Source organism: Actinotalea sp. JY-7876, from assembly GCF_014042015.1.
Classification (GTDB): domain Bacteria; phylum Actinomycetota; class Actinomycetes; order Actinomycetales; family Cellulomonadaceae; genus Actinotalea.
The window spans coordinates 1,149,475-1,264,054 of sequence record NZ_CP059493.1 but is presented as its reverse complement, the minus strand read 5'-3'; the positions used below and the strand labels follow the sequence as shown (position 1 = coordinate 1,264,054).

General features: G+C 75.1%; 106 protein-coding genes and 2 tRNA genes (2 of these 108 running past the window's edge). 38 read left to right on the top strand and 70 right to left on the bottom strand.

Annotated features, from left to right (window positions below):
- The 35 genes from whiG to ileS form a co-directional block, all read right to left on the bottom strand.
- Window positions 1–414 carry the beginning of an RNA polymerase sigma factor WhiG gene (whiG, locus tag H2O74_RS05995; RefSeq protein WP_182113568.1) on the bottom strand. The gene continues 444 nt to the left of window position 1, outside the view, so 414 of the gene's 858 nt are visible here — the first part of the coding sequence; it begins with the start codon at window positions 412–414; its stop codon lies off the left edge, out of view.
- 13 nt (window positions 415–427) lie between these two features.
- Window positions 428–1,357: a tyrosine recombinase XerC gene (locus H2O74_RS05990; RefSeq protein ID WP_182113567.1), complete on the bottom strand. Its 930-nt coding sequence runs from the start codon at window positions 1,355–1,357 to the stop codon at window positions 428–430.
- A gap of 52 nt (window positions 1,358–1,409) precedes the next feature.
- Window positions 1,410–2,726 carry a DNA-processing protein DprA gene (gene dprA / locus H2O74_RS05985; RefSeq protein WP_182113566.1) on the bottom strand — a complete coding sequence of 439 codons (1,317 nt, stop codon included), beginning with the start codon at window positions 2,724–2,726 and terminating at the stop codon, window positions 1,410–1,412.
- On the bottom strand, window positions 2,723–4,255 hold the full coding sequence (locus H2O74_RS05980) for a YifB family Mg chelatase-like AAA ATPase (protein ID WP_182113565.1): 1,533 nt from the start codon (window positions 4,253–4,255) through the stop codon (window positions 2,723–2,725). Before H2O74_RS05980 ends, dprA begins: the two co-directional genes overlap by 4 nt.
- Window positions 4,255–4,611 carry a YraN family protein gene (locus tag H2O74_RS05975; RefSeq protein WP_182113564.1) on the bottom strand — a complete coding sequence of 119 codons (357 nt, stop codon included), beginning with the start codon at window positions 4,609–4,611 and terminating at the stop codon, window positions 4,255–4,257. The genes H2O74_RS05980 and H2O74_RS05975 overlap by 1 nt, the downstream gene beginning before the upstream one ends.
- A 117-nt stretch (window positions 4,612–4,728) precedes the next feature.
- Window positions 4,729–5,052: a DUF2469 domain-containing protein gene (locus tag H2O74_RS05970; protein WP_182113563.1), complete on the bottom strand. Its 324-nt coding sequence runs from the start codon at window positions 5,050–5,052 to the stop codon at window positions 4,729–4,731.
- Entirely contained in the window at window positions 5,049–5,825 is a 777-nt protein-coding gene (locus H2O74_RS05965; protein ID WP_255491811.1) for a ribonuclease HII, read from the bottom strand. Before H2O74_RS05965 ends, H2O74_RS05970 begins: the two co-directional genes overlap by 4 nt.
- The gene (gene lepB / locus H2O74_RS05960) at window positions 5,822–6,601 is read right to left on the bottom strand and encodes a signal peptidase I (protein ID WP_182113562.1); all 780 of its coding nucleotides are present in this window, start codon (window positions 6,599–6,601) and stop codon (window positions 5,822–5,824) included. Before lepB ends, H2O74_RS05965 begins: the two co-directional genes overlap by 4 nt.
- A gap of 103 nt (window positions 6,602–6,704) precedes the next feature.
- Window positions 6,705–7,064 (bottom strand): 50S ribosomal protein L19, encoded by a 360-nt coding sequence (gene rplS / locus H2O74_RS05955; RefSeq protein ID WP_182113561.1) that lies wholly within the window; start codon window positions 7,062–7,064, stop codon window positions 6,705–6,707.
- Window positions 7,065–7,277: 213 nt separating this feature from the next.
- Window positions 7,278–8,114 carry a tRNA (guanosine(37)-N1)-methyltransferase TrmD gene (trmD, locus tag H2O74_RS05950; RefSeq protein WP_182113560.1) on the bottom strand — a complete coding sequence of 279 codons (837 nt, stop codon included), beginning with the start codon at window positions 8,112–8,114 and terminating at the stop codon, window positions 7,278–7,280.
- Window position 8,115: 1 nt separating this feature from the next.
- Window positions 8,116–8,649: a ribosome maturation factor RimM gene (gene rimM, locus H2O74_RS05945; RefSeq protein WP_182113559.1), complete on the bottom strand. Its 534-nt coding sequence runs from the start codon at window positions 8,647–8,649 to the stop codon at window positions 8,116–8,118.
- A 115-nt stretch (window positions 8,650–8,764) separates the two neighbouring features.
- Entirely contained in the window at window positions 8,765–9,004 is a 240-nt protein-coding gene (locus H2O74_RS05940; RefSeq protein ID WP_182113558.1) for an RNA-binding protein, read from the bottom strand.
- Window positions 9,004–9,438, bottom strand: coding sequence for a 30S ribosomal protein S16 (gene rpsP, locus H2O74_RS05935; RefSeq protein WP_182113557.1), 435 nt, complete (start codon window positions 9,436–9,438; stop codon window positions 9,004–9,006). Before rpsP ends, H2O74_RS05940 begins: the two co-directional genes overlap by 1 nt.
- A 178-nt stretch (window positions 9,439–9,616) precedes the next feature.
- Window positions 9,617–10,993, bottom strand: a complete 1,377-nt coding sequence (locus tag H2O74_RS05930; RefSeq protein WP_182113556.1) for an MFS transporter — start codon at window positions 10,991–10,993, stop codon at window positions 9,617–9,619.
- 25 nt (window positions 10,994–11,018) lie between these two features.
- Window positions 11,019–12,110, bottom strand: a complete 1,092-nt coding sequence (locus tag H2O74_RS05925) for an amidohydrolase family protein (protein WP_255491810.1) — start codon at window positions 12,108–12,110, stop codon at window positions 11,019–11,021.
- A gap of 11 nt (window positions 12,111–12,121) precedes the next feature.
- Window positions 12,122–13,723 carry a signal recognition particle protein gene (ffh, locus tag H2O74_RS05920; RefSeq protein WP_182113555.1) on the bottom strand — a complete coding sequence of 534 codons (1,602 nt, stop codon included), beginning with the start codon at window positions 13,721–13,723 and terminating at the stop codon, window positions 12,122–12,124.
- A gap of 54 nt (window positions 13,724–13,777) precedes the next feature.
- Window positions 13,778–15,613 carry a [protein-PII] uridylyltransferase gene (locus tag H2O74_RS05915; RefSeq protein WP_182113554.1) on the bottom strand — a complete coding sequence of 612 codons (1,836 nt, stop codon included), beginning with the start codon at window positions 15,611–15,613 and terminating at the stop codon, window positions 13,778–13,780.
- Window positions 15,614–15,617: 4 nt separating this feature from the next.
- Window positions 15,618–15,956: a P-II family nitrogen regulator gene (locus H2O74_RS05910; protein WP_182113553.1), complete on the bottom strand. Its 339-nt coding sequence runs from the start codon at window positions 15,954–15,956 to the stop codon at window positions 15,618–15,620.
- Entirely contained in the window at window positions 15,953–17,311 is a 1,359-nt protein-coding gene (locus H2O74_RS05905) for an ammonium transporter (RefSeq protein ID WP_182113552.1), read from the bottom strand. Before H2O74_RS05905 ends, H2O74_RS05910 begins: the two co-directional genes overlap by 4 nt.
- 172 nt (window positions 17,312–17,483) lie before the next feature.
- A complete protein-coding gene (gene ftsY / locus H2O74_RS05900) occupies window positions 17,484–18,707 on the bottom strand; it encodes a signal recognition particle-docking protein FtsY (RefSeq protein ID WP_182113551.1) in 1,224 nt (407 codons plus the stop codon).
- A 38-nt stretch (window positions 18,708–18,745) separates the two neighbouring features.
- On the bottom strand, window positions 18,746–19,114 hold the full coding sequence (locus H2O74_RS05895; protein ID WP_182113550.1) for a hypothetical protein: 369 nt from the start codon (window positions 19,112–19,114) through the stop codon (window positions 18,746–18,748).
- Window positions 19,115–19,207: 93 nt separating this feature from the next.
- Window positions 19,208–22,765: a chromosome segregation protein SMC gene (gene smc, locus H2O74_RS05890; RefSeq protein WP_182113549.1), complete on the bottom strand. Its 3,558-nt coding sequence runs from the start codon at window positions 22,763–22,765 to the stop codon at window positions 19,208–19,210.
- 72 nt (window positions 22,766–22,837) lie between these two features.
- The gene (gene ndk / locus H2O74_RS05885) at window positions 22,838–23,263 is read right to left on the bottom strand and encodes a nucleoside-diphosphate kinase (RefSeq protein ID WP_182113548.1); all 426 of its coding nucleotides are present in this window, start codon (window positions 23,261–23,263) and stop codon (window positions 22,838–22,840) included.
- A gap of 46 nt (window positions 23,264–23,309) precedes the next feature.
- Window positions 23,310–23,909, bottom strand: coding sequence for a hypothetical protein (locus H2O74_RS05880; RefSeq protein ID WP_182113547.1), 600 nt, complete (start codon window positions 23,907–23,909; stop codon window positions 23,310–23,312).
- Window positions 23,906–24,424 (bottom strand): hypothetical protein, encoded by a 519-nt coding sequence (locus H2O74_RS05875; protein ID WP_182113546.1) that lies wholly within the window; start codon window positions 24,422–24,424, stop codon window positions 23,906–23,908. Before H2O74_RS05875 ends, H2O74_RS05880 begins: the two co-directional genes overlap by 4 nt.
- Window positions 24,402–25,214: an LPXTG cell wall anchor domain-containing protein gene (locus H2O74_RS05870; protein WP_182113545.1), complete on the bottom strand. Its 813-nt coding sequence runs from the start codon at window positions 25,212–25,214 to the stop codon at window positions 24,402–24,404. Before H2O74_RS05870 ends, H2O74_RS05875 begins: the two co-directional genes overlap by 23 nt.
- On the bottom strand, window positions 25,211–25,774 hold the full coding sequence (locus H2O74_RS05865; protein ID WP_182113544.1) for a signal peptidase I: 564 nt from the start codon (window positions 25,772–25,774) through the stop codon (window positions 25,211–25,213). Before H2O74_RS05865 ends, H2O74_RS05870 begins: the two co-directional genes overlap by 4 nt.
- A gap of 75 nt (window positions 25,775–25,849) precedes the next feature.
- Window positions 25,850–26,443 carry a hypothetical protein gene (locus tag H2O74_RS05860; protein WP_182113543.1) on the bottom strand — a complete coding sequence of 198 codons (594 nt, stop codon included), beginning with the start codon at window positions 26,441–26,443 and terminating at the stop codon, window positions 25,850–25,852.
- Between the two features lie 146 nt (window positions 26,444–26,589).
- Entirely contained in the window at window positions 26,590–26,994 is a 405-nt protein-coding gene (locus H2O74_RS05855) for a DUF4233 domain-containing protein (RefSeq protein WP_255491809.1), read from the bottom strand.
- A 41-nt stretch (window positions 26,995–27,035) separates the two neighbouring features.
- A complete protein-coding gene (locus tag H2O74_RS05850; protein WP_182113542.1) occupies window positions 27,036–28,712 on the bottom strand; it encodes an MDR family MFS transporter in 1,677 nt (558 codons plus the stop codon).
- 216 nt (window positions 28,713–28,928) lie between these two features.
- The gene (gene dhaM, locus H2O74_RS05845) at window positions 28,929–29,648 is read right to left on the bottom strand and encodes a dihydroxyacetone kinase phosphoryl donor subunit DhaM (protein WP_182113541.1); all 720 of its coding nucleotides are present in this window, start codon (window positions 29,646–29,648) and stop codon (window positions 28,929–28,931) included.
- Window positions 29,645–30,283 (bottom strand): dihydroxyacetone kinase subunit DhaL, encoded by a 639-nt coding sequence (gene dhaL, locus H2O74_RS05840; protein ID WP_182113540.1) that lies wholly within the window; start codon window positions 30,281–30,283, stop codon window positions 29,645–29,647. The genes dhaM and dhaL overlap by 4 nt, the downstream gene beginning before the upstream one ends.
- 142 nt (window positions 30,284–30,425) lie before the next feature.
- Window positions 30,426–31,421, bottom strand: a complete 996-nt coding sequence (gene dhaK, locus H2O74_RS05835; protein WP_182113539.1) for a dihydroxyacetone kinase subunit DhaK — start codon at window positions 31,419–31,421, stop codon at window positions 30,426–30,428.
- 167 nt (window positions 31,422–31,588) lie between these two features.
- Window positions 31,589–32,944 carry a folylpolyglutamate synthase/dihydrofolate synthase family protein gene (locus H2O74_RS05830; protein ID WP_182113538.1) on the bottom strand — a complete coding sequence of 452 codons (1,356 nt, stop codon included), beginning with the start codon at window positions 32,942–32,944 and terminating at the stop codon, window positions 31,589–31,591.
- Window positions 32,941–36,267, bottom strand: coding sequence for an isoleucine--tRNA ligase (gene ileS / locus H2O74_RS05825; protein ID WP_182114085.1), 3,327 nt, complete (start codon window positions 36,265–36,267; stop codon window positions 32,941–32,943). Before ileS ends, H2O74_RS05830 begins: the two co-directional genes overlap by 4 nt.
- Window positions 36,268–36,642: 375 nt before the next feature.
- Here ileS and H2O74_RS05820 point away from each other — a divergent pair, with 375 nt between their 5' ends.
- Entirely contained in the window at window positions 36,643–37,419 is a 777-nt protein-coding gene (locus tag H2O74_RS05820; protein WP_182113537.1) for a MerR family transcriptional regulator, read from the top strand.
- 111 nt (window positions 37,420–37,530) lie between these two features.
- Here H2O74_RS05820 and H2O74_RS05815 read toward each other — a convergent pair whose 3' ends face one another.
- Both H2O74_RS05815 and ssuE read right to left on the bottom strand, forming a co-directional pair.
- Window positions 37,531–38,769: an acyl-CoA dehydrogenase family protein gene (locus H2O74_RS05815; RefSeq protein WP_182113536.1), complete on the bottom strand. Its 1,239-nt coding sequence runs from the start codon at window positions 38,767–38,769 to the stop codon at window positions 37,531–37,533.
- 207 nt (window positions 38,770–38,976) lie between these two features.
- A complete protein-coding gene (gene ssuE / locus H2O74_RS05810) occupies window positions 38,977–39,537 on the bottom strand; it encodes an NADPH-dependent FMN reductase (RefSeq protein WP_182113535.1) in 561 nt (186 codons plus the stop codon).
- 570 nt (window positions 39,538–40,107) lie between these two features.
- Between ssuE and H2O74_RS05805 the strand changes: the two genes are divergently transcribed.
- The gene (locus H2O74_RS05805) at window positions 40,108–40,578 is read left to right on the top strand and encodes a YbjQ family protein (protein WP_182113534.1); all 471 of its coding nucleotides are present in this window, start codon (window positions 40,108–40,110) and stop codon (window positions 40,576–40,578) included.
- Between the two features lie 107 nt (window positions 40,579–40,685).
- On the opposite strand, the gene H2O74_RS05800 is transcribed toward H2O74_RS05805, so the two are convergent.
- Together H2O74_RS05800 and H2O74_RS05795 are read right to left on the bottom strand one after the other, a co-directional pair.
- Window positions 40,686–42,170: an HNH endonuclease signature motif containing protein gene (locus tag H2O74_RS05800; protein WP_182113533.1), complete on the bottom strand. Its 1,485-nt coding sequence runs from the start codon at window positions 42,168–42,170 to the stop codon at window positions 40,686–40,688.
- A gap of 158 nt (window positions 42,171–42,328) precedes the next feature.
- On the bottom strand, window positions 42,329–43,216 hold the full coding sequence (locus tag H2O74_RS05795) for an alpha/beta fold hydrolase (protein WP_182113532.1): 888 nt from the start codon (window positions 43,214–43,216) through the stop codon (window positions 42,329–42,331).
- A gap of 342 nt (window positions 43,217–43,558) precedes the next feature.
- On the opposite strand from H2O74_RS05795, the gene H2O74_RS05790 reads away from it, so the two are divergent.
- Window positions 43,559–43,912, top strand: a complete 354-nt coding sequence (locus H2O74_RS05790; RefSeq protein ID WP_182113531.1) for a hypothetical protein — start codon at window positions 43,559–43,561, stop codon at window positions 43,910–43,912.
- A gap of 19 nt (window positions 43,913–43,931) precedes the next feature.
- On the opposite strand, the gene H2O74_RS05785 is transcribed toward H2O74_RS05790, so the two are convergent.
- The gene (locus H2O74_RS05785) at window positions 43,932–44,681 is read right to left on the bottom strand and encodes an SDR family oxidoreductase (RefSeq protein ID WP_182113530.1); all 750 of its coding nucleotides are present in this window, start codon (window positions 44,679–44,681) and stop codon (window positions 43,932–43,934) included.
- 298 nt (window positions 44,682–44,979) lie between these two features.
- Here H2O74_RS05785 and H2O74_RS05780 point away from each other — a divergent pair, with 298 nt between their 5' ends.
- From H2O74_RS05780 to H2O74_RS05765, 4 genes are read left to right on the top strand one after another with little or no spacing between them, the layout of a single operon-like run.
- The gene (locus H2O74_RS05780) at window positions 44,980–45,984 is read left to right on the top strand and encodes a putative F420-0 ABC transporter substrate-binding protein (RefSeq protein WP_255491808.1); all 1,005 of its coding nucleotides are present in this window, start codon (window positions 44,980–44,982) and stop codon (window positions 45,982–45,984) included.
- Between the two features lies 1 nt (window position 45,985).
- Entirely contained in the window at window positions 45,986–47,080 is a 1,095-nt protein-coding gene (locus tag H2O74_RS05775; protein ID WP_370525836.1) for a putative F420-0 ABC transporter permease subunit, read from the top strand.
- A complete protein-coding gene (locus tag H2O74_RS05770) occupies window positions 47,077–47,853 on the top strand; it encodes a putative F420-0 ABC transporter ATP-binding protein (RefSeq protein ID WP_182113528.1) in 777 nt (258 codons plus the stop codon). The genes H2O74_RS05775 and H2O74_RS05770 overlap by 4 nt, the downstream gene beginning before the upstream one ends.
- A 31-nt stretch (window positions 47,854–47,884) precedes the next feature.
- On the top strand, window positions 47,885–48,460 hold the full coding sequence (locus tag H2O74_RS05765; RefSeq protein ID WP_182113527.1) for an HhH-GPD-type base excision DNA repair protein: 576 nt from the start codon (window positions 47,885–47,887) through the stop codon (window positions 48,458–48,460).
- Here H2O74_RS05765 and cofE read toward each other — a convergent pair.
- The 4 genes from cofE to H2O74_RS05745 form a co-directional block, all read right to left on the bottom strand.
- Complete coding sequence (cofE, locus tag H2O74_RS05760) at window positions 48,435–49,289, bottom strand: coenzyme F420-0:L-glutamate ligase (protein WP_182113526.1); 855 nt, start codon at window positions 49,287–49,289, stop codon at window positions 48,435–48,437. The genes H2O74_RS05765 and cofE overlap by 26 nt on opposite strands.
- Window positions 49,286–50,290, bottom strand: coding sequence for a TIGR03557 family F420-dependent LLM class oxidoreductase (locus tag H2O74_RS05755; protein ID WP_182113525.1), 1,005 nt, complete (start codon window positions 50,288–50,290; stop codon window positions 49,286–49,288). The genes cofE and H2O74_RS05755 overlap by 4 nt, the downstream gene beginning before the upstream one ends.
- A gap of 94 nt (window positions 50,291–50,384) precedes the next feature.
- Window positions 50,385–52,919 (bottom strand): ABC transporter permease, encoded by a 2,535-nt coding sequence (locus H2O74_RS05750; protein ID WP_182113524.1) that lies wholly within the window; start codon window positions 52,917–52,919, stop codon window positions 50,385–50,387.
- Window positions 52,916–53,695, bottom strand: a complete 780-nt coding sequence (locus H2O74_RS05745; protein ID WP_182113523.1) for an ABC transporter ATP-binding protein — start codon at window positions 53,693–53,695, stop codon at window positions 52,916–52,918. Before H2O74_RS05745 ends, H2O74_RS05750 begins: the two co-directional genes overlap by 4 nt.
- Window positions 53,696–53,813: 118 nt before the next feature.
- On the opposite strand from H2O74_RS05745, the gene valS reads away from it, so the two are divergent.
- The 5 genes from valS (at window position 53,814) to H2O74_RS05720 (ending at window position 60,902) form a co-directional block, all read left to right on the top strand.
- A complete protein-coding gene (valS, locus tag H2O74_RS05740; RefSeq protein ID WP_182113522.1) occupies window positions 53,814–56,483 on the top strand; it encodes a valine--tRNA ligase in 2,670 nt (889 codons plus the stop codon).
- Between the two features lie 136 nt (window positions 56,484–56,619).
- Window positions 56,620–57,414 (top strand): ABC transporter substrate-binding protein, encoded by a 795-nt coding sequence (locus tag H2O74_RS05735; protein ID WP_182113521.1) that lies wholly within the window; start codon window positions 56,620–56,622, stop codon window positions 57,412–57,414.
- A 40-nt stretch (window positions 57,415–57,454) separates the two neighbouring features.
- Entirely contained in the window at window positions 57,455–58,303 is an 849-nt protein-coding gene (locus H2O74_RS05730; RefSeq protein ID WP_220458024.1) for an amino acid ABC transporter permease, read from the top strand.
- Window positions 58,300–59,088 (top strand): amino acid ABC transporter ATP-binding protein, encoded by a 789-nt coding sequence (locus tag H2O74_RS05725; RefSeq protein ID WP_182113520.1) that lies wholly within the window; start codon window positions 58,300–58,302, stop codon window positions 59,086–59,088. The genes H2O74_RS05730 and H2O74_RS05725 overlap by 4 nt, the downstream gene beginning before the upstream one ends.
- Before the next feature lie 14 nt (window positions 59,089–59,102).
- Window positions 59,103–60,902, top strand: coding sequence for a long-chain fatty acid--CoA ligase (locus H2O74_RS05720; protein ID WP_182113519.1), 1,800 nt, complete (start codon window positions 59,103–59,105; stop codon window positions 60,900–60,902).
- Between the two features lie 51 nt (window positions 60,903–60,953).
- On the opposite strand, the gene H2O74_RS05715 is transcribed toward H2O74_RS05720, so the two are convergent.
- The 6 genes from H2O74_RS05715 to H2O74_RS05690 all read right to left on the bottom strand — a co-directional run bounded on the left by H2O74_RS05715 (window position 60,954) and on the right by H2O74_RS05690 (window position 66,969).
- Entirely contained in the window at window positions 60,954–62,150 is a 1,197-nt protein-coding gene (locus tag H2O74_RS05715; RefSeq protein WP_182113518.1) for a Vms1/Ankzf1 family peptidyl-tRNA hydrolase, read from the bottom strand.
- A gap of 144 nt (window positions 62,151–62,294) precedes the next feature.
- On the bottom strand, window positions 62,295–63,572 hold the full coding sequence (clpX, locus tag H2O74_RS05710) for an ATP-dependent Clp protease ATP-binding subunit ClpX (protein ID WP_182113517.1): 1,278 nt from the start codon (window positions 63,570–63,572) through the stop codon (window positions 62,295–62,297).
- Window positions 63,573–63,711: 139 nt separating this feature from the next.
- On the bottom strand, window positions 63,712–64,410 hold the full coding sequence (locus H2O74_RS05705; protein ID WP_182113516.1) for an ATP-dependent Clp protease proteolytic subunit: 699 nt from the start codon (window positions 64,408–64,410) through the stop codon (window positions 63,712–63,714).
- A gap of 32 nt (window positions 64,411–64,442) precedes the next feature.
- Complete coding sequence (locus H2O74_RS05700; protein WP_304518621.1) at window positions 64,443–65,075, bottom strand: ATP-dependent Clp protease proteolytic subunit; 633 nt, start codon at window positions 65,073–65,075, stop codon at window positions 64,443–64,445.
- Window positions 65,076–65,299: 224 nt separating this feature from the next.
- Window positions 65,300–66,694, bottom strand: coding sequence for a trigger factor (tig, locus tag H2O74_RS05695; RefSeq protein WP_182113515.1), 1,395 nt, complete (start codon window positions 66,692–66,694; stop codon window positions 65,300–65,302).
- Between the two features lie 198 nt (window positions 66,695–66,892).
- Window positions 66,893–66,969, bottom strand: a tRNA-Pro gene (locus tag H2O74_RS05690).
- Between the two features lie 112 nt (window positions 66,970–67,081).
- On the opposite strand from H2O74_RS05690, the gene H2O74_RS05685 reads away from it, so the two are divergent.
- Both H2O74_RS05685 and H2O74_RS05680 read left to right on the top strand, forming a co-directional pair.
- Window positions 67,082–67,152 (top strand) — tRNA-Gly (locus H2O74_RS05685).
- A 59-nt stretch (window positions 67,153–67,211) separates the two neighbouring features.
- Window positions 67,212–68,600 (top strand): hypothetical protein, encoded by a 1,389-nt coding sequence (locus H2O74_RS05680; RefSeq protein WP_182113514.1) that lies wholly within the window; start codon window positions 67,212–67,214, stop codon window positions 68,598–68,600.
- Between the two features lie 42 nt (window positions 68,601–68,642).
- Here the strand turns inward: H2O74_RS05680 and H2O74_RS05675 are convergent, their stop codons facing one another.
- The 3 genes from H2O74_RS05675 to H2O74_RS05665 are packed head-to-tail and all read right to left on the bottom strand — an operon-like array spanning window position 68,643 to window position 70,521.
- Entirely contained in the window at window positions 68,643–69,275 is a 633-nt protein-coding gene (locus H2O74_RS05675; protein WP_182113513.1) for a hypothetical protein, read from the bottom strand.
- Window positions 69,272–69,859 carry a hypothetical protein gene (locus H2O74_RS05670; protein ID WP_182113512.1) on the bottom strand — a complete coding sequence of 196 codons (588 nt, stop codon included), beginning with the start codon at window positions 69,857–69,859 and terminating at the stop codon, window positions 69,272–69,274. The genes H2O74_RS05675 and H2O74_RS05670 overlap by 4 nt, the downstream gene beginning before the upstream one ends.
- A complete protein-coding gene (locus H2O74_RS05665; RefSeq protein ID WP_182113511.1) occupies window positions 69,856–70,521 on the bottom strand; it encodes a hypothetical protein in 666 nt (221 codons plus the stop codon). The genes H2O74_RS05670 and H2O74_RS05665 overlap by 4 nt, the downstream gene beginning before the upstream one ends.
- Window positions 70,522–70,913: 392 nt before the next feature.
- Here H2O74_RS05665 and cysK point away from each other — a divergent pair, with 392 nt between their 5' ends.
- The 13 genes from cysK to H2O74_RS05600 all read left to right on the top strand — a co-directional run bounded on the left by cysK (window position 70,914) and on the right by H2O74_RS05600 (window position 83,528).
- Window positions 70,914–71,849 (top strand): cysteine synthase A, encoded by a 936-nt coding sequence (cysK, locus tag H2O74_RS05660; protein WP_182113510.1) that lies wholly within the window; start codon window positions 70,914–70,916, stop codon window positions 71,847–71,849.
- A 3-nt stretch (window positions 71,850–71,852) separates the two neighbouring features.
- A complete protein-coding gene (gene epsC / locus H2O74_RS05655; RefSeq protein ID WP_182113509.1) occupies window positions 71,853–72,437 on the top strand; it encodes a serine O-acetyltransferase EpsC in 585 nt (194 codons plus the stop codon).
- A gap of 70 nt (window positions 72,438–72,507) precedes the next feature.
- Complete coding sequence (locus H2O74_RS05650; protein ID WP_182113508.1) at window positions 72,508–72,930, top strand: hypothetical protein; 423 nt, start codon at window positions 72,508–72,510, stop codon at window positions 72,928–72,930.
- 77 nt (window positions 72,931–73,007) lie between these two features.
- Window positions 73,008–73,517 carry an RES family NAD+ phosphorylase gene (locus H2O74_RS05645; protein ID WP_182113507.1) on the top strand — a complete coding sequence of 170 codons (510 nt, stop codon included), beginning with the start codon at window positions 73,008–73,010 and terminating at the stop codon, window positions 73,515–73,517.
- A gap of 27 nt (window positions 73,518–73,544) precedes the next feature.
- Window positions 73,545–73,898, top strand: a complete 354-nt coding sequence (locus H2O74_RS05640; protein ID WP_182113506.1) for a GntR family transcriptional regulator — start codon at window positions 73,545–73,547, stop codon at window positions 73,896–73,898.
- Window positions 73,895–74,908, top strand: coding sequence for a DUF1648 domain-containing protein (locus tag H2O74_RS05635; RefSeq protein ID WP_182113505.1), 1,014 nt, complete (start codon window positions 73,895–73,897; stop codon window positions 74,906–74,908). The genes H2O74_RS05640 and H2O74_RS05635 overlap by 4 nt, the downstream gene beginning before the upstream one ends.
- A 56-nt stretch (window positions 74,909–74,964) precedes the next feature.
- Window positions 74,965–76,131 carry a benzoate/H(+) symporter BenE family transporter gene (locus H2O74_RS05630; RefSeq protein WP_182113504.1) on the top strand — a complete coding sequence of 389 codons (1,167 nt, stop codon included), beginning with the start codon at window positions 74,965–74,967 and terminating at the stop codon, window positions 76,129–76,131.
- 394 nt (window positions 76,132–76,525) lie between these two features.
- The gene (locus H2O74_RS05625) at window positions 76,526–77,380 is read left to right on the top strand and encodes an ABC transporter ATP-binding protein (protein WP_182113503.1); all 855 of its coding nucleotides are present in this window, start codon (window positions 76,526–76,528) and stop codon (window positions 77,378–77,380) included.
- Between the two features lie 100 nt (window positions 77,381–77,480).
- Window positions 77,481–78,533 carry an aliphatic sulfonate ABC transporter substrate-binding protein gene (locus H2O74_RS05620; protein ID WP_182113502.1) on the top strand — a complete coding sequence of 351 codons (1,053 nt, stop codon included), beginning with the start codon at window positions 77,481–77,483 and terminating at the stop codon, window positions 78,531–78,533.
- Window positions 78,534–78,557: 24 nt separating this feature from the next.
- Window positions 78,558–79,517, top strand: a complete 960-nt coding sequence (locus tag H2O74_RS05615) for an ABC transporter permease (RefSeq protein WP_182113501.1) — start codon at window positions 78,558–78,560, stop codon at window positions 79,515–79,517.
- A 2-nt stretch (window positions 79,518–79,519) separates the two neighbouring features.
- Window positions 79,520–81,634, top strand: a complete 2,115-nt coding sequence (gene acs, locus H2O74_RS05610) for an acetate--CoA ligase (protein WP_370525896.1) — start codon at window positions 79,520–79,522, stop codon at window positions 81,632–81,634.
- The gene (locus H2O74_RS05605) at window positions 81,631–82,992 is read left to right on the top strand and encodes an O-acetylhomoserine aminocarboxypropyltransferase/cysteine synthase family protein (RefSeq protein WP_182113500.1); all 1,362 of its coding nucleotides are present in this window, start codon (window positions 81,631–81,633) and stop codon (window positions 82,990–82,992) included. Before acs ends, H2O74_RS05605 begins: the two co-directional genes overlap by 4 nt.
- Window positions 82,989–83,528, top strand: a complete 540-nt coding sequence (locus tag H2O74_RS05600) for a CoA-binding protein (RefSeq protein WP_182113499.1) — start codon at window positions 82,989–82,991, stop codon at window positions 83,526–83,528. Before H2O74_RS05605 ends, H2O74_RS05600 begins: the two co-directional genes overlap by 4 nt.
- 4 nt (window positions 83,529–83,532) lie before the next feature.
- Here H2O74_RS05600 and H2O74_RS05595 read toward each other — a convergent pair whose 3' ends face one another.
- Together H2O74_RS05595 and H2O74_RS05590 are read right to left on the bottom strand one after the other, a co-directional pair.
- Window positions 83,533–83,871 carry an MGMT family protein gene (locus tag H2O74_RS05595; protein WP_182113498.1) on the bottom strand — a complete coding sequence of 113 codons (339 nt, stop codon included), beginning with the start codon at window positions 83,869–83,871 and terminating at the stop codon, window positions 83,533–83,535.
- 6 nt (window positions 83,872–83,877) lie between these two features.
- Window positions 83,878–85,002, bottom strand: coding sequence for a PP2C family protein-serine/threonine phosphatase (locus H2O74_RS05590; protein ID WP_188037248.1), 1,125 nt, complete (start codon window positions 85,000–85,002; stop codon window positions 83,878–83,880).
- Between the two features lie 88 nt (window positions 85,003–85,090).
- On the opposite strand from H2O74_RS05590, the gene H2O74_RS05585 reads away from it, so the two are divergent.
- Window positions 85,091–86,398 (top strand): GNAT family N-acetyltransferase, encoded by a 1,308-nt coding sequence (locus H2O74_RS05585; protein ID WP_255491807.1) that lies wholly within the window; start codon window positions 85,091–85,093, stop codon window positions 86,396–86,398.
- A 21-nt stretch (window positions 86,399–86,419) separates the two neighbouring features.
- Here H2O74_RS05585 and H2O74_RS05580 read toward each other — a convergent pair whose 3' ends face one another.
- Window positions 86,420–86,863 (bottom strand): ribose-5-phosphate isomerase, encoded by a 444-nt coding sequence (locus H2O74_RS05580; RefSeq protein ID WP_182113496.1) that lies wholly within the window; start codon window positions 86,861–86,863, stop codon window positions 86,420–86,422.
- A gap of 56 nt (window positions 86,864–86,919) precedes the next feature.
- Here H2O74_RS05580 and H2O74_RS05575 point away from each other — a divergent pair, with 56 nt between their 5' ends.
- A complete protein-coding gene (locus tag H2O74_RS05575; RefSeq protein WP_182113495.1) occupies window positions 86,920–88,926 on the top strand; it encodes a M13 family metallopeptidase in 2,007 nt (668 codons plus the stop codon).
- Between the two features lie 88 nt (window positions 88,927–89,014).
- Here H2O74_RS05575 and H2O74_RS05570 read toward each other — a convergent pair whose 3' ends face one another.
- A complete protein-coding gene (locus H2O74_RS05570; protein WP_182113494.1) occupies window positions 89,015–89,593 on the bottom strand; it encodes a hypothetical protein in 579 nt (192 codons plus the stop codon).
- 138 nt (window positions 89,594–89,731) lie between these two features.
- Window positions 89,732–90,334: a DsbA family protein gene (locus tag H2O74_RS05565; RefSeq protein ID WP_182113493.1), complete on the bottom strand. Its 603-nt coding sequence runs from the start codon at window positions 90,332–90,334 to the stop codon at window positions 89,732–89,734.
- Window positions 90,335–90,531: 197 nt separating this feature from the next.
- Here H2O74_RS05565 and pepN point away from each other — a divergent pair, with 197 nt between their 5' ends.
- Window positions 90,532–93,111 (top strand): aminopeptidase N, encoded by a 2,580-nt coding sequence (pepN, locus tag H2O74_RS05560; RefSeq protein WP_182113492.1) that lies wholly within the window; start codon window positions 90,532–90,534, stop codon window positions 93,109–93,111.
- A gap of 489 nt (window positions 93,112–93,600) precedes the next feature.
- Here pepN and H2O74_RS16830 read toward each other — a convergent pair whose 3' ends face one another.
- Window positions 93,601–94,722 carry a hypothetical protein gene (locus H2O74_RS16830; RefSeq protein WP_304518620.1) on the bottom strand — a complete coding sequence of 374 codons (1,122 nt, stop codon included), beginning with the start codon at window positions 94,720–94,722 and terminating at the stop codon, window positions 93,601–93,603.
- A 46-nt stretch (window positions 94,723–94,768) separates the two neighbouring features.
- The gene (malQ, locus tag H2O74_RS05550; RefSeq protein ID WP_255491806.1) at window positions 94,769–96,925 is read right to left on the bottom strand and encodes a 4-alpha-glucanotransferase; all 2,157 of its coding nucleotides are present in this window, start codon (window positions 96,923–96,925) and stop codon (window positions 94,769–94,771) included.
- 97 nt (window positions 96,926–97,022) lie between these two features.
- Here malQ and H2O74_RS05545 point away from each other — a divergent pair, with 97 nt between their 5' ends.
- Together H2O74_RS05545 and H2O74_RS05540 are read left to right on the top strand one after the other, a co-directional pair.
- The gene (locus H2O74_RS05545) at window positions 97,023–99,242 is read left to right on the top strand and encodes a prolyl oligopeptidase family protein (RefSeq protein WP_182113490.1); all 2,220 of its coding nucleotides are present in this window, start codon (window positions 97,023–97,025) and stop codon (window positions 99,240–99,242) included.
- A gap of 11 nt (window positions 99,243–99,253) precedes the next feature.
- A complete protein-coding gene (locus H2O74_RS05540) occupies window positions 99,254–100,258 on the top strand; it encodes a mechanosensitive ion channel family protein (RefSeq protein WP_182113489.1) in 1,005 nt (334 codons plus the stop codon).
- A 6-nt stretch (window positions 100,259–100,264) separates the two neighbouring features.
- Here H2O74_RS05540 and H2O74_RS05535 read toward each other — a convergent pair whose 3' ends face one another.
- The 5 genes from H2O74_RS05535 to H2O74_RS05520 are packed head-to-tail and all read right to left on the bottom strand — an operon-like array spanning window position 100,265 to window position 102,790.
- Window positions 100,265–101,014 (bottom strand): HAD family phosphatase, encoded by a 750-nt coding sequence (locus H2O74_RS05535; protein ID WP_182113488.1) that lies wholly within the window; start codon window positions 101,012–101,014, stop codon window positions 100,265–100,267.
- Entirely contained in the window at window positions 101,011–101,472 is a 462-nt protein-coding gene (locus H2O74_RS05530; protein ID WP_182113487.1) for a PTS glucose transporter subunit IIA, read from the bottom strand. Before H2O74_RS05530 ends, H2O74_RS05535 begins: the two co-directional genes overlap by 4 nt.
- Entirely contained in the window at window positions 101,472–101,747 is a 276-nt protein-coding gene (locus tag H2O74_RS05525) for a glucose PTS transporter subunit EIIB (RefSeq protein ID WP_255491805.1), read from the bottom strand. Before H2O74_RS05525 ends, H2O74_RS05530 begins: the two co-directional genes overlap by 1 nt.
- A gap of 6 nt (window positions 101,748–101,753) precedes the next feature.
- The gene (locus H2O74_RS16465; protein ID WP_188037401.1) at window positions 101,754–101,993 is read right to left on the bottom strand and encodes a glucose PTS transporter subunit EIIB; all 240 of its coding nucleotides are present in this window, start codon (window positions 101,991–101,993) and stop codon (window positions 101,754–101,756) included.
- Window positions 101,990–102,790 carry a GntR family transcriptional regulator gene (locus H2O74_RS05520; RefSeq protein WP_255491804.1) on the bottom strand — a complete coding sequence of 267 codons (801 nt, stop codon included), beginning with the start codon at window positions 102,788–102,790 and terminating at the stop codon, window positions 101,990–101,992. The genes H2O74_RS16465 and H2O74_RS05520 overlap by 4 nt, the downstream gene beginning before the upstream one ends.
- 248 nt (window positions 102,791–103,038) lie before the next feature.
- Here H2O74_RS05520 and H2O74_RS05515 point away from each other — a divergent pair, with 248 nt between their 5' ends.
- The 5 genes from H2O74_RS05515 to H2O74_RS05495 all read left to right on the top strand — a co-directional run bounded on the left by H2O74_RS05515 (window position 103,039) and on the right by H2O74_RS05495 (window position 107,186).
- A complete protein-coding gene (locus H2O74_RS05515; protein WP_182113485.1) occupies window positions 103,039–104,415 on the top strand; it encodes a PTS transporter subunit EIIC in 1,377 nt (458 codons plus the stop codon).
- 89 nt (window positions 104,416–104,504) lie between these two features.
- A complete protein-coding gene (locus H2O74_RS05510) occupies window positions 104,505–104,768 on the top strand; it encodes an HPr family phosphocarrier protein (protein WP_182113484.1) in 264 nt (87 codons plus the stop codon).
- 115 nt (window positions 104,769–104,883) lie between these two features.
- Complete coding sequence (locus tag H2O74_RS05505) at window positions 104,884–105,264, top strand: globin (RefSeq protein WP_182114077.1); 381 nt, start codon at window positions 104,884–104,886, stop codon at window positions 105,262–105,264.
- Window positions 105,265–105,271: 7 nt separating this feature from the next.
- Window positions 105,272–106,156 carry an acyl-CoA thioesterase II gene (locus H2O74_RS05500; protein WP_255491803.1) on the top strand — a complete coding sequence of 295 codons (885 nt, stop codon included), beginning with the start codon at window positions 105,272–105,274 and terminating at the stop codon, window positions 106,154–106,156.
- A gap of 49 nt (window positions 106,157–106,205) precedes the next feature.
- Entirely contained in the window at window positions 106,206–107,186 is a 981-nt protein-coding gene (locus H2O74_RS05495; protein ID WP_182113483.1) for a DNA topoisomerase IB, read from the top strand.
- Window positions 107,187–107,214: 28 nt separating this feature from the next.
- On the opposite strand, the gene H2O74_RS05490 is transcribed toward H2O74_RS05495, so the two are convergent.
- Window positions 107,215–108,630, bottom strand: coding sequence for a sugar porter family MFS transporter (locus H2O74_RS05490; protein WP_182113482.1), 1,416 nt, complete (start codon window positions 108,628–108,630; stop codon window positions 107,215–107,217).
- Between the two features lie 107 nt (window positions 108,631–108,737).
- On the opposite strand from H2O74_RS05490, the gene H2O74_RS05485 reads away from it, so the two are divergent.
- Entirely contained in the window at window positions 108,738–110,261 is a 1,524-nt protein-coding gene (locus tag H2O74_RS05485) for an SDR family oxidoreductase (protein ID WP_182113481.1), read from the top strand.
- On the opposite strand, the gene H2O74_RS05480 is transcribed toward H2O74_RS05485, so the two are convergent.
- From H2O74_RS05480 to ettA, 4 genes are all read right to left on the bottom strand, one after another.
- A complete protein-coding gene (locus tag H2O74_RS05480) occupies window positions 110,245–110,754 on the bottom strand; it encodes a thioesterase family protein (protein WP_182113480.1) in 510 nt (169 codons plus the stop codon). The genes H2O74_RS05485 and H2O74_RS05480 overlap by 17 nt on opposite strands.
- A gap of 37 nt (window positions 110,755–110,791) precedes the next feature.
- A complete protein-coding gene (locus H2O74_RS05475; protein WP_255491802.1) occupies window positions 110,792–112,441 on the bottom strand; it encodes a GTPase in 1,650 nt (549 codons plus the stop codon).
- Window positions 112,429–114,264: a dynamin family protein gene (locus H2O74_RS05470; protein WP_255491801.1), complete on the bottom strand. Its 1,836-nt coding sequence runs from the start codon at window positions 114,262–114,264 to the stop codon at window positions 112,429–112,431. Before H2O74_RS05470 ends, H2O74_RS05475 begins: the two co-directional genes overlap by 13 nt.
- Window positions 114,265–114,373: 109 nt before the next feature.
- Window positions 114,374–114,580, bottom strand: partial view of an energy-dependent translational throttle protein EttA gene (gene ettA / locus H2O74_RS05465; RefSeq protein WP_182113478.1) — the 3' portion only. The gene runs 1,476 nt beyond the window's last position; the window shows 207 of its 1,683 coding nt (coding positions 1,477–1,683); its start codon lies off the right edge, out of view — the gene reads right to left on this strand; the stop codon is at window positions 114,374–114,376.

The window sequence follows — 114,580 nt, the reverse complement described above, 5'->3', positions numbered from 1 at the left end:
CACGGCGCGGGCCTTGGTGCGCACGGACCGCGGGATCCAGTCGATGGCGCGGAGCTCGTCGATGATGGCCCCGCGGACGCGCGAGCTGGCGTAGGTCTCGAACTTGACCGCGCGGTCCGTCTCGAACTTCTCGATCGCGTCGATGAGGCCGAACATCCCGTAGGACACGAGGTCCGCCTGCTCGACCATGCTGGGCAGCCCGGCCCCCACGCGCGCGGCCACCATCGTCACCAGCGGCGCGTAGTGCAGGATCAGTCGCTCGCGCGCGCCGCGGTCGCCGGTCTCCTTGAACACGGCCCACAGCGAGCTGATGCGGATGGCGTCCTCGGCGGCGCCCTCGGCGTGCGGGCGCGGGACGACATCGCCCGAAGGGCGCGTGCTCCTCGGTGACCGGGTCCGGGACTCTGCTGCCATCACTGGGTCCGTCTCAGGCTCGGGGGTGGGCTTGAAGGTACGACGACCGCAGGCGGTCCGGACTGACGTGCGTGTAGCGCTGGGTCGTCGCGAGGGTCGCGTGGCCCAAGATCTCCTGAACGCTACGCAGATCCGAGCCTCCCTGCACGAGGTGCGTCGCAGCGGTGTGTCGCAGCGCGTGCGGGGAGACGTCGTCCACGCCTGCCGCGAGGGCGGCCCGGTGCACGAGGGTACGGACCTGACGCTGGTCCATGCGGCCCCCGCGCGTCCCGAGCAGCAGGGCCGGGCCGGTCGTCGGGACGACCAGCGCGGGGCGGCCCCGGTCGAGCCACGCGTCCAGGGCGCGCGCGGCGGGGACGCCGAAGGGGACGACGCGCTCCTTGGCGCCCTTGCCCATGACCCGCAGCAGCCGACCCGAGCGGTCGACGTCGTGCACGTCCGCACCGACCAGCTCGCCGACGCGCACCCCGGTGGCGTAGAGCAGCTCGAGGACGACCCAGTCCCGCAGGGCCCCGGGCTCCCCCGTCGCCTCCGCGGTCGCGCGGGAGACGTCCACCAGACGCGCCGCCGGGGCGAGCGCGAGCGCCGTGGGGAGCTGGTCGCCCGGCTGCGCGGTGACCAGGCGGACGGCGGGGTCGGCCGGGATCAGCCCCTCACCCGCCGCCCACGCGAAGAAGGCACGGACCGCGGCCCCCCGACGCGCGATCGTCGCGCGCGCCAGGCCGCCGCTCACCATGGCGGCGAGCCAGGCGCGCAGCAGGGCCAGGTCGACGTCCTGCCACGCCACGCCGCGTCGCCGCGCGAAGGCCAGCACGTGCTGCAGGTCGCCCCGGTAGGCCCGCACGGTGTGCGGCGACATGCCCCGTGCCACCGCGAGGTGCTGCGCGAACGCGTCGACGACCGCATCGGTCGACGCGGTCCGCACGTCGTCGGTCGGGGGCATGGCCCTACGGTGGCGTGTTCTGCGAGCGCTCACAAGGCGGTCCGGTCACAGTTCACCCGCCCTGTGCCGGAAGATCCCAATCCTCCGTCCGGATCGCCCCGGTCCGTCCCGGTCCAGGACGATCCGCCCGCCGCCACCCACCCGTGACCTCGGTCGCCAGACCCGCCAGCTCCAGGGCACCCAGGGCGCCGGCGACCTCGGGGCCGGACAGCCCCGCGACCCGGGCGAGCGCGTCGAGCCGCGCCCCCTGCCGCACCGGCAGCGCGTCCAGCGTGCGCCGGGCCGCGTCGTCGAGACCGCCGAGGTCGAGTCTGGCGTGCCGGTCCCGCGCGGCCCCCGGTCGCGCGTCGCTCCGACCGCCGGGAGGCGCGCCCGCTCGCGCGGCGTCGAGGCCTCCGGCGAGCTCGAGGACCTCCGCGGCGTCCGTCACGCACACGGCGAGCCCGTCGCGCAGGAGCCGGTGGCAACCGGCGGACGCCGCTGACGTCACCGGCCCGGGCACGGCACCCACGGGTCGCAGCAGGCCCGCCGCGTGGCCGGCCGTGCTGAGCGCGCCGGACCGCCACGCCGCCTCGAGGACGACGGTGGCGCGCGCGGCGCCGGCGATGAGGCGGTTGCGCAGGAGGAACCGCGAGCGGCTCGGCACCGAGCCGGGCGGCACCTCGCTGACGACCGCGCCGCCGCCGTCGGCCATGGCCGCGAGGAGGCGGGCGTTGCCGGCCGGGTACGGGCGGTCCACGCCGCCCGCGAGGAAGGCGACGGTCGGCGCCGCGCTCGCGAGGGCGACCCGGTGGGCCACCGCGTCGATGCCGTACGCGCCGCCGGAGACCACCGTCCAGCCGGCGTCCGCGACGCCCGAGGCCACCTGGGCGGTGACGTGCTCGCCGTAGGCCGTGCACGCGCGGGCGCCGATGAGCGCCACGGACCGTGCGCACAGCCGGGCCAGGTCGCTCGTCCCGCGCACCCACAGGCACGCGGGCGCCGCGGCACCGAGGTCGTCGAGGCCGCTCGGCCAGCCGGCGGCGCCGGGCACCAGCACCGTGACGCCGAGGCGCTGCGCGTGGCGCAGGTCGCGCTCGACGTCCAGCCCGTCGAGCCGTCCGGCCCACCGCAGCGCCGCGGCCGTCAGGCGTCGGCCCGACTCCCCCGCGCCCGGCACGTCCACCTGCCGGCCCGCGCGCACCGCGGGCGCGACCTCGCGCAGCCAGGCGAGCGCGTCCGGCGCGCCGAGGGCGGCCACCAGCGCCCCGGCGACGACGTCGCCGGGCTCGGTGAGCCGGCTCCACGCCACCCGCGCCGCGACCTCGTCGTAGGAGGCCTCGTCGTGGGAGGCCTCGTCGTGCGGGACGTCGCGCGGGACACCCGTCATGAGGCCACCTGCCCGCGGGTCCGCAGGACGAGCGCCTGGGCCACCTGGGGCGGCCCCGGCCGCTCCAGTCCGGCGAGGTCGGCGAGGGTCCACGCGACGCGCAGCACGCGGTCGGCGCCGCGCAGGCTGAGGAGCCCGGTGTCGAGCGCGCGGTCCAGGTCCCGGTGGGTGCCCGGCCCGCCGTGCGCGCGCAGCCAGGCGCCCGTGACCTCGCCGTTGGTGCGCCACGGCGTCCCCGCCAGCCTCGTCCGCGCCGCCGCACGGGCCCGCGCCACCCGCGCCGCGACGGCGACGGTGGGCTCCGGGTCACCGGCGCCGTGGCGGTCGGCCCGCGTCACCGGCAGGACCTCGAGCTGGAGGTCCACCCGGTCCAGCAGCGGACCGGACAGGCGGGCGAAGTAGCGGCGGCGCTGGAGCGCCGTGCACTCGCACGACAGCCCCTTGCCGACCGATCGGCCGCACGGGCACGCGTTGGCGGCCAGGACCAGCTGGAAGCGGGCCGGGAAGCGCGCGCTGCCTCCCGAGCGGTGGATCACGAGCTCGCCGTCCTCGAGCGGCTGGCGCAGCGTCTGCAGCACCCGGGTCGAGAACTCCGGCGCCTCGTCCATGAACAGGACCCCGCGGTGCGCCCGCGACGCCGCCCCCGGCCGTGGCAGTCCGGAGCCGCCGCCGACCACCGCCGCCGGCGTCGCGGTGTGGTGGGGGTTCTCGAACGGTGGCCGGCGCAGCAGCCCGTCCTGGGGCCGGAAGGTGCCCGCGACCGAGTGCACCGCTGTGACCTCGACCGCCTCCTGCTCGTCGAGGTCCGGCAGCAGGCCCGGGAGCCGCTCGGCCAGCATCGTCTTGCCGGCGCCGGGCGGGCCGACCATGAGCAGGTGGTGCCCGCCGGCCGCGGCCACCTCGAGCGCCCACCGCGCGGTGCGCTGCCCGACGACGTCCACCAGGTCCGGTGCCGCCCGGCCCCGCGGCGGCGCGGTCTCGGCGAGCGCGGGCTCGACGTCCGGGAGCTCGTCGAGCTCGGCGCCGTGGGCGACCGCGACCTCGGCCAGCGACGCCGCCGACCAGACCTCCGCGCCGGGCACGAGCCGGGCCTCCTCCGCGTTCGCGGTCGGGACCACCACGCGCGGGAAGCCGGCGGCGACCGCGGCCGCGACGGCCGGGAGGACGCCGCGCACGGGCCGCAGGCGGCCGTCGAGCCCCAGCTCGCCGAGGTGCACCCGGTCCGCCGTCCGGGCGGGGTCGCAGACGCCGGCGCCCGCGAGCACCGCGACCGCGATCGCCAGGTCGAAGGACGCGCCGCCCTTGGGCAGCGACGCCGGGGAGAGGTTGACCGTGATGCGGCGCGACGGCCAGCCGAGCCCCGAGGAGGTCACGCCGGCCCGCACGCGGTCGCGCGCCTCCGCGAGGGAGGCGTCGGGCAGGCCGACGAGCGAGAACCCGGGCAGGGACGCCGCCAGGTGCGCCTCGACCTCGACGAGGTGCCCGGTGAGGCCGACGAGGCAGACGGCGCGCGTGCGCCCCAGCCCCATCACGCGACCCCGGTCAGGTGCTCGACCGTCGCGGCACCGCGCCGGGCGGTCCGCACCGCGACGACGTCGATCCGCACGCTGCGCGGGTGCAGCTCGTGCGCGTCCAGCCACTGGGCGGCGAGGCGCCGCAGACGCGCCAACTTCGCGGGCGTCACCGCCTCGGCCGGGTGCCCGAAGCCGTCGCCGGAGCGCGTCTTGACCTCGACCACGACCAGCTCGTCACCGTGCAGGGCGACGATGTCGAGCTCCCCCGACGGCCCGCGCCAGTTCCGGTCCACCACCTGCCAGCCCGCGGCCGCGAGGTAGGACGCCGCGACGTTCTCCCCGTAGCGCCCGACGGCGTCCTTGGCTCTCATCCGAGACCACCTCCGCCCCGCACGCTGGCAGCGCGGCGGGGGCGGCGGGCGCCGGGACCCTCGGTGCTGTGGACGACGGCGACCGCGCGCACCCTGGGGACGGGCGGGCGGAGCTCGTCAGCGGCGGAAGGTGCCGCCGTCGGGCAGGTCGAGCTCCGTCTTGGCGAGCTCCTCGACGTTGACGTCCTTGAAGGTCACCACGCGGACGGACTTCACGAACCGCGCCGACCGGTAGACGTCCCACACCCAGGCGTCGTTGAGGGTGAGCTCGAAGTACACCTCGCCGGCGGCGGAGCGCACCTGCAGGTCGACCTGGTTGGCCAGGTAGAAGCGCCGCTCGGTCTCGACCACGTAGGAGAAGACGCCCACGACGTCCCGGTACTCGCGGTAGAGCGCGAGCTCCATGTCGGTCTCGTAGTTCTCCAGGTCCTCCGCGCTCACGCGTCCATCATGGACCATCGCAGGGCCTCGTCCGGTCGCGGCGCCGCCGCCGGAGCCCCGAGCTCGGCCAGCACGTCCGCCGTCGGCAGCCGCCAGCTGCGTCGGTGCAGGGGCGTGGGCCCGAGGTCGCGCAGGGCCCGGACGTGCTCGGACGAGCCGTAGCCCTTGTTCTCCTCCCACCCGAACGCGGGGTGCTGCCGCGCGAGCTCGACCATCCGGGCGTCGCGCTCGCACTTGGCGAGCACGCTCGCCGCGGCGACCGAGGCACAGGTGCGGTCGGCCTTGACCCGGGTCCGGACGGCGAGGCCGCCGTGGCGCACGTCGCCGGCGACGGCGGGCGCGTCCGGGTCGTCCTCGAACAGCGAGGCCTGCGCGGGCGGGGACAGCCAGTCGTGGGACCCGTCGAGCAGCACGAGGTCCGGCTCGACCCCGCACGCCACCAGCGCGTCGAGCGCGCGGTGCCCCGCGAGGCGGAGGGCGGCGATGATCCCGAGCGCGTCGATCTCCTCGGGCTGCGCGTGCCCGACGGCGCGCGCCAGCCCCCAGCGACCCAGGGCCGGCAGCAGCCGCTGGCGGGCCAGGGGCGTCAGGAGCTTGGAGTCCGCGACGCCCTGCGGGCAGGTGCGGGTCGTGAGGTCCACCGCGACGGCGCCGACGCTCACGGGTCCGGCGAGCGCGCCGCGGCCCACCTCGTCCATGCCGACGACGACGCGCGCCCCGGCGCGCAGCAGGGCGCGCTCGTGGCGCAGGTCCGGCCGGACCTGCGGGCTCACGGAGTGCCCTGCCCGCTCTCCGGCACGTCCGCGAAGGTGGCGCCGGGGTTGCGCAACGCGTGCCAGCGGTCCACGGGCCACACCGTCACGAAGGCCACGCCGACGACGTTGTCGAGCGGGATGCTGCCGCCGCCGGGCGCGCCCTGCTTGTAGCGGGAGTCCTGGGAGTTCTGCCGGTTGTCGCCCATGACCCACAGCCGGCCCTCGGGGACCTCGGTCGTGAACTCGATCTCGCTCGGCAGGGCGCCGTCGGCCAGGTACGGCTCGTCCAGCGGGACGCCGTTGACCGTGAGGCGGCCCTCGGCGTCGCAGCAGGCGACCGTGTCCCCGGGCAGCCCGATGACGCGCTTGATGAGGTGCTCGCCGGAGTCCTGCGGCACGAGCCCGACGTACGTCAGCACGTCGTTGACGACCGTCCGCCAGCCGGGGGGCGTGGGCTCCGACGGCGGGAGCCAGCCGCCGGGGTCCTTGAAGACGACGATGTCACCCCGGTGCACGTCCAGCGGGCCGGGGGCGAGCTTCGTCACCAGCACGCGGTCCCCGACCATCAGGGTCTGCTCCATCGAGCCGGTCGGGATGAAGAACGCCTGGACGAGGAACGTCTTGATGACGAGCGAGAGCACGAGCGCGCTCACGACGATGATCGCCGTCTCCTTGAGCCACGCGGCCAGCCCGCCGCGACGGCGTTCGCGGCGCGGCGTCCCGTCGGCGGGGGTGGCGGCCTCGTCCTCGGGGGCGCCCCGTCGGCGGTGCTGGGCGGCGGCTCGAGACGTCACCGGACCACTGTGCCATGCCGACCTGGGTGCCACGGCCGGGACGCCGACGGGCGGCCACCCCTGAGGGGTGACCGCCCGTCGGTCGAGAGCTGAAACGCGGTGCTCAGCGGGGAGCCGGCGTCTCGCGCTTCTCCTTGATCTTGGCCTTCTTGCCGCGCAGCTTGCGGAGGTAGTACAGCTTCGCGCGGCGCACGTCACCGCGCGTGACGACCTCGACGCTGTCCAGCGACGGGGAGTGGACCGGGAACGTGCGCTCGACACCGACGCCGAAGCTCACCTTGCGGATGGTGAACGTCTCGCGGACGCCGCCGCCCTGGCGCGCGATGACGACACCCTGGAACGCCTGGATGCGGGAGCGCGAGCCCTCGACGACCTTGACGTTGACCTTGAGCGTGTCACCGGGGCGGAAGTCCGGGATGTCGGAACGCAGCGAGGCCGCGTCGACCGAGTCGAGAATGTGCATGGTGTCACTCCTCAGCGCTGCCACAGGTCAGGCGCGTCATGATGGGCAGCACGGCTGCCTGGTCGGAACAGGTGGTGGGTCCGTCTCCGCCGGCGGGGCGGGCCTCGCGACGACCCTGACGGGATCACGTGCCGCGAGGTGGCTGGACCGCCTCCCCTGTGGCAGAGACGAGCCGACGTACCGCCCGCCAGTGTGCCACACGAGCCCCGGCCCTCACGACTCCGGGCCGGCCTCGCCCTCGGGACGCGCCGGCTCCGGCCCCGCGGGGCCCACGTGCCACCCGAGCCGCTCGAGCAGCGCGCGGTCCGCGGCGTCGAGCTCGTCCGGCACGAGGCGCCGCAGGAGGTCCGGACGCCGCTGCGCGGTCCGCTCGAGCGCCCGGTCGCGACGCCAGCGCTCGATGCGCGCGTGGTGCCCGGAGAGCAGGACGTCGGGCACGTCCATCCCCCGCCAGCTGGGCGGACGCGTGAAGACCGGGTACTCCAGCAGGCCGGCGGCCCCGTGCGACTCCTCGACGAGGGACTGCGGGTTGCCCACCACGCCCGGCAGCAGCCGCGCGACCGCCTCCACGACGACGAGCGCCGCCACCTCTCCCCCGTTGAGGACGTAGTCCCCGATCGACAGCTCGGTGACGCGCACGCCGGCTGCGCGGTAGTGGTCGGCCACGCGCGCGTCGATGCCCTCGTAGCGGCCGCAGGCGAGCACGACGTGGCCCACCCCGGCGAGCCGCTCGGCCGTGCGCTGGGTGAAGAGCTCGCCCGACGGCGTCGGCACGACGAGCTCGACGTCGCCCGGGGCGAGGGAGCCGGAGGCCGCGTCGCCCAGGCCGAGCACGTCGTCGACGGCGGCCCCCCACACGTCGGGGCGCATCACCATGCCGGCGCCGCCGCCGAGCGGGGTGTCGTCGACGGTGCGGTGGCGGTCCGTCGTCCAGTCCCGCAGGTCGTGCACGCGCAGGTCGAGGATCCCCGTCGTGCGCGCCTTGCCGACGAGCGAGAGGTCCAGGGCCGCGAGGTACTCGGGGAAGATCGTGACGACGTCGACGCGCACGTCAGTCCCCGTCGATCTCGTCGTCGTCCACCGGGTCGCTCGCCAGGAGGCCCCGCGGCGGGTCGAGCACGACCCGTCCGCCCGCGACGTCGACGACCGGCACGATCGCGCGCACGAAGGGCACCAGGGTCCGGGCCCCGCCGGTCTCGCGCACGAGGAGGGCGTCCTGGGCCGGCAGGTGCTCGAGGCCCACGACCTCACCGACCACCGTGCCGTCCTCGAGCTCGACCCGCAGGCCCGCGAGCTCGTAGGGGTACCAGGCGTCCTCCTCGTCGGACGCGTCGACCTCCACGACGAGCTCCACGCCGCGCAGCTGCTCGGCCGCCGTGCGGTCGGCGGCCTCGGCGAACCTCACGTACCAGCGCCCCTGCATGTCGCGCGCGTGGGTCACGGTCAGCGGCCCCGCCTGGGCCGGGACGGTGCGCAGCACGGAACCGACCGCGAACCGCTCGGCCGGCGTGTCCGTCCGCACGTCGAGGGACACCTCGCCGCGCAGCCCGTGCGCGCGTCCCACCGTCGCGACCGTGAGCTGCATGAGTCCTCCTCGTCGGGTGCCGGCGCCTGCCGGTCGGTCGTCCGGCCGGTGCCGGACAGGGGTCAGGCCCGGCCCCAGGGTAGGGGCCGGGCCTGACGACTGCGTTCGAGCCTGCTCAGCGCCGGTCGACGTCCACGACGTCGACCCGCACCGCGCCATCGGGCGACAGCGCGCCGACCACCGTGCGCAGTGCGCGGGCGGTGCGGCCGCTGCGACCGATGACCCGACCGAGGTCCTCGGGGTGCACCCGGACCTCGAGGAGCTCACCACGGCGCAGCGAGCGCGCCGTGACCCGGACGTCGTCCGGGTGGTCCACGATGCCGCGGACCAGGTGCTCCAGGGAGTCGGCGAGCATCAGGCCTGGTCCTCGGCGGGCGCCTCGGCAGCCGGGGCGGCGGCAGCGGCGTCGGCCGCGGCCTTCTTCTCGGCGGCGCTGGCCTTGGCCTTCTCGGCGGCGTCGGCGGCAGCGGCGATCGCGGCGGCCGCGTCGGCCGTGCCCTCCTTCACGCGGAGGGTGCCCTCCGTGCCCGGGAGACCCTTGAACTTCTGCCAGTCACCCGTGATCTTGAGCAGGACCTGCACCTGCTCGGTCGGCTGGGCGCCGACACCGAGCCAGTACTGCGCGCGGTCCGAGTCGACCTCGATGAACGAGGGCTCCTCCGTGGGGTGGTACTTGCCGATCTCCTCGATGACGGCCCCGTCGCGCTTGGCGCGGGAGTCGGCGACGACGATGCGGTAGTACGGCGCCCGGATCTTGCCGAGACGCTTCAGACGGATCTTGACGGCCACAGTGGTGGTCTCTCCTGGTTCTGCTGCGGGTGGTCGGCACGCACCGGCCCGTGGGGTAGGTGACGCGTGCTGACCGAGGGACGCGGCGGCGGGCGGGTAGAGGGGCCGTCCGTGCCGGGTACAGCAGGCCATTGTGCCAGATGCCCGGCCCCGGCGTGCCCCCTGCCCGGCCGCGGGATCAGGTGGGCGCGACGACGTCCTCGGGCAGCGCCCGGCCGCGGAGCTCCGGCAGGCCGAGAGCGGCCACGGCGGACACGACGAACGCCGCGGCGAAGGCACCGAAGGTGAGCGCCTGGCCGCCGGCCACCAGGAGCGGCGGCACCGCGAGCGGGGCGAGGATCGAGGCGATGCGCCCGAAGCCGGCGGCCCACCCGGAGCCCGTGCCCCGCAGCGCCGTCGGGTAGATCTCGGGCGTGACGGCGTACAGCGCGCCCCACGCGCCGAGGTTGAAGAACGAGAGGAGCATCCCGGCGACGAGCACGGCGGTGGTGCTGTCCGCGGCACCGAAGAGCGCCGCGGCGCCGGCGGAGCCCACGAGGAAGGAGGCGAGCGTCGCCCGCCGCCCCCACACCTCGATCAGCAGGGCCGCGACCGCGTACCCCGGCAGCTGGGCGAGCGTGATGACGAGCGTGTACCCGAACGACTGCACGAGCGAGTAGCCCTGCTCGACGAGCAGCGACGGCAACCAGATGAACGCGCCGTAGTACGCGAAGTTCACGCCGAACCACACGACCCAGGCCGCGAGCGTGCGCCGCCGCATCGTCCGCGACCACAGCGCGCCCGGGCCTGCGGCCGGCGCCGCCGGGCCGCGGGCCCCGGATCCGGGGGACGCCGTCGGGTCGCCCGGCGGCGACGCCACCCCCGCCGAGGCCTCGAACTCGCGGACGACCCGCTCGGCCTCCGCGCCGCGCCCGGCCCGCTCGAGGAAGCGCACGGACTCGGGCAGCCCGCGCCGCACGACGATCGCGTACAGCGCCGGGACCGCGCCGATCGCCAGGCCCCACCGCCAGCCGTCGTCGCCCGACTGCACGACCAGGTAGCCGATCACCGCCGCGAGGATCCACCCGACCGCCCAGAACGCCTCGAGGAGCACCACCAGGCGCCCGCGGATGCGCGCCGGGGCGAACTCGCTCACGAGCGTCGACGCGACCGGCAGCTCCGCGCCGAGGCCGAGGCCCACCACGAAGCGGAGCGCCATGAGCGACCCGACCGACCAGGCCAGCGCGGACGCCCCCGTCGCGAGCCCGTAGACCAGCAGCGTCAGGGCGAACACCTGGCGGCGCCCCACGCGGTCGGCCAGCAGCCCGCCCAGGCTGGCACCGAGCGCCATGCCGACGAACCCGACGGACGCGATCCACGACATCTGGCCCGGACTCAGCTCCCACTGGACCCGCAGCGCGGCGATGACGAACGAGATCAGCCCGACGTCCATCGCGTCGAGCGCCCAGCCGAGCCCGGAGCCGACGACGAGGCGCCCGTGGCGCCGGCTGAACGGCAGCCGGTCGAGGCGCTCGGAGCGCGTGGGGACGGCCGGAGCGGGAGCGGGGACGGGCACGGTGGTCAGTCTGGCGCACCCGTCCTCAGGCGACCACGCGACCCCGGAGCACCACGGCACCGGGCGCCGCGAGGACGCCGATGTCGGTGCGGGGGTCGGCCGGGTAGACGACGACGTCGGCCGGTGCGCCCTCCGCGATGCCGGGGGCGCCGAGCCAGCGGCGCGTGCGCCAGCTCGCGGCGGCGACGACGTCGGGCGCCGGGACCCCGGCGCGCACGAGCTCGGCCGCCTCGTCGGCGATCCGCCCGTGGGTGATCGTGCCCCCGGCGTCGGTCCCCAGCAGCAGCGGGATGCCCGCGTCGTGCAGGTCCCGGACGTGGTCGTAGCGGCGCGCGTGCATGCGGCGCATGCGCTGCGCGTAGACCGGGTAGCGCACGGCCTGGTCGGCGATCGCGTCGAACTGGGCGACCTGCAGCAGCGTGGGCACGACGGGGATGCCGCGGCGGGCGACCTCGTCGATGAGCTCGGGCGTCAGGCCGGTGCCGTGCTCGAGGCAGTCGACGCCGGCCGCCAGCAGGCCGGGGAGCGCCTCGGTCGAGAACGTGTGCGCCGTGACGCGCGCGCCGTGCTCGTGCGCCACGCGGACGGCCGCCGCGAGGACGTCGTCCGGCCACAGCGGCCGCAGGTCCCCGTCCGGTCCGAGGTCGCGGTCGATCCAGTCGGCGACGAGCTTGACCCACCCGTCCCCGCGGTCCGCCTCCTGCGCGACGGCGGCAGGCAGGTCCGCGACGTCCGCCAGCTCGCGCCCGTAGTGCCGCAGGTAGCGCTTGGGCCGGGCGAGGTGGTGCCCGGCGCGCAGGATCCGGGGCAGGTCGGGGCGCGCGTCCACCCACCGCGTGTCGGCCGGCGACCCGGCGTCGCGGATCAGCAGCGTGCCGGCGTCGCGGTCGGCGAGCGCCTGACCCTCGGCGACGTCCGGCGCGACGGGGCCGTCCGGACCGAGGCCGACGTGGCAGTGCACGTCGACGAGGCCCGGCAGCACCCACCCCTCGAGCGTCGCGGCCGTGGCGGCGCGGCGCCCGCGTGGCGGTGAGAACGTCAGGCGGCCGTCGACCACCCATGCCTCACCGATCTCCTCCGAGTCGTCGAGGACGACGGTCCCGCGCAGGTGCAGCACCGCCGCGCCCGTCAGCGGCCGAGGAACTTCTCGAGGCCCGGGGGCAGCTCGAGCGAGGCGGGGTCCGGCTCCGCCGGCGCCTGGCCACCGAGGCCGAACGCCGAGCCGGCGGGCGCCTTCGGCGCGAGGCCCGCGGCGCGGGCGGCGGCCTCGCGCTCCTGCTGCGCGCGCTTGGCCGGGTTGCCCGACTTGGCCTTGCCCTTCTTGGCCTGCGGCGCCATCCGGCCGCGGGCCTTCTTGCCGCCCATGCCCGGCAGGTTGCCCATGCCGGGCACGGGCATGCCGCCGCCGCGCGCCATCTGCTTCATCATCTTCTGCGCGCCCGCGAAGCGCTCGAGCAGCTGGTTGACGTCGGTCGTCGTCGTGCCGGAGCCGCGGGCGATGCGCGCCCGGCGGGAGCCGTTGATGATCTTGGGGGCGCGGCGCTCGGCGGGCGTCATCGAGCGGATGATCGCCTCGATGCGGTCGACCTCGCGCTCGTCGAAGTTCTCGATCGCGTCGCGCATCTGCCCCATGCCCGGGAGCATCCCGAGCATCTTCTTCATCGAGCCCATCTGACGCAGGCCCTGCATCTGGACCAGGAAGTCCTCGAGCGTGAAGTCCTCGCCGGCCGCGAGCTTGCCCGCCATCGCGTCGGCCTGCTCGGCGTCGAACGCGCGCTCGGCCTGCTCGATGAGCGACAGGACGTCACCCATGTCGAGGATGCGCGAGGCCATCCGGTCGGGGTGGAAGACCTCGAAGTCGGTGAGCTGCTCACCGGTCGAGGCGAAGAGGATCGGGCGGCCGGTCACGCTCGCGACCGAGAGCGCCGCACCGCCGCGCGCGTCGCCGTCGAGCTTGGACAGCACCACGCCGGTGAAGCCGACGCCGTCGGCGAAGGCCTGGGCCGTGGTGACGGCGTCCTGGCCGATCATCGCGTCGATGACGAAGAGGACCTCGTCGGGCTGGACCGCCTCCCGGATGTCCGCGGCCTGCTGCATCATGTCGGCGTCGACGCCGAGCCGGCCGGCCGTGTCGACGATGACGACGTCGTGCTCGCGACGGCGCGCCGTCTCCACGCCCTCCCGCGCGACCACGACGGGGTCGCCCGCGGGCATCGCGAGCTCGTGGCCCTCCTGCGCACCGGGGTGCGGGGCGTAGACCGGCACGCCCGCGCGCTCGCCGACGACCTGCAGCTGCGTCACCGCGTTCGGGCGCTGCAGGTCAGCCGCGACCAGCATCGGCGTGTGGCCCTGCTCGCGCAGGTGCCGCGCCAGCTTGCCCGCGAGCGTCGTCTTACCGGCACCCTGCAGACCCGCGAGCATGATGACGGTCGGCGGGTTCTTCGCGAACCGCAGCGGGCGCTGCTCGCCGCCGAGGATCCCGATGAGCTCGTCGTTGACGATCTTGACGACCTGCTGCGCGGGGTTCAGCGCGCCGGAGACCTCGGCCGACAGCGCGCGCTCGCGGACCCGCCCGGTGAACTCGCGGACCACGCTGACGGCGACGTCGGCGTCGAGGAGCGCACGCCGGATCTCGCGGACGGTCGCGTCGATGTCGGCCTCGGAGAGCCTGCCCTTGGTGCGCAGGTTCTTGAAGGTCGACGTCAGACGGTCGGACAGCGTGGCGAACACGGATGGACCTCACCGGGCGTGGGGGACGTGCGGACGACGCGACGGCGCCGGGCTTCAGGGTACTCGCAGCGCCCCGTCCGGCCCCGCGGTGAGCCGGGCCCGCGCCCTCTCGGTGAGGTCGTCCACCAGGCGCGCCCGCCACGGTGACCAGGTGGCCGGCCCCGCGGCCGACGCGTCGGCCTCCGTGAGGGCGCGCAGCACGTCGAGCAGCTCGACCCTGCCGTCGACCGCCACGCAGAGCTCCTCGATCGTCGCGGGGTCGTCGGGGTCGCGCTGCGTCGCGAGCTGGGCCAGCGTGAGGTGGTGGCGCACGAGGCGGGCGACGTCGTCGGCCTCGGCGGGCTCGACCCCCATCCGGGCGAGGATCGCCGGCACCAGGCGGGCCCCCTCCACGCTGTGGTCCTCGGCACCGGGACGCTTGCCGATGTCGTGCAGCAGGGCGGCCAGCAGCAGCGTGTCCCCCGCCGCGAGGCCCCGGCGCGCCCGGGCCGCCCGCGCCGCGGTCTCGACGAGGTGCCTGTCGACCGTGTGCCGGTGGATCGGCGACCGCTGCGGCCGGTTGCGGACCTGAGCCCACTCCGGGATCCACGAGGTGACCACGCCCGCCAGGTCGAGCGTCTCCCACACGGGGATCTGGGCCGGGCCGCTCGCGAGCAGCGCGAGCAGGTGGCCCCGCGCGGCGGCGGGCCACGGCTCCGGCAGCGCAGGCGTGCGGGCGATGCTCTCGACCGTGACCGGGGACAGGGGCAGGCCCGTGCGCGCCGCGGTCGCCGCCGCCCGCAGGCCGAGCAGCGCGTCGTCCTCGGGCCGCACGCCGGCCGCCAGGACCAGCTCGCCGTCGTGCTCGACGAGACCGTCGCCCACGGAGCGCAGGCGCGGGGCCGTGCGGCGGCCCCGCACCAGCACGGGCCGGCGCAGCGACGGTCGCGCGAGCGCCTGGCGCGCGTGGCGCACCGTCGTGTCGAGCGCGTGCGAGATCGTGCGGCCGGCCTCCGCCAGCCCCGCCAGGAGGTCGTCCGCGTCGCCCGTCCCGAGCAGGGCCGCGACCTCGTCCTGGTCGGCGCGCAGCAGGCGGTTGGTCGGCCGCCGCGTCACCAGGTGCACCGCGTCGCGCACGTCCAGCAGGTGCGCGTAGGCGTCGTCGACGGCGCCGTGGGGCCGGTCGGTGAGCCAGGTCGCGGCCAGCGCGAAGACGACCACGGCGTCCCGGATGCCGCCCCGCGCCTCCTTGAGGTCGGGCTCCACGAGGTACGCCAGCTCCCCCGAGCGCTCGGCGCGCGTGCGCGTCGTGGTCAGCAGCTCGGGCAGCCGGCGCCGGGCGGCCGAGCGCCAGTCCTCCAGCAGCGCGGTGCGCGCGCGCTGCACGACGGTGCGGTCCCCCGCGACGTGACGCAGGTCGAGCAGGCCGACGGCTGCGGGCAGGTCGGCGGTCGCGACCTGGCGGCACTGGGCCAGGGACCGGACCGAGTGGTCCAGGTCGAGGCCGGCGTCCCAGATCGGGTACCAGAGCCGCTCCGCGAGGCCCGCGACCTCCTCCGCGCGGTGGCTGCGCCCGTCGTGGACGAGGAGCAGGTCGAGGTCGCTCGCGGGGCTCGCGTCGCCGCGGCCGAGGCTCCCCACGGCACCGAGGGCGATCCCGGTGGGGGCCGTCTCGCCGATCGCGGAGTCCCACAGCTCGGCGAGCCGCGCGATCGCGAGCTGGGTGAGCGCCCCGCGGCGCACGGCCCCGTCGGCGCCGGGTCCGGTCATCCGGGCGGCCAGCCGGAGCCGATCAGCCTTGAGGTCCCGCACCCCCACGGACCCGGCCGGAGCCGGGTCCGCCGGGGGAGGCGGGACCTCGAGGGAAGGGCGTCCGACCGCGTCCGGTTCGACGGGCGGTCGTTGCGTCATCGGGCTACAGCGCGTCCACGCCGTGCTCGCCGGTGCGCACCCGCGCCACGTCGTCCACGGGCACGGTCCACACCTTGCCGTCGCCGATCTTGCCCGTCTGGGCCGCCATGACGATCGCGTTGGTGACGGCCGTCGAGTCCTCGTCGTCGACCAGGATCTCGACGCGGACCTTGGGGATGAGGTCCACCGTGTACTCCGCGCCGCGGTAGACCTCGGTGTGCCCGCGCTGCCGGCCGTAGCCGCTGGCCTCGCTGACCGTCATGCCGCGGATCCCGGCCGCCTCGAGCGCCGACTTCACGTCGTCGAGCCGGTGCGGCTGGATGATTCCCGTGACGAGCTTCATGCCTTCACCTCCGTCGTGGGACGAGCCGCGCTCGCCGCCGTGTAGCCACCGTCGCCCGAACCCATGCGGGCGCCGCCGAGCGTCTCGTACGCGGACTCGCCGTGCACGGCGAGGTCCACGCCGCCCTGCTCCTGCTCGTCCGGGACGCGCAGGCCGATGGTGGCCTTGAGGGCGAGGGCGATGATCGCCGTGACGACCGCGCTGAACACCATCGCGGCGACCGCGACGATGGTCTGCGTGAGCAGCTGGGTGATGCCGCCGCCGTAGAGCAGGCCCTGGAGCGCACCGTCCGGGTACCACGTGCCGTTGACGCCCTCGCCGACGTTCGCGAAGAGGCCGATGAGCACCGTGCCGACGAGGCCACCGACGAGGTGGACGCCGACGACGTCGAGCGAGTCGTCGTACCCGAACCGGTACTTCAGGCCGACCGCCAGGGCGCACAGGACACCCGCGACCGCACCGATGACGAGGGCACCGAACGTGTCGACGGCCGCGGCGGCGGGCGTGATCGCGACGAGGCCGGCGACGACGCCCGAGGCGCCGCCGAGCGACGTGGCGTGACCGTCGCGGATCTTCTCGGTGACGAGCCAGGCGAGCATGGCCAGGCCGGTGGCGACCAGCGTGTTGACCCAGGCCCGGCCGGCGGTGCCGTCGGCCGCGAACTCGGAGCCCGCGTTGAAGCCGAACCAGCCGAACCACAGCAGGGCCGCGCCGAGCATGACGAACGGGAGGTTGTGGGGGCGCATCGGCTCCTTGCCGAAGCCCTTGCGCTTGCCGAGGATGATCGCGAGCACGAGGCCCGCCACGCCGGCGTTGATGTGGACGACGGTGCCGCCCGCGAAGTCGATCGGCACGGACAGGCCGGCCGTGATGCCGTCGCCGCCCAGGAGGCCGCCGCCCCAGACCATGTGGGCCATGGGGATGTAGACGAACGTCACCCACAGGCCGGCGAAGACCATCCAGGAGCCGAACTTCATGCGCTCGGCCACAGCGCCGGAGATCAGGGCCACGGTGATGATCGCGAAGGTGGCCTGGAAGCCCGCGGCCACGAGCGCCGGGACCCCGGACCCCGCCATCAGGCTCTGGTCGTCGGTGATGGAGTTGAGGCCGAAGTACTCGGTCGGGTTGCCGATGATGCCGCCGATGTCGGTCCCGAAGGTGGCCGAGTAGCCGTAGAGCACCCAGATGACGCTCACCAGGCCGAGGGCCCCGAAGCTCATCATCATCATGTTGAGAACGGACTTGCCGCGCACCATGCCGCCGTAGAAGAACGCCAGTCCCGGCGTCATGAGCAGCACGAGCGCGGACGCTGTGAGGATCCAGGCTGTGTTGCCCGTGTCCAGCGCGAATTCCATAGAGATCGCCTCTCCCTCGCCAGCCGGGCGGCTGGTCCGGGATCAGCGTGGTGGAGGGCTGTTTCCCGCCAGCGCCTGTCGCGTTACGGCGGGGTGACATGACGCCGCCGGACGTGAACGTCGTGTTTCGCGGACGATCACGCCCGGCGGTACGCCCCGTTCTTCGCGCAGGTCAGGACTGCAGGAGCCCGTCGACGAACGCCTCCGGCTCGAACGGCGCGAGGTCGTCGGCGCCCTCCCCCAGACCGACGAGCTTGACCGGGACGCCGAGCTCGCGCTGCACGGCCACGACGATGCCGCCCTTCGCGGTGCCGTCGAGCTTGGTGAGCACGATGCCCGTCACACCGGCGACCTCACCGAAGACGCGCGCCTGGTTGAGGCCGTTCTGACCCGTCGTCGCGTCCAGGACCAGCAGGACCTCACGGATCGGCGCGTTGCGGGACAGCACGCGCGTGATCTTGCCGAGCTCGTCCATGAGCCCCGCCTTGTTCTGCAGCCGGCCCGCGGTGTCCACGAGCACGACGTCGGCGCCGTCGCTCACGCCGCGGCGCACGGCGTCGAAGGCCACGGCCGCGGGGTCGGCGCCGTCGCGGTCCGAGCGCACGGTCGGCACGCCGACGCGGGCACCCCAGGTCTGCAGCTGGTCGGCCGCGGCCGCACGGAACGTGTCGGCCGCGCCGAGCACCACGCTGCGCCCCTCGGCTACCAGCACGCGCGCCAGCTTGCCGACGGTCGTCGTCTTCCCGGTGCCGTTGACGCCCACCACCAGGACGACGGCGGGGTGCGGCCCGCCGTCGCCGTCCGGCTCCTGCGCGGGGCGCAGGTCCAGGGTGCGGTCCAGGGAGGGGTCGACCAGCGCGAGCAGCTGCTCGCGCAGCAGGTCACGCACCGCCGCGGGCTCGCGCACGCCGAGCACGCGCACCCGCTCGCGCAGCGCGTCGACCAGCTCGGTCGTCGGGCCGGCGCCGACGTCGGCGAGCAGGAGGGTCTCCTCGATCTCGTCCCAGTCGTCCTCGGTGAGGTGGTCGCGCGAGAGCACCGCGAGCAGGCGGGTGCCGAGCGGCGAGCCGGAGCGGGCGAGCCGCTCGCGCAGCCGCACGAGGCGACCGGCGACCGGTTCGGGACGCTCGAGCGCGGGCGCCGCCTCGAGCTCGTCGGCCCCGACCTCGGGCGCGGCCGTGTCGGGGGCGCCGGTGTCGGGACGCTCGAGGACGTCAGTGCCCGCGGAGGTGGACGGCCGGGAAGCCGCGGACGCACCGTCGCCGGGCCCCCCGGGCCGGGTGTCGGCAGGGCCGGTGCCGGGACGGCGGCCACGCCGCCGCAGCCCCACCGCGGCGAGGCCGACGACGACCAGTGCGGGCAGACCGACGAGGAGGAGGTCAGAGAGCTCGTTCACGGGAGCAGTCTCTCAGGCCCCGACCGCCGGGGGCGCGTTCAGCGCCCGGCGTCCGCCCGGGCGCGCGCGGCGTCGTCGGCGGAGGTGCGCTGGTGCGGCAGCGCCCGCTTCGTGGCCCGCGCGAGGGTGCTGAGGATCTCGTCGGGCTGCACGTAGTCGCGGTCCTCGGGCGAGCCGATGGCGAAGATGTCCTCGACCGAGCCCGAGTCCGCCTCCGCGACCTCGGCCATCTCCTGGCGCAGGCCCGTGAGCACGCCGCCCCGGCGCCCCCGGCGCAGGCCCGCCCGTAGGTCCGCCCAGAACTCCCCCGGCCCGCGCGACGAGCGCCCGCTCGCGCTGTTGGCGACGAGCAGGACGACGCCCGCGACGACGAGCGCGACGACGATCCACGCGACCACTGGTGCCATACCGCCAGTATCGCCACGGCCCCCGGTGCCCGGGCGGCGCACGACGCGGCCACCGGTCGATCGCCACACGATCTCCACACCCCGGCGCGGGCGTCAGGCGGTGGTCTCCTCGCGCATGCGCTGGCTGATCACGGTCGTGACGCCGTCGCCGCGCATGGTCACGCCGTACAGCGCGTCGGCGATCTCCATCGTGCGCTTCTGGTGCGTCACGACGATGAGCTGGCTGTCCTGCTGGAGCTCGGTGAAGATCTCGAGCAGCCGGCCGAGGTTGGCGTCGTCGAGCGCCGCCTCGACCTCGTCCATGACGTAGAACGGGCTCGGCCGGGCCTTGAAGATCGCCACGAGCAGCGCCACCGCCGTCAGGGAGCGCTCGCCGCCGGAGAGCAGCGAGAGCCGCTTGACCTTCTTGCCCGCCGGACGCGCCTCGACGTCGACGCCCGTCGTGAGCATGTCGGACGGGTCGGTGAGCACCAGCCGCCCCTCACCGCCCGGGAACAGGCGCGAGAAGACCCGCTCGAACTGGACCTCGGTGTCCCGGTAGGCGTCGGCGAAGACCTGCTCGACGCGCTCGTCGATCTCCTTGACGATCTGGAGCAGGTCCGCGCGGCTCTTCTTGAGGTCCGCCAGCTGGGTCGTCAGGAACGTGTGCCGCTCCTCGAGCGCGGCGAACTCCTCGAGCGCGAGCGGGTTGACCCGGCCGAGCAGCGAGAGCGCCCGCTCGGCGGCGCGCAGGCGCTTCTCCTGCTCCGCGCGGACGTACGGCACCGCCGTGGGCTCGCCGTCGTCCGTCGCCGGCACCGGGACCGGTCGGTCGGGACCGAACTCCTCGAGCAGCACCTGGGGGTCGAGGCCGAGGTCCTCGACCGCCCGGGTCTGGAGCTGCTCGATGCGCAGCGCCTGCTGCGCGCGGGCGACCTCGTCGCGGTGGGCCACGTCCGTGAGCTCGCGCAGCTCGCCCGCCCAGCGGTCGACGTCGGCGCGCACCGCGACCAGCTGTGTGTCGCGCTCCGCGCGCGCCGCCTCGGCGGCCTCGCGCGCGCGGGTGGCGAGGCGCAGCGACTCCTCGAGCGCGGCGAGCGCCGTCGTGGCGCCCGCGCGGACGGCCTCCGCGCGGCGCGACTGGGCCGCGCGCTGCATCGCGCGCCGGGCCGCGCGGGCGCGGGCCTCCCGCTCGGCCGCCGCCGCGCGCTCGAGCGACTGCGCGCGGCCGGACAGCGCCCGGGCGCGCTCCTCGCTCGTGCGCAGCGTCAGCCGGGCCTCGGTCTCGCGTGCCCGCGCGGCGGTCGCCCGCGCCGCCGCCTCGTCGCGCGCCGCCGTGGCCGCCTCGATGCCGTCCTGGGACTCCGCCGGGTCGGACTCCGCGTGCTCGAGCCGCTCGGCGAGCGACGCGAGCTCGACCTGGTCGGCCGCCAGCCGCTCCTGCGCGGCGGCGAGCGCGGTCCGTGCCCGGTCGGCCTCGGCGCGGGCGGCGCGGGCCACGGACCCGAGGTGGCCGAGCTGCTCGGCGACGGCCGCGAGCGCGGCGTCGGACTCGTGCAGGCGCTCGAGCGTGGCCTCGTGCGCCGTGCGCGCCTCATCCTGGGCCCGCTGGGCGGCCACGAGCTCGAACCGGGTGCGCTCCGCGCGCGCGACGGCCTCGGTGACCCGCTCGCGCGCGTCGTCCAGGGCCGCCTGCATCTCGAGCGCGCTCGGGGCGCTCGCCGAGCCGCCGGCCGCGCGCACCGCGCCGAGCAGGTCGCCCGTCCGCGTCACGGCGACGAGCTCGGGCCGGGCCGCCACGAGGGCGCGCGCGTGCGCGAGGCCCTCCACGACGACGACGTCGGCCAGCAGCGCGTGGACCGCGCCCGCGACGTGCGGTGGGCACTGCACGAGGTCCAGGGCCGCGACGGCGCCGTCGGGCAGGTCCGCCGGGCGCGACGGGGCGGCGTCCGCGGCCCGGGCGACGACGAGGGTCGCGCGCCCGGCGTCGTCGGTGCGCAGCCGGCGCAGCGCGTCGACCGCCGCGTCGACGGACTCGACGGCCACGGCGTCGGCGGCGGCGCCGAGCGCGGCGGCGATCGCGTCCTCGAAGCCCGGCTCGACGCCGAGCAGGGCCGCGACGGACCCGAGCGTGCCCGGCAGGTCGTCGGCCGCGAGCAGCGCACCGGCGCCGTCCTTGCGCACGAGGCTCATCTCCAGCGCCTCGACGCGCGCGGTCCAGGTCGCCCGGTCGCGCTCGGCGACCTGCTCGCTCTCGCGGAGCGCCGTGACGCGCGTCGTCGCCGTCTCGAGCGCCTCGGTGGCGGCCTCGTGGGCGGCGTCGAGGCCCTCCTCGCCCTCCTCGGCCCCCGCCACCTGCGACTCGAGCGCGGTGAACTCGAGGGTGGCCTGGTGGCCCCGGCGCTCGGCCGCGGCGAGCGACTCCTGCAGGCGGCCGATCTCCGCCTCGGTGGCCTCGCAGCGGCTGCGCCGCGCGGCGACCTGCCCGGCCAGCCGGGCGAGGCCCTCGCGGCGGTCGGCGACGGCCCGCTGCAGCGTCGCGACGCGCCGCTCCGCCTCCCGTGCCTCGTTCTCGGCCTCCGTCCGCTGCGCGGTCGCGGCCTCGACCGCGACGCGCGCCAGCTCGACCTCGGCCGCCAGCTCGGCCTCGGCGGCCCGCGCGCGCTCGGCCTGGGCGTCGAGGTCGTCGGGGTCACGCCCGCCCGGCTCGGCGTCGCGCTCGGCGGACCCCAGCAGGCGCAGCCGTTCCGCCGCGAGGGTCTGGGTGCCGCGCAGCCGCTCGCGCACCGACGAGAGCCGGTACCAGACCTCGCTCGCCTCGGAGAGCTCGGGAGCCGCCGCGGCGGCCGCCGTCTCGAGCGCCCCGAGCCGCGCCCGGGCCTGCGCCAGCCCTGCCTCGACCTCCTCGCGCCGCGCCCGCAGCGCCGTCTCGTCGGCGATCTCCTGCTCGAGCGTCGCCGTGAGCTGGGCGAGGTCGTCGGCGAGGAGGCGGGCACGCGCGTCGCGCAGGTCGGACTGGACCGTCTGGGCCTTGCGGGCGACCTCTGCCTGCCGCCCGAGCGGGCCCAGCTGGCGCCGGATCTCCGCGGTGAGGTCGCCCAGGCGCGTGAGGTTGGCCTGCATCGCGTCGAGCTTGCGTAGCGCCTTGTCCTTGCGCTTGCGGTGCTTGAGGACGCCGGCGGCCTCCTCGATGAAGCCGCGGCGCTCCTCGGGCGTCGCACGCAGGACGGCGTCGAGCTGGCCCTGGCCGACGATGACGTGCATCTCCCGGCCCAGGCCCGAGTCCGAGAGCAGGTCCTGGATGTCGAGCAGGCGGCACGCCGAGCCGTTGATCGCGTACTCGGACCCGCCGCTGCGGAAGAGCGTGCGGGAGATCGTCACCTCGGTGTAGTCGATCGGCAGCGCGCCGTCGGTGTTGTCGATCGTCAGGCTCACCTCGGCGCGGCCCAGCGGCGGGCGGCCGGACGTGCCGGCGAAGATGACGTCCTCCATCTTGCCGCCGCGAAGCGACTTCGCGCCCTGCTCCCCCATGACCCAGGCCAGCGCGTCGACGACGTTCGACTTGCCCGAGCCGTTGGGTCCGACCACGCACGTCACGCCCGGCTCGAAGCGCAGGGTCGTCGCCGACGCGAACGACTTGAAGCCGCGCAGGGTCAGCGTCTTGAGGTGCACGGGGCGAGCCTACGGGCGGCGCCCCGTCCGCCGGGTCAGGCGGGCGGGGCGTCGCGCGTCAGAGGTGCGGGGTCAGAGCGAGGGGAACCAGAGGGCGATCTCGCGCGCGGCCGACTCGGTGGAGTCCGAGCCGTGCACGAGGTTCTGGGTCACGGCCGTGCCCCAGTCCCGGCCGAGGTCCCCGCGGATGGTCCCCGGGGCCGCCGTCGTGGGGTCCGTGGTCCCCGCGAGGAGGCGGAACCCCTCGATGACGCGCTGGCCCTCGAGCACCGCGGCGAGCACGGGGCCGGAGCCCATGAACTCGAGCAGCGGCCCGTAGAACGGCTTGCCCTCGTGCTCGGCGTAGTGCTCGCCCAGCAGGTCCGCGTCGGCCGTGCGGAGCTCCGCGGCGACGAGCGTGTAGCCCTTGGCCTCGACCCTGCGCAGGATCTCCCCCACGAGTCCGCGACGGACGCCGTCCGGCTTGACGATGACGAGGGTGCGCTCGACCTGGTTCATGGCGGTCACCCTAGCGGCGCGGGGAGCGCCACCAGGTCACGGCCCGTCAGGGCGTGCAGAGCAGCCCCGACGCCCCGCCGGTGGCGGCGCCCGGCTCCACCTCGACCTGGAAGTAGCTGATGGGCCCGGAGATCGTGCCGGACACCACGGGCAGCTGGCCGCAGCTGGACGTCAGCGCGTAGGACGGCGCGTCGGTCTGGATCGCCACGACGCCGGCGCCGTCCCAGCTCCACCAGGCCGGCTGGTCGCTGGTCGGCAGCGTCACCTGGAACTCGACGGTGTACCCCGGCGCCACGTAGCCCGGGTACTGCCCGTCGATCGTGAACCACAGCTGGGCCGTGTAGTGCTGGTACCACTCGCTGCCCCACGAGAACCCGTTGGGCCACAGGCCCAGCGAGCAGCTCTGACCGGTCGGCGTGCCGCTGGGGTCGCGCACGACGCAGCCGTCGGGTCCCATCGGCGCGCTCCAGGTGCCGAGCGCGACGTCGGTGGTCGTGTGCACGTCGTCGGACCATGCGGCGGCGGCGCCCGCGGTCGCGCGGACCGCGAGGTTGACGCCGGCCAGGAGCAGCAGGACGACGGCGAGGAGCGCCGCCAGCCGGCGGGTGCCCGGGCGGGCGCTCGTGGTGCTGGGCGCGGCGGTCATGCGGGGCTCCCGTGGAAGACGATCTCGACGGGGCCGACGGCGGTGCCGGCACAGCCGGCCGGGTCGGTCCCCTCGGGGACGCTGAAGGTGACGTCGACGGTCGTGACGGCGCCGGCCGCCGCGGCGGTCGGGCCGGCGTCCAGCGTCGTCGCCGCGGGCCGGACCTCGACGTCGACGCAGCCGACCTCGTCCGGCGCGGTCCAGGTGAGGTCGACCGGCACGGTGGAGGCGTTCCAGAGCTGGACGGTGCGCGTCACCGGGGTGTCCGGCACGAGCCCGGTGACGGCGTCGACGGTCAGCGGCGCCGTCGCGACGTCCGCCGCGTGCCACGTCGCGCCGCCGTCGGTCGAGCCGCGGAGGTCGACCGACGCGGCCGAGGCGGGGGCGACGGCCCACGCGTCGTCGGTCCAAGCCGCCGAGGTCCCGGTGATGCCGAGGCCGGTGAGCAGGCCCAGGCCGAGCACCGCGGCGACACCGCGACGGCGGTCGCGGTCAGCGCGCTGCGATCCGGTCACGGCGTGCTCCCTCCTGGGTCGGGTCGTCGGTCGGGTCGTCGGTCGGGTCATCGGTGGGGCCGTGAGCGGGGGCCTCCTCGTCCTCGCGGCGGCGGCGCGCCGCGAGCAGCAGGCCGAGGCCCGCGAGCGTGGCGGCGACGGCGGCCAGGAGCAGGGGCAGGGCGGACGAGCCGGTCCAGGGCAGGACCGAGGGACCGGACCCGCCGGACCCGCCGGACCCGCTCACGGCGGCGGCGGTGGCGTCCCGCAGGGCGATGTGCCCCTGCAGCACGTTCGTCGCGCGCGGGGGGATGTCGCGGACGTGCACGGCGACCTGCAGGTCGTAGTCGCCCGCGGCGAGACGGGCGCCCGTGACGTCGTGCTCGACCGTGGTGACCGCGCCCGACGACCGATGACGGAGCGTGACCTCCCAGTCGAGGTCGCCCGGGCCGGACTCGACGACGTCGACGTCGGTGACGAGGGCGTCCCGGTCCACCGTGATCTGCCACGACGTCGACGCCGACGAGCCGGGCAGCAGGTCGCTGAACGTCGCGTGCAGGGGCGTGGTGCGCGTCAGGGTCCCCGACGACGACGACGACGGAGACGGCGTCGGCGTCGGCGTCGGCGTCGGCTGGGGCTCGGGGATCGCAGAGCCCACGCCCGAACCGGCGTCCGAGTCGGTTCCCGACCCCGAGGTCGCGTCCGCGGCGATGGCCGTCAGGACGGACACGGCGGCCAGGATGACCGCAAGGACGAGGCACAGGGCCGCGGCGAGACCGTGCGAGATCCTGGGGCGACGGGCGGTCGTCATGGCGCCACCTCCGCTCGTGCCGGCTCCGCGGGTGCGGGGTGCGCGTCCTCGGCGTCCGCGCCCGTCGACGGCCGCGGGGAGGCGGGCAGCAGGCTGAGCCCCATGAGGGCGACGAGGGCGACCCCGAGGGGGATGGCGACCTGCGGGCTCGTGAGCTTCGCGACGACGTAGCCGCCACCGGGCACACGCACGGCGGGCTGCCAGACGTCCTGGTCGACCACGTAGGTCTCGGCGTCCGGCGACGCGTTCGCGTCACCCTTCATGTGGACGGCCCACTGCCCCTCGGCGGACTCCTCGACGGAGACCACGCGATGGGTGACCAGGTCGCCCGTGACCGCGCTGCGGATCGCTGCCACGTCGCCGGCCCGCAGGTCGGCGGGCTCCTGGGGCACGGCGATGAGCAGGTCGCCGGTCATGATCTCCGGCTCCATCGAGCCCGAGACGACGACGAGGGGCTGGATCCAGCCGGCCTGGGTCGCACCCCAGGTGGCCAGGCTGGCGAGCCCGAGGGCCGCGACGAGCCACAGGACGACGTCCCCGGCCAGTCGGAGCGCGCGCATCGACACCTCCTTCACTCCCGCGCGCGGTGGCAGGAGCATCCGCCGGCGCGGGTCACGCGCCGGCGGATGCCGGTGTCAGTTCCGGTTGGCGATCGAGCCCTGGAACTGGATCGTGACGTCGCCGGTCGCGCCGCCGAACGTGTCGCGGTCGGCGTCGGCGGGCAGGGCGATCGTCAGGTCGACCGACGCCACCTCGCCGGGCTGCAGCGTGGCGGGGACCTGGTCGAGCTCCGCCGTCGCACCGCCCACGGCGAACAGGCCGGCGTCGCCGGTCTCCACGACCGGGTTCGCGATCGCGAGCGCGGACGTGCCCTCGTTCTTGATCCACACCGGGACGGTCACCGAGTCACCCGCGGTGAGGTTGGCGAAGACGCTGGCCGGGATCGCCACCGCGGTGCCGGCGTCGTCGGCCTCCTCGAACGTGGTCGGCTGGGTCGCGGGGTCGGCCTCGTTGAAGGCACCCCTCAGGTCGATCGCCGTGTCGGGGTCCACGGCCGAGGCGGCGGCCGAGAACCAGGCGTCGTCCGTCCAGACGGCGGTGGTCAGCGCGGCACCGACGCCCAGCACGGCGACGCCGGCCAGGGAGAGCTTGGCGAGGGCCGCCCGCTTGCGCCGGCGGTCGTCCTGCGTCTGCGGCGTGGGGGTCTCGGGGGTGGGAAGGTCGGTCACTGGGTGCACTCCTCTCGCACCTGATCAAGCCACGTCGCCACGACGCGGCGCTCCTTATGTCACCCCAGGATCAGGCGCCGGCCGCCGTCGAGTCGTAGGACATTCGTCCCTCGACTCGGGCGGCGCGGGTCGGGCGGCGCGGGCGCTCAGCCCAGGGCCGTTGCCTGCGCGCGCTCGGCGCGCTCGCGGTCGATGCGGCCGCCCAGGCGCAGCGCGACGACCCACAGCACGACGAAGATCGCGCCGACGACGAACATCATCGGGACGGCGACGCCCGTCGCCAGGAGCGCGACCTGGAGCACGGAGCCCGCGACGTACCCGGCGGGACTGCGCAGCAGGCCGGCCGAGAGCGCGAGCGAGAGCGCGAGGGCACCCCCGATCCCCCACACCACGGACGGCGGCGCCACGCGGAGCCCGAAGGCGACGAGGGAGGCGAACGCGACGACGAGGACCTCGAGCACGAGGATCGTGGCGGCGAACTGGCGCCGCGCGGATCCCTGTCGGACGGCGGGAGCCGGGCTGGACGGGTCGGTCACGGGCTGGTCGGGCACGGCCTCCACGCTACCGCCGCGGCCCGTGGCCGCCGGACCACTCAGCCCTCGCGGCCCCGGTCCGCCGGCGCCGACCCCTCGACCACGACGACGGCGTCGTCGTGCCCGACGGTCTGCGTCACCGTCGCCCCACCGGCGACGTCGTCCGCGGTGACGGCCTCGCCCCGCGCCACCATGCCGGCGACGTCGGACAGCGGGACCTCCTTGAGGAACAGCGTGAGGACGAAGCCGATGGCCAGGACGGGCACGAGGTACCAGAACGCCGGGGCGAGCGCGTCGGCGAAGGCGGCCACGACCGCGTCCCGCAACGCGGGAGGCAGCTGGTCGATGAGGGCGGGCGTCAGCGACTCCGCACTCACGCCCTCTCCCCCGGTCGGCGCGTCCGCGAAGAGCGGCTCGAGGCGTTCGCTGAGCCGGCCCGTGAACACCGTGCTGAACAGGGCGACGCCGATGGCTGCCCCGATCTCCCGGAAGAAGTTGTTCGCGCTGGTCGCGGTCCCGAGCTCGTGCGGGTCCACCGCGTTCTGCACGGCCAGCACGATGGTCTGCATGACCAGGCCCAGCCCCAGGCCGAGCACGAAGATCATCGTGCCGAACAGGAGCATCGAGACGTCGTCCGTGAGCCGGGTCATCCAGATGAGGCCGAGGGTGGAGATCGCCATGCCGGCGATGGGGTACATCCGGTAGCGCGCGGTCTTGGTGATCGCGATGCCGGACCCGATCGCGGTGAGCATGACGCCGACCATCATCGGCAGCATGAGGAAGCCGGACTCGGTCACGCCGGCGCGGGTCGCCATCTGCAGGAACGTCGGCAGGAACGTCAGCGCCGCGAACATGCCCATGCCGATGATCAGGCCGACGGCGGTGGCGAGGGCGAACGTCGGGTTGCGGAACAGGTGCAGCGGCAGGAGCGGCTCCTCGGCGCGCCGCTCGGCCATGACGAACGCGAGGACCGACACGACGGTGAGCGCCAGCAGCCCCAGCAGGCGCGCGTCGCCCCAGTCGTACCCGGCGTCGCCGGAGAAGCTCTCCCAGCTCGTCAGCAGCACGATGCCCGACGTCGCCAGGACCATGAAGACGATGCCGGCGACGTCGATCTTGCGACCCGAGCGGTGCGTGGGCAGCTTGAGGGCGAACCACGCCACGACGAAGGCGGCGGCGCCGATGGGCACGTTGATCCAGAACGCCCACCGCCACGTGAGGGACTCGGTGAAGTAGCCCCCCAGCAGCGGGCCGATGACGGCCGCGATGCCGAAGAGCGCACCCATCGGGCCCATGTACTTGCCGCGCTCCCGGGCGGGCACGACGTCGGCGATGATCGCCTGGGAGAGGATCATCAGGCCACCTCCACCGAGGCCCTGCACCGCGCGCCAGATGATCAGCTCGGCGAACGTGTCGGCGAGGGCCCCGCCGATGGACGCGAGCGTGAACAGGCTGATCGCGACGAGGAACGGCCAGCGCCGGCCCCACAGGTCGCCGAACTTGCCGTACAGCGGCATGACGATCGCGATGGCCAGGATGTAGGCCGTCATGACCCAGCCCTGGTGCTCCACGCCGTCCAGCTCCCCGACGATCGTCGGCAGGGCGGTGCCGAAGATCGACTGGTCGAGCGACGACAGGAACATGCTCGCCATGAGCGCGCCGAAGATCAGCCAGACGGTGCGGCGGTCGAGCACGACGAGCGGTGCGCCGGTGGTGGCGGGTGGTGCCGTGGCCATGGTGGGTCCTCGTGTCGCGCGGGATGGTGGAGTGCTGGACAGGGCAACCGGGCATCGCGGCAAGGCGGGCCGGGCGGCGCGCACGCGGGGCGGCGCGGCAGGCAAGGGGGCTCAGGGCAGCGCGTCGTCCCCCGCCGTGTCGGTCGGCACCAGTGCAACCTACGGGCGGCAAAAAGTTGCAGTCAATGCACCGATCAGGGACTGGCCACGTCCGCGTCAGGCCTCGCCGAAGCCCTCCGTGACCATCTCGACCACGGTGTCGACCGCCTCCTGCGCCCGCGGGCCGGACGCCTCGACGGTCAGCTCGTCGCCCGCGACCGCGCCCAGCGCCATGAGCGCGAGCACGCTCGTGCCGTCCGCGCCGCCGACCCGCACGGGCACGCCGAGGTCGGCGACCCGCCGCGCGAGGAGCGCGGCGGGGCGCGCGTGCAGCCCCTGACGGTTGCGCACGACGACCGTCGCGCGCACGACGTCGTCCGCCGCGCCGCCTGCTGCGTCCTCGCCAGCACCACCGCCGCCGGGCGTGCCCCGGCTCGCCGCCTCCGGCGCCCCGCCGGCCTCTTGCGCCGCCCGGGCGACGGCGTCGACGTCGCCGCCCTGCTGCGCCGCGACGGCCGCTGCGACGGCGCCCTCGACGAACGGCGCGTCGGGCGTCCGGACGCGCGCGCGCTCGTCGTCCTCCAGCCACTCGAGCGCGCCCTCGGTGGTCAGGACGGCCGAGCCCAGGTCGGTCAGGACCACGACGCCGTCGTCCGCGAGCGCGGCCGTGATCGCCTCGAGCACGCGGTCGTGGCTCGTGCCGAGCTCGTCCTGGCCCTCCACCGGCACTCCCCCGGCCGGCACCAGCCTGACGTCGGGCGCCATCTGGCCGGCGAGCCGGGCGGTGCCCTCGGCCACCTGGGCCGAGTGCGAGACGAGCACGAGGGCGACGGTCATCGGGAGGCTGCTGCCTGCGCGGCGGCCCGCAGCAGCAGGGCGGACGACGCGGCGCCCGGGTCGCGGTGCCCGGCGCTGCGCTCCCCGAGGTAGCTGGCGCGGCCCTTGGTCGCCACGAGCGGGTCGGTGGCCACGGCGCCCTCCTCCGCGGCGGCGGCCGCGGCCTCGAGCACCCGGGCGGGGTCGGCCCCCTCGGCGGCCGCGGCCTGCGCGGCGGCGGCGGCGGGCGTCCACGCGTCCACCATCGTCTTCTCGCCGGGCTGGGCCTTGCCGCGCGCGACGATGCCCTCGAGACCCGCCTCGACCATCGCGACGACGGCGCCGGCGTCGAGCTCGTCGAGGCCCGTCACCTTGGCGGCCCGCAGGTACGCGGTGCCGTAGAGCGGGCCGGCCGCGCCGCCGACCGTGGACATGAGGGTCGTCGCGACGAGCTTGAGCACGTCACCCACCTGGGCGGGCGGCTCGGGGAGCTCGTCCAGGCGCTTGACCACCGCGGTGAACCCGCGGCTCAGGTTCTCGCCGTGGTCGCCGTCGCCGATCTGCCGGTCGAGCTCGCTCAGCTCGGCGCGGTGCTCGGCGACGGTGTCCGCCGTCCGTCGCACCCACTCCTGCGCCCACGCCGCGTCCAGACCCATGTCGCCTCCTGCCCGCGGTCGTGTCGTACCGCCCGCTCGTTCGCCTTCGGCCCCCTCACCCGCCAGCCTGCCACGCGACCGGCGGCCGCACGGCACGCCAGGTCACGATCGAGTCACGACCCGCGCGCACCCTGGGCCGGCCTCACCAGCGCAGGGCCGGCGTCATCACCGGCGCGTCCCACAGCTCCGTGAGCTCGTCGTCCAGGCGCAGCACGGTCACCGACGCGCCCTGCATCTCGAGCGACGTGACGTAGCTGCCGACGAGCGAGCGCGTCACCTCCGCGCCGCGCGCCTCGAGCAGGCGCCGGGCGGCGCGGTAGACGACGTAGAGCTCGGACAGCGGCGTCCCGCCCATGCCGTTGACCAGCAGCAGCACCCGGTCGCCGCGCGCGACCGCGAGGTCGTCCATGACCGGCGTCGTGAGCAGCTCGGTGATCTCGTCGGCGCTCGCCATCGGGATGCGGCGCCGACCCGGCTCGCCGTGGATGCCGATCCCGATCTCGATCTCCTGGTCCGTGAGCTCGAAGCTCGGGGTGCCGGCGTGCGGGACCGTCCCGGCCGCCAGCGCGACGCCCATCGAGCGGACGGACGCGACGACGCGCTCGGCGACGGTCGCGACGCCCGCGAGGTCGTCGCCCCGCTCGGCGGCCGCGCCGGCGATCTTCTCCACGGCGAGCGTCCCGGCGACGCCGCGGCGACCCGCCGTGTACGTGGAGTCCTCGACCGCGACGTCGTCGTCGACGACGACCGTCCGGACCTCGACGCCCTCGGCCTCGGCCAGCTCGGCGGCCGTCTCGAAGTTGAGCACGTCACCTGTGTAGTTCTTGACGATGTGCAGCACCCCGGCGCCGCCGTCGACGGCGGTCGTCGCCGGCGCGATGGCGTCCGGCGTCGGCGAGGTGAACATCGCGCCGGGCACGGCCGCGTCGAGCATCCCGACGCCGACGAAGCCGGCGTGCAGCGGCTCGTGGCCGCTGCCCCCGCCGCTGACGAGGCCGACCTTGCCGTGCACCGGCGCACCGGCGCGGACCACGAAGAGCGGGTCGGTGTGGACTCGCACGAGGTCCGCGTGCGCGAGGCCGAAGCCCTCGACCGACTCCTCCACCACGCGCGCCGGGTCGTTGATCAGCTTCTTCATCCCGCGTCTCCGGTCGTCGGCCCGGCGACGCGCGGCGCCGTCGTCGCGCGCCCCCGGAGCTGTGCGGGGACGCCGTTGCCCCCGTCAGGCCAGCATCGAACGCCGCCCCGGGGCGGTCAAGGGATACGCGTGCACCAGGTGTGCACATCCGTGCACGGGCGCGGGCGTCAGCCGCGGCCGAACAGGATCCGCGCCTCCGCCGCCATGGTGACCGAGCCGGTGACGAGCACGCCCGCGCCCGTCGGCGAGCCGTCCGTGCCGGCCTCGGACAGCTCGGCCGCGAGCGAGACGGCCTCGTCGAGGCGCTCGGCGACGTGCACGCGGTCCTCGCCGAAGACCTCGCGCGCGACCTCCGCGAGCTCCTCGACGTCGGTCGCGCGCGGGCTGCTCGAGCGCGAGACCACGACCTCGTCCAGGAGCGGCTCGAGGCCCGCGAGGATCTGCTCGGCGTCCTTGTCGTCGAGCACGCCGACGACACCGACCAGCCGCGCGAACGCGAACGCCTCCTGGACACCGAGCGAGAGGGCCTCGATGCCGGCGGGGTTGTGCGCCGCGTCGACCAGGACGGTCGGCGACGTGCGGACCACCTCGAGCCGCCCCGGCGAGTCCATGCCCGCGAACGCGGCCTCGACGGTCGGACCCGCGAGCGCGCCGCCGTCGCGCAGCAGCACCTCGACCGCCGTCAGGGCGAGCAGGGCGTTGTGCGCCTGGTGGGCGCCGTGCAGCGGCAGGAAGATGTCCGCGTAGACGGCAGCCGCGGTCCGCAGCACCACGAGCTGGCCGCCGACGGCGACCTGGCGCTCCACGACCTCGAGGTCGACGCCCTCGCGCAGCACGCGCGCGCCCCGCTCCGCGGCGGCCGCGAGCACGACGCCCTCCGCCTCCTCGCGCTGCTGCGCCAGGACGAGGGTCGACCCCTCCTTGACGATGCCGGCCTTGACGCCCGCGATGTCGACGAGGTCGTGCCCGAGCCAGCGCTCGTGGTCGTAGGAGATCGGCGTGATGACGGCGACGTCGGACTGCACCACGTTGGTCGAGTCCCAGTCCCCGCCGAGGCCCACCTCGATCACGGCGACGTCGACCGGAGCGTCCGCGAAGGCCGCGAACGCCATCACGGTGAGCACCTCGAAGAAGCTCATCCGCGGCCCGCCCGCCGCCTGCGAGCGCTGGTCGACCATGTGGACGTACGGCGCGACGTCCTGCCAGAGCTCGACGAAGCGCTCCTCGCTCACCGGCTCGCCGTCGATCGCGATGCGCTCGGTGACCGACGTCAGGTGCGGGCTCGTGAACCGCCCGGTGCGCAGCCCGTGCTCGCGCAGCAGGCGCTCGACCATGCGGCTCGTGGACGTCTTGCCGTTGGTGCCGCCCACGTGCACGACGCGGAACGCCCGCTCGGGGTTGCCGAGCAGGTCGCAGACCTCGCGCATGCGGTCGAGCGTGGGCTCGAAGTCGTGCTCCGGCGCCCGGTCGAGGATGCCGGCGTAGACCTCGCGCAGCGCGTCGCTGCCGCCGAGCCCGCTCATCGGTCCGCCCCGTCCACGCGCGCCACCCGCACGTCGGCGACGCCCTCGGGCGAGCCGGCGGCCACCTCGAGCGCGAGCGCGAGCGTCTCCTCCGCGATCATCGCGCGGTGGGCCTCCACGGCCGGCACGTGCTCCGCGGCGACGGTGAGCGACAGCCGGATCCGGTCCGAGACCTGGAGCCCGGCGGCCTTGCGCTCGTCCTGGACCGCGCGCACGACGTCGCGCGCGAAGCCCTCCGCACGCAGGTCGTCGTCGAGCGCGGTGTCCAGCAGCACGACGCCGCCGCCGGCCAGGACGGCCGCGACGCGGTCCGCGCCGGCACCCTCGGCGACGACGGTCGTGAGCTCGTACTCGGCGGGCTCGAGCGGGACCGGGCCGTCCGGGGTGCGGACGACGACGGCGCCGTCGGTCTGCTCCCACTCCCCCGCGCGCGCCGCGCGGATGACGTCCTGGACGCGACGGCCCAGGCGGGGGCCCGCGGCGCGGGCGTTGACCGCCAGGCGGGAGGTGATGCCGAGCTCCTCGGGGCCGACCTCCGCGAGGTCGACGACCGTGAGGTGCTTGACGTTGAGCTCGCGCGCGACGAGGTCGCGGTACGGCTCGAGCGCGGCCGGGTCCGCGACCGCGACGGCGATCTCGCGCAGCGGCTGGCGCACGCGCATACCGTTCGCCTTGCGCAGGCCGAGCGCGACGGAGACGACCTCGCGCACTTCGTCCATCGCGGCGACGAGCTCGGGGTCGGCGACGAGCGCGGGCTCCGTCTCGACGCGGGCCGCGACGGCGTGGGCCCCGGCGGGGTCGCCGTAGGTGGCGGCGTCGTCGTCGACCGCGTACCGCGCCGGCCAGTCCGTCAGATGCACGCTGCGCCCGCCGGTCAGACCGCGCCAGACCTCCTCCGTCGTCAGCGGCGCGAGCGGCGCCATGACGCGGGTGAGCACCTCCAGCGCCGTCCACAGCGTGTCGAAGGCGTCGGCGTCCTCGGCCCAGAAGCGGTCGCGCTGCGTGCGCACGTACCAGTTGGTCAGCACGTCGAGGTGCTCCCGCACGGCCTCGCACGCCCCGGGCACGTCGTACGCGTCCAGGCGCCCCGTGACGGTCGCGACGAGGTCGCGCGTGCGCGCGAGCAGGTAGCGGTCCATGGGCGGCAGCGACGCGACCCGCTCGGCGTCGACGGCCTTGGCCGTGTAGCCGGCGCCGCCGCCGGCAGCACCCGCGTAGAGCGTGAAGAAGTACCAGGTGCTCCACAGCGGCAGCAGGACCTGGCGGACGCCGTCGCGGATGCCCTCCTCGGTCACCACGAGGTTGCCGCCGCGCAGGATGGGCGAGGCCATGAGGAACCAGCGCATCGCGTCCGAGCCGTCGCGGTCGAAGACCTCGGAGACGTCCGGGTAGTTGCGCAGCGACTTGCTCATCTTGCGGCCGTCCGAGCCCAGCACGATGCCGTGCGAGACGGACGTGCGGAACGCGGGCCGGTCGAACAGCGCCGTCGCCAGCACGTGCAGCGTGTAGAACCAGCCGCGCGTCTGACCGATGTACTCGGTGATGAAGTCGCCCGGGTAGTGGTGCTCGAACCAGTCCGCGTTCTCGAACGGGTAGTGCACCTGGGCGAACGGCATCGAGCCCGAGTCGAACCACACGTCGAGCACGTCGGGGATGCGCCGCATGGTCGAGGCGCCCGTCGGGTCGTCCGGGTTCGGGCGCGTGAGCTCGTCGATGAACGGCCGGTGCAGGTCGGTGACCGTGACGCCGAAGTCCGCCTCGAGGTCCGCGATCGAGCCGTAGACGTCGGTGCGCGGGTACGCCGGGTCGTCGCTGACCCACACCGGGATCGGCGTGCCCCAGTAGCGGTTGCGCGAGATCGACCAGTCGCGGGCGCCCGCGAGCCACTTGCCGAACTGGCCGTCGCGGATGTGCTCGGGCACCCAGGAGATCTCCTGGTTCAGCTCGACCATCCGGTCGCGGAACTCGGTCACGCGCACGAACCAGCTCGAGACCGCCCGGTAGATCAGCGGGTTCCGGCAGCGCCAGCAGTGCGGGTAGGAGTGGTCGTACGTCTCGTGCCGCACGACGACGGCGCGCTGCGGCTCCGCGACCTCGGCGAGCGGGCCCGTGCCGGCCTTGAGGTCGGCGATGATCTGCGCGTTGGCGTCGAAGACCTGCACGCCCGCGTAGTCGCGGACCTCGGCGGTGAAGCGGCCCTTGCTGTCGACGGGCACGACGGGGGCGATGCCCGCGGCGTCGCACACGGCCATGTCGTCCTCGCCGAAGGCGGGCGCGAGGTGGACGATGCCGGTGCCGTCCTCGGTCGTGACGAAGTCGCCGGCGAGCACCTGGTGCGCGTTCGCGTGCCGCGCGAAGTAGCCGAACGGGGGCGTGTAGCGGCGGCCGACCAGCGAGGCACCCGCCACGTGCTCCAGCACGGTCGCCCGCTCCTCGGGCGCGGCGGCCTCGTCGACCGAGCCGAGCTCACGCGCGTACGCGGAGAGCCGGCTCGCCGCGAGGACGACGACCTCGCCCGCGAGCCGCGAGCCCGGGGCCGGGCACACCCGGACGTAGTCGATGTCGGGACCGACCGCGAGAGCGAGGTTCGAGGGCAGCGTCCACGGCGTCGTCGTCCACAGCAGCGCGAGGTCGCCGGTCTCGAGCCGGACGCCGACGGTCAGCGCCGGGTCCTGACGCTGGGCGTACACGTCGTCGTCCATGCGGAGCTCGTGGTTGGACAGCGGGGTCTCGTCGCGCCAGCAGTAGGGCAGCACGCGGTAGCCCTCGTAGGCCAGGCCCTTGTCGTACAGCTGCTTGAACGCCCAGATGACCGACTCCATGTAGGTCGTGTCGAGCGTCTTGTAGTCGTGCTCGAAGTCCACCCAGCGCGCCTGGCGGGTGACGTAGTCCCGCCACTCGTCCGTGTAGCGCAGGACGGACTCGCGGCAGACCTTGTTGAACTCCGCGATGCCCATCTCGTCGATCTGGGCCTTGTCCGTGATGCCGAGGACCCGCTCCGCCTCGAGCTCGGCGGGCAGGCCGTGCGTGTCCCAGCCGAAGCGGCGCTCGACGCGGTGCCCGCGCTGCGTCTGGTAGCGGCCGACGATGTCCTTGGCGTAGCCCGTGAGCAGGTGGCCGTAGTGGGGCAGACCGTTGGCGAAGGGCGGTCCGTCGTAGAAGACGAACTCGTTGGCCCCGTGCTCGCCGGCCTCGCGCTGGTCGATCGAGGCCTGGAACGTGCCGTCCTGCTGCCAGTACGCCAGCACGTCCTTCTCGAGCGCCGGCAGGTCCGGGGACGCGGGCACGGGGGTGCCGTCCGGGCGGTGCAGGGGGTAGGCCATCGCGGGGTGCTCCATGCTCATCGGCGGTACGTCGGTCGGGTCACGCACCGGCCGGAGGCCGGACGTGCTGCCAGTCCTGCGAGGACGACTCCCGGCTTCCCGGTCACCGCGGTACCACCCCGCTTGCCGCCGTGGCCCGCCCCGGGGGGTGTGCCGACGTCGACCGCTCGTGAAGGCTGTGACGGGCCCACCCGTCCGGTTCTACTGGGGACGCCCGGGGAGCCGCGCGTCCTGTTCTTCCGGAGGCTCGCCGGTGATGGCCGGGTCGACGCCTGTGCCCACGATGCTACTCGGCCCCCGGCGCCCGTCGAGACGTCGGTTGACCTTGACGTAGCGTCAACCTCTAGCGTCGGTCCCGTCCGGGAGGAGGACACCGTGAGGAGCGCGCCGAGCACGACCGACTGGTCGATCCAGGAGATCGCCCGCCTGACGGGCGTCACCAGCCGCACCCTGCGGCACTACGACGACGTCGGGCTGCTGCCGCCGAGCCGGGTGGGCGCGAACGGCTACCGCCGCTACGACGTCGACGCCCTCGTCCGGCTGCAGCGGATCCTGGTCCTGCGGGACCTGGGCCTGTCGCTGCCCGCCATCGCGGGGGCACTGGCGGACGAGCGCGACGCGCTCGCCGCGCTGCACGACCATCTCCGGGCGCTGCGGACCGAGCAGCGCCGGCTGGCGCGCCAGGCGGCGTCGGTCGAACGGACCATCACCGCACTGGAACAGGGAGGACGACTCATGGCCGAGGACATGTTCGACGGGTTCGACCACACGCAGCACCGCGACGAGGTCGAGGAGCGGTGGGGCAAGGACGCCTACGCGGCCGGCGACCGCTGGTGGACCGGCATGACGCCCGCCGAGCAGGAGGTCTGGCGCGAGCGGGCCGCGCGGCTCGCGCGCGACTGGGCGCAGGCGGCGGCCCGCGGCGTCGACCCGGCGTCGGACGAGGCGCAGGAGCTGGCGCGGCGGCACGCCGACTGGCTCAGCGGCGTGCCCGGCACTCCCGGCCACGGGCACGGCGGGCCGGCCAAGGAGTACCTGCTCGGGCTGGCCGACATGTACGTCGGCGACGAGCGCTTCGCGGCGACCTACGGCGGGATCGAGGGCGCCACCTTCGTGCGCGACGCCCTGCACTCCTACGCCGCCCGCATGTGACGCGCCGCGGCGCCACCCCCACGGACCGAGGTCGCCGTCCGGCACGCTCCGCGCGTACCGGACGGCGACCTCGGTGGCCGCGTCGGCCCGGGGGCGGTCAGGCTCCGGCGGTCACGTGTACCAGGTCGGCTCCGGCACCTCGTCGAGCAGCGCGAAGACACCGACCTCGCGCCGCTTGTACGGGACCGGGTCGTGCAGCGAGTGCGTGCGCACGTTGCGCCAGAACCGATCGAGGCCCACCGAGCTGGCCGTCGCGCGCGCTCCCGTGACCTCGTAGATCCGGGTGCCGATCTCCAGGCCGACGTCGACCGCGCGCTGCTTCGCTGCGGCGACCAGGACCGCCACCTCGCCCCGTGCCCGGGGCGTGAGCGCGTCGGGCTCGGCGTGCAGCGCCTGGAGCGCCTGGCCGGCGCGGTCCCCCAGCGCCTGGGCCGCCCACAGTTTCGACTGCAGGTCGCCGTAGGCGTCCAGGATGTACGGCTCGTCGACGGCGCGCTCCCGGTCGTCGCCGCCGTACGGCCACGGCCGCGTGCGCTCGCGCGTGTAGGCCAGGGCGGTGCGCAGCCCTCCCTGCGCGATGCCCAGGTAGAAGTTCGTGAACACGAGCTGGATCGCGACCAGGCAGAGCGTGTTGTACGTGCGCGGGCGGAACTCCTTGCCGACCCAGCCGAGCGCCGCGGACCACGGCAGGACCACGTCGTCGATGCTCACGCTGCCCGACTCGGTCAGGCGCTGACCGAGCGCGTCCCAGCCGTCGTGGAACGTGAGCCCCGCGTGGTCCGACGGCGCGAGCGCGAAGACGTGCTCCTCGTGACCGGCGATGGCCGCCTCGAGCCACGTGACGTCGGAGACCTTGGAACCGGTCGAGAACGTCTTCCGGCCGGAGAAGGACAGGTCGTCCCCGAGGTCGACGGCCGTGAGGTCGGCGTCGCGCGGGTTCACCGCACCGCCGAAGAACCAGCCCTCCCGGGTCGCCTGCCCGATGATCTGCTCGGCCTGCTCCGCGGTGCCGAAGAACGCCGGCAGCTGCGACCACAGGTAGTGGTAGCCGAGGAGCTGGCCGATGGACCCGTCGCCCTCGGCGACGCGTCGGATCACCTGGTACGCGGTCTCCCAGCTCTGCCCGGCGCCCCCCTGCGCCGTCGGGCCGAGCAGGGTGACCAGGCCCGCCTGCTTCAGCAGGCGCACCTCGTCGTGCGGTGTGGCCAGGGCACGGTCGCGCTCGACCGCGTCGACCTCGAGGATCGCGGCGACCTCCTCGGCGCGCCGGACCCAGCCCTCGGGTGTGGTGGGCCGGTCGCTGCCGACCCAGGGTGAGGCGAGGAGCGCCTCGCTCGTGGTGATGGACATACTTCTCCTTGCGTGATGGAGAGCACCTCGTCCTCGGACGGGGTGCGGCGTACCCACCGGCGGCAACCGGTGGGAGGCGTCGGGCGGGCTGGCAGGCCCGTCCGACGCCGGTCACGGCCGGCAGACCCGCAGGTCAGCCGCGCGACCGGCGGCAGTGGGCGTCCTCGACGGGACGCGTGTCCTCGGACCTGTGGGCGGGCCGGCGCCTCACGCCGTCGCGAGGGTGGGCACGCGCCCCACCTCGCCGAGGGCGGCGCGGAACGCGTCCGCCGTCCTGGTGACGCACTCACGCGTGCCCTCGTCCGCGAGCACGGGTCCGCCGGACGTGTGGTCGATGTGGGTGTCGAGGACGAAGCGCCCCGTGGTGATGTGCCGGGCGCCCAGGGACACGAGGACGGGGCGCAGCGAGTAGTCGATCGCCAGCAGGTGGGCGAGCGTCCCGCCGGTCGCCAGCGGGAGGACGACCTTGCCCTGGAGGGCGGACTGCGGCAGCAGGTCGAGGAAGACCTTGAGCAGGCCCGAGTAGGAGGCCTTGTAGATCGGCGTCGCGACCACGACGGCGTCGGCCGCGATCACCTGGCGGACGGCGGCGGCGATGGCCGGCGCGGCGGTGTCGGCGCCGAGCAGGGCGTCGGCGGGCAGCTCCCGCAGCGCGAGGACGGCGACGTCGTGCCCGTCGAGCGCGAGCTCGTCGCCGACGTGGCGGGCGAGGGCGGCGGTGCGGGAGCGGGCGGACGGGCTACCGGTCAGGACGAGGATCGTGGCCATGGTGGGTCCTTCGGGAAGGCGACGCGAGCGTCGGGCAGGGCGTGACGGGCGGCGACGGACGGGCCGTCGGGAGCACACGGCGGCAACCGTGCGGTGAGTGCGGTGGTGGCGAGCGCGCACCGGCGCGTTCGCCGGGCGGACGGGCGTGGGGTGGACCGCCGGGCGGTGGCCGACGGCGGACCGCTGAGCGGGTCGCCGTCGGCGGACCGGCGCGCGGGTTGCCCTGCGGCGGGCCGCCGGGCGGGTTGCCGTGCGGCGGGCCGGCGGGCGGGTTGCCGGGCGACGGGCCGCGAGGCGCAGCACCGTCGGCCCCTAGACCGGTGCCGGCCTGCAGGGCGGCGTCAGGCGGGCCGTGTGGTCGGGGGCGAGTGTCAGCGACAGCAGCCGACGAGGCGCCCCGTGGGCATGCACATTCGTGCGGCGAGGAGGTCGCGCGACACGGTCAGCAGCCGGACGGAGGTCATGGGGACGACCATGACAGCCGATCCAGGACGTGGGAACCCCGGTCCCATGATGTGAACCGGCGCGTTTCTGGTGCTGCCGCCCTGCCGTTGTGGGAGCATCGCGACCATGATCGTGGTGACGACGAACGAGATCCCCGGGTACCGCGTCGAGGCCGTGCTCGGCGAGGTCATGGGCCTGACGGTGCGCAGCGCCAACATGGGCGCCAACTTCACGGCGAGCTTCCGCGCCATGGGCGGCGGTGAGATCACCGAGTACACGCAGCTCGTCTACCAGAGCCGGCAGGAGGTCATGCACCGCATGGTCGAGGAGGGCCGCCGCCGCGGCGCCAACGCGATCGTCGCGATGCGGTTCGACAACGGCTCGATCGGCCAGGCCTTCACCGAGGTCTGCGCGTACGGGACCGCCGTCGTCGTGGAGCCCATCCCCGCGGGCGAGGAGGGGTCGACCGACCAGTCCGCGCACTTCGCGCGCGCCGAGGCCGCCGCCCAGCCGTACGCCCAGCCGCGGGGTGGCGCGACGCCGCCCGACCCGCCGGCGGCCATGGTCCCCGGGCCGCAGACGCCCCCGGCGTACTGACGGTCCCGCGTACCGACGGTCCCGCGTACCGACGGTCCCGCGTACTGACGCCTCCGCGCACTGACCGCTCCGCGTCCTCACACCCCTCCTGTGCCGACGCGGACTCCTCAGAACGGTGGCGGCGGGTAGAGCTCGATGCGGTGGTCGTGGTCGGTGGGTCGCCGGGGTGGGACCGGTGGTGGTTCGTGCTCGGGTGCGCGGGGGTAGATCCGGCCGGTGGGTGAGCGCCACAGGGTCGTGCCGTCGTCGTCGCGGTGCGGCGTCCACCCGGCGTGGGTCTTGGCCCGGTGGTGGTGGCGGCACAGGGCCTGCAGGTTGTCGACGCTGGTCTGGTCGGGCTCACGCTGGTGAGTGTGCGGGTCGGGTGGTGGACGGTCGCGACGGTCACCGCGGGGTTCGCCACCCCCGCCCGGATCGCGCTCCTCGGCTGCCCTCCGCTCAGCCTCGGAGCGGGACCCTTCCAGACCGTCGTCGCTGTCGTCGTCGGGGCGGTAGGGCACGACGTGGTCGATGTCGCAGCGCGCCGCGGGCATCCGGCACCCCGGGAAGGTGCACGTCGCGTCCCGTAGGGCCACGACGTCGCGCTGGGCCTGGGTCGGGGCGTAGCGGCGCGTCGAGCGGGCCAGCGGAGCACCGGTCCACGCGTCCGCGAGCAGCGGCTCCCAGGTCGCGCGGGCAGCGATCCGCCGGACCATCTGCGGGGGGATCGGCCCGTACCCGCCCAGCTCGCCCGGCTCCTGCGACAACCCCAGCAGCGTGGCCGCCGAGGCGGTGACCGCCAGGTGGGGGAGACGGCCCTGCCGCGCCGACAACGCCGCCCCGTCGGGGTGGACCCCGGCGTCCAACCACCGCGTGGTCACATCGACCAGCGCGTCCGCGCGGCGCTGATCCAGCGTCCGCTCGTCGCCCGGCGACGCGTCCCCCGCCAGGGCCGTCAGGCCGGTGTGGATCGCCACCGCCTCGTCCGCGGGCAGGTACGCGCTCAACCACGCCATCGCATCCGGCGCAGGGTGCAGCTCGACGCGCCGCTGCTCGCGCGCCCGCACATGACGCCGCTGCGCACCGTCGGGGTCACGGCGCAGCTCCAGGCGCCGCAACCGCACGCGCAGCTGCGGCGCCGTGCACGAGACCGCGCCCGGCAGCACCGCCACGCTCACCTCCTGCGCCACGTCGTCCGGCACCCGCGCGAGCTCCTCGCACACCACCGTCGCCCGCCGCGCGTCGATCCGGCCACCCGCCAGCGCGTCCGCCGCCGCCGGGATCCGCTCCAGACCCACGGCCAGGGCCACCTTGTCCTCCGCGACGCGGCGGGTCACCGACAACGCGACCGCGACCTCCTCGGCCAGGAACGCCCCACGAGCACCGCGCTCACGCGAGGCCAGCTCGGCGATCACCCGCGCCTGACCCGCCACCGCCCACGAGACCACCCGCTCCCACGCCGCGAGGGCCTCCACCAGGCCCGCCTCGTCCACGTCCGCCGGCTCCAACCCCGCCAACCGCTCCGCCAACCCCACACCCGGAGCCGCCTCGGCCAGCTCGGAGGCCAGCGGGTGACGCACCGCCCACAACCACGCATCGACCTGCGGATCCACCTCACGGCCACCACCGCCACCCTCGGGACGCGGCGCACCGGCCGCACCACCGAGAACCCGCGACCTGGACATACCGGCACACTACGGGCGACCACCGACACGACCCGGGCATGGGCCTCCGCGCGACGGCGCCGAAGGCGGATCTTGTTGCAGATCGACTACCGGGACAGTTCAGCGAGGCCGGGCATGCTGAGGAAGCTGGAGACGGAGTCCGCGAGGTCGCGTGGGGCATCCTCGGCCATGTGGTGCCCGCTTTCGATCGAGTGCCCGTGCAAGCTGGTGGTCCACGGCCGCCAGACCTCGAGGACGTCGCCGTACAACTGCTCCATGTCGTCGCGCGTGGACCACAGGACGAGGGTGGGGCAGGTGATCTGGCGGCCGGCCGCTCGATCTGCGTCGTCGGCGGCGCGGTCCACCCCGAGCCCCGCGCGGTAGTCCTCCACCATCGCGAGCACCGTCGCAGGATCGTGGACGGCGCTGCTGAAGTCGGCGTAGTTCTCCGGGCCCATCCGGTCTGGGTCCCCGCCGTACCACGCCGATGGGTCAGCCAGAATCGCGCGCTCGGGCTTGTCCGGCTGCGCGTAGAACCACCAGTGCCACCATGCCTGCGCGAACCGGGCGTCGGCGCGGGCCAGTGCCTCACCGATCGGCACGCCGTCGAGCACGACCAGCGCGCCGACCGCCTGCGGCGCGTCCAGAGCCAGCCGGAACGCCACGTAGCTGCCGCGGTCATGACCGACGACAGCGAACCGCTCGTGCCCGAGGTGGCGCATCAGAGCTAGCACGTCACCAGCCATCGCCCGCTTGCTGTACGGCGCGTGATCGGGCGTGGTCGCGGGTTTGCTTGACCGGCCGTAGCCGCGCAGGTCCGGGCAGACGACGGTGTGCCCGGCCGCGACGAGCAGCGGCGCGACCCGGTACCAGGTGGTGTGGGTGCGCGGGTGCCCGTGCAGCAGCACGACCGGGGCCCCGGTCCCTCCCCGGCGAGCCCGGAGCCGGACACCACCTGGGACGTCAACGTACAACTCGTCGAAGCCCTCGAACATCCGAACATCTTCCTACGAGGCGGCGTCCACGTCGTGGCGGGGCCCGGCGCGTCCGGCCGCCGAGCCTCACACATTCGCGGCACGCGACGGCGTGCCGGTTCGGTACGAGGGGCGGACCACCGGCCAGGTCCTGGGAACCGTCGATCCGCCGATCTGCGGCGAGACCACGACCTACGTCCGTGAAGACGGCACCGTGGAGGTGAGCCACCCGGCGGGCCGTGGCGAGCGCACGCACGACGAGCGACCGACCACCTCCCCGGATGTCCCCGCGATGTCGGGCACCACACCCCTGCAAGCGGTCAGGACTCGAGCACACAAGCACGGTGACGGCGGGAGGTGGGCATGCGTACCGGACCACAGCGACGGGCGACGGCGGGCCGGCTCGCGGCCGTCGTCGCGATCCTCTCGCTCGCGGGCTGCGCGCAGGAGCGATGGGAGGTGCCTGCCACGGGCCCCGGGGAGGTCTGGTTCGTCGGCATGGCCTACCCCGAGGGTGACTGGACCCCGTGCGTCGACGACGACTCGGTCGCGGAGTCGCACATGACGGCCGACATGCCGACCTCGAGGGCGGCGGCCACCTTCACGCCCGAAGCGGACGAGGACGACGTGCGCCGCGTCCTGGACTGCCTCGACCGCTCGCTCACCGGTGGTGACGTGAGCGTCGGGGTGACGGCTCAGCGGGACGACGCCGGGTAGCAGCCGCCCGCCCCACCGCTCAGCGCCGCGCGACCTGCGTGTTCGACACCTGCGCGCGCGGCCGGATGACCAGCGTGTCGACGTTCACGTGGTGCGGACGGGTGAGCGTCCACACGATCGCGTCGGCGACGTCGTCGGCCACGAGCGGCTCGTCGACGCCCGCGTAGACGGCGTCGGCCGCCGCCCGGTCGCCGCGGAAGCGTGTGAGCGAGAACTCCTCGGTGTGCACCATCCCGGGCGCGATCTCGATGACCCGCACCGGCTCGCCGACGAGCTCGAGCCGCAGCGTCGTGGCGATCTGCCGCTCGGCATGCTTGGCCGCCACGTAGCCGCCCCCGCCCGGGTAGGTGCCGTGCGCGGCCGTCGACGTCAGCACCAGCACGTCGCCGCGGCCGCTCGCTCGCAGCGCCGGCAGGAAGCCCTGCGTCACGCGCAACGTGCCGAGCACGTTGACCTCGTACATCGCGGACCAGTCGGCGATCGACCCGGACTCGACCGGGTCGGTGCCCAGGGCGCCGCCAGCGTTGTTGACCACCGCGTGCACCGGCCCCGCCGCGGTGACCTCGGCGACGAGGCGCGCGACGTCGTCGTCCGACGTGACGTCCGCCGCCAGCGCCGTCGCCCCGGTCTCGGCCGCGAGCACCGCCAGCCGGTCCGCGCGCCGGGCGACGGCGACGACGTCCCACCCCTCCGCGCGCAGGCGACGGACCGTCGCGGCGCCGATGCCCGACGACGCCCCGGTGACGACCGCCCGCAGCGGCGCGCTCATCGGTAGGCCCCCGCCGTCGGCGCGGTGGGACGGGCTGCGGTCCACGTGCCAGGTGTCATGCCGACACCCTGCCACCTGCCCCTACGATGGGAGCGGACCCGGCGCCCGTACTGGCCCCGTCCCCGACCTGGCACTGGGTCGCGGTCCTTCCGCCGGCAGATGGTCGGCCGCCCTCGTTCATCGACCTGGAGCAGCCGTGCGTCGCCCCACAGTGCCTTTCGCCACCGCGCCTTCCACCACAGCGCCGTCCACCACAGCGCCGTCCACAGCGCGTTCCACCACGGCGCCTTCGACCTCCGTGCCCGCCCGGTCGCTGCCCCTCGTCGTGGGGGCCCTGGTCCTCGCCCTCGCCGGGTGCGCGGGCTCGACGACGGCGGGCGAGGCCCCGCCCGAGCCCCCGGCAGCGACCGTCGCGGCGGCCACCGGCGACTTCCCGCTCACGCTCGACAACTGCGGCGTCGAGGTCACTCTCGACGCGCCGCCCGAGCGCGTCGTGACGATCAAGTCGAGCGCGACGGAGATGGTCCTCGCCCTCGGCGCCGGCGACCGCGTCGTCGGCACGGCGTTCCCCGACGGGCCCGCGCCCGAGGCCCTCGCGGCCGAGGCGGAGACGCTGCCCGTCCTGGCCGACAAGGTGCCCGCCGCCGAGGTCGTGCTCGAGACGCTGCCCGACCTGGTCTACGCCGGGTGGGAGTCCAACCTCACCGCCGAGGGCGCCGGCGACCGCGCGACCCTCGCGGGCCTGGGCGTCGCGACGTACGTCTCGCCGTCGGCCTGCAAGGACCCGGCGTACCAGCCCGAGCGCCTCACGTTCGACGACGTCTTCGCCGAGATCACCGAGGTCGCGGCGATGCTCGGCGTGCCCGAGGACGGCGACGCGCTGGTCGCCGAGCAGCGCGACGCCCTGGCCGCCGTGGCGCGCGACGACCGCGGCCTCACGGCCCTGTGGTACTCCTCGGGCACCGACGTGCCCTACGTGGGCGCCGGCATCGGCGCGCCGCAGATGCTCCTCGACACCGTGGGTCTGACGAACATCGCCGCCGGCGTGCAGGACACGTGGGCGTCGTTCAGCTGGGAGCAGGTCGCGCAGGACGACCCGGACGTCATCGTGCTCGTCGACTCCGCCTGGAACAGCGCGGACCAGAAGCGCGAGCTGCTCGCCGGCAGCCCCGCGACCGCCAACCTCACGGCGGTCCGCGAGGAGCGCTACCTCGTCGTGCCGTTCCCGGCCTCCGAGGCGGGGGTGCGCAACGTGGACGCCGCGGCGGACCTCGCCGAGCAGCTCGCCGCGCTCGACGTCTGAGGTGCGGACGACGAGCGCCCGGGCAGCCGGGACGACGCAGGCCCGCCGCGCGGCCGAGGGTGGACGCCGCGCACCCACGGCGCTGGTCCTGGTGGCCGCGCTGCTCGTGCTGCTCGCATCGATGACGCTCGCGGTCACGGTCGGCCCCGCGGGCATCGCGCCCGCGGACGTGTGGGGCTCGGTCGCGCACCACCTCGACGACCTGCTCACCGGTCGCGTCACCGAGCCGCCGCTCGGCCTCCTCCTCGACGGCATCGTGTGGGACGTGCGCCTGCCGCGCGTCCTCACCGCCGCCGCGGTGGGCGCGGGCCTGGCGGTCGCGGGCGCCGTGATGCAGAGCCTGACGCGCAACCCGCTTGCGGACCCCTACCTCCTCGGCCTCTCCTCGGGCGCCTCGCTCGGTGCGGTCGCCGTCCTCGTCCTGGGGATCGGCGTGCTCCTGCCGGTCGCCGCGTTCGCGGGCGCCGTGCTGGCCCTCGCCGCGGCGCTCGGCCTGGCCGGCTCGCTCGGCACCCTCACCCCGGCCCGCACGATCCTGGCCGGCCTCGCGGTCGCGCAGCTGTGCGCGGCCGGCACGTCCTTCGTCATCTTCTGGTCCGCGACGGGCGACTCCTACCGGGAGATCCTCGCCTGGCTCATGGGCTCGCTCGCCGGCGCGAGCTGGTCGTCGGTCGCGATCGCGGGGCTCGCGGTGCTCGTCCTCGGCACGGTCCTGGTCCTCAGCGGCCGGACGCTCGACGCCTTCGCCTTCGGCGACACCGCCGCGGGTGCGCTGGGCATCCACGTCGCCCGCACCCGCTGGACCCTGCTGACGGTCGTGGCCCTGCTCACCGGCGCGCTCGTGGCGGTCAGCGGCTCGATCGGCTTCATCGGCCTGATCCTCCCCCACGGCGTGCGGCTGCTGGTCGGCGCCGCGCACCGCCGCCTGCTGCCCGTCGCGGCGCTCGCCGGGGCGACGTTCCTCGTGTGGGCGGACACCGCGGCGCGCAGCCTGTTCGAGCCGCGCGAGCTGCCGGTCGGCATCGTCACCGCCTTCCTCGGCGCCCCCGTGTTCGCGCTGCTCCTGTGGCGTCGCCGCTCGGTGGAGCTCGGATGAGCCTGCACCTGGACCACCTCGCCTGGTCCGTCGGCGGCCGGATGATCGTCGACGGCGTCGACTGCACGCCCCCGCGCGGCGCCCTGACGGGCCTGCTCGGGCCCAACGGCGCGGGCAAGTCCAGCCTCCTGCGCCTCGTCGCGGGCGTGACCGAGCCCGACGGCGGCGGCGTGCGCCTCGACGACGTCGATCTCCTCGCCCTGGGTCGCCGCGAGCGCGCGCGCCGGGTCGCGCTCGTCGAGCAGGACTCGGCGGCCCAGGCCCCGCTGACCGTGCGCGACGCGGTCCTGCTCGGCCGCACGCCCCACGGCTCGCGCTGGGGCGGCCTCGGCGCGCACGACCACGAGGTCGCCGACAGCGCCCTGCGCGAGGCGGGAGCCGAGGCGTTCGCCCACCGCCTGCTCGCGACGCTCTCGGGCGGCGAGCGCCAACGGGTCCACCTGGCGCGCGCCCTCGCGCAGGAGCCCGAGCTGCTGCTGCTCGACGAGCCCACGAACCACCTCGACGTGCACGCCCAGCTCGACACGTTCGCCGTCGTGCACCGCCTGACCGCGCGCGGCGTCACGGTCGTCGCCGCGCTGCACGACCTCAACCTCGCCGCGCAGGCGTGCGACCACGTGGTGCTCCTGGCCGAGGGCCGCGTCGTCGCGGCGGGCAGCGTGGGCGAGGTCCTGCGCCCGGACGTCCTCGAGCCGGTCTACCGCGTGCGGTGCGTCGTGCTGGAGCACCCCGAGACGGGTCGCCCCGTCCTGACGTTCTCGCCGGCGGGCTGACCCGCCGCCGACCGGTGGCACCATGGACGCCATGACGCAGACCCTCTGGCTCACCGGCGACCCCGAGGCCGACGCGCTGCTCGACGCCGACCCCTTCGCGCTGCTCCTCGGCATGCTCCTGGACCAGCAGGTCGCGATGGAGACCGCCTTCGCCGGACCGCGCAAGATCGCCGACCGGCTCGGCACGCTCGACCCGCGCGCCGTGGCCGACGCCGACCCCGAGCAGTTCGCCGCGCTGTGCGCGACGCCCCCCGCGGTCCACCGCTACCCGGGCTCGATGGCGGGCCGTGTCCAGGCCGTCGCGAGGGCCGTCGTGGACACCTACGACGGCGACGTCACGCGCCTGTGGCGGGACGGCGACCCGGACGGCCGCGAGGTGCTGCGCCGCCTCAAGGCGCTGCCGGGCTTCGGCGACCAGAAGGCCCGGATCTTCCTGGCCCTGCTCGGCAAGCGGCGCGGCGTGACGCCCGCCGGCTGGCGCGAGGCCGCCGGCGCCTACGGCGAGGAGGGCTCGCGCCGCTCGATCGCCGACGTCACCGACGAGGCCTCGCTGCTCGAGGTCCGCGCGACCAAGAAGGCGCTCAAGGCCGCGGCGCGCTCCCGCTGACGCCGCCCGCGCTGACCCCGCCCGCGGTGTCCCGGGCCGCGGCCAGCCCGGCGGCGTAGCCGCGGGCGTACGCCTCGGCGCTGCCCTCGCGGAACAGGTCCTCGGCCGCCGGCCGCACCACCGACCCGGCACCCGCGCCGTCGTCGTCGGCCGGCAGGACGTGGTGGCCCAGCCCGCGGACCACGGTGACCGGACGCTGCGACGTCTTGCCCGTCAGCAGCTCGGCCGCGCTCGCGATCTCGTCCGCCACCGCCCGGACGGTGACGTCCAGGGTGCGCCCGTGGTGGTCGGCGCTCCCCCGCAGGTCCTCCAGCACGACGACGCCGGCGGCCCCGATCGCCAGGTCCACGAGCCCGCGGCGCCAGGCGCGGCCCGCCGTGTCGGTGACGACGACGCCCAGGCGCCGGCCGGTCGCGGCCTGGAGCCGCGCGCGCAGCGCCCGCGCCGAGGCGTCCGGGTCGATCGGCAGGAGCAGCACGGTGCCCTCCGGCGTGTTGCTCGCGTCGACGCCCGCCGCCGCCATGACCAGTCCGAGCCGGTTCTCGACGATGCGCAGGACGCCGCCCGGGTGTCGGCGGCTGGCGACCAGCCGCACGGTCTCCTGCGTGATCGCGCCCTCGCGGTCCGCCGCGGCCAGGACCCGCCCCTCGGCCTTGGAGACGACCTTGCTCGTCACCACGACGACGTCGCCGTCGCGCAGCCCGGTCGAGCCGTCCGGCCAGACGGCCGCGTCCACGGCGCCGAGGACGAGCGCGGCGAGGTCGTCGCCGGGACGCACCTCGGGCACGCCGCCGGGGGCGACGGCGCTCAGGGCGGGCGGGGCGCTCACCGCGACAGCTTCGGGAGCACGTCGCGGCCGAAGACCTCGATCCACTCCCGCTGGTTGCGGCCGACGTTGTGCAGGTAGACCCGGTCGAAGCCGAGGTCGACGTACTTCTGGATCGCTGCCCGGTGGACGTCCGGGTCCGCCGAGATCACCATCCGACCGGCGAAGTCCTCGGCGCGCACGAGCCGCGCGATCTGCTCGAAGTCGAACGGGGAGCGGATGTCGGCCTTGGGGAACCGCATCCCGCCGTTGGGCCACTCGCGCAGCGCGTTGGCCGTCGCCTCCTCGTCCGTGGGGGCCCAGGACAGGTGCACCTGGAGCACGCGCGGCATCGTCGCCGGGTCCTTGCCCGCCTCGCGCGCCCCCGCCTCGAACCGGGCGAAGAGCCCCGCGATCTTCTCCAGCGGGGCGCCGACGGTGATGAGCCCGTCCGCGTGCCGCCCGGCGCGGCGCGCGGTGACCGGTCCCGCGGTGGCCACGAGGATCTCCGGGGCGACCTCGGGCATGGTCCACAGCCGCGTGGACTCCATCGTGTAGAAGGGCCCCGAGTGCTTGACGTCCTTGCCGGCGATCGAGGCGGTGAACAGCTTGGTGATGAGGTCGATGGCGTCGAACATCCGGTTGATCCGCTCCGGCGCCTCCGGCCAGTAGCCCGCGACCACGTGCTCGTTGAGCGCCTCGCCCGAGCCCAGCCCCAGCCAGTGCCGCCCCGGGTACATCGCCGCGAGCGTCGCGGAGGCCTGCGCGACCATCGCGGGGTGCCAGCGGAACGTGGGCGCCGTGACGCCGGGGCCGAGGTCGCCGCGCGTGCGCTCGCCCAGTGCCGCCAGCACGTTCCACACGAAGGCGGACTGGCCCTGCTGCGGGACCCACGGCTGGAAGTGGTCCGCGGCCATGACGCCCGAGAACCCGTGCTGCTCCGCCAGCACCGCGAGCTCGACGGCCTCGGTCGGGTGGAACTGCTCGAGCATCGCGGCGTAGCCGATGGTCAGACCCGTCCCCATGCGTCCTCCGCCTCCTCCGGTGCTCGACCAGGCCGGCGACGCCGCCGGCCCGCGGCACGACAGTAGTTCGCCCGCGCGGCCACCCCGGACCGGCTCACTCGTAGGAGACCGCGTCCAGCACGTCCATCCGGGCGGCGCGCGCGGCCGGCCACACGGCCGCCAGCACGCCGACGACGACGGCGACCCCCAGGCCCACGACGAGCTGCGCCCACGGGATCGCCAGGGTGTCGAGGCCGTCGTCGGCGAAGACGGTGGGCATCGTGGCGGCGAGCCCCACACCCACGCCGAGGCCCAGCGCCGTGCCGAAGACCGCGATGAGCACCGACTCGATCGTCACCACGGCCGCCAGCTGGAGCCGTCCGAGCCCCACGGCCCGCAGCAGCCCGATCTCGCGCGTGCGCTCGGCGACCGAGAGCGCGAGCGTGTTGACGATGCCGAGCACGGCGATGACCACGGACAGCGCGAGCAGGGCGTAGAGGATCACGAGGACCTGGTCGACCTGGCCCGCGAGCTCGTCGGCGAACTCCTCGTTGTCGACGACGGTGGCCACGACGTACGGACGCGCCAGGTCGACGAGGTCCGCGCGCACGGCGGCCACGTCGGCGCCGTCCTCCACGACGACGAACGCCGTGTCGACCTGTCCCTCACCCGGCACCGCGACCGCGGCGAGCACGTCCTGCGGCAGGACGAGCGGCACGCCGACGGCGCGCGAGTCGATGACGGCGCCGACCGTGACGGTCGCCGCGCCCGCGGACCCCTCGACCTGCAGCTCGTCGCCGAGCGACCACCCGCGCTCCTCGGCGGGCCCGTCCTGCACGACCGCCTCGCCCCGCTCCAGCGCGTCGGCGCCACCCTCGACCAGCTCGACGTCGAGCGAGCGGTCGAAGATGCCGGCCGGCGCCCCCGCGACGGGCGTCTGCTCGCCGTCGACCAGCGCCACCGTGATGCGCAGCGGGTCGACGGCCGCCACCCCGTCCACCTGCGCGGCGTCGGCGATCAGCTCCGCCGGGACGTCGCGCGTCGCGGAGCGCAGCAGCAGGTCAGCGGTCGACTCGCTCTCCACGATCGCGCGCGTCGAGGCCTGGGTCGACGCGGCGATCACCCCGGCGGCGCCGACCAGCGCCATGCCGATCACCAGCGCGCCGGCCGTGCTCGCCGTCCGGCGCGGCGTGCGGGTGACGTTGCCGCGGGCCAGCCCGCCGAGGGGACGCAGCAGCGCGACCGCCGGGGCGGCGAGCGCCCCGAGCGCGGCCGGCACCGTCGCCGGCGCGACCACGAGCACGCCGAGCAGCACCGCCGCCGCACCGACGCCGAGCACCGTCCCGCGGTCGCCCACGCTCCCGGCGGTCGCGGCCGCCACGGCGGCGACGCCGCCCGCGAGGAGCAGGGCGCCGACGACCGTCCGCGCCCGGGAGGCGCCGTCCGTCGAGACGACGTCGTCCCGCATCGCCTCCACGGGCGGCGTCACGGCCGCGCGCCGCGCGGGCACGGCCGCCGCCACGACGCTGACCAGGGTGCCCGTGAGCAGGGACACGACCACCGTCGCGGTGTCCAGGGGCACCGACCCGGACAGCTCCATCCCGAACCGGGCGAACGCCTCCCGCAGACCCGCGACGAGCGCGACCCCGGCGCCCACCCCGAGCGCGGAGCCGATCACGCCGACCACGGCGGCCTGGAGCAGGATCGATGCGAGCACCTGCGTCGGCGACGCACCGATCGCGCGGAGCATCGCGTACTCGCGCTGCCGCTGCCGCACGATCATCTGGAAGGTGTTCGCGATGATGAACGCCCCGACGAACAGGGCCACGCCCGCGAAGACGAGCAGGAAGGTCGAGACGAAGCCCAGCACCTGGCCGATCTGCTCGCGGCTCTCCTCGCGCAGCTCGTCGCCCGTGACGACCTCCACGTCGTCGGCCCCGGCGACGGACCCGAGCGCGTCGCTCACGTCGGCGGCGAGCGCGTCCGGGGCGACGTCGGGCTCGGCGTAGACGGCGACGCTGCCGATGCGGCCGTCGGGCGCGTAGACGCTCGTCGCCGTGGCGGCGTCGAGCACGACGATCGTCGCCCCGGCGACCGGCGCACCGAGGCGGAGCTCGCCGACGACCTCGACGGGCACGACCTCGCCGCCGAGCACGACCGACGTCTCGTCCCCCACCGCGAGCCCCGAGGACTCGAGCGCGGAGGACTCCAGCGCGATCTCGCCGGCGCGCTCCGGCGCGCGCCCGGCGACGATGTCGACCTCGGGGTCGCTCTCGTGCAGGCCCAGCCCGAAGCTCGGGGGGCCCTGCGAGACGACGGCCGTGCCGTCCGCGCCGACGAGCACGATGGGGCCGCTGACCTCGGGGACCGCGGCGCGGACGCCGTCGACCTCCCGGAGCGCGTCGGCGATCTCCAGCGGGAAGGTCGCCGCGGGCGCGGGCTGGGCGTCCGTCGCGGCCGCGGCGTCCGCGGCGCGCACGTAGACGTCGGCGGGCAGACCCGCGTCCACGATGCCGTCGAACGTCGACGACAGCGTCGCCCGCAGCGAGAACGTGCCCGCCACGAAGGCGACGCCGAGCATGACCGCCACGACCGAGAGGAGCAGGCGGCCGAGGTGGGCCCGGATCGCGCGGAGCGCGACGCGGATCACGCCGGCGCCGTCCGGCGGCCGACGCCGAGGTCGCGGAGCGTGTCGAGCACGCTCTCCGCGGTGGGCCGCTCCAGCTCGCCGACGACGCGCCCGTCCGCGAGGAACAGCACGCGGTGCGCGTAGGACGCGGCGGTCGGGTCGTGCGTCACCATGACGACGGCCTGGTCGAGCTCGTCGACGGACCGCCGCAGGAAGCCCAGGACCTCGCCCGACGAGCGCGAGTCGAGGTTGCCCGTCGGCTCGTCGGCGAAGACCACGGCCGGGCGGGAGACCAGCGCGCGGGCGCAGGCGACGCGCTGCTGCTGCCCGCCCGAGAGCTCCGCCGGCCGGTGACTGAGCCGGTCGCGCAGGCCGACGGCGTCCACCACGGTGTCGAACCACGCCCGGTCCACGGGCGTGCGCGCGATGTCGAGCGGCAGGGTGATGTTCTCCTCCGCCGTGAGCGTCGGGATGAGGTTGAAGGCCTGGAAGACGAACCCGATGCGGGTCCGCCGCAGGCGCGTGAGGCTGCGCTGGTTCATGCGCCCGACGTCGGCGCCGTCGACCACGACGCGCCCCGAGGTGGGGGTGTCGAGGCCGGCCAGGCAGTGCATCAGCGTCGACTTGCCGGACCCGGACGGCCCCATGATCGCCGTGAGCTCGCCCCGCTCGAGGTCGACGTCGACGCCGTCGAGCGCGCGGACCGCCGTCTCCCCCCGGCCGTAGACCTTGACCAGGGCGCGCGCCGACGCGATCGGCCCCCCGGCCGCGGCGGGATCTGGTGCCAGTGCTCGCATGCTCGTCCGTCCCGTCGTGGTCCCGGACCCATCATCGCCGTCGCCCGCGCCAGGACCAACACGGGCGGGCCGCCGGACCGCACCACGCACGCCCCGCGTTCTGGGAGAATCGGTGACCATGAGCACCGAGCACCCCACCACGTCCCCCGCCCCGTCGGCCGCCGCGCCGTCGCGCGTACCGGACAGGGTGAGCCTCGAGGGGCTCGAGGAGCGCTGGGACGCCGCGTGGGCCGAGCAGGGCACCTACGCGTTCGACCGCACGGCGACGCGCGACGAGGTCTACTCGATCGACACCCCGCCGCCCACGGTCTCCGGCTCGCTGCACGTCGGCCACGTGTTCTCCTACACGCACACCGACGTCGTCGCGCGCTTCTGGCGCATGCGCGGCAAGAAGGTCTTCTACCCGATGGGCTGGGACGACAACGGCCTGCCCACCGAGCGCCGCGTGCAGAACTACTACGGCGTGCGCTGCGACCCGACGCTGCCGTACGACCCGGACTTCACGCCCCCGCACGAGGGCGGCGAGGGCAAGAGCATCAAGAACGCCGACCAGGTCCCGATCTCGCGGCGCAACTTCGTCGAGCTGTGCGAGCGGCTCACGGTGCAGGACGAGCGCCAGTTCGAGGCGCTCTGGCGCCGGCTGGGCCTGTCGGTCGACTGGTCGCACCACTACCAGACCATCGACGCGCGGGCGCGTGCCGTCGCGCAGCGCGCGTTCCTGCGCAACCTCGAGCGCGGCGAGGCCTACCAGGCCGAGGCCCCGGGCCTGTGGGACGTGACCTTCCAGACCGCCGTCGCGCAGGCGGAGCTCGAGGCACGGGACTACCCCGGGCACTTCCACCGCGTCGCCTTCCACCGCACCGACGACGGCACCCCGGTCCACATCGAGACGACGCGGCCCGAGCTCATCCCCGCGGTCGTCGCGCTCATCGCGCACCCGGACGACGAGCGCTACGCCCACCTGTTCGGCACCACGGTGCGCTCGCCGCTGTTCGGCGTCGAGGTGCCCGTGCTGGCGCACCCGGCCGCCGAGCCCGACAAGGGCGCGGGCATCGCGATGTGCTGCACCTTCGGCGACCTCACCGACGTCCAGTGGTGGCGCGAGCTCCAGCTGCCCACGCGCTCGGTGATCCAGCGCGACGGGCGCCTGCAGCGCGAGACGCCCGAGTGGATCACCGACGCCGCGGGCCGCCAGACGTGGGCGGAGCTCGCCGGCAAGACGACGTTCTCGGCGCGGACCGCCGTCGTCGACGCGCTGCGCGCCAGCGGGGACCTCGACGGCGAGCCCGTCGCGACCCAGCGCAAGGCGAACTTCTTCGAGAAGGGCGACAAGCCCCTGGAGATCGTCACCTCGCGCCAGTGGTACATCCGCAACGGCGGTCGCGACGAGGGCGCGGGCGCCGGGCTGCGCGAGGCGCTCCTCGCCCGCGGAGACGAGCTGGCGTTCCACCCCGACTTCATGCGCGTGCGCTACGAGAACTGGGTCGGCGGGCTCAACGGCGACTGGCTGATCTCGCGCCAGCGGTTCTTCGGCGTCGCCATCCCGCTGTGGTACGCCGTGGGCGAGGACGGCGAGGTGGACCACGCGCGTCCGATCCTCCCGGACGAGTCCGCGCTGCCGGTCGACCCGAGCAGCGACGTCCCGCCGGGGTACACCCCCGAGCAGCGCGGCGTGCCGGGCGGCTTCGTCGGCGAGGCCGACGTCATGGACACGTGGGCGACGTCCTCGCTGACGCCGCAGATCGCGGGCGGCTGGGGCTGGGACGACGACCTGTTCGAGCGGGTCTTCCCGATGGACCTGCGCCCCCAGGGCCAGGACATCATCCGCACCTGGCTGTTCTCGACGGTGGTCCGCTCGCACCTGGAGCACGGCTCGCTGCCGTGGGCCCACGCGGCGATCTCGGGCTGGATCCTCGACCCCGACCGCAAGAAGATGTCGAAGTCCAAGGGCAACGTCGTCACGCCGATGGGGCTGCTCGAGGAGCACGGCTCCGACGCCGTCCGGTACTGGGCCGCCTCGGCGCGCCTGGGCACGGACGCCGCGTTCGAGGTCGGCCAGATGAAGATCGGCCGACGCCTCGCGATCAAGGTCCTCAACGCGAGCAAGTTCGCGCTCTCGTTCGGCGCCGACACCACGGCGCTCGACCCCGCCGCGGTGACCGAGCCCCTGGACCGGGCGATGCTCGCCGGCCTGGCGGACGTCGTCGACAAGGCCACCCAGGCGCTCGAGGCCTACGACCACACGCGCGCGCTCGAGCTGACCGAGACCTTCTTCTGGACCTTCTGCGACGACTACCTCGAGCTGGTCAAGGACCGGGCGTACGGCAGCGCGGAGGCCGGGGCCGGCGCGACGGCGTCCGCGCGCGCCGCGCTCGCGCTCGCGCTCGACACGCTCCTGCGCCTGCTGGCACCGGTGCTGCCGTTCGCGACCGAGGAGGTCTGGTCGTGGTGGCGCGAGGGCACGGTGCACCGCGCGCCGTGGCCGGTCGCCGGGCCGCTGCGCGACGCGGCTGGCGACGCCGACCCCGCGGCCCTCGACGCCGCCGGGCGCGCCCTGGCCGCGCTGCGCAAGGTCAAGTCCGAGGCGAAGGTCTCGATGCGGACGCCGATCCTGCGCGCCGAGCTCGTGGTGCCGGCCGCGCAGGTCGACCACGTCCGCGCGGCGCTCGGCGACGTGCGCGCGGCCGGACGCGCGCTCGACCTCGCGCTGACGCCCGACGACGCGATCGAGCTGACCTGCGTGCGGGACGCCGAGCTCGGTGAGGCCGAGGCGCGCGGAGCCCGGTGACCGTCGCCCGGTGACCACGGGCGACCACCGCCGAGGGGCGGGACGTTCGTCACACTGGGCCCTCCGTCTGCATAGGCATGCTTGCGCGCGTATAAAGTTCCACGTGCATCGCACCACCCACAGAACAGGAACGACCATGCCGCGCCGGAACCACGCCGCGCTCCTCGGCCTCGCCGCCGCCCTCACGCTCGCCGGGTGCAGCTCCACCGCCTCGAACGAGGCCACCATGGACGGGGCGGGCAGTGACGAGATCGAGCTCGTCTCCGAGGGGACGCTGACCCTCTGCGCCAACCCGCCGTACGAGCCGTTCACCTACGAGGAGGACGGCGAGGTCGTGGGCCTCGAGGTCGACATCGCCCGCGAGGTCGCCATGGACCTGGGCGTGGAGCTCGCCACCGTCTCCACGCCGTTCGAGGGCCTCGAGTCCGGCCAGGACCTCGAGACGCGCAAGTGCGACCTCGTCGCGTCGGGCATCACCATCACCGACGAGCGCGAGGAGCGGCTGGACTTCGCCGACCCGCACTTCGACGCCGACCAGGGCCTGCTCACCGCCGCCGGCGCGGGCCTGACGTCCGCCGAGGACCTCAAGGGCCTCACGGTGGGCGTGCAGCAGGCGACCACGGGCGAGGACTGGGCCACGGAGCAGGGTCTGACCACGCGCCAGTACGAGGACCTCGGCCTGCAGGTCGAGGCGCTGCGCGCCGGCGTGGTGGACGCGATCGTCAACGACATCGCCGTCCTGGGCCCGTACGCCGACGGCGACCTCGAGGTCGCCGCGACGTTCCCGACGGGCGAGCAGTACGGCATCGGCGTGCGCACGGGCAACACGGCCCTGCTCGAGGCCGTCAACGGCACGCTCGAGCGCATCCGCGAGGACGGCACCTACGCGACGATCTACGAGCAGTACATCGGCACGGCCCCGGCCGAGTGACCGGCGGCCAGGCACGAACGCGAGAACGACGGGACACCGCATGACCATCGAGCAGTCCGGCGTGGCGGGCGACGCGGGTCCGCTCGCCGGGCGGGCCCGCATGAGCCCGCGCCGGCGGGCCCGCATCTCGCGCACGGTGCAGTACAGCCTCCTGGCGGTCGCGGTCGTGCTCGTGGCCGTGACCGCCGACTGGGGCCGGGTCGCGTCCGCCTTCGCGGACCCCGAGGCGGTGCGGGCCATCGCGCCGCTGCTACCCCGTGCGGCGCTCAACACGGTCGTCTACACGGTCGCGGCGTTCGCGGTCGGCCTGGCCCTCGGCCTGCTGCTCGCGCTCATGAAGCTGTCGGAGGTGCGCGTCTGGCGCGCCCTCGCCACGGCATACGTCGAGTTCTTCCGCGGGATCCCCGCGCTGCTGGTCGTGCTCGCCTTCGGCTACGCGGTCCCGACCGCCTTCGAGGTGCGCTTCGACTCCGTCGTGCTCCAGATCGCCCTCGCGCTCGGGCTCGTCTCGGCGGCCTACATCGCGGAGACGCTCCGGGCCGGCATCCAGGCGGTGCCGAAGGGACAGGTCGAGGCCGCGCGGAGCCTGGGCATGTCCCCCACCGCGACCATGCTGCGCGTGGTCATCCCGCAGGCGTTCCGGATCGTCCTGCCGCCGCTGACCAACGAGGTGGTCCTGCTGCTCAAGGACACCTCGCTGGTGTTCGCGCTCGGCCTGGCCACGAGCGACTACGAGCTGACCAAGGTCGGGCGCAACGCGCTGAGCGACCCGAGCGGCGGGCTCACGTCGATCGTCGCCGTCGGCCTCGTCTACCTCCTCCTGACCATCCCGCTCAGCTCGCTCACGCGGTGGCTCGAGCGCACCACCGGCCACAAGGGGCACGTGTGAGCACCCAGAGCACCGCGGGCGGCGCCGGCGCACCCGTCGTCACCATCGAGAACCTGCACAAGTCCTTCGGGGAACGCGAGGTCCTGCGGGGCATCGACCTCGAGGTCGCCCAGGGCGAGGTGGTCTGCGTCATCGGGCCGTCCGGCTCGGGCAAGTCGACCCTGCTGCGCTGCGTCAACCTGCTCGAGCAGCCGACGTCCGGCACGGTGCGCGTCCTGGGCACCGAGGTGACGGACCCCGACGTCGACATCGACCGGGTCCGCACCCACGTCGGCATGGTGTTCCAGCAGTTCAACCTCTTCGGTCACCTGTCCGTGCTCGAGAACTGCACGCTCGCCCAGCGCAGCGTGCTGCGGCGGCCGCGGGCGCAGGCCGAGGAGATCGCCCGCCGCAACCTCACGCTGGTGGGCCTCGGCGACCGGGCCGGCTCGATGCCGGGTCAGCTCTCGGGCGGGCAGCAGCAGCGCGTGGCGATCGCCCGCGCCCTGAGCATGGACCCCTCCCTGATGCTCTTCGACGAGCCCACCTCGGCCCTCGACCCCGAGCTCGTCGGGGACGTCCTGGCCGTCATGCGCGACCTCGCCGACGCCGGCATGACCATGCTCGTGGTGACGCACGAGATGGCGTTCGCCCGCGAGGTCGCCGACCGCGTCGTGTTCATGGACGACGGCGTGGTCGTGGAGCAGGGACCGGGCGACGCCGTCATCGGCGCCCCCACCCAGGACCGGACCCGCGCCTTCCTCGCCCGTGTGCTCGACCCCACGCACCGCCACCCCGATGCCTGACCCAGGAGAACCCCGTGCGTGAGAGCGCCAGCCCCAGCCTCGCCGACGTCGACCCGACGACGTCGATCTCCGACCTTCTCGCCGAGCGGCTGGAGCGCTCCCCCGACACCGCGCTCGTCGAGCGCAAGCAGGGCCTGGGCGGGACGTGGACGCCCGTGACGACGCGCGCGTTCGCCGACCAGGTCACGGCCCTCGCCCTGGGGCTCCTCGCGCGCGGGGTGGGGGTCGGGGACCGCGTCTCGATCATGAGCCGCACCCGCTACGAGTGGATGCTGCTCGACTTCGCCGTCTGGGCGGTCGGCGCCGTCCCGGTGCCGGTCTACGAGACGTCGTCGGCCGAGCAGATCCGCTGGATTCTCTCCGACGCCGGCGTGCGGCTCGCCGTCGTGGAGACCACGGCGCACGCCGCCGCCACCGAGTCCGTGCGTGGCACCCTGCCCGCCCTCGAGGGCGTGCTGGTCATCGACGAGGGCGGCCTGGAGGCGCTCCGCGAGGAGGGCCGGGCCGGCGACGAGGCGGAGGTCGCCCGGCGCACCGCGGCCACCGTGGGCGACGACGTCGCCACGATCATCTACACGTCCGGGACCACCGGCAGCCCCAAGGGCGTCGAGCTCACCCACGCCAACTTCGTCGCGCTCACGCGCGAGGGCGTCGTCGGGCTGGGCGACGTCGTCTCGAAGCCGGGCACCCGCACCCTGCTGTTCATGCCGCTCGCGCACGTGTTCGCGCGCTTCATCCAGGTGATGTCGGTGGCCTCGGGCGCCGTCGTCGGGCACACGCCGGACACCAAGAACCTCCTGGCGGACCTGGCCGCGTTCCGGCCCACGTACGTGCTGTCCGTCCCGCGGGTCTTCGAGAAGGTCTACAACTCCTCCGAGCAGAAGGCCGGCACGGGCGTGAAGCTCAAGGCGTTCCGCTGGGCCGCCCGGACGGCGATCGTCTACTCGCGGGCGCTCGACGCCCCGGGAGGCCCGGGCGCCCGGCTCAAGGCGCAGCACGCGCTGGCCGACCGCCTCGTGCTCGGCAAGGTCCGCGCGGCGCTCGGCGGCGCGGCCGAGTACGCCGTCTCGGGCGGTGCGCCGCTGGGCGAGCGCCTCGGACACTTCTACCGCGGCGTCGGGGTGCGGGTGCTCGAGGGCTACGGCCTCACCGAGACGACGGCGCCGACGGCGGTCAACCGCCCCGACCGGACGGTCATCGGCACCGTCGGTCCCCCGATGCCCGGGACCGCGATCCGGATCGCGGACGACGGCGAGATCGAGCTCAGCGGGCCCCACATCTTCCGCGGGTACCACGGCAACCCGGAGGCCACGGCCGCCGCGCTCGTGGACGGCTGGTTCCGCACGGGCGACCTCGGCAGCCTCGACGACCACGGGCACCTGACGATCACCGGTCGCAAGAAGGAGATCATCGTCACCGCGGCCGGCAAGAACGTCGCCCCGGCCCTCCTCGAGGACCGCCTGCGCGCCCACCCTCTGGTGAGCCAGGTCGTCGTGGTCGGGGACAAGCGGCCCTTCATCGGGGCGCTCGTCACGCTCGACTCGGAGATGCTCCCCGGCTGGCTGACGTCGCACGGGCTGCCCGCGATGGACCCCGCCGAGGCCGCGCGCAGCCACGCGGTCCTCGCCGCGCTCGACCGGGCCGTGGCGCGGGCGAACGAGGCGGTCTCCCGCGCCGAGTCGATCCGCAAGATCTCGGTGCTGGCGACCGACTTCACCGAGGCCAACGGCTACCTCACGCCGTCGCTCAAGGTGAAGCGCGCCCTCGTGCTGCGCGACTACGTCGACGAGATCGAGGCGCTCTACACCCGCTGAGCCGGCGCCGCGTGCCCGCCCGCGGAGGGCGGGCACGCGTCCTGCTCGGACTCAGTGGCGCCGGTGCGTGTCGCCCGTGTAGCTCGGCGCGGACTCGTGCGGCGTCGCCGCGTCGCTCCAGCGCAGGAGCGCCCCGACGCCGTCGACGAGGTCGAGGCTGCCCTCCATGGCGAAGGTGAACCCGGCGTCCTGCGCGACGGCGGCGCGCAGCATGCCGATGTCGGCGCGCAGCTCGCGGACCTCGTCCGCCGGCACGCCCAGCGCCTGCACGTCGTCGCGCCGGGTGCCGAGCTGCAGCGGGTCCGGTCCGGTCCACAGGGTCCGCTCCGCCAGCCGCGCGACGGACGCACCGGCGGCGTTGCGGACGACGACGAGCTCGTCGACCTGCCCCTTGCGGAGCACGTCGACGACGTCGTCGAGCGACGTCACCGCGCCGTCCCCGCGGCCGAGCGCCTCGCGCACGCGGTCGGCGACGGCCTCCCGACGCCGGGCGCGGTACGCCTCGAGCACCTCGTGGACGCGCTGCGCGAAGACGTCCTCCTTGACGCCGTCGGCCCGTGAGCCGCCGGGCACCTCGACGAGGAGCTCCTTCGCGGCGTGGCCGAGCGCGTCGCGCAGCAGCGGCACGGCCCGGACGTCGCCCGTGACCAGGACCAGCTCGGGCCGCAGGTCGGCGACGAGCTTGTCGACCTCCGTCGCGACCGCCTCGGCGTTGCGCTCCCACGAGTCCTGGACGCGCATCTGGAAGCGCCGCTGGGCCCACCCGCCGCCGTTGAACTTGTGGAGCTCGTCGTGTCCGCCCTCGACCTGCTCGTGCACGTCACCGGCCGCGTGGCTCTCCGCGTCGGACCAGACCAGGTCGGCGCCCTGGCGGTCGATCTCCACGAGCAGGTACCGCACGGCCTCGTCGGCCGCCGCGACCGCCGGGGCGAGCGACGGCGCACCGTCGTGGAAGGCCTCGTCGCGCACGGGCGGCTCGGCGAGCACGCGGTCCATGAGGATCTGCGAGCCCGACGCCACGAGGTAGCGCCCGTGCCGCCCCGGGACGTGCGTGGGCCGCAGCACCGCCTCCTCGAGCGCCGCCAGGGTCTGTGCCGGTGCACCCTCCTGCTCGAGCGCCCGTCGCATCCCGTTCCACCGGTTGCGGACCTCGCGGTCGCCGGACTCGTCCCCGCGTGTGGCGTCCAGGCACACGGTGGTCAGAGGGCCGTCGTGGTGGATCAGGGGCTTGAGGGAGTCGAGCTTCATCGGGTCCTCACGATCTGTCTGGGACGCCGGCGCCGAAGCCGCCGGCTCGGACCCCTCCACCCTCGCCCAAACGCCGCCCCGACGCCAACCGCCGGAGACGACGAACGCCCCGCCGTCCGGGCGGGGCGTTCGTCGTGCGGTGCGTCAGGCGGACTTCTCGCGGGGGGTCCGCTTGGGTGCCGGCTCGCGGGGCACGATCGTGGGGTTGACGTTCTCCAGCACGGTCTCGCGCGTGACCACGACCCGGGCGACGTCGTCGCGTCCGGGCACGTCGAACATCACCTGCTGCAGGACCTCCTCGAGGATGGCCCGCAGCCCGCGCGCCCCCGTGCCGCGCAGGAGCGCCTGGTCGGCGACCGCCTCCACCGCGTCGGGGGTGAACTCGAGCTCGACGCCGTCGATCTCGAACATCCGCTGGTACTGCTTGACCAGGGCGTTGCGGGGCTCCGTGAGGATCCGCACGAGCGCCTCCTGGTCCAACGGCGAGACCGTGGTGATGACCGGCACGCGCCCGATGAACTCGGGGATCAGCCCGAACTTGAGCAGGTCCTCCGGCATGACGTCGCCGAAGACGTCCGTGTCGTCCGCCGAGTGCAGCGGGGCCCCGAAGCCGATCCCCCGGCGCCCGGCGCGCGACGTGATGATCTCGTCCAGGCCGGCGAACGCCCCCGCGACGATGAACAGCACGTTGGTCGTGTCGATCTGGATGAACTCCTGGTGCGGGTGCTTGCGCCCGCCCTGCGGGGGCACCGACGCCGTCGTGCCCTCGAGGATCTTCAGGAGCGCCTGCTGCACGCCCTCGCCCGAGACGTCGCGCGTGATCGACGGGTTCTCGCTCTTGCGGGCGATCTTGTCGACCTCGTCGATGTAGATGATGCCCGTCTCGGCCTTCTTGACGTCGTAGTCGGCGGCCTGGATGAGCTTGAGGAGGATGTTCTCGACGTCCTCGCCGACGTACCCGGCCTCGGTGAGCGCCGTGGCGTCCGCGATGGCGAACGGCACGTTCAGCATCTTCGCGAGGGTCTGCGCCAGGTACGTCTTGCCGCAGCCCGTCGGGCCGATCAGCAGGATGTTGGACTTCGCGAGCTCGACGGCGTCCGCGTCGTTGCCCACCCGGCTCAGCTCACCGGCCTGGATGCGCTTGTAGTGGTTGTAGACCGCGACGGCGAGCGAGCGCTTCGCGGGGCCCTGGCCGATGACGTACTGCTCGAGGAAGTCGAAGATCTCGCGGGGCTTGGGGAGCTCCACCATGCCCACCTCGGTGGCCTCGGCGAGCTCCTCCTCGATGATCTCGTTGCACAGGTCGATGCACTCGTCGCAGATGTACACGCCGGGCCCGGCGATCAGCTTCTTGACCTGCTTCTGGCTCTTCCCGCAGAAAGAGCACTTCAGCAGGTCGGCGCCGTCCCCGATGCGTGCCACTGAGCTCTCCTCACCCGCGGTCCGTCCCGGACCGCTCCTGTCGACCATTGCACACCACGGCGCGCCGCCTGTCAGCACGCACAGGTCAGGCGGCGTGTCCTGCCGCCCGCCCGGGGTGGTCCCGGGCGGGCGGAGACCCTCAGGAGGGCAGGACCGCCGCCTTGCGGCTCTCGAGGACCTGGTCCACGAGACCGTACTCGCGCGCCTGCTCGGCCGACAGGATCTTGTCGCGCTCGATGTCCTTGCGCACCTGCTCGACGTCGCGGCCGGCGTGGTGGGCGAGCGTCGCCTCGAGCCACTCGCGCATGCGGATGAGCTCGTTGGCGTGGATCTCGATGTCGGACGCCTGCGCGTAGCCGCCACCCTCCATCGCCGGCTGGTGGATCAGGACGCGGGCGTTCGGCAGCGCGAGGCGCTTGCCGGGGGACCCGGCCGCGAGCAGGACCGCCGCCGCCGAGGCCGCCTGGCCCAGGCACACGGTCTGGATCTGCGGCTTGATGTACTGCATCGTGTCGTAGATCGCCGTCATGGCCGTGAAGGAGCCGCCGGGCGAGTTGATGTACAGGATGATGTCGCGGTCCGGGTCCTGGCTCTCCAGGACGAGCAGCTGGGCCATGACGTCGTCGGCCGACGCGTCGTCCACCTGGACGCCCAGGAAGATGATCCGGTCCTCGAAGAGCTTGGTGTACGGGTCCTGGCGCTTGAAGCCGTACGCGGTCCGCTCCTCGAACTGCGGCAGGACGTAGCGCGACGACGGCGCGCCGTAGGGCAGCGCGCGGCCGCCGTGCGACCCGGCCAGGGCCGCGGCGCGGGAGATGAACTGGTGCTCGGTGCTCACGGGTGCTCCTCGGAGATGGTGGTGGCTGGGCGTCAGGCGCTCGTGGTGCCGCCGCCGCCGGCGACCGACCCGGAGTGGGTGACGACCTTGTCGACGAAGCCGTACTCGAGGGCCTCCTGCGCCGTGAACCAGCGGTCGCGGTCCGAGTCGCGGTTGATCTGCTCGACCGACTTCCCGGTCTGCTCGGCGATGAGCTCGGCCAGCACCTTCTTCATGTGCAGGATGAGCTCGGCGTTGATCCGCACGTCCGTCGCCGTGCCACCGATGCCGCCCGAGGGCTGGTGCATCATCACGCGGGCGTGGGGGGTCGCGTAGCGCTTGCCCTTGGCACCGGAGGAGAGGAGGAACTGCCCCATCGACGCGGCCATGCCCATCGCGACCGTGGCCACGTCCGGCTGGATGTACTGCATCGTGTCGTAGATCGCCATGCCGGCCGTGATCGAGCCGCCGGGCGAGTTGATGTACAGGAAGATGTCCTTGTCCGGGTCCTCCGCGGCCAGGAGCATCATCTGCGCGCAGATGGCGTTCGCGTTCTCGTCGCGGACCTCGGACCCGAGCCAGATGATCCGCTCGCGCAGCAGCCGGTTGTAGATGTGGTCGTTGAGGCCCAGGTTCGGGCCGTCACCGCGTGCGTCGCGCGGTGCTGCGTGGCTCGTCTCGTTCACGACTCTCCTCGTCCGTCCAAAGGTCCGTCGGTGGTGGCCGTGGTGGTACCACTGGCCCCTTCGCGGTGTGCAGTGACCCTAACGTGACGCCCCGTCCCTCCACGCCCCGGGCCGCGCGCTTTTCGCTGACGGCGGAGGTCCGCGGCGGAGCCCTCCCGACGCGCGCAGGCCCCGCACCGCGCGCGGTGCGGGGCCTGCGTGAGAGGCGTCCTGACGACGGGGCGTCAGGCCTTGGCGTCGCCTTCAGGGGTGGCGTCGGCCTCGACCTCGGACTCGACCTCCGCCGTCTCCTGGCCGTCCTCGACGGCCTCGTCGGCGACGTCCAGCTCCTCGGCGTCCTCGTCGTCCGTGCCGATGAACTCCGAGAGGTCGACGGCCGCGCCGGCCGAGTCGACGACGGAGACCTGGCGCAGCGCGACGGCGACGGCCTTCGAGCGACCGACCTCGGCGACCATGGCCGGGATCTGCCCCTGCTCGTCGACCGTCTTGATGAAGGTGTTCGGGTCCATGCCGTACTGGCGGGACGCGCTCACGAGGTACTCGACGAGCTCGTTCTGCGAGACCCGGACCTGCAGCTGCTCGGCGAGCGTGTCGAGCAGGATCTGGTTGGCGAGCGCCTCGCGGGCCTGCTCGCCGACCTCGGCGCGGTGCTCGTCGTCCTCCAGGCGGCCCTCGTTCTCGAGGTGACGGTGCACCTCGGCCTCGATCACACCGTTCGGGACGGGGATCTCGACGCCGCCGCGCAGCTGCTCGAGGAGCAGGTCGCGCGCCTGGACGGCCTGGTTGGACGCCTTGGTGCGGGCGACCTGCTCGCGCAGGTCGTCGCGCAGCTCGGCAAGGGTGTCGAACTCGCTCGCGAGCTGCGCGAACTCGTCGTCCGCGGCCGGGAGCTCGCGGGTCTTGACCGTCGTCGCGGTGACCTTGACCTGGGCCTTCTCGCCCGCGTGCTCGCCACCGGCGAGCTCCGTCTCGAACGTCGTCGTCTCGCCGGCCGACAGGCCCGTCAGCGCCTCGTCGAGGCCCTCGAGCATGTTGCCGGAGCCGATCTGGTAGGAGATGCCGCTGACCGAGTCGACCTCCTCGTCACCGATCGAGGCGACGAGGTCGAGCACGACGTAGTCGCCCTCGGCGGCCGGCCGGTCGACGCCCACGAGGGTGCCGAAGCGCTCGCGCAGGGCGTCGAGACGGGCGTCGACGTCCTCGTCGCTCACGGCGACGTCGTCGACGGTGACCGTGATGCTGTCGAGCGCGGGGACCTCGATGGTCGGGCGCACCTCGACCTGGGCCGTGAAGCTGAGGCCGCCCTCGGCCTCGGTCAGGGCCGGGATCGCGGTGACCTCGATGTCGGGCTGGCCCATGGGCCGCAGGTCCGCCTCGGTGACGGCCTGGCGGTAGAAGCCGGCCATGCCGTCGTTGACGGCGTGCTCGATGACGGCGGCGCGTCCGACGCGCTGGTCGAGGATGCGGGCGGGGACCTTGCCCTTGCGGAAGCCGGGGACCTGGACCTGCGAGCCGATGTGCTCGTACGCGTGGTCGATGCTCGGCTTCAGCTCGTCGTGGGACACCTCGACGGTCAGCTTGACCGTGGTGGCATCGATGGTCTCGACGGCGCTCTTCACAGCAGTGATCTCCAACGGCTCGAACGGTGGCCGGGGGACCCCGGCGGGAGGCAGGCGCTCGCTCGACGGCGGCTCCTGGCGTGTGCGGGCAGGCGTGCGTGAGCCACGCTCAGCCCGTCGATCGTACGGCACGCCCGACCCGCCGCACGCAGCGGCCCCGCCGGCCCCCGGTCGGGATCGCGCTGGTCGGGATCGCGCTGGTCGGGATGGCGGGATTCGAACCCACGACCTTCCGCTCCCAAAGCGGACGCGCTACCAACCTGCGCCACATCCCGGCGGACGGCCTGCGTCCGGCACCGCGAGCGTACTGCCGACCGCCGCGTCGTCCCGCGTCACCCGGGCCTCGCCCGTCCCTGTAACCTGGGCTCCGCTCCCGTCCGGGAGCGTGCGGGCGTAGCTCAATGGTAGAGCCCCAGTCTTCCAAACTGGCTACGCGGGTTCGATTCCCGTCGCCCGCTCCGCCCGGCCCACGGCCCGCCTCCCGCGCGAACGCGGCGCCACCGCTAGCCTCGGCGCCATGCCCGCGCCCCCGCCCCCGCCGCCGCCCGCCCCGGCGCCCGCGCGGACCGCGGCCGGCGGCCTGCTCGAGGAGGTGGCCGAGCCGGCGCGCCAGGCCGCCGAGCCGGTGCTGCGGGAGGCCGCCCGCGTGCTGCGCGACGCGGGCAGGCTCGTGGCGACCCACTGGCCCGCGCTGACGCTCCTCGCCGTGGTCGCCTACGTCTCCCGCACCCTGCTGCTCGACCTGGCCGTCGTCACGACGCGCACGTCGGCGGTGCTGAGCAACCTCGTGCAGGCCGTCATCCCGTTCGTCCAGCTGCTGTGCGTCGTCGCGATGTTCCTGGTGCTCCGCAGCCGGAACGCGCCGGACGCCGGGAGCCCGCTCGAGACCGCCGCGGCGCCGGCGGGGGGCCGGCTCGCCGCCGTGCGCCGCCGGGCCCGCGCGGCATCCACGCTCGTCATCGCCGCGGCCGCCGTGCTCATCCCGTTCCTGCTGATCTACGAGCACGACGGCGCGCTCGTGGACGACTCCTACGCGCTCGGGTACGCGGTCGCGGGTGACGTCTCGTGGTCAGGCGGTGACATCTACGACCGCCTGGCCCAGGCCACGTCGGTCGCCGTCCTCGGCACCGTCGTGGGCGCGTTGGCCGTGCGCCGGCTGCTCACGATGCTGGTCCGTCGCACGCCCGCCGCGCGCGCCGGGCGCCGCGCCTGGCTGCAGCTCGGTGCCGGCTACTGCGAGGCGGTCTGGATCGTGCTCGGGGCCGTCGTGGTGCGTGAGTCGCTCGGCACGGCGTCCGTGTGGTGGCGCACGCGTGTCGCGGGCGTGGCCCTGGAGGAGTGGTGGTCCGGCGTCGCCCTGCGCACCCCGCACCTGGCGGCGTGGGTCGAGAGCGCCCTCGCGGGCGGGGAGCTCCTCCTCGCGGCGGCGATCACGGCGATCGTGGTGCCCCTCGCCTGGCTGAACCTCGCCGCGGTCGTCTACGGCGTCGAGGCGACCAAGGTGATGCACACGCGCGACCTGGCCGCGGGCCGCATCGGCGCGGTCGTCGCCCGCGTGGGCGACCACCGCACCCAGCGCGCGCTGACGCTGCTCACCAACCCCGAGCGCCGCTTCGGCGCGGTGATCGGCGCGGCTGGGCTGATCGCCCGCGCGGGGTGGCGGCCCGTCCTGGTCGTGTGCGCCGCCTTCCTCCTCACGGACAACGTCGACCTCCTCCTGTGGGAGGGGATGCGTGCCGTGATCGGGCCCCAGACGTACCTCGGCTGGGACGCGCTCGACGACTTCGTGGACGGCGCGGGGGTCATCGCGGCGCGCGTCCTGACGCTCGCGCTCGTGGCGTCGGCCGCCAACGCCGTCCTCGTGCGCCTCGGTCTGCCCGACACGCTGCGCCTGCGCCGCCGCTGAGGCGCTCGGACGCGCCGCGGGCGCTGCGGCGAGGAGCGGCCCTCAGTCCTCGTCGGGAACGGGCAGCGCCGCGTACGCCGGCCCGAAGCCGCCGTCCCGGCTGGTGGTGAAGACGCGGACCTCGACCGGCCGGGCCTGGGTCGGGAGCAGCACGTACGCCTCGTTGACGTACTGCCCGGGTCGCGGCGCCTGCTCTTCCTCGTCCTCCCCCGGCACAGCGACGATCTCCTCGGTGACCCCGCCGCCGCAGTCGAGGGTCGTCGAGTACGTCCCGGGGACGGCGGCGGGCCCCTCGGGCGCGGAGAACGAGCGGCCGCGCTCGTCGACCACCCGGAAGTCGCAGTACCGCGGCTCCGCCAGGTCCGAGCGCGCCTCGACCCCCACGCGCCACAGGGCGTAGCCGGGCGGCGGCGACCACGGCCCGTCGAAGTCGGTCGTGAGCACCCGCACCCGCTCCACCTCGGTGAGCCGCAGCACGACGTCGGGCATCCGGGCCCAGCCGTCAGCGCCGGCCCGGACCGGGACGTGGTTCTCGACGAGCCACCACCCCGCGCGCGCGTCCGACGACGCCGTCCAGGTGAAGGCGGCGAGCGCCGGCACGAGCAGCGCCAGCGGCACGGCGTGCCGTCGCAGCCGGCCCCGGCCGGCGCTGCGGCGGCCCGATGCGGCGCTCATCCGAAGGGCTCCACGAGCGCCGCCGCGTCCGGGACGAGCGGCTCGTCCGAGACCGGCCCGACGTGCGTCGCGACGTGGGCTTCGGCGCCGAGCTGGTACGGGAAGCGATCGGCCACGACGACGGTCACGGGACCGACGGCGTCGGCCGGGATCTCGAAGACGACCTCCCACCGGTGCTGCGAGCCCGGCTGCGCGCGGCCGGGATAGCTCGCGCGAGCGCGGTTGGTCGGCTCGAACGTGCGGTCCGACGCGTCGACGAGCTGGACGCGCGGCACGGGGCCCGGCTGGTCCCCCCCGGCGACGGCGAGGTCGACGGCCACCCAGACGCCGTCCGTCGGTGGCGGCGGGGGCGGGTCCCCGAACATCGTGCTCTCGCTGACGTCGAGCGTGCGTGACGCCCGGACCCCGTGCACGACCACGCTCCCGGGCCACACGTCCAGGCGCTCCCCCGGCTCCCCGTACGCCACGAACGAGCGGACCGACGCCCCGTAGCGTTGGACGTGGTTGACGGCCAGGCCGCCGGCGAGGACGACGGCGACGACCACCGCGTGCACGACCGCCTCGCGGCCACGCCGCGCGCTCACGGCGCGTCCTCGCGCAGGTGCGCGAGCACCGCGTCCGGCAGCTGCGGCGCGCGAGGCACCTCGAGCCGCGCGACCGGGGCCGGCGGGGACCAGGAGGGACCGTGCTCCAAGCGGCTGAAGTACTGCTCCGACCCCAGCACCGCGACGTCCAGCGGCTCGGGGACCTGCGCCGACCCCAGCGGCCAGGCGAGCAGGATCTCCTGCGGCAGGCCGGGGTGCAGGTTCGGCCGGTTGCTGCCGTCGGCGGACAGGACCCACACCGGGTACTGGTGGTACCCGCTGTCCTCGGGCTCGAGCGCCAGCTCCACGTCGTCCGGGAGGCCGATGAGGTCGGGCAGCATCTGGACGGTCTCGTCGTCGAGGACCTCGACCACCGCGCGCACGACCAGCCACGCCTCGCCGCCCACGTACTCGAGGTCCGAGGTGAGGATGTCCGACGCGACCGTGTGGTCGATGACCGTCGCCCGGATCCGCCCCAGGTCGACCGGCTCCCCCGCCACGACACGCTCCTCCTCCAGGTCCGCGGCGCGCAGACCGCCGCCGGCCGCGAGCGCGCCGACGCCGACCAGCAGCACCGCGAGGACCGCGACCGAGGTCTTGCCCCACCAGGAGCCCAGCGCCCGGCGCGCGGCGGCCGCCGGCGGCCGGTCGAGCAGGCGCACGGGACCTCCTGGGGGCGGTGGCGCGCGGGGGGCGCCGACGCAGGGCAGGCTAGCGGGTGGCGCGCCCGCGAGCCGCGATTGCCGCGGGCGAGCGGCGCGCGCTAGCGTCCCGACCATGCAGCGCGCGAGCGGACGTCCGGCGGGGGTCACCCCCGACGGGCCCTGTCGCGCCTCCTGTCGGTAGAGCGCCGGCACGCGCCGGCCGGGCGTGCGTCCCCGTGTGCGGACGCCCCGGTCGACCTCCCCGCTCCCGGCGCTCGCCCCCGCAGCGGAATGATCGCCACCGCCGTGTGGTTCACCGCTGCAGCAGCGATCAACGAGATCTGTCTTCCACTCCCACCCGCCGCACTCTCGGCGACCTGCGTCCGCAGGCTCACAGACGAGGACTCCCCATGGCACGCATCCACGACGACGTCACCAAGCTCATCGGCGGCACGCCGCTGGTCCGCCTCAACCGCGTGACCGAGGGCGCCGGGGCGACCGTCGCCGCCAAGCTCGAGTTCTACAACCCCGCGAACTCGGTCAAGGACCGCATCGGCGTCGCGATCATCGACGCCGCCGAGGCGTCCGGCGAGCTGCCCCCGGGCGGCACGGTCGTCGAGGCGACGAGCGGCAACACGGGCATCGCGCTGGCCATGGTCGGCGCGGCGCGCGGCTACGACGTCGTGCTCACGATGCCCGAGACGATGTCCAAGGAGCGCCGGGCCCTGCTGCGCGCCTTCGGCGCCGAGCTCGTGCTCACCCCGGGCTCCGAGGGCATGAAGGGCGCCGTCACCCGCGCCGAGCAGATCGCGGCCGAGCGCCCGGGCGCCATCCTGGCCCGCCAGTTCGCCAACGAGGCGAACCCGGCGATCCACCGCGCGACCACGGCGGAGGAGATCTGGGCGGACACCGACGGCCAGGTCGACATCCTCGTCGCCGGCATCGGCACGGGCGGCACCATCACCGGCGTCGGGCAGGTCCTCAAGGAGCGCAAGCCGGGCGTGCAGGTCATCGCCGTCGAGCCGGCGGAGTCGCCGATCCTCAACGGTGGCCAGCCCGGCCCGCACAAGATCCAGGGCATCGGGGCCAACTTCGTGCCGGAGATCCTGGACACGTCGGTCTACGACGAGGTCATCGACGTCGACGCCGAGACCGCGGTCCGCGTCGCGCGCGACACCGCTCAGCGCGAGGGCCTGCTCGTCGGCATCTCCTCCGGTGCCGCGATCCACGCCGCCGTCCAGGTCGCCCAGCGCCCCGAGAACGCGGGCAAGCTGATCGTCGTCATCGTCCCGTCCTTCGGCGAGCGCTACCTGACGTCGGTCCTCTACTCGGACCTGATGGACTGACGCGTGGAGCACCTCTGGCGCTTCCTGCGGGTCCTGCGCGAGGACCTCTACGCCGCTCGTCGGCGTGACCCGGCCGCGCGCACCCTGCTCGAGGTCGCTCTGGCCTACCCGGGCGTCCACGCCGTGTGGGCGTACCGGGTGGCCCACCGCATGTGGCGCGAGCCCGCGCTGCGGCTGCCCGCCCGCCTGCTCTCGCAGGCGGTGCGGGCCGCCACCGGCATCGAGATCCACCCCGCCGCGCTGCTGGGCCGACGGCTCTTCATCGACCACGGCATGGGCATCGTCATCGGCGAGACGGCTGTCGTGGGCGACGACGTCGTCCTGTTCCACGGCGCGACGCTCGGCGGCAAGGCGATGCGCCGCGGCAAGCGCCACCCGACGCTCGGCGACGGCGTCGTCGTCGGCGCGGGGGCGAAGATCCTCGGTCCCGTGTGGGTGGGCGACGGCGCGCAGATCGGCGCGAACGCGGTCGTGGTCAAGGACGTCCCGGCCGGGGCCACCGCCGTCGGGGTGCCCGCGGTGGTCCGGAGCCGTCCCGTGGCGTCGCCGCTGACCGAGCACGTCGAGGACCCCGCCCTCTACATCTAGGCCGCGACTCAGGAGCACCCGTCCGGCGGGTGGCGCTCGCGGCGCCGGCCCCTACCCTGGCGCCTCCACGATGGCGACGGGGGACGAGATGTCGATGACGCAGGGCCGACCCCTGGGCGGCCCGCCCGGTGCCGACGAGATCCGGCGCCGGCGCGTGCTGCGCGTGCTCATGTGGCTCCTCGCGTTCGGGGTGACCGGCGCGCTCGCGGTCGCGGCGGCGCAGGGACCTGCGGCGTCCGCGGTCGCGGGCGGCTTCGCCGTCGTCCTGGCTGTCGTCGTGACGGCGACGACCACCGTGGACAGGCGACGGCGGCGGGAGGAGCTCGCGCGCACCTTCGCCGGATCGCTGCTGGCCGCTCGGGCCGGCCTCGACCAGGACGCGCTACGGACCGTCCGCGACACCGAGGGCGAGCTCGCCGCCACCCGCGCGGTCATGCGCCGGCTCCCGATGCTGAGCCTCGAGCAGGCCGTGGACATCGTCCGCTCGCTCTGAGTCCCTCTCTGCCGTGCGGCCCACGGGTGGCCGGCCCACGGGTGGCCGGCCCGAGGGCGCCCTGGTGGGATGGCTCCGTGCCCCCTGCCGACGTGCTGTTCGCCCCGACGGTGCGCGGCACGTTCTACCGGGCGGTCGATCCCCGGTTCCGTGAGCACGCGATCACCGGCTCGCGTTCGGCGGGGCGCTACTCGAGGCCCGACGAGCCGACGCTCTACCTGAGCTCGTCGGTCGAGGGCGTCGGGGTCGCGATGACCGCCCACCGGACAGCGCGGTCGGCGGCGCTCGAGATCCTCCGGATCGAGGTCGAGGCGTCCGGCATCGTCGACCTGCGCGATCGGGCCGCCCTGGAGTCCACCGGCATCTCGCCGGCGGACGCCGCCGCCCCGTGGCAGGAGATCGCCGCCTCGGGCGGCACCCCGCCGTCGTGGACGGTCAGGGACCGGCTCCTGGACGCCGGCGCGAACGGGCTGATCGACCCCTCGCGGCAACGGCCGGGACTGTGGCACCTGGTGCTGTTCCGCTGGAACCGGGGCGACGCCCCGACCGTCCGCGTGGCCGACGACGGCGACCAGCCCTTGTTCTAGTTGTCGGGTAACAACTATGCTGGCTCCATGCTCTTCCGGATCGACGCCGGCTCGACCGAGCCCCTGTTCGCGCAGCTCGCCGCGCAGGTGCGCTCGGCGATCGCGCGCGGCGACGTCGCCCCGGGTGAGCGCCTGCCCTCGGCGCGCGACCTCGCCGCGTCCCTGGACGTCAACCTGCACACGGTCCTGCGGGCCTACCAGGAGCTGCGCGACGAAGGCCTCATCGAGCTGCGCCGCGGCCGCGGCGCGGTGGTGAGCGCCGACGTCGCGGTCGACTTCACGCCGCTGCAGGCCGCGGTGGCCGAGGTCGCCGCCACGGCGCGCCGGCTCGGCGTCGCCCCCGAGACCACCATCGCCCTGCTCAAGGAGGCACTCCGATGACGACCGCCGGACCCGACGCGCGCCCCGTCCTGCCCGGGCCGGTTCCGCACCGGCGCACGACGCTGATCTGGACCCTGCTCGTGCCCGCCCTCCTGACCCTCGCCGGCCTCCTGGTGGTCTGGTCCTGGCGCGGCGAGCTGCCGGACCCGGTCGCGTCGCACTGGGGCGCCGACGGCGTCGACGGGTACAGCGCGCTCCCGCCGCTCGTGCTCGGCATCGCGGCGACGACGGCGGTCTTCTGCCTGGTCATGGCCGGTGTCGGCGCCTTCGCCGGCCAGGCCGCGATGACGCGCCGCTTCGCCTGCGGCATGGCCGTGTGGTTCGCCGGGTTCATGCAGGTGACCCTCCTGGCGTCGCTCGTCGGCCAGCGTGGGCTGGCCGACGCGTCGGCCGCGCCCTCCGGCGGCGGGCAGGTCGCCCTCGGCGCCGTCGTCGTGAGCGCCGCCGCGCTGGCCGTCGCGTGCCTCGTCCCCGGTGACACGCCGCGTCCCGCGCGCTCCGTGCCGCCCGCCGATGCCCCGCGGCTCGCGCTCGGCGACTCCGAGAGCGCGGTGTGGGTGCGCCGGGCGGGGCCGCGCCACCCGGCCGCCATGTGCCTCGCCGTCGTGGCGCCGGCGCTGATCGTCGGCGCCATGACCGGGACCTGGTGGCTCTCGGGCGCGATCGCCGTGGTCGTCGGGGCGGTGGTCGCCGCGATGCTGCAGTGGACGGTCACCGTCGACCGTGACGGGCTGGCGGCACGCTCGGTGGTGCGCGCGCCCGTCCTGCGCGTGCCGTTGGACGAGATCGAGCGCGCCGACGTGGTCCCGGCGCGGCCCTTCGCCGAGTTCGGCGGGTGGGGGCTGCGCACCGGCCGTGACGGCACCACCGGGGTCGTCGTGCGCGGCGGCGATGCGCTGCGCGTCCACCGCACCGGCGGCCGGCGGGTCGTGGTCACCGTCGACGACGCCGCGACGGCCGCCGCCCTGCTCAACACCCTGGCGAGCCGGCGCGAGGTCCCCACCGACTGACCGAGGCATGGACCGGCACGGGCCACGACACCGGCGCGCGCCCTAGGGTGCGCCCCGTGCGAGCACCGGACCAGACCACCACGGCGGGCGTCGTCGCGGCGGTGGTCGGCTTCACCAGCTCGTTCGCGGTGGTCCTCGCGGGCCTGCGGGCCGTCGGGGCCACCGGCGCCCAGGCCGCCTCCGGGCTCATGGTGGTGAGCGTCGGGATGGGGCTCGCGACCGTGCTGCTCGCGCTGCGCACGCGCCAGCCGGTGACGGTCGCCTGGTCCACCCCGGGTGCGGCGCTCCTGGCCACCACCGGCGCCGTCGAGGGCGGCTGGGCGGCCGCGGTCGGCGCGTTCGCCGTGTGCGGCCTCCTGCTCGCCGCCGTCGGGCTCGTCACGCCCCTCGCGGAGCTCGTCCGGCGCATCCCGGGCGACCTCGCGGCCGCGATGCTCGCAGGCGTGCTGCTGGACCTGTGCCTCGCGCCGGTCCGTGGCCTCGCGGAGGCGCCCCTGCTCGTGGCGCCCGTGGTGGTCGTGTGGGCGCTCCTGCTGCGGCTCGCGCCGCGGTGGGCCTCGCCCGCGGCCCTCGTCGCGGCCGCAGGGCTGGCCTTCACCTCCCCCGCGGTCCGCGACCTGGACGCGTCCGCGTGGCTGCCCGACCTCGTGTGGACCACGCCGGCCCTCACCGTGGCCGCCGTCGTGTCCCTCGCCGTGCCGCTCTTCGTGGTGACCATGGCGTCGCAGAACCTGTCGGGGCTCGCCGTGCTGGCCGGGTTCGGCTACCACCCCTCACTGCGCCCCGTGCTGCTCACCACCGGCCTCGGCACGGTGCTCGTCGCCCCGTTCGGCGGACACGCGATCAACCTCGCCGCCATCAGCGCGGCGCTGGTGGCCGGACCGGAGGCCGGGCCCGATCCCGAGCGCCGCTGGCGCGCCGCCGTGACCGCCGGACTCGGCTACGTGACCGTCGGGCTCGCGTCGGCGGGTGTGGCCGCGATCGCACTGGCCGCGCCCGGGGGCCTGGTCGAGGCGGCGGCGGGCCTCGCCCTGGTCGCGACCCTCGCGGCGGCGCTGCGGGGCGCGTTCGCGACCCGGGTCGGCGTGGCGGCCGTGGCACCGGCGGTCACGCTCCTCGTGACGGCGTCGGGCCTCCAGCTCGCCGGCATCAGCTCGGCCTTCTGGGGCCTGACCGCCGGGCTCGTGCTCACGGCGCTCCTCCGGCCGCCCGCGCGTTCCTGAGACGCGCGTCTCGCCATGCGGTACGAACGCCCCGGGGCGTTGCCCTGCCGCCCGCCGCGCGCCTAGCCTCGCGACGAGGGTCTTGCCCAGCGGGCAACCCGTCTCGCATGTCGGACCGGCTCCCGCCGGGTCCGCGCGGGACCCGACCGAAGGGAGGTAGCGCCGTGCACCGTCTCCAGGACGTGTCGATGGCGCTGCCGATGATGCCCTTCGGCTGTGGCTGCTGTCTGTGCATGCCACGCGCCGGCGCCTGACGCACCGCCTCGGTTGAGCCGGTCCGTCCCGGCCCGACGACGGACCTAGGCCGCCGGCGCTCACCCCCGCTCCCCGCCCCGCTCTCCCGCGGCCCGGCGCGAGCCCTCGCTCGCGTGCCGGCAGGACCCGAGGACCCGTCATGGCGATCTCCGCCCCCACCAGCGTGCGCACCCACCCGGCCCACGGCGTCGCCGTGCGCGGCGTCGGCCGGACGTTCCCTGCCCGCGACCGTCGCGGCGCACCCAAGCCCGTCCTGGCCGACGTCGACCTCGAGCTGGTCCCCGGGGAGATCGTGGCGCTCCTGGGGGCGTCGGGCTGCGGCAAGTCGACGCTCCTGCGCCAGGTCGCGGGTCTCGACACGCCCACGACCGGGGAGATCCTCATCGACGGGCGGCCGGTCACCGGGGTCGACGCCCGCTGCGCCGTCGCCTTCCAGGAGCCGCGCCTGCTGCCGTGGCGCACGCTGGCGCAGAACGTCGCGATCGGCCTGCCACGCGGGACCGACCGGGCCGCGGGCGCGCGCCGGGTCACCGAGCTGCTCGAGCTCGTGGGCCTCGGCGACTGCACGGGGTACCGGCCCCGCCAGGTCTCGGGCGGCATGGCGCAGCGCGCGTCGCTCGCCCGGGCGCTGGCCCGCAACCCGGGGGTCCTGGTGCTGGACGAGCCGTTCGGGGCGCTGGACGCACTGACCCGCCTGCAGATGCAGGACCTCCTGCTCGACGTGCACGCGGCGGAGCCCACCACCGTCCTGCTCGTGACGCACGACGTCGACGAGGCGCTGTACCTCGCCGACCGCGTGGTCCTGCTCGGCCGCGCCGACGGCGCGCCCCGGTCCGCGCCGGCCGGCGTCCGCAGCGTCGTCACGGTCCCCGGCGCCCGGCCGCGCGACCGGGCCGACGCCGAGCTCGCGCTGCTGCGCGCGCGGCTCCTCGACGGCCTCGGCGTCCCGAGCCACCACGAGCCGGTCGACCCCGACCAGCACCACTCGATCTGACCCAGAGCACCACCGACCGCGCACCACCGCACCGCCGCACCACCACCCGCGCACCACCCACCCAGGCGGCCACCGGCCGCCCGCCCGTCCTGGAGAAGCCATGAGCATCCGCACCACGCTGTCCGTCACCGCGGCGACCGCTGCCGTCGCCCTGATGCTCGGCGGCTGCGCGGCCGGCGAGGGCTCCGCGACCATCGACGAGGCGCCCGAGCCGGCGGCGTCCGCCGGCGACGAGGCGTGGAGCGACGACGTCCTGACCATCGACTTCGCCACGTACAACCCGCTCAGCCTGATCATCAAGGAGGAGGGCTGGCTCGAGGCGACGCTCGGCGACGACGTCACCGTGAACTGGGTCCAGTCGGCGGGGTCCAACAAGGCCAACGAGGCGCTGCGCGCCGGCGCCGTCGACGTGGGCTCCACGGCGGGCTCCGCCGCCCTGCTCGCCCGCGCCAACGGCTCCCCGATCCGCACGATCGGCCTCTACACCCAGCCGGAGTGGTCGGCGATCGTCGTCCCCGCGGGCTCGGACATCACCTCCGTCGAGCAGCTCGCCGGCCGCTCGGTCGCGGCCACGAAGGGCACCGACCCGTACTTCTTCCTGCTCCAGTCCCTCGAGGAGCACGGCGTCGCCCTGGGCGACGTCGAGGTCCAGAACCTGCAGCACGCGGACGGCAAGGCGGCGCTCGAGTCCGGTGCCGTCGACGCGTGGTCGGGGCTCGACCCGCTGATGGCGGCGAGCGAGGCCACGGCCGGGTCGCAGCTGATCTACCGCAACATCGACTTCAACACCTACGGCTTCCTCAACGCGACGCAGGAGTTCATCGACTCGAACCCCGACCTCGCGCAGCTCGTGCTCGACGCGTACGAGCGGGCGCGCGCGTGGGCGCTGGAGCACCCGGACGAGACCGCGCAGATCCTCGCCGACGTCGCGGCGATCGACCTCGCGGTCGCGCAGAAGGTGATCCTCGAGCGCACGGTGATCGACCTCGACGTCGTGCCCGGCGACGCGCAGCGGGACGTGCTCGAGGTGGTCGGCCCGATCTTCGTCGAGTCCGGCGACGTCCGGTCCCAGGAGCAGATCGACACGGCGATCGACGAGCTGTTCGACACGCAGTTCGCCGAGCAGGCCGACGCGTCCACGATCGCGGACTGACCGGCAGCGAGCCGAGGAGCCGACATGAGTGTGCTCGGGAGCACCGGCGCGGGTCCCGCCGCGGACCAGGACCGCCGTCCGCCGCGCGCGCCGGACCTGCCGCGGGGTCCGCACGCGGGACCGCAGGACGCCGCGCCGTCCGACCCCGCCCTCGTCACGCAGCACGGGGTCGTGACGGTCGAGCGCCCGCGCCCGGCGGCCGACGGTGCGGCGCGCCGGGGCGTGGGCCGGGCCGGGCGCGTCGCGCTCTCGCTCGTCGTGCCGGTGCTCGTGCTCCTCACGTGGTACGTCGCCACGGAGGTGACGGGGACCTTCGCGCCCCACCAGCTGCCCTCCCCCGGCGCCGTGGTCCGGGCGGGCGTCGAGCTGGCGACCTGGGAGAACGGCCCGACGTTCGGCACGCACATCCAGATCTCCGTCCAGCGGGTGCTGCTCGGGTTCCTCATCGGGTCGCTCGCCGGGCTCGGCGCGGGGGCGCTCGTGGGGCTGTCCCGGCTCGCGGACTCGCTCCTGGCCAGCACGGTCGGGGCCGTGCGGGCCGTGCCGTCGCTCGGGTGGGTGCCGCTGTTCATCCTGTGGATCGGGATCAACGAGGACTCGAAGGTCCTGCTCGTCGCGGTGGGCGCCTTCTTCCCCGTCTACACGACCGTCGCCTCGGCGCTGCGCCACGTCGACCCGCACCTGGTCGAGGTGGGCCGGGCCTACGGCCTGCGCGGGCCCGCGCTGCTGCTGCGTGTCCAGCTGCCCGCGGCGACGCCCGCCGTCGTGTCCGGGCTGCGGCTGGCGCTCGCGCAGTCGTGGCTGTTCCTCGTGGCGGCCGAGCTCATCGCGTCGTCGATGGGGCTCGGCTTCCTGCTCACCGACTCGACCAACAACGGTCGGGTCGACCGCATCCTGCTCTCCCTCGTCACCCTCGCGGTGCTGGGCAAGCTGACCGACGCCCTCATCGGCGTCGCCGAGAAGAGGCTCCTGCGCCGGTGGTAGACATCCAGCCCGTCACGCTCCCCCGCCCCGCGAGCGCGTCCGACGCGATCGCGGCGCTGCTCACCGAGGACCGCGCCTACCCCGCCCCGGCGCACCTGCGCGCGAGCGCCAACGTCACCCCGGCGGACCACGCGCGCCTGGCGGCCGAGGGCGACGCCGACCACGTCGGCTTCTGGGAGCGGGCCGCCGAGCGCCTCGAGTGGGCGCAGCCGTGGCACACCGCCCACACCTGGGCGCCCGCGGTGCCCGACCCCGACCGCCCGGGTGAGCTCACCGTCCCGCGCGCCACGTGGTTCGAGGGCGGGCGCCTCAACGTGGCCGTGAACTGCGTCGACCGGCACGTGGCGGCGGGCCGCGGCGACAAGGTCGCCCTGCACGTCGAGGGCGAGCCGGGCGACCGGCGCAGCGTCACCTACGCCGAGCTCCAGCGCGAGGTCTCCCGCGCCGCGAACGCCCTGCTGGCGCTCGGCGTCGGCCGGGGCGACCGCGTCGTGGTCTACCTGCCCGTGCTGCTCGAGACCGTCGTCGTGACGCTCGCGATCGCGCGCATCGGCGCGGTGCACTCGCTCGTGTTCGGCGGGTTCTCCGCCGAGGCGGTGCGCTTCCGGCTGCAGGACACCGGCGCGACGCTCCTGGTGACGTCGGACGGCCAGTTCCGGCGCGGCGCCGCGGTGGCGACCAAGCCGAGCGCCGACGCCGCCGTCGCGGGCCTGGACCACGTCGAGCACGTCCTGGTCGTGCGGCGCACGGGCGACCTCACGCCCGACGTGCCCTGGACGCCGGGGCGCGACGTGTGGTGGCACGACGTCGTCGACGGTGCGTCCGACGTGCACGACGCCGAGGCCTTCGACGCCGAGACGCCGCTGTTCGTGATGTACACCTCCGGCACGACCGGCAAGCCCAAGGGGCTGGTCCACACGGCCGGCGGCTACCTCACCCAGGCGGCGTGGACGCACTGGGCGGTCTTCGACGTCCGCGAGGACGACGTGCACTGGTGCACCGCGGACCTCGCGTGGGTCACCGCCCACACCTACGAGATCTACGGACCGCTCGCGAACGGCGTCACGCAGGTGATCTACGAGGGCACGCCCGGCACGCCGCACCCCGGACGGCACTGGGAGATCATCGAGCGCTACGGCGTCACGACCTACTACACGGCCCCGACCCTGATCCGGACCTTCATGACGTGGTACCCGGACGGCCTGCCCGACACCTGGGACCTGTCGAGCCTGCGGCTGCTGGGCACGGTGGGCGAGTCCATCAACCCCGAGGCCTGGGTGTGGTTCCACGAGCAGGTCGGCCGCGGTCGCGCCCCGATCGTGGACACGTGGTGGCAGTCGGAGACGGGCGCGGCGATGATCGCCCCGCTGCCGGGGGTGAGCACGCTGAAGCCCGGGTCGGCGACGCGTCCGCTCCCCGGCATCTCGGCGAAGGTCGTGGACGAGCGCGGCGAGCAGGTCGCGCCCGGCGCCGGCGGCCTCCTCGTCCTGGACCGCACCTGGCCGGGCATGGCCCGGACCGTGTGGGGCGACCCGGAGCGCTACCGCGACGCCTACTGGTCGCGCTTCGCCGCGCAGGGCTACTACTTCGCCGGCGACGGCGCCCGCTACGACGCCGACGGCGACATCTGGCTGCTGGGCCGCGTCGACGACGTCATCAACGTCTCCGGGCACCGGCTCTCGACGATCGAGATCGAGTCGGCGCTGGTGGCCCACCCGCTGGTCGGCGAGGCGGGCGTGACGGGCGTCGACGACCCGACCACCGGTCAGGCCGTGGCGGCGTTCGTCATCCCGGCGCGCGCCCCGGCCGCGGCGGCGGACGCGGCCGCCTGGGTCGCGTACGCGGCCGACGTCGCCGCGGCGCTGCGCACGCACGTCGCGCGCGAGATCGGGCCGATCGCCAAGCCGCGGGACGTCGTCGTCGTGCCGGACCTGCCCAAGACGCGCTCGGGCAAGATCATGCGCCGCCTGCTCGCCGACCTCGTCGCCGGCCGCGCCCTGGGCGACGTCACCTCGCTGCAGGACCCCGGCGCCCTCGCCCGCATCCAGGCCGTGCTCACCGCCCGGCACGCGCCGCACACCCACGCGCACGCCCACCCGAAGGAGACGGTCCAGTGACGGACACCCCGCAGGCACCCACGAGCGACCGGCGCTGGGGGTTCCGCACGCGCGCCCTGCACGCGGGCGGCGTCCCCGACGCCACGACCGGCGCCCGCGCCGTGCCGATCTACCAGACGACGAGCTTCGTCTTCAGCGACACGGCCGACGCGGCGAACCTCTTCGCGCTCCAGAAGTACGGCAACATCTACTCGCGCATCGGGAACCCGACGGTGGCGGCGCTCGAGGAGCGCATCGCCTCGCTCGAGGGCGGCATCGGCGCGGTCGCCACCGCGTCGGGCATGTCGGCGGAGTTCATCACCTTCGCCGCGCTCGTCGGCGCGGGCGACCACGTCGTGGCCGCCGCCTCGCTCTACGGCGGCACGGTCACCCAGCTCGACGTCACCCTGCGGCGCTTCGGGGTCGCGACGACGTTCGTCCCCGGCACCGACCCGGCCGACTACGCGGCGGCGATCCGGCCGGAGACCAAGGTGGTCTACGCGGAGGTCGTCGCGAACCCCTCGGGCGAGGTCACCGACATCGCCGGCCTCGCCGAGGTGGCGCACGCCGCGGGCGTCCCCCTGGTCATCGACGCGACGCTCGCGACGCCGTACCTGTGCCGCCCGATCGAGCACGGGGCGGACGTCGTCATCCACTCGGTCACGAAGTTCCTGGGCGGGCACGGCACCACGCTCGGCGGCGTCGTCGTCGAGAGCGGGCGCTTCGACTGGGGCAACGGGAAGTTCCCCCAGATGACCGAGCCGGTGGCCTCGTACGGGGGCGTCTCGTGGTGGGAGAACTTCGGCGAGTACGGGTTCCTCACCAAGCTGCGCTCCGAGCAGCTGCGCGACATCGGACCGGCGCTGTCCCCGCAGTCGGCGTTCAACCTCCTCCAGGGCGTCGAGACCCTGCCGCAGCGCCTCGACGCGCACCTGGCGAACACGCGCGCCGTCGCGGCGTGGCTCGAGGCCGACCCGCGGGTCGGCTACGTCAACTGGGCCGGCCTGCCCTCCCACCCGCACCACGAGCGCGCCGCGCGGTACCTGCCGGCGGGGCCGGGCGCGGTGTTCGCGTTCGGCCTGCGCGGCTCGGACGACGTGCCGGGCCGCGACGCCGGGCGACGCTTCATCGAGTCGCTCCAGCTCGCGAGCCACCTGGCCAACGTGGGCGACTCGCGCACCCTGGTCATCCACCCGGCGTCGACCACGCACCAGCAGCTCTCGCCCGAACAGCTCGAGGCCGCCGGCGTCCCGGCGGACCTGGTCCGCATCAGCGTCGGACTGGAGGACGTCGAGGACATCCTCTGGGACCTCGACCAGGCCCTGGACGCCGCGGTGGGTCCCGCCGTCGCGCCCGTCCCCACGGAGGTCCCCGCATGAGCCTCGAGCCACCGGCCGACGCCGTCGCCTGCGCCCTGCCGGCGCCCGCCCCGACCGCCCGCACGTGGGCAGGGCCCAGCGCCGCCGAGCGCCTGGCGATCCTGCGCCGGACGCGGTCGATCGCCCTCGTCGGCGCGTCGGCGAACGCCTCGCGCGCGAGCTACTTCGTCGCGACGTACCTGCTGTCGTCGTCGCCCTACGACGTGTACTTCGTCAACCCGCGGGCGACCGAGATCCTCGGGCGCCCGGTGTATCCCTCGCTCGACGCCCTGCCCGTGGTGCCCGACCTCGTCGACGTCTTCCGCCGGCACGACGACCTGCCGAGCGTCCTGGACGAGACGGTCGCGGTGGGGGCGCGGACGCTGTGGCTCCAGCTCGGCTCCTGGCACGAGGACGTCGCCCGGCGCGGCGAGGCCGCGGGTCTGGACGTGGTCATGGACCGGTGCGTCAAGATCGAGCACGCGCGGTTCCACGGCGGGCTGCACCTCGCGGGCTTCGACACCGGGGTGATCAGCTCCCGGCGGGCGCTGGGCTGAGTAGTCAGCGCGGCGCGTCGTCGCGGTCGTCGTCCGGCCACCACAGCGCACGGCGCACCGCCACGTGGCGCGCCTCGCCGTGCCCGAGCAGCGGGCAGCCCTCGGCCGCGAGCCGGTCGAGGGCCTCGCCCCGCAGGTGGGCGGGCGGCAGGCCCGACGCGTTGACCACCCGCCACCAGGGCAGGTCCGCGCCGGCGCGCGCCATGACCCGCCCGACCTGGCGGGGGCCGCCGCGTCCGAGCGCGTCCGCCAGGACCTCGGCGACCGTCCCGTAGGTGACCACCCGCCCGGCGGGCACCTGCGCGACGAGGTCGAGCACCGCCTCGAGGTAGTCGTCGTCCACGGGGCGTCAGTCGCGGTGGATGAGGATCAGCGCGCGGTCGTCGCCCTCCCCCGCGCGGACGCCGGCGAGGACCGCGTCGGCGCCGCCGGTCCGGGTCGAGACGATGCGCTCGGCCTGGCCCATGAGCCGGTCGATGCCCAGCTCGACGTCGGAGCCCGGGGACTCGATGAGGCCGTCCGTGTAGACCATGAGCGTGTCCCCCCGCTCCAGCTGCCCCTCGTGCACGGCGAAGACCGGCGCCCGCACGACCCCCAGCGCGGGCCCCCCGGAGGTGTCGACGGTCTCGATCCGGCCCGAGCCGGCGTGCAGGTGGACCGCCGGCGGGTGGCCCGCGGTGGAGATCCAGAAGCGGCCGGTGTCGAGGCGCACGGCCACGTGGACCGCCGTCGCGAAGCCCTCCTCCCAGGCCTGCGCGAGGAGGTAGTCGTTGGCCGCCGGCAGGAACATCTCGCGCGGCATCGCGCCCAGCAGCCCGCCGAAGGCGCCCGACAGCAGGAGCGAGCGCACGCCGGCCTCCTGGCCCTTGCCGGAGACGTCGACGAGGACGATCTCGAGCTGCAGGTCGTGCTGGCTCCGCGCGGCGACGACGAAGTCGCCCGAGAACGCCTCCCCGTAGGCGGAGCGCACGAGGCTGTCGACCCGCCAGCGCTCAGGCAGGGGCGGGATGCGGCCGTGCTGCACGAGCCGGTCCCGCAGGTCGACGAGCATGAGGTCGCTCGCCGCGCCCTGCAGGCCACGCCGCTCCCGGGACCGGACGAAGGCCAGCCCGCAGGCGATGGCCAGGACGAGCACCGCGAGCTCTCCCGGGGCGAGACGCACGCGTCCGGTGAGCTCGAGGGCGGCCACCTGCACGGCGACGGCCACGCAGAGCACCACCATCGCCCGCAGGCGGAGCACGAACACGCCGAGCAGGATGACGAAGAGCATGACGCCGGGCGGGACCCACCGCGGCTCGACGATCATCCCGGCCGCCGCCAGGCCCGAGGCGGCGACGAGCGCGGCTCCCGAGAGCACCTGGCGGCTCAGGGGCGCCGAGCGGCGCGGGGCGCGCAGGCGCCGCAGGCGGCGCGGGGCACCGGCACGGGTCCGCCTCGTCCGTGCCACCGGGCGTGGCGCTGCGGCGAGGCTCACGGGGCGAGGCTACCGAGCGCGGGCCCCTCGCGGCCCTCCCGTGCCGAAACGGGGTGACCCGGGCGCGCCGCGCGGCCAGGATGGGGCCGTGAACTCACCCGGCTCCGAGCCCACCGCGCCCCGCACCGGCCCCACGGCCACCACGGCCGTGCGCCCGTCCCCCCTGCCCGGCGGCTACCGGCTCGTGGACGTCACCGCGGAGCGCCGCGAGGAGATGTTGACGCTCGACGCGTGGGCGTTCCCGACGAGCATCGAGGCGCAGACGCACACGTGGCCGACGCCCCTGACCTGGGAGCGCACGCGCGGCATCGAGACGGACGACGGTGAGCTCGTGGGCCTCCACGCGTCCTACCCGTTCACGACGTTCCCGGTCCCCGGTGCGCGCACGCCGGTCGCCGGCCTGACCTGGGTGGCCGTCCACCCGGCGCACCGGCGACGCGGCCTGCTGCGCGCCATGATCGCCGACCACGTGGGCCGCAGCCTCGCCCGTGGGGAGGCCGTCTCGGCGCTCACGGCGGCCGAGCCGGCCATCTACGGACGGTTCGGGTACGGCATGGCGATGAGGCGGCTGGCGCTCACCATCCCCCGCGGCGCCGCGCTGCGCGACGTCCCGGGCTGGCGGGACGTGCGCGTCCGCCTGGAACGTCTCGACCCCGAGCGCCACGACGCGCTGGTGCACCGGCTCCACGGCGCCGTCGAGCGCCCGGGCTGGGCGACACGGGACACGCCGGAGCTGCGCCGCGTCTTCCTCGACGACCCCGAGCCCCTGCGGGACGGCGCCGAGACGCTGCGCATCGCCGTCGCCGAGCGCGAGGGCGAGCCGGTCGGGTACGCGATGTTCCGGCGCACCCCGGTCAGGGACCCCGCAGGCCCGCGGGGGCGCGTCGACGTCCGCGAGATCATGGCGGCCGAGCCCGCGGCGGCACGGGCCCTGTGGGGCGTCCTGGTGGATCTCGACCTCATGGCGACCACCGAGGCGCATCACCTGCCCGTGGACGACCCGATCGCGGACCTGCTCGTCGACCTGCGGGCGGCGCTCCCGCGCACGCCGGACCACGTGTGGGTCCGGGTGCTCGACGTCCCGGCCGCCCTCGCGGCGCGTCGGTACGCCGCGCCCGTCGACGTCGTCCTGGAGGTGACGGACGACCTCGTCCCCGCCAACACGGGCCGGTGGCACCTGCGCGGCGACGCCGAGGGCGCCGAGGTGGCACCGGCGTCGCGGGACGCCGACCTGGCGCTGGACGTCCGCGAGCTCGGGACCGCCTACCTGGGCGGCACGAGCCTGGCTGCCCTCGCCGGCGCCGGCCTGGTCGCCGAGCGACGCCCCGGCTCGCTGGCGCCGACCGCCACGGCGTTCGGCTGGCCGCTCGCGCCCGGGTGCAGCTGGGGCTTCTGAGCGGCCGCCCCGGCGTGGGCGTCAGGCCTCGTAGGCCGCCAGCTGGTCGATGCGGCGCTGGTGGCGCGGGTTGCCGCTGAACGGCTCGGCGAGGAACGTCTCGACGATCGCCGTCGCGTCGTCCACGGAGTGCTGACGCGCGCCGATCGCGACCACGTTCGCGTCGTTGTGCGCGCGGGCGAGGGCGGCCGTCTCGGTGCTCCACGCGAGGGCCGCCCGCACGCCGCGCACCTTGTTCGCGGCGATCTGCTCGCCGTTGCCGGAGCCGCCGATGACGATGCCGAGACTGCCCGGTTCGGCGACGACGGCCTCGCCCGCCGCGAAGCAGAACGACGGGTAGTCGTCCTCCGCGTCGTAGACGTGGGCGCCGTGGTCGACGACGTCGTGGCCACCCGCGCGCAGGTGCTCGACGAGGTGCGCCTTGAGCTCGAACCCGGCGTGGTCGGCGGCGATGTGGATGCGCATAGCGCCATCCTGCCAGCACGCGCGACCGCCGCGGGCCGCTCGCCTAACCTGGGGCGATGACCACCCCTCAGGACACCGAGACCCTGCGCAGCGGGATCGACCGCGCGGCGCTCGACCCCGCCGTGCGCCCCCAGGACGACCTCTACCGCCACGTCAACGGCCGGTGGCTCGCCGAGCACGTGATCCCCGCCGACCGCGCGGCCGACGGCGCCTTCCGCGCGCTGCACGACGAGGCCGAGGAGCAGGTCCGGGCGATCATCGAGGAGCTCGGCGCGAGCGTGGCCGCCGGTGGCGCGGTCACGGGCGCCGCGGCCCAGGTCGGCGCCCTGTACGCGAGCTTCATGGACACCGAGACCGTCGAGCGCCTCGCGCTCGAGCCGCTCCGCGAGGAGCTGGCGGCGATCGACGCCGCGCCGGACCGCGCCGCGCTGACGACCCTGCTCGGTGAGCTCCAGCGCACCGGCGGTGCGGGCGCCGTCGGCTTCTGGGTCGACAACGACGCCAAGGACCCCGACCGCTACGTCGTGCACCTCACGCAGGGCGGTCTCGGCCTGCCCGACGAGGCGTACTACCGCGAGGAGCAGTACGCGCCGGTGCGCGAGAAGTACCGCGCGCACGTGGCGCGCATGCTGCGGCTCACGGGCCTCGAGGCGGGCGCCGCGGAGGCCGGGGCGGACGACGTCGTCGCGCTCGAGACGGACCTCGCCGGCGCCCACTGGGACGTCGTGCGCGACCGCGACGCCGACCTCACGTACAACCCCATGACCCTCGCCGGGCTCGTCGAGCGCGCGCCGGGCTTCGACTGGACCGCCTGGGCGGCCGCGCTCCGGGTGCCGAGCAGCGCGTTCGACCAGCTCGTCGTGCGCGAGCCGGACTTCGCCGAGGGCTTCGCGCGCCTCTGGGCCGACGCGCCCCTGGACCGCTGGCGGGCCTGGTTCCGCTACCACCTCGTCAGCGCCCGCGCCCCCTACCTGCACGACGCGGTGGTGCGCGCGAACTTCGACTTCTACGGCACCGTCCTCAGCGGCACGACCGAGCTGCGCGACCGCTGGAAGCGCGGGGTCTCGCTCGTCGAGGGCGCGCTGGGCGAGGCCGTCGGCCAGGTCTTCGTCGAGCGCCACTTCCCGCCGGCGCACAAGGAGCGCATGGTCGAGCTGGTGGCGCACCTCGTCGAGGCCTACCGCGAGTCCATCACCGGCCTGGACTGGATGGGTGAGCAGACGCGCGCCAAGGCGCTCGCGAAGCTCGAGGCGTTCACGCCGAAGATCGGCTACCCCGACCGCTGGAAGTCCTACGAGGGCCTCGAGCTCACGGCCGACGACCTGCTGGGCAACGTGCGCCGCTCCTACGCGTACGAGCAGGACCGGGAGCTGCGCAAGATCGGCCGGCCCGTCGACCGCGACGAGTGGTTCATGACGCCGCAGACGGTCAACGCCTACTACAACCCCGGCATGAACGAGATCGTCTTCCCCGCCGCGATCCTCAAGCCGCCGTTCTTCGACCCCGAGGCCGAGGACGCCGTCAACTTCGGTGGCATCGGCGCCGTCATCGGTCACGAGATCGGGCACGGGTTCGACGACCAGGGCAGCAAGTACGACGGCGCCGGCCGCCTCGAGGACTGGTGGACCGAGCAGGACCGCACCGAGTTCGACAAGCGCACGCGCGCCCTCGTCGAGCAGTACTCGGCCTTCAGCCCGGAGCAGCTCGACGCGGGGCACCACGTCAACGGCGCGCTCACGGTCGGGGAGAACATCGGCGACCTCGGTGGCCTGTCGATCGCGCTGAAGGCCTACCGCATCGCCCTCGGGCGCCCGCTCGAGGAGGCGCCCGTGATCGACGGCCTCACCGGCGTGCAGCGCGTGCTGCTCGGCTGGGCGCAGGTGTGGCAGAGCAAGATGCGCGACGAGGAGATGGTGCGCCGGCTCGCGACGGACCCGCACTCGCCCAACGAGTTCCGGTGCAACGGCGTCGTGCGCAACCTCGACGAGTTCTACGCCGCGTACGACGTGCAGCCGGGCGACGCGCTGTACCTCGCCCCCGAGGAGCGCGTCCGGATCTGGTGAGGCGCCGCGCTCCCGCCGGCACGTCCGGCGGGAGCGCGCCCGGCTCGGCCGGCGAGGACGGCGCGCTCCGTCGGAGGGCGGGCGTCCGTCAGAAGAACTGCGCGCCCGCGCGGGCGAGCGAGAACCCGTCGCCGGTCGGGTTGTGGCGGCAGAAGACCCCGTTGCGCGAGCTCAGGCAGGTCATCTCGCCGATGGTCGAGCCCTGTCCGTAGTCGAGCATGGGCGTGCCCTCCGGCGGTGAGGGCGGCGAACCCTCCACGCACGCGAAGCGCGGGTCCTGGCCCACGACGACCTCGAGCACGTTCCCGGCGGTGCCGGTGCAGCCCTCGGGGAGGTCCGGCGCGGGGTAGGTGAAGCTGAAGATCGTGCACGTCGCCGACGTGTCGGTCATCGAGCACCAGATGTTGCCGCTCGGCAGGGTGAACGCGGGCAGGGCCTCGACGTCCTCCGGCTCCTCCGGCGCACTGGCCTCGGGCGTGGTCTCGGGCTCGACGCTCGCTGGCGAGGGCTCCGGCTCCGCGACGGGCTCGCCGCCGCCGCCTCCTCCCGACATCGCCAGCAGGATGAAGAACGTCACGACCAGGATCACGTCGACGACGACGAACGTCGTCAGTCCCGGACCCAGGCCACGGCGAGCCCCGCCCGCCGCGGGCGACCCGTCCGCCATCGTGCTCCTCGCTGCCGGTCCGACCTGATCGACCATCGGTCGACACGGCAGCATGCCACGGCCGAACGGGTGAACGCGACACGCCCCGACGCCGGCCCAGGGCGCTCCCGGGACCGCGCCGGGGCGCGCCGCGGTCCGTCAGTCGAAGATCGGCCCCTGCGTCCGCGAGCGCTTGAGCTCGTAGAACCCCGGGACGCCGGTGACGAGGACGAAACCGTCCCAGAGGCGGCCGGCCTCCTCGCCCTTGGGCGCGGGAGTCATCACCGGACCGAAGAAGGCGGCCCCGTCGATCGAGATCACGGGCGTGCCGACGTCGTCCCCGACGAGATCGATCGCGCGCTGGTGCGAGGCGCGCAGGGCGTCGTCGTACTCGTCGGTGTCCGCCGCGGCGAGAAGCTCGGCCGGCAGGCCGACGTCGTCCAGGGCCTCGGCGACGACGGCCATGCGCTCGCCGGCGCGCCCGCCCGGGTGCAGGCGCGTGCCGATCGCGTCGTACAGCGGCTTGACGACGTCCTCGCCGTGCGCCAGGCGCGCGGCGGTCACGACGCGGACCGGTCCCCACGCCGCGTCCATCGAGCGCCGGTAGGACTCGGACAGGTCGCGGCCCTCGTTGAGCACCGCGAGGCTCATGACGCTCCACCGCACGTCGACGTCGCGCACCCGGGTGACCTCGGTCATCCAGCGCGACGTCATCCACGCCCACGGGCAGACGGGGTCGAACCAGAACTCGGCGGTGGTCATGCGGCTCCTCGTGGTCGGGGTCGTGCTCGTCCAGGGTCTGGCGGCCACCGCACTCTGGCCCAGCGGTGCGCGCGCCGCCAACCGAGGTGCCGGCGCCGGGGCGTGGCCCGGCGGGCCCAGCGCGGCGTGAAAGGATCGCGGCAGCACCGGGCCGGCCCTGCGCCGGCCACCGCCCGCCGCCGGAAGGACCCACCACCGTGCCCGCTGAGAACCTCACCCGCGCCGAGGCACGAGAGCGCGCCGGCCTCGTCCGCGTGCACTCGTACGACGTCGCCCTCGACCTGACCACCGGTCCCCGGACGTTCGCCTCCACCACCGTGGTGCGGTTCGCGGCGACCCCCGGGGCGGCGACCTTCCTCGACCTCATCGCGCCCACCGTGCACGAGGTCGTGCTCAACGGCCGGTCGCTCGACCCGGCCGTCGTGGTCGCCGACTCGCGGATCGCGCTCGAGGGCCTGGCGGAGGAGAACGAGGTGCGGGTCGTCGCGGACTGCGCCTACATGAACACCGGTGAGGGCCTGCACCGGTTCGTCGACCCCGTCGACGACGAGGTCTACCTGTACTCGCAGTTCGAGGTCGCGGACTCGCGCCGGGTCTTCGCCGTCTTCGAGCAGCCCGACCTCAAGGCCACCTTCGCCTTCGCCGTGACCGCACCGGCGCACTGGACCGTGATCTCGAACTCGCCGACGCCCGAGCCCCTGCTGCTCACCGGCACCGACTCGCCCGTGGCGCGCTGGTCCTTCGCCCCGACGCCGCGGATCTCGAGCTACATCACCGCGATCGTCGCGGGGCCCTACCACCGTGAGGACGGCGAGCTCACGAGCAGCGACGGGCGGACCATCCCGCTCGGCGTGCTGTGCCGGGCGTCGCTCGCGCAGTACCTCGACACCGACAACATCCTCGACGTGACGCGCGCAGGCTTCGCGTTCTACGAGCAGGCGTTCGGGATGCCCTACCCCTTCGCCAAGTACGACCAGATCTTCGTCCCGGAGTTCAACGCCGGCGCGATGGAGAACGCGGGGGCGGTGACGTTCCTCGAGAACTACGTCTTCCGCTCCAAGGTGCCGGAGGCGACCGTCGAACGCCGCGCGGTGACGATCCTGCACGAGCTCGCCCACATGTGGTTCGGCGACCTCGTGACCATGCGCTGGTGGGACGACCTGTGGCTCAACGAGTCCTTCGCCGAGTACGCCTCGACCCTCGCGGCGGCCGAGGCGACGCGCTGGACCCAGGCGTGGACGACGTTCTCCTCGCTCGAGAAGTCCTGGGCGTACCGCCAGGACCAGCTGCCGTCCACGCACCCGATCGTCGCCGACATCCGCGACCTCGAGGACGTCGAGGTGAACTTCGACGGCATCACCTACGCCAAGGGCGCCTCGGTCCTCAAGCAGCTCGTGGCCTGGGTGGGCCAGGAGCAGTTCCTGGCCGGTGTGCGCGCGTACTTCGCGAAGCACGCGTGGGGCAACACCGAGCTGCGGGACCTGCTCACCGAGCTCGAGGCGACGAGCGGCCGCGACCTCGCCCCGTGGTCCGCGCTGTGGCTGGAGCGGGCCGGCGTGACGCTCCTGCGGCCCCAGGTCGAGACGGACGCGGACGGCGTCATCAGGTCCTTCGCGGTCCTGCAGGAGGTGCCGGCCGAGCACCCCGTCCAGCGTCCGCACCGCCTGGCGATCGGCGGCTACGACCTCGTCGAGCAGCCCGACGGCGCCGTCGTCCTCGAGCGCACGCTGCGCGTCGAGCTCGACGTCGACGGCGAGCGCACCGAGGTCCCCGAGCTCGTCGGCCAGGAGCGCCCGGCCCTGATCCTGGTCAACGACGACGACCTCGCGTACGCCAAGGTGCGCCTGGACCCGGCGTCGCTGGAGCTGGCGACGGCGCACCTGCACTCGTTCACGGACTCGCTGCCCCGCACGCTCGTGTGGAGCGCCGCCTGGGACATGGCGCGCGACGGCGAGCTCGGTGCCCGTGACTTCGTGGCGCTCGTGCTCGCCAACATCGCGCACGAGACGGACTCCTCGGTCGTGCTGGTGCTGCTGCGCCAGCTCACCACCGCGCTGGACCTGTACGTCGCCCCCGAGCACCGTGACGCGGTCGGGCGCGAGGCGGCCGACCGGCTGCTCGCGCTCGCGCGCGCCGCCGCACCGGGCAGCGACACCCAGCTCCAGCTGCTCAAGGCCTTCGCCGCCCGCGCGGCGACGCCCGCACAGCTCGACGCGGTGGCCGCGCTGCTCGACGGCAGCGCAGCGCTCGACGGGCTGACGATCGACACCGACCTGCGGTGGGAGCTGCTCACGAGCCTGGCGGCCGGTGGCCGCGCGGGTGAGCCGGAGATCGCGGCCCAGCTCGCGGCGGACGCGACGGCGACCGGCGAGCGCGCCGCGGCCGCGGCCCGCGCCGCCGTCCCGACGCCCGACGCGAAGCGCGCCGCGTGGGACGCCGTCGTCGAGCGCGACGAGCTCGCGAACGCGCTCCAGACGTCGACGATCGCCGGCTTCGGGCGCGTGCACGACCGCGGGCTCCTGGTCCCGTTCGTCGAGGCGTACTTCGCCGCGATCGAGCGGGTGTGGACCGAGCGCACCAACGAGATCGCGCAGAACGTCGTCGTCGGCCTCTACCCGACCCAGCTGGCCGGGTCCGGCGAGGTCGACGTCCTCGCCCGCACGGACGCGTTCCTCGAGCAGCTCGGCGACCGCCACCCGGCCCTGCGCCGCCTCGTCGTCGAGAACCGCGACGGCGTGCGCCGGGCCCTGGCAGCCCAGGAGCGCGACCGCACCTGACCCCCACCCACCCGCACCGCGGAGCACCGTGCCCCACGCGGAGCCTCGTGCCCCACGCGGAGCCTCGTGCCCGGACCGCGGAGCGTCGTGCCCCATGCGGAGCACCGTGCCCCGACGCGGAGGGTTGTGCTCCGACCGTGGAGCGTCGTGCCAGGACACGCCGGTGTGTCCCGGCACGACGCTCCACGGTCGCGGTGGTGGTGGGTTCCGGGTGGTGCTCCCGGTCCGGATCGGTGGGAGACCCGCGCCCGGCTGGCCCGTGCTGAGTCGGTGGCAGGTGCCAGCGCGATGCACTGAACCGCGGAGCACCGTGCCCGACGCGGAGCACCGTGCCCGCGCGCGGAGCGGCGTGCCGGGAGCGTGGAGCGTCGTGCCGGGACACGCCGGTGTGTCCCGGCACGACGCTCCGCGCTCGGAGGCGTGAGGTCGGGTCGGGCTTCCCGGTCGGGACGGTCGGGGTCGGGGTCGGGGTCGGGGTGACAGGGACCGTCAGGGGTGGGTGGTCGCCAGCCAGCGGCGGGCGGCGCGCGGGGAGCGCAGCCGGACCCAGTGCGGTGCCTGCATCTGCTGGAACCGGACGGCGTTGTCGGCGTGCGAGCGCCAGGCCCAGAGCACGATGTTCTCCTCGGGGTCGCGCGCGACCAGCCCGCGCCAGCTCTCGCGGTTGCCGTTCCACAGCTCGCGGCGGCTCAGCAGGCGGCCCAGGGTCCGGCGGATCACGCGGGCCATGACGACGTGGCGCGGGAAGTCGAGCCAGACGACGGTGTCCGCGTCGTCGAGCAGGGGACCGACCCGCGCCGTGTAGTTGCCGTCGACGACCCAGCCTGCGGGCGCGGCGGCGAGGAACGCCCGGATGCCGGCGTGGAACTCCTCCTCGGACGCGGGCCGCCACCCGGGCTGGTGGAAGATCGCGTCGAGCTCGAGGTGGGGCACCCCGCGCCGCTGGGCGAGCGCCCGGGCGAACGTCGTCTTGCCGCTGCCGGACGTGCCGAAGACCCGCACCCGGCGGCCCCGACCCGCCACGCCGTTCTGGTGCCCGACCCCCGGCACCCCCGAGGGCGCCGCGTCCGAGCCCGGCGCTTCGCCGCCCGGCACCGCACCACGCGTCGCGACCCAGCCCGCGGCGGCCCGCCTGCCCAGACGCAGCCAGCGCCCCGGGTCCGCGGCCGCGAGCCGCGACCAGCGGCGGCGCTCGGCCGCGCGGTGCGCCACGGCCCACCGCAGCGCCGACGCCTCGGCGGCCCGGGTCCAGCCGGGGCGCGGACGGAGCAGTCGGCCCACGAGCCGACCGAAGGTGACGAGCGAGTGCGCCTCGAGCCACAGCACGACGTCGGCCTCGGCGTACGCCAGGCCCACCTGCGCCGCGTCGTCGCCGTCGACCACCCAGCCCGCGGGAGCATCGGCGAGGGCCCGGGCGCACGCCGCGCGGTAGGCGGCGACGTCGGCCGCCTCCCCGCCGGGAAGGCGCATGAGCGCGTCCACCTCGATCACGGGCACGCCGAGGCGCGCGCCGATCCGGTGCGCGAGTCGCGTCTTGCCCACCGCCTGGTGCCCGACGACGCGCACGCGCCGCACCGCCCGCGCCGCCACGGGCACCGCACCGCAGGCCACGGGCAATGACCCTGGAGCCACGTCGCCGCTCGCCCCGCCCGCCCGGTCAGCCGCGCAGGGCGGCCACGAGGGAGCGCAGGCGCGGGTTGTCGAACAGGTCGTCGACCATGACGAGGCGCTGCGCCGAGTCGGCGAGCGGGACCCGCCAGTTGGGGTACTCCTGGTCGGTGCCGGGCTGGTTCTGGGCGCGCCGCTCCCCCACCGCGTCGGCGAGCGAGACCCCGACGAGCACGGAGGGAGACGCCATGACCAGGCGGTGCAGCGCCTCGACGAGCTGCCGCTCGGAGGGGTCCGCGCCGACCAGCCCGCGCTCGGCCACCACGGCGAGCATCTGGTCCCGCTCGGCGCGCGCGGCCTCGCGCACCTTCTCGACGGGCTCGTTCAGCAGGCCGAGCCGGTCGCGCAGGTCCACGTGCTCGAGCGCCAGGTAGCCCGCCGTCGGCGGCAGGTCGTGCGTCGTCACCGTCGCCAGCGCGAGACGCCGGTACCGCTCGGGCGGCATCGGCCGGTCGCCCTCCCACTCGAACCAGAGCACCGAGGTGCCGAGGATCCCGCGCTCCGTGAGGTAGTCGCGCACCCACGGCTCGAAGGTGCCCAGGTCCTCGCCGATGACGACGGCGTTCGCCCGGTGCGCCTCGAGCGCGAGGATCCCGATGAGCGCCTCGTGGTCGTAGCGGACGTACGCGCCCTCCTGGGCACCGTGCCCCTGGGGGATCCACCACAGGCGGAACAGCCCGATGACGTGGTCGATGCGGATGGCGCCCGCGTGCCGCAGCACCGTGCGGAGCATGTCCCGGTACGGCGCGTACGCGGCGCGCGCGAGCGCGTCGGGACGCCACGGGGGCTGCGACCAGTCCTGGCCCTGCTGGTTGTACATGTCCGGCGGTGCGCCGACCGAGACGCCCTGCGCGAGCACGTCCCGCATCGACCACGCGTCGGCGCCCTCCGGGTGCACCCCGACGGCGAGGTCGTGCATGATCCCGATCCGCATGCCGCCCTCGAGGGCCGCGCGCTGGGCGTCGGCGAGCTGCTCGTCGGCGACCCACTGGAGCCACGCCCAGAAGGTGATCCGGTCCGCGAGGCGCGTGCGCAGCTCCGCGACGACGTCCGAGTGGCGGTCGTCGGCACCCGCGGGCCACTCCTCGCCCGCGAAGTGCTCCTGCATCGCGCACCACAGCGCGAAGTCCTCCAGCCCCTGGCCCTGCTCGCGCCGGAACGTGTCGAACGCTGCCTGGCGCGCGGCCGACCGCGGCGCGGCGAACACGACGTCGAGGGCCACCCGCTTCGCCTCCCAGGCGGTGTCGCGGTCGATCGGCCCGGGGTCCTCGCTCAGCGGACGCGCGACCTCGGCCTGCCACTCGACCAGCGAGCGCTCGGCGACCGGCAGGTACGCCGTCTCGGGGATGTCCTCGACGCGCAGGTAGAGCGGGTGGACGAAGCGCCGGCTGGCCGGCAGGTAGGGCGAGGGCGACAGCGGCGGCACCGGCTCCCCGGCGTGCAGCGGGTTGATGAGCAGGAAGTCCGCACCGGTGCGTCGCCCGGCGAGCCACGCCATCTCCCGCAGGTCCGCCAGGTCGCCGACCCCCCACGAGCGCGCGGAGCGCACCGAGTACAGCTGCGCCATGAGGCCCCAGGCGCGTCGCTCGTCGAGGCCGTGGGACAGCTCGAGCCTCGGGGGCGTCACGACGACCGTCGTGCGCGACGTCGTGCCGGCGCTGGTCGCGACGAGCGTGTGCCACCCGAGCGGCACCCCGGCGGGGATCTCGACGGTCGCGCGCCCCAGGGTGCGTCCGTCCACCGTGCGCGGCGGCACGTAGCGGTCGAGCTGCTCCAGCTCGCGGCGCCCGCCGCCCTCCTCCGGGTCGAGCTCGAGCCACGCCTCGAGGGGGTCACCGTCGAGCACGTGGACGGGCACCTCGCGCGTGGTGCCCTCGCGCAGCACGACGACGGGCGGCAGCGGCCGGCGCCACTCCTCGTCCTCGGCCCGCTCGAGCGCGAGCGCCGCCCGCTCCGGCGTGGAGGCGTCGACGCCGAGCGCGGCCAGCACGGCGACCAGCGTCGTCTCGCTCACCTGCGTGAGCACACCGCCGAAGCCCCAGAAGTCCTTCACGACGCCGTAGCGCTCGGCGAGGGCCAGCAGCGCCGGGGGAAGGTCCCCGGCGGCGGGACGGTCGGGGTGGTCGGCAGGCAGGTCGGCAGGCACCCTTCGATCCTGCCAGAGCCGACCCGGTGCGCATCCGGGCAGCGCCGGGCAGCGCCGCGTTGCCCGACCACGCGCCGTCGCGCCGTAGCCTGCGGTCATGACCCTGGGCCCCTATCCCCCGGCCGAGCGCTCCGACGTCGTCGACGACCTGCACGGGCGCCTCGTCCCGGACCCGTACCGCTGGCTCGAGGACGCCGACGCCGACGACACGCGCGCGTGGTCGGCCGCGCAGGACGCGCTCCTCGCCCGCTACTGGACCGGGGACGGCGACGCCGACCGGACGCCCGCCGACGTCGCCCGCTGGCGCGCGCGGCTCGCGGAGCTCATGGCGACGGGGAGCACCGGCACGCCCGTCTGGCGCGGGGAGAGCCACTTCCGCTCCTGGCGCGCGGGGGACGCCGAGCACGCCGTCGTCCAGCTGGTGGGACCCGACGGGCGGGCGCGCACGCTGGTCGACCCCGTGGCGCTGGACCCGGCGGGCACCACCACGCTGGACGCGTGGCAGCCGAGCATCGAGGGTGACCTGCTCGCCTACCAGGTCTCGAGCGGCGGCACCGAGGAGAGCGTCCTGCACGTGCTCGACGTGGCCACCGGCGAGCTCGTCGACGGCCCGATCGACCGCGCCCGCTACTCGCCGGTCGCGTGGCTGCCCGGGGGCGAGGCGTTCTTCTACGTCCGCCGCCTCGAGCCGGCCCTCGTGCCGGCGGGCGAGGAGCAGTACCACCGCCGCGTCTGGCTCCACCGGGTGGGGACGGACCCGGCCACCGACGTCGAGGTCTTCGGTGCCGGGCTGGACCGGACGACGTACTTCGGGGTCAGCGTCACGCGCGACGGACGCTGGCTCCTCGTCAGCGCGTCGGCCGGGACGGCGCCGCGCACGGACGTCTGGATCGCGGACCTCGACGCGTCGGCGCCGCCGACCCCCGACCTGCGCCCCGTGGTGGTGGGGCGCGACGCGGAGACGTCGGCCTGGGTGGGACGCGACGGACGCCTGTACCTGCACACCGACCTCGACGCCCCCCGCGGGCGCCTCGCGGTGACGGACCCGTCCCGCCCCGGACCCGAGCACTGGCGCACGCTCCTCGCGGAGGACCCGGAGGCGGTGCTCCAGGGCGTCGTCCTCCTCGACGACGGCGACGGCGACGAGGCCGCGTGCCGCCCCACCGAGCTGGTCGCGCTGTGGACCAGGCACTCGGTCAGCGAGCTGACCGTGCACGACCCGCTGGACGGCGCGGCGCTGCCCGGCCCGCGGGGACGCGTCCCGCTGCCGGGCCTCGGCACGGTCGCCGGCCTGCGCCGTCGGCCGACGGGCGGCCGGGAGCTGTGGTTCGGCTGGACCGACACGACCACGCCGACGGCGATCCACCGCTGGGACGCCCGCACGGGCGAGGTCACCGGCTGGGCCTCACCTCCCGGGACCCTGCCGCACCTGCCCGAGGTGCGCGCCCGGCAGGTCACCTTCCCGAGCGCCGACGGGACGCCGGTGCGGATGCTCGTCGTCGCCCGCGCGGACCTGCTCGACGACGCCGGCCTGCCCCGCGGGCCGCTGCCGACGATCCTCTACGGCTACGGCGGCTTCCAGATCAGCCTCGACCCCGCGTACTCGGCGACCGCCCTGGCGTGGGTCGAGGCGGGCGGCGCGTACGTCGTCGCGAACCTGCGCGGCGGCGGCGAGGAGGGCGAGCAGTGGCACCGCACCGGGATGCGCGCCCACAAGCAGAACGTCTTCGACGACGCCCACGCGGCGGCCGAGCGGCTGGTGGCCGACGGCTGGACCACCCCGGACCGCCTCGCCGTGTGGGGCGGGTCGAACGGCGGGCTCCTCGTCGGCGCCTTCGTGACCCAGCGGCCGGACCTCGCGGCCGCCGCCGTGTGCAGCGCCCCGCTGCTCGACATGGTCCGCTACCAGCACTTCGGCCTCGGGGTGACGTGGACCGAGGAGTACGGGGACGCGGCCGTGCCGCAGGAGCTGGACTGGCTGCTGGGCTACTCGCCCTACCACCGCGCGGTCGCGGCCGGCGAGCGGGCCGGCGCCGGGCCGGCGTACCCCGCGGTGCTCTTCACCGTGTTCGAGGGCGACACGCGCGTCGACCCCCTGCACGCCCGCAAGACGTGCGCGGCGCTGCAGCACGCGACGTCGGCGTCGCCCGCGGGGGCGCCGGTCCTGCTGCGCCGGGAAACCGGCGTGGGCCACGGCGGCCGCTCGCTCAGCCGCACGCTGGGCCTCACGTCCGAGCAGCTCGCCTTCGTGGCGCGGCAGACCGGGCTCGACGCGGCCCGCGTCGGGGCCGTCGCCGCGACGGCGGGGGCGAACTAGCCTTGGCGACCGTGCCTGCCGTCCTGCTGACCCGTCCCCCGCTGCGCCTGGCGACCGACCTGGCCGAGACCTCGGGCCGGTGGTTCGACTGGCTCCTCGGCGCGCCGCTGAAGAGCGCGGTCGCCGTCGTCATCGGCCTGATCCTGCTGGCCCTGTCCCGGTGGCTCATCACGCGGACGGTCCGCTCCGTCGTGACGGGCGGCGCGAAGATGCGCAGCGGCGCACGGCGCCTCCTCATGAGCACCCGCGTGACCGCCGGGATGGCCGAGTCCAGCGCCCTGATGGTCGCGCGCCGCGTCCAGCGCGCCGAGACGATGGGCTCGGTGCTGCGCTCCTCGGCGGCGTTCCTCGTGGCCATCGCCGTGCTCACGGCCGTCGCCAACATCAACCACTGGGACCTGGGGCCGGTCCTCGCCTCCGCGGGCGTCGCCGGCGTCGCGCTCGGGTTCGGGGCCCAGACGCTCGTCAAGGACTTCATCTCCGGGCTCTTCATGCTCGTCGAGGACCAGTACGGCGTGGGCGACGTCGTGGACCTCGGGGAGGCGTCCGGCACCGTGGAGGCCGTCGGGCTGCGCGTGACCCAGGTCAGGGACATGAACGGCACGCTCTGGTACGTCCGCAACGGCGAGGTGCTGCGCGTCGGCAACATGACGCAGGGCTGGTCGCGGGCCGTCGTCGAGGTGCGGGTCGACCCGGGCGAGGACGTCGAGCGCGTCGAGGGCCTCCTCCGCGAGGCCGCCGGGACGCTGGTCACCGACGAGACGCTCGGTCCCCTCCTGCTGGACGAGCCCGAGGTCACCTCGTTCGAGGACCTCACGGGCGAGTCGGTCATGCTGCGCGTCGTGGTCCGGACCGCGCCCTCCAAGCAGTGGCAGATCCAGCGCGAGCTGCGGGCGCGCCTGCGCGAGACGCTCGGGCGCGAGGGCGTCGCGCTGGCCCTGCCCCGGCGCGAGGTGCTCGTGGAGCGCGAGCGCGCCGCCGGGCCCGACAAGGCCAAGGGCGCCGGCCCGGCGTAGCGCGCGTCAGCTCGAGCGGCCGCCTGCCAGCGCCGCGACGACGAGCCGCAGGTCGGGCAGGGCGACGTCGGCGCCGGGCAGCTCGTGCGGGGCGTTGCTCGTCGTGAGGCCGACCACGTACCCCACGCCGGCCGCGCGGGCCGAGGCGATGCCGGCCGGTGCGTCCTCGGCCGCCACGAGGCCGTCCGGGGCGAGGCCGAGCAGGCGCGCGCCGCGCTCGTAGGGCTCCGGGTGCGGCTTGCCCTCGACGCACTCCTCGGCCGTGACCATCGGCGGGGCGGCCAGGCCGGGAACCTGGGTGCGCAGCGCCGCGAGCGCGCGCTCGACCCACTCGCGCCGGGCCGACGTCACGATCGCCGCCGGCAGCCCGACGTCGGCACACAGCGCGAGCAGCTCGGCGGCGCCCGGCACCACGGCGGGGACCGCGTCGGTCCGCCCGAGCTGCGCGACGACGGCGTCGGTCAGGGCCACGGGGTCCTCGCCGCGCCACGGACCGTCGAGCACGGGGAAGACCTCCACCGCGCGCCGGCCCATGAACTGCCGCACGACGGCGTCGGGGACGTCCCAGCCGCGCTCGGCGAAGTAGTCGGCGAAGGCCGCGCGCTGCAGCGGCTCGCTGTCGACGAGCGTCCCGTCGAGGTCGAGCAGCAGCCCGGCGCCGGGGCGCGCGAGGCGTGCGGCGAGCGCGGCCTCGACGTCGGTGGCGGCCGACGCCCGCCCCGACAGGTCGGAGAGCCCCGGCGAGCCCGCCGTCACGCCCACTCGAGGAAGGGCGTCCCGGCGGCGACCGCGTCACCCGGCTCGACGAGCCCGCGCACGGCGCCGGTCTCGCCCTGGATGGCGACGACCGGGCACACCGGCGACCGACCCCCGGCCGCGACCGCGGCCGCGTCCCAGCTCACGATGCGCTGGCCGGTGCTGACGCGGTCACCCTCGGCGACGTGGAGCGTGAAGCCCTCGCCCGCGAGCTGGACCGTGTCCAGCCCCAGGTGCACCAGGACGGCGTGCTGCTCGTCCACCTGCACGACGAAGGCGTGCGGGTGCAGCTTCGCGATGGTCCCGTCGACCGGCGCGACGGCATCGCTGTCGCCCGCGCCGGTGTCCGGGTCGATCGCGAGGCCCGGGCCCACGATCGCGCCCGCGAAGACGGGGTCGGGCACGTCGGCCATGGCCAGCACCGTGCCGGCGACCGGCGCCACGAGGGTCAGCGGCATCAGCGCAGGTCCTCGATGTCCGAGGCCAGCGTGTCCGCCTCCGGTCCGACGACGACCTGCACGACCTTGCCCGAGCGCACCACGCCGAAGGCACCGAGCGCCTTGAGGGCCGGCTCGTCCAGCAGCGACGGGTCCTCCAGCTCGACCCGGAGCCGCGTGATGCACGGCTCCAGGTCGATGATGTTCGCGTCGCCACCCAGGGCCGCCAGGATCTGCTCAGCCTTGCTCATCGATTCCTCCTCGTTCGCGACGGCGGCTCTGTCGCCGACCGTCAACAGTAGTCACATCAGGTCTTCGAGATCGCTGGCGAGGACGTCCACGGTCGGCCCCACGACGACCTGGACGACACGCCCGGCCACCATGACGCCGTGCGCTCCCGCCGCCTTGAGCGCCGGGACGTCGACGCGTCCGGTGTCGCGCACCTCCGACCGCAGGCGCGTGGTGCACGGCTCGATGTCGACGATGTTCTCGACCCCGCCGAGCGCGGCGAGGATCTTGACCGCCTGGTCCTGCGAGCTCACGTTCCTCCTCCGTCGTCGTGCACATCGGTCCTGCCCGCGCCGGCCATCGATGCGGGAGCCGCGCCGGCCTCGCCGCGCGGCGTGAGGGCCGGCCGCGGCGCGCGCAGCGGCACCCACAGCACGTAGCGGTCCGCCCGGTAGGACGAGCGCGAGTAGGCGCACGCGACGTCGCCCGCGAACGTGCGCCGGGCGAGGCGCAGCACCGCGGCACCCGGGCGCAGGCCCAGCAGCGCCGCGTCCTGGGCGTCCACCTCCGACGCCGCCACCGTGTCCTCCCCCCAGTCCGGGTCGATGCCGCGCCGGCGCAGCTCGCCGTAGATGCTCTCGGGAGCACCGTCCGCGATCAACGACGGCGCGAGCGCCGTGGGGACCCAGGTCTGCTCGATCGCCATCGGCTCCCCGTCGGCGTGCCGGACGCGGTGCAGGTAGTGCACGGGCTCCCCGGGCACCAGGTCCAGCGCGTCCGCGATGTCGGGCGAGGCGGGCACCTCCTCGACCGCGAGCACGCGGCTCGAGGGCACCATGCCGCGTCGGCGCATCTCCTCGCCGAACGAGGCGAGCCGCACCTCGAGGTCGAGCTTCGAGGGGGCGACGAACGTCCCGCGCCCCTGCTCGCGGTGCAGCAGCCCTTCGACCACGAGCGCGTCGACGGCCTGGCGCACGGTCATGCGGGAGACGGCGAACCGGTCGCACAGCACCCGCTCCGACGGGATCGCGTCGCCGACCGAGAGCTCGTGGGTCACCAGGGAGCGGAGGTAGTCGCGCACGCGCACGTACTTGAGCACGGAGTGACGCACCAGGCCGCACCGCCTCTCGGTTCCGCACGTCGTCGGGTGGATCGCGCCGGGTGGTTGACACCGGCGGCGCCATTCCACCATGGTGATCGCCAACTGGTCCAGACATCTAGCGCACTCTTGTCCAGCCAGCCCGGAACCGTCGCAGCCGCCGGTCCGGGAGCCGCCCCATCCGTGCGCGACGTGCCCTGGCGACCCGTGCGCCGGTGCCCGCCGACGCCCGCACACCGACCTGAGGAGTGCCCGCGCCCATGACCGCCACCACCGCCACCGAGGCCCGCGAGAAGCGGCAGATCCCCGGACTCGCCCAGCTCCAACGCATCGGCCGCTCGCTCATGCTGCCGATCGCCTCCCTGCCGGCCGCGGCGCTGCTCCTGCGGCTCGGCCAGCCCGACATGCTCGGTGCCGACGGGCTCGCCGGCGCGTGGGGCGACTGGCTCCTGCCGGTCGCCGCCGTGCTCGCCGCGGCCGGTGGTGCCCTCATGGACAACCTGCCGGTGATCTTCGCGCTCGGCGTCGCGATCGGGTACGCCCGCAAGTCCGACGGCTCGACGGGTCTGGCCGCGCTCATCGGCTACCTCGTGTTCAAGGGCGTCTCCACCGCGATGTCGCCCTTCGTGCTCGGCGCGCCGGCCGAGGGCGAGGAGCAGGAGCTCATCAACTACGGCGTGCTCGGCGGCATCGTCATCGGCCTCGTCGCCGCGCTGCTCTACCAGCGCTTCTACCGGATCAAGCTGCCGGCCTACCTCGCGTTCTTCGGCGGCCGCCGCTTCGTGCCCATCGTCACGGCCTTCGCGGCGATCCTCGTCGCGGTCGTCGGTGCGTTCCTCTACCGCGGCTTCGACGCCGTGCTCGGCGGCGTCAGCGACTGGGTCACCGGCTCCGCGGTGCTCGGCGGCTTCGTCTTCGGCACGCTCAACCGCCTGCTCGTCCCGCTGGGCCTGCACCACATCCTCAACTCGGTGCCGTGGTTCCAGTTCGGCGAGTACGAGAACGCGGCGGGCACCGTCGTCAACGGCGACATCCCGCGCTTCCTCGCGGGCGACCCCACCGCCGGCATCTTCCAGGCCGGCTTCTTCCCGATCATGATGTTCGCCCTCCCGGCGGCCGCGCTCGCCATCGTCCACACGGCGAAGCCGGGCAAGCGCAAGGTCATCGCGGGCATCATGGGCTCCGCCGCGCTCGTCGCGTTCGTCACGGGCGTCACCGAGCCGCTCGAGTTCGCGTTCGTCTACGTGGCGTACCCGCTGTACGTCATCCACGCGATCCTCACGGGTACCTCGCTCGCGCTCGTCAACGCGCTGGACGTGCGCTCCGGCTTCGGGTTCTCGGCCGGTGCGATCGACTACCTGCTGAACTTCCGCATCGCCGAGCAGCCGCTCCTGCTCGTCGTCATCGGCCTGGCCTACGCGGTCATCTACTACGTGCTGTTCCGGTTCGTCATCACGAAGTGGAACCTGCGCACCCCGGGCCGTGAGGACGACGACGCCGGCGACCAGAGCACCGTCCTGGTCGACCAGCCGGCCGGCGAGCCGGTCCCCGCGGTCGCGAGCAGCTCGACGTCGGGCACGACGTCGAGCACGTCGGGCACCACCACGACGCAGCGGCCCGGCACCACGCAGGCCTGAGCGCAGGGCGCGCCGGACCGGCAGGGGGCCCGGTCCGGCGCGCCGCACGTCCGCCCGCCCCCACCCGCACGTCAAGAGATGAGGCCCCCGTGCCCGAGCGCACCGTCACCGTCGCCGTCCCCGAGGGCCTGCACGCCCGGCCGGCCGCCCTGTTCGTCCAGCTCGCCGGCGCGCAGCCGGTCCCGGTCACCATCCGCAAGGAGGGCGGCACCCCGGCCTCCGCGTCGAGCATCCTCGCCGTCATGGCCCTCGGCGCCAAGGGTGGCGAGGACGTCGTCCTGGCCGCCGAGGGTGAGGGCGCCGAGGGGGCGCTCGACGCGCTCGAGGGGTTCCTCACGACCCCGCAGCACTGAGCCGGACGCGCGCACGCGGTGTGACCCACGTCGCCCGGCGCGCACGGACCCGGGCCGTGGCGTACGCGACAATGGGTGTGTGACCTCCGCCGACTCCGGGGCCCCGGGACCTGGCCTGACCGACTCGTTCCACGCCTCGGTCGGGGGCAGCGAGACCTTCCGCCGCCTCGTCGCCGCGTTCTACGAGGGCGTCGCGGAGGACCCGCTGCTGCGCCCGATGTACCCCGAGACCGACCTGGGCCCGGCCGCGGACCGCCTCCAGCTGTTCCTCGAGCAGTACTGGGGCGGGCCCACCACCTACAGCGACACCCGGGGCCACCCGCGCCTGCGGATGCGTCACCACCCCTACCGCGTCAACCCGGCCGCGCGCGACGCCTGGCTGCGCCACATGCGCACCGCGCTCGACTCGCTCGCGCTGCCGCCGTTGCAGCACGCCACCCTGTGGGACTACCTCGAGCGCGCCGCGCACGCGATGGTCAACACGTTCGAGGACTGAGGAGCCCATGCCCGACCCCACCCGCATGCCTGTCGTGACGCCGGACCCGCTCGCCACCGTGCTGGACGTCCTCGAGCTCGACGAGGTCGACGAGAACACCTTCACCGGCGGCAGCCTGCCCAAGCCGGGCGGCCGCGTCTTCGGTGGCCAGGTGCTCGCCCAGACGCTGCTGGCGGCGGCGCGCACCGTCGACCCCGAGCGGCTCCCCCACTCGATCCACGGGTACTTCCTGCGCGCGGGCGACGTGACGCAGCCGATCACGTTCCAGGTCGAGCGGCTGCGCGACGGCCGCTCCTTCAGCGCGCGCCGCACGCACGCGCTGCAGGGCGGCGTGCCGATCCTGTCGATGACGACGTCGTTCCAGGTCGAGCAGGGCGGTGTCGAGCACGCCGACGTCCCGCCCCATGACGTGCCCGAGCCCGACTCGGTGCCCAGCGCGATGGACCTCCTGGCCGCCGTCGACCACCCCGTCGCGGCGTTCTGGACCCAGGCGAGCGCGTTCGACCTGCGGCACGTCGAGGGCTCGATCTACCTCGACCCGGCCGATCAGGTCACCGACCGGCAGATGGTCTGGATGCGCGCGCGGGGGCCGCTGCCGCAGGACCAGGTGCTGCACCGCGCGCTGCTGGCCTACGCGTGCGACCAGGTCATGCTCGAGCCGCTGCTGCGCCGGCACGGCGCGAGCTGGGCGACGCGTGACCTGTCGATCGCGAGCCTCGACCACGCGATGTGGTGGCACCGGCCGGTGAGCGTGGACGAGTGGCTGCTGTACGTCCAGTCCGCGCCCTCGGCGCAGGGCGGGCGCGGCCTCGGGGCCGCCCGGGTCTACACGCGCGACGGGTCGCTGGTCGCGACGATCGCCCAGGAGGGCATGGTCCGGCTGCCCGGCTGAGCAGCGCGCTCGGCGTGCCGGAGCACGCCGGGCCCCGCACACTGTGCGCATGCCTCGACTGCGCCGGGTCCGTGCCAGCGATCCGGGATGGACGCGGCGGCGCCAGGGCCGGGGCGTGATCTACCTCGACGACCAGGGCCAGCGCCTCACGGACCCCGAGGTGATCGCCCGGTGCGCCGGCCTGGTCATCCCCCCGGCGTGGAAGGACGTGTGGATCTCCCCGGCCGAGAACGGGCACATCCAGGCCATGGGGACGGACGACGCCGGCCGGCGCCAGTACCTCTACCACCCGCAGTGGCGCGCGCGGCGCGACCGCGCCAAGCACGAGCAGGTGCTGCTCATGGCGCGCCGGCTGCCCCGGGCCCGGCGCAAGGTCACGGCCGACCTGGAGCTGCCGGGGATGCCGCGGCGCAAGGCGCTGGCGCTGGCGTTCCGCCTGCTCGACGAGGCGTACTTCCGCGCCGGTGGCGAGACGTACGCCAAGCAGAACGGCAGCTACGGCCTCGCGACCGTCCGGCGAGAGCACGTGCGGGTGGACGGCGAGACGGTGAGCTTCACCTACCCCGCCAAGTCGGGCCAGGAGCGGCACAGCCAGGTCGACGACCCGGTCGTGGCACGCCTGGTGCGCGAGCTGCGTGACCGCGACGACGCCAACCCCGAGCTGCTGGCGTGGTTCGACGAGGAGGACGGCGCCTGGAAGGACGTCGCCACCGCGGACATCCAGGCGTACGTCAAGGAGCGGCTCGGGCCGGACGCGCGTCCCAAGGACTTCCGGACGTGGCACGCGAGCGTCCTCGCGGCCGCGGCCCTCGCCGAGGCCGGGGACCCGCCGCGGAGCGAGCGCGCCCGTCGGCGCGTCGTCTCGCAGGTCGTGCGCGAGGTCTCCGACGAGCTCGGCAACACACCGGCGGTCTGCCGGGCCTCGTACATCGACCCGCGCCTGATCGACCTGTGGGAGCGCGGGCGCACGATCGGGCGGCGTCGCACGCGGGCCGCGGCCGAGCGCGCCCTCATCGACCTGCTGACCTGAGCCGCCCTGCTCACCGCGACGCGGGCCGTTACTCCATGTCCTCGAGCTCGCGGCCCTTGGTCTCCTTGACGAACCTCAGCACGAAGAAGAACGAGAGCAGCGCGAAGAAGGTGTAGAGGCCGTACGCCAGGCTCAGGCCGACGGACGACAGCGCCGGGAACGACGTCGAGATGACGAAGTTGCCGATCCACTGGGCCGCCGCAGCGAGGCCCAGCGCGCTGGCACGGATCTTGTTGTTGAACATCTCGCCGAGGAGGACCCACACCGCGGGCCCCCAGGAGGCGCCGAAGAAGACCACGAACCCGTTCGCGGCGACCAGCGCGGTCACGCCCGCGGCGCCGTCGAGCACCGGCTCGCCGTCGACCAGCCGCGCCTGCGCGAAGGTCGCGGCCAGCACCCCGAGACTCACGACCATGCCGGCCGACCCCACGAGCAGGAGCAGGCGGCGCCCCACCTTGTCGATGATCGCGATCGCCACGACCGTGACGACGATGTTCGTGACCGACGTGATGACCGTCTGCAGGAGCGCGTCGTCCTCGCTGAACCCGACGCTGCGCCACAGCGTCGAGGAGTAGTAGAAGATGACGTTGATCCCGACGAACTGCTGGAACAGCGACAGCGCGATACCGACCCAGACGATCGGCAGCAGGCCCAGCGCGGGCCCGCGCAGGTCCCGGAACGACGAGCGCCGCTCGATCGAGACCGTGCGCTTGATCTCCGCCAGCCGCTGGTCGATGCCCGACTTGAGCACCTGGCCCAGCACCCGGCGCGCCTCCTTGTCCCGCCCCCGAGCGACCAGGTAGCGCGGTGACTCGGGGATCTGCAGCGCGAGGATCCCGTAGATGACCGCGGGCAGCGCCTCGGACATGAACATCCAGCGCCAGGCCTCGAGCCCGAGCCACAGCTCCTCGGCGGCCCCGCCCGCGGCGGTGGCCAGGAAGTAGTCGGTCAGCAGCGCGACGAAGATGCCGGTGACGATCGCGAGCTGCTGGAGCGAGCCCAGCCGTCCACGGATCGAGGCGGGCGAGATCTCGGCGATGTAGGCGGGCGCGATGACCGACGCCGCCCCGACGCCCAGGCCGCCGACGACGCGCCACGCGATGAGGTCCCACGCCCCGACGGCGAGGCCCGACCCGATCGCGCTCACCGTGAACAGCACGGCCGAGATCAGCATGACGCGGATGCGGCCCTGCCGGTCGGCGAGCCGCCCGGCGCCCCAGGCGCCGAGCGCGCAGCCCAGCAGCGCCGACGAGACGGCGAAGCCCGTGAGGCCGGCGCCCATCTCGAACTGGTCGCGGATGGCGGTGACCGCGCCGTTGATGACGGCGGTGTCGAAGCCGAACAGGAAGCCGCCCAGCGCGGCGACCGTCGCGAGCAGCACCGCCCGCCCCGTGTCGAACTGCTCCTGCTTCGGCGCACCCGCCGTCGAGTCGGTCGTCGTCACGGCTCCCCCTTGCTCGCCCCTTGCAGCGAACGTAGGCCCGCGGTCCGCGGGCCACCACCGGAACGGAGGGCGGTGCGGGGGCGACCCGACCGACCTACGCTCGGTCGATGGGACTGTCGATCGCCGTCACGGGCGTCACGGGGTACGTCGGCGGCCGGCTCGTGCCCGAGCTGCTGGCCGCCGGTCACCGGGTCCGGGCCGTCGCCCGCAACCCGCGCCGGCTGGAGGGGCGGGACTGGGCCGAGGACGTCGAGCTGGTCGAGGCGGACGCGCAGGAGCTGGACCAGATCCGCGCGGCCCTGACGGGCGTCGACGTCGCCTACTACCTCATCCACTCCCTCGGGTCCGGGCGGCGGTTCGAGGCGAGGGACCGGCGGACGGCGCTCACGTTCGCGCAGGCCGCGCGCGAGGCCGGCGTCGGCCGCATCGTCTACCTCGGCGGGCTGTACCCGGACGGTGAGGACCTCTCACCGCACCTGGAGTCGCGCAAGGAGGTCGGCGAGATCCTCCTCGCCTCGGGCGTGCCGACCACGGTGCTGCGGGCCGCCGTCATCCTCGGCTCGGGCTCGGCGTCGTTCGAGATGATGCGGTACCTCACCGAGCGCCTGCCGGCGATGACGACGCCGCGCTGGGTCGACAACCGCATCCAGCCGATCGCGATCCGCGACGTGCTGCGCTACCTGGTGGGCAGCGCCACCATGCCGCCGCAGGTCGACCGCGCGTTCGACATCGGCGGGCCGGAGGTGCTCACCTACCGCGAGATGATGCAGCGGTACGCGGCCGTCGCGGGGCTGCGCCGGCGCGTCATCGTGGGCGTCGGTGTGCTCACCCCGCGCCTGTCGAGCCTGTGGGTCTCCCTCGTCACGCCGGTGCCCGGGCCGCTCGCGCGACCGCTCGTGGAGTCCCTGGTCCACGAGGTCGTGTGCGACGAGCACGACATCGCCCGCTGGGTGCCCGACCCGCCCGAGGGGCTCGTGGGCTTCGACGACGCCGTGCGCCTCGCCCTGGCGAAGATCCAGGACGCGGACGTGGCGACGCGCTGGTCGTCGGCCTCGGTCCCCGGCGCACCGAGCGGCCCCCTGCCGAGCGACCCGGACTGGGCGGGCGGCTCCCTCTACCGGGACGAGCGGCGCACCCACGTCGACGCCCCCGCCGAGGTGGTGTGGGAGGTCCTGCAGGAGGTGGGTGGTGAGCGCGGCTGGTACTCCTGGCCGCTCGCCTGGCGCGTGCGCGGGCTCCTCGACCGGCTCTCGGGCGGGCCGGGCCTGCGCCGCGGGCGCCGGGACCCGCGCCGTCTGCTGGTCGACGACGCCGTGGACTTCTGGCGCGTCGAGGCGGTCGTCCCCGGTCGCATGATCCGGCTCCGGGCGGAGATGCGTGTACCCGGCCTCGCCTGGCTGGAGCTCGCCGTGCGCCCCGAGCCCGACGGCGGCTCCACCCTGCGCCAGGTGGCGACCTTCCATCCCCACGGACTGCCCGGCCAGCTCTACTGGTGGACCGTCGCGCCGTTCCACGGCGTCGTGTTCGGCGGCATGCAGCGGGGCATGGCGGCCGAGGCCGAGCGGCGGGCCCGGGGGCGCGAGGGCTCGCCGGGGGGACCGCTACCCCGCCCGCTCACCGCGGCACGGTGACGTCGGCCCCGCCCGTCGCCCGGCCGCCGCGGCGGCGCAGGACCAGCGGCTCCTCGAGGTACTCCCCCCACGTCGCGCGCTCGGCCTCGGTGATGCGTCGCGGTCGCCCGGTCGCGGCGTCGATGAGCACCAGCGTGGTCGCGGCCTGGACGAAGACGCGGCGCTCCGGCTCGTCCCCCGTGGTGAGCAGGTAGCACACCTCGATGCTCGCGCCGCCCAGGTGGCCGATCCAGAGCTCGACCACCAGGGGCTCGCGCCGGTAGGAGATCGGCAGCAGGTACTCGATCTCCTGACGGGCCACGAGGGTGTGGGTGCCCGCCCCCGGGTCGGCGTCGAGCACGGCCGTGGGCAGCACGCCCGCGTCCTCGCCGTGGCGCCAGAACGCCGCGATGCGCGCCTCCTCGAGGAGCCGCAGCACCTCGACGTTGTTGACGTGGCCGTAGGCGTCGAGGTCCGCCCAGCGCAGGGGCACGGGGACGTGGAGTCGGGTCATGCGCCCCATAGTGCCGTCCGGACGGGGGTGAGGACGGTCAGCCGGCGGCGCGCGCCGCCGCGCGTGCGCACGCGTCGTGCCGGTCGAGCACCTCCTGCACGGGCGCGACGACGTGCGTCTGCGCGACCTGCTCGACCGCCGCACGCAGGTGCGCGGTGGCCCGCCGGGCGCGCCGCCGCGCCCCGATGCCCGCCGCGACCCGCGAGAGCAGGGCGAGCAGCAGGCCCACGAGCACCCCGCCGGCGACCGCGAGCGTCGGGACGGGCACCTGCACCTGGCCCTGGTCCCACACCGGCGGCTCGATGACCGGCAGCCGGAAGGCGTCCAGCCCCCACAGCACGGCCAGCCAACCGAGCCCGGCCAGGGCCACCAGGAGGGCGAGCCACTGCAGCGCGCCGACCACCGACCACCACACGGGCCGACGGTCGCTGAGCACACGCGTGCCCGCGACGGCGCGGTCCAGGGCGTCGGGCAGCTCGGTCGCGGACGGGCCTTCCTGGGTCCGGGCGCGGGCCGCGAGCACCCAGCCGTCGGGCAGGCCGGCCGTCGCCTCGTCGGTGTGGCGGCGCACCGCGGCGCGCACGCGCGCCAGCTCGGCCGGGCCGGGCCGCGGCACGGAGGTGCGGACGACGTCGGCCGGGTCGTCGTCGCCGCGGCCCGCGCGGCCGGACGTCCCCCCGGCCCGCAGGTGCATCCGCCGCAACGGGTCGACGCGCAGCCGCCCGAGCCACCGCGTCGGCGGCCAGCCGGTCGCGCGGCGCGCCCGCTGGAGCCGCGAGACGCGCACCGCCTCGGCGACGGCCGGGACCCCCGCCGCGCCCGCGAGCGCGTCGACCAGCGCCGACGTCGCCCCCGCGGTGCCACGGCCGCGGCGCACGGGCCCGCACGACGCCTGCACCTCGTGGGCCAGGCGCACGACGTCGGCCCGGACGCGTTCCTGGGCGGCCATCCGGCGCGCGGCCGCGGCGTCGAGCGCGGCGCGCAGCGCGTCGACGCCCTCACCGGTGCGCGCGGAGACGTCGAGCACGCGGACCCCGGCCAGGCCGTCCTGGGCCAGCAGCCGTTCCAGGTCCGCGTGGCACGCGCGCCGCTCGGCGTCGGAGAGCCGGTCCACCTGGTTGAGGACCACGAGCATGACGTCCCGGTGCTCCGCCAGGCCGCGCAGGTAGCGCTCGTGGACCGCGGCGTCGGCGTACTTCTGCGGGTCGAGGACCCAGACCATCAGGTCCACGAGCGCCACCAGCCGCTCGGCCTCGAGCCGGTGCTCCGTGCGGACGGAGTCGTGGTCCGGCAGGTCGAGCAGGATGAGCCCGCCCACCCGGTCGCCCGCCGCACCGGGCGAGGGCTCCGCGAGCTGGTGCCGGCGGCGCACCTCGAGCCAGTCGAGCAGCGCCGCCGACCCCTCCTGGCCGCGCACCACCGCGAGCGCCTCCGACGTCGTCGGGCGCAGCACGTCGACGGCGGCGAGCGGCTCCCCCACCAGGGCGTTGAGCAGCGACGACTTGCCCGAGCCCGTGGCGCCCGCGAGCGCCGCGACCGTGTGGTCCCCCGAGAGCCGCAGCCGGCGCCCGGCGCGCTCCTCGAGCACGCGCGCGGCGTCGACGACGTCGCCGGGGAGCACGTCGGCGCCCGCGCGCACCGCCTCGGTGAGCGCGTCGAGGCGCTCCGCGACGCTCAGACCTCCCACAGCCGCCGCCACCATCCGCGCAGCCCACCCGGTTCGCCCTGCCCGTCGACGTCGCCCGGCTCACCGGGGCCGGCGGCGACGTCCGCCAGGGCGGCGTCCGCCGCGGCGACCTCGGTCTCGGCCTCGGCGACGGGTGCCGCGAGCGCGACCTGCTGCGCCGCCAGGCGGATCGTCTCGCCGGCCCGCGGGGTGAGGTCCAGCGCGTCGAGTCCGGACGTGAACCGGTCCGCCTCCTCGTCGAGCAGCCGGCTCATGCGGGCCGCGAGGTCCTCCTGCGCCGTCCGGGTCAGCCGCCGCACCGCGTCGTCCCCGAACACGGCCTCCAGGAGGCGCTGGGCGAGGACCACCGTGCCGCCGGCGACCCCGACCTCGGCCGTGGTCAGCCCGCCGGTCGAGGCGAAGATCGCGACCATGAGCGCCGCCCCCAGCCCGTTGACGCCGAACGACAGGACGCGTGCCGTGAGGCGCCTGTCGGCGCCCTCCGTGGAGACGAGGTCGAGCACGCCGGCCTGCCAGGCGCGCACCTCGGCGCTGATGCGCTCCCGCAGGTCGACCGAGGAGCGGCTGAGCCGCAGGCCGTCCACGAGCCGGCGGCCCGCCGGGTCGGCGCGCCACGCGGCGTAGGTGCGGTCCGCCGCGCGGTCCGCCGCGTCCTGCACGAGGTCGACGAGGCCGTGGCCGATCGCGGCGGTGACGGGCTCCGGGGCGGGCCGGCCGCGCAGGAAGGCGCTCAGCCGGTCGCGCCACGTGCTCACGCGGCTCTCGATCGCCCGGAACAGCTCGCCCGTGCCGACGAACTCCTGCCAGCGCGAGAGGACCTCGCCGCGCAGCATGGTGCCGTCCTGGGTGGCCGTCTCGACGTCGCGGGCGGCCTCCCGGTAGGCGGCGGCGGTCATCTCCCGCAGGCGGGCGACGTGCGCCACCTGCGCGTCGGCGGCGTCCGCCAGCGCGGGAGCGCGCGCCACGACGTCGTCGACGGCGCCGCGCACGGTGCGGCGGACGACGGCCTGGCGGGCGGCGGCGTCGCCCGCGACCCGGTGCAGCCAGCCGGACAGCTCGGCGACGGCGTCGCGCGGCAGCAGACCGGCGTCCAGGCGCGACTCCGCGACCGCGAAGATGCGCGTGTCCGCCAGCCCGCGCTCCGTCAGCATCCCGGCGAGGTGCTCGCGGACGGCCGCCTCGGCACCGGGGTCGACGCGGTTGAGCACCATCGCCACCACCGCCCGCCGCCGCGCGGCGTCGGCGAGCAGGTCCCACGGCACCGCGTCGGCGTACCGCGCCGCCGTCGTGACGAAGACCCACAGGTCCGCGGCGCCGAGCAGCTCCTCGCCGAGCTCACGGTTCGCCGCGACGACGGAGTCGATGTCCGGCGCGTCCAGCAGCGCGATCCCCCGCGGGACGGCCGGGTCGGGCGCCAGGCGCAGCGCGCGTCCCTCGGCGTCCGGGCCGGTGACGCGGGGCAGGCGAGGCAGCACGCGGTCGGTGCTGAACCAGGCGGTGTCGTCGGGGTGGTGCACGAGCACGGGCGACCGGGTCGTGGGTCGCAGCACGCCCGCGGGCGTCACCTGCGCGCCCACGATGCTGTTGACCAGGGTGGACTTGCCTGCGCCGGTCGAGCCGCCCACGACGGCCAGCAGCGGTGCGCCGAGCTGGCGCACGCGCGGGACGAGGTAGTCGTCGAGGTGGTCGACGAGCGCAGCCGCCGCGCGCCGGTCCTCAGCGGCCCCCGGCAGGTCGAGGGGCAGCCGCAGCTCGGCGACCGCCGAGCGCAGCGCGCCCAGGCCGGTGGCGAGCCGCTCGGCACCCTCGTCCGTCCACGTCACGCGCGCTCCCGTCGTCGGCGTCCCGGTCAGTCTCGCGCAGCCGGTCCGATCATGCAGCAGGGCCGGGCTCCGAGGAGCCCGACCCTGCTGCCGGTCGAGGCCGTTCGCGTCAGTCGCGCGTGAGCTTGCGGTACGTCACGCGGTGCGGGCGCGCGGCGTCGGCGCCGAGGCGCTCGACCTTGTTCGCCTCGTACGCCTCGAAGTTGCCCTCGAACCAGTACCAGCGGGCCGGGTCCTCCTCGGTCCCCTCGTAGGCGAGGATGTGCGTCGCGACCCGGTCGAGGAACCACCGGTCGTGGGAGACCACGACGGCGCA

Bases quoted from the DNA above. Each gene is read 5' to 3' on its own strand.
- H2O74_RS05990 (WP_182113567.1), bottom strand. From the start codon at position 1,357: ATGCCCCCGACCGACGACGTGCGGACCGCGTCGACCGATGCGGTCGTC.
- dprA (WP_182113566.1), bottom strand. From the start codon at position 2,726: ATGACGGGTGTCCCGCGCGACGTCCCGCACGACGAGGCCTCCCACGAC.
- H2O74_RS05980 (WP_182113565.1), bottom strand. From the start codon at position 4,255: ATGGGGCTGGGGCGCACGCGCGCCGTCTGCCTCGTCGGCCTCACCGGG.
- H2O74_RS05975 (WP_182113564.1), bottom strand. From the start codon at position 4,611: ATGAGAGCCAAGGACGCCGTCGGGCGCTACGGGGAGAACGTCGCGGCG.
- rplS (WP_182113561.1), bottom strand. From the start codon at position 7,064: ATGCACATTCTCGACTCGGTCGACGCGGCCTCGCTGCGTTCCGACATC.
- rimM (WP_182113559.1), bottom strand. From the start codon at position 8,649: ATGCAGCTCACGGTCGCGACGGTGGGACGCGCGCACGGGCTGCGCGGC.
- H2O74_RS05940 (WP_182113558.1), bottom strand. From the start codon at position 9,004: ATGCTCGCCGACTCCCTGGAGCACCTGGTCCGCGGCATCGTGGACCAC.
- H2O74_RS05915 (WP_182113554.1), bottom strand. From the start codon at position 15,613: ATGACGCAACGACCGCCCGTCGAACCGGACGCGGTCGGACGCCCTTCC.
- H2O74_RS05910 (WP_182113553.1), bottom strand. From the start codon at position 15,956: ATGAAGCTCGTCACGGGAATCATCCAGCCGCACCGGCTCGACGACGTG.
- H2O74_RS05905 (WP_182113552.1), bottom strand. From the start codon at position 17,311: ATGGAATTCGCGCTGGACACGGGCAACACAGCCTGGATCCTCACAGCG.
- H2O74_RS05895 (WP_182113550.1), bottom strand. From the start codon at position 19,114: ATGGCACCAGTGGTCGCGTGGATCGTCGTCGCGCTCGTCGTCGCGGGC.
- ndk (WP_182113548.1), bottom strand. From the start codon at position 23,263: ATGAACCAGGTCGAGCGCACCCTCGTCATCGTCAAGCCGGACGGCGTC.
- H2O74_RS05880 (WP_182113547.1), bottom strand. From the start codon at position 23,909: ATGACCGCCGCGCCCAGCACCACGAGCGCCCGCCCGGGCACCCGCCGG.
- H2O74_RS05870 (WP_182113545.1), bottom strand. From the start codon at position 25,214: ATGACGACCGCCCGTCGCCCCAGGATCTCGCACGGTCTCGCCGCGGCC.
- H2O74_RS05865 (WP_182113544.1), bottom strand. From the start codon at position 25,774: ATGCGCGCGCTCCGACTGGCCGGGGACGTCGTCCTGTGGCTCGTCGCG.
- H2O74_RS05850 (WP_182113542.1), bottom strand. From the start codon at position 28,712: ATGGCCACGGCACCACCCGCCACCACCGGCGCACCGCTCGTCGTGCTC.
- dhaM (WP_182113541.1), bottom strand. From the start codon at position 29,648: ATGACCGTCGCCCTCGTGCTCGTCTCGCACTCGGCCCAGGTGGCCGAG.
- dhaL (WP_182113540.1), bottom strand. From the start codon at position 30,283: ATGGGTCTGGACGCGGCGTGGGCGCAGGAGTGGGTGCGACGGACGGCG.
- dhaK (WP_182113539.1), bottom strand. From the start codon at position 31,421: ATGAAGAAGCTGATCAACGACCCGGCGCGCGTGGTGGAGGAGTCGGTC.
- H2O74_RS05830 (WP_182113538.1), bottom strand. From the start codon at position 32,944: ATGAGCGGGCTCGGCGGCAGCGACGCGCTGCGCGAGGTCTACGCCGGC.
- ileS (WP_182114085.1), bottom strand. From the start codon at position 36,267: ATGGCCTACCCCCTGCACCGCCCGGACGGCACCCCCGTGCCCGCGTCC.
- H2O74_RS05815 (WP_182113536.1), bottom strand. From the start codon at position 38,769: ATGTCCATCACCACGAGCGAGGCGCTCCTCGCCTCACCCTGGGTCGGC.
- ssuE (WP_182113535.1), bottom strand. From the start codon at position 39,537: ATGGCCACGATCCTCGTCCTGACCGGTAGCCCGTCCGCCCGCTCCCGC.
- H2O74_RS05805 (WP_182113534.1), top strand. From the start codon at position 40,108: ATGATCGTGGTGACGACGAACGAGATCCCCGGGTACCGCGTCGAGGCC.
- H2O74_RS05795 (WP_182113532.1), bottom strand. From the start codon at position 43,216: ATGTTCGAGGGCTTCGACGAGTTGTACGTTGACGTCCCAGGTGGTGTC.
- H2O74_RS05790 (WP_182113531.1), top strand. From the start codon at position 43,559: ATGCGTACCGGACCACAGCGACGGGCGACGGCGGGCCGGCTCGCGGCC.
- H2O74_RS05785 (WP_182113530.1), bottom strand. From the start codon at position 44,681: ATGAGCGCGCCGCTGCGGGCGGTCGTCACCGGGGCGTCGTCGGGCATC.
- H2O74_RS05770 (WP_182113528.1), top strand. From the start codon at position 47,077: ATGAGCCTGCACCTGGACCACCTCGCCTGGTCCGTCGGCGGCCGGATG.
- H2O74_RS05765 (WP_182113527.1), top strand. From the start codon at position 47,885: ATGACGCAGACCCTCTGGCTCACCGGCGACCCCGAGGCCGACGCGCTG.
- H2O74_RS05755 (WP_182113525.1), bottom strand. From the start codon at position 50,290: ATGGGGACGGGTCTGACCATCGGCTACGCCGCGATGCTCGAGCAGTTC.
- H2O74_RS05745 (WP_182113523.1), bottom strand. From the start codon at position 53,695: ATGCGAGCACTGGCACCAGATCCCGCCGCGGCCGGGGGGCCGATCGCG.
- valS (WP_182113522.1), top strand. From the start codon at position 53,814: ATGAGCACCGAGCACCCCACCACGTCCCCCGCCCCGTCGGCCGCCGCG.
- H2O74_RS05735 (WP_182113521.1), top strand. From the start codon at position 56,620: ATGCCGCGCCGGAACCACGCCGCGCTCCTCGGCCTCGCCGCCGCCCTC.
- H2O74_RS05730 (WP_220458024.1), top strand. From the start codon at position 57,455: ATGACCATCGAGCAGTCCGGCGTGGCGGGCGACGCGGGTCCGCTCGCC.
- H2O74_RS05715 (WP_182113518.1), bottom strand. From the start codon at position 62,150: ATGAAGCTCGACTCCCTCAAGCCCCTGATCCACCACGACGGCCCTCTG.
- H2O74_RS05680 (WP_182113514.1), top strand. From the start codon at position 67,212: ATGCCCGCGCCCCCGCCCCCGCCGCCGCCCGCCCCGGCGCCCGCGCGG.
- H2O74_RS05675 (WP_182113513.1), bottom strand. From the start codon at position 69,275: ATGAGCGCCGCATCGGGCCGCCGCAGCGCCGGCCGGGGCCGGCTGCGA.
- cysK (WP_182113510.1), top strand. From the start codon at position 70,914: ATGGCACGCATCCACGACGACGTCACCAAGCTCATCGGCGGCACGCCG.
- H2O74_RS05650 (WP_182113508.1), top strand. From the start codon at position 72,508: ATGGCGACGGGGGACGAGATGTCGATGACGCAGGGCCGACCCCTGGGC.
- H2O74_RS05640 (WP_182113506.1), top strand. From the start codon at position 73,545: ATGCTCTTCCGGATCGACGCCGGCTCGACCGAGCCCCTGTTCGCGCAG.
- H2O74_RS05635 (WP_182113505.1), top strand. From the start codon at position 73,895: ATGACGACCGCCGGACCCGACGCGCGCCCCGTCCTGCCCGGGCCGGTT.
- H2O74_RS05625 (WP_182113503.1), top strand. From the start codon at position 76,526: ATGGCGATCTCCGCCCCCACCAGCGTGCGCACCCACCCGGCCCACGGC.
- H2O74_RS05620 (WP_182113502.1), top strand. From the start codon at position 77,481: ATGAGCATCCGCACCACGCTGTCCGTCACCGCGGCGACCGCTGCCGTC.
- H2O74_RS05615 (WP_182113501.1), top strand. From the start codon at position 78,558: ATGAGTGTGCTCGGGAGCACCGGCGCGGGTCCCGCCGCGGACCAGGAC.
- H2O74_RS05600 (WP_182113499.1), top strand. From the start codon at position 82,989: ATGAGCCTCGAGCCACCGGCCGACGCCGTCGCCTGCGCCCTGCCGGCG.
- H2O74_RS05580 (WP_182113496.1), bottom strand. From the start codon at position 86,863: ATGCGCATCCACATCGCCGCCGACCACGCCGGGTTCGAGCTCAAGGCG.
- H2O74_RS05575 (WP_182113495.1), top strand. From the start codon at position 86,920: ATGACCACCCCTCAGGACACCGAGACCCTGCGCAGCGGGATCGACCGC.
- H2O74_RS05570 (WP_182113494.1), bottom strand. From the start codon at position 89,593: ATGGCGGACGGGTCGCCCGCGGCGGGCGGGGCTCGCCGTGGCCTGGGT.
- H2O74_RS05565 (WP_182113493.1), bottom strand. From the start codon at position 90,334: ATGACCACCGCCGAGTTCTGGTTCGACCCCGTCTGCCCGTGGGCGTGG.
- H2O74_RS05545 (WP_182113490.1), top strand. From the start codon at position 97,023: ATGACCCTGGGCCCCTATCCCCCGGCCGAGCGCTCCGACGTCGTCGAC.
- H2O74_RS05530 (WP_182113487.1), bottom strand. From the start codon at position 101,472: ATGCCGCTGACCCTCGTGGCGCCGGTCGCCGGCACGGTGCTGGCCATG.
- H2O74_RS05515 (WP_182113485.1), top strand. From the start codon at position 103,039: ATGACCGCCACCACCGCCACCGAGGCCCGCGAGAAGCGGCAGATCCCC.
- H2O74_RS05500 (WP_255491803.1), top strand. From the start codon at position 105,272: ATGCCCGACCCCACCCGCATGCCTGTCGTGACGCCGGACCCGCTCGCC.
- H2O74_RS05495 (WP_182113483.1), top strand. From the start codon at position 106,206: ATGCCTCGACTGCGCCGGGTCCGTGCCAGCGATCCGGGATGGACGCGG.
- H2O74_RS05485 (WP_182113481.1), top strand. From the start codon at position 108,738: ATGGGACTGTCGATCGCCGTCACGGGCGTCACGGGGTACGTCGGCGGC.
- H2O74_RS05480 (WP_182113480.1), bottom strand. From the start codon at position 110,754: ATGACCCGACTCCACGTCCCCGTGCCCCTGCGCTGGGCGGACCTCGAC.